Below are 100,420 nucleotides of genomic sequence, written 5' to 3'. Positions count from 1 at the left end.
CAAGCGACCGATACAAAAGATCTTCTACCAGGCTGAGTGACAGACTCAGTGTAGGCTTCTTTGATTTGTGACAGTTTATGTCTGGTGGCCATAGCGAGGTGGTCCCACGCCTTCCCATTTCGAACAGGACCGTGAAACGCCTTAGCGCCGATGATAGTGCAGATACCTGTGTGAAAGTAGGACACCGCCAGACGCCCCCTTACGAAGCCCAGCTCAATCGAGCTGGGCTTTGTGCTTTGTGGTGCTACCTTATCCGCTCCTCAAGTGCATTGCGGCCAACCTTGACCAGTCTTCCTGCCGGCTCAGCAGTGCAATGGGCTCCGTATACGAACGCCAGATGCTGGCTTGTGTCCTATAGTACGAGTCGATGACGGTAGTCGTAGCAACAAGACCGGCTCTGCATTAAGATAGGCGTCTTTTTTCGGGTCGTGTCAGAGTGGGTCGTTCACTACTTGTCGCTTCTCCGTGTTGCCCCATGAGATTAACCATGAAGAATCCTCAGATGAAGTCCAACAATGAAACCGCGCTCGGTGCGGCGCTCAAGTCAGCTGTCCAGAGTCTTAGCAAGAAAAGCCAGACAGAAATGATTGCGGCACATGTTTACGCCAAGTACGACGTGTTCAAACTATTCCGTCCTTTGGCGCTGGGGATTCATGAGGCCTTGATTGCGGAACTGCCGCAGTTTGATCCGCAACTGGTTTCGCGCATGCTGGCCAACCATTGTCGCAAACAGCGCTACGTGAAGTCGCTTGCGCGTGGTGGTAAGCGCTTCGATCTCGCGCTCAAACCGGTGGGTGTGGTTTCGGCTGAGGAAAAAGCGGCCGCCGAGAAAATGACGCTGCCAAAAGCGGAGAAGCCCGCGACCGTTGCCGCCGAGGTGCCGCAGCCTTCTGCCGACCCTGTCGCTTCCGATATCTCTGAAGCGTAATGCTCCGATGTTGCCAGCCCCTCTCGCGAGGGGTTTTTCTTGTGCGGTACTTGTTTGAGGTGCGGCAATGCTGACCGTTCGTAACGGCGTGCGGGTCGAGGTCTGGCGTGGCGACATCACGCAGCTGGATGTCTCGGCAATCGTGAATGCGGCCAACGTTTCATTGCGTGGCGGTGGCGGGGTGGACGCGGCGGTGCATCGTGCCGCTGGTGGCGAGCTGCTTGCGGCCTGTTTGCGGCAGGGGGGCTGTGCAGCGGGGGATGTTTGTGTCACGCCAGGTTTTGCCTTGCCGGCGCGCTGGGTTTTTCACGCGGTCGGGCCATTGTGGAAAGGCGGTGAGGATAACGAGGCACAATTGCTGGCGTCGTGCTATCACAAGAGCCTGCAACTGGCGGCAGAGAAGCAGGTAGGCTCCATCGCCTTCGCCGCCATCAGTTGTGGTGCCAACCATTTTCCGCCGCTGGCTGCGGCCAATATCGCTTGGCATGTGGTGGAAACCTATCTGGCGGCACCGCCGCCGGCGCTGCGCAAGATTGTTTTTGTCGCCTTTGATGACGAAGTCCATCGTGCCTGGCAGAAGGTGCTGGTCGGCATCAGCTGATACCAGTTCGCAGGGCATGACAGCATGCCGCACATGTCAGCCGGGAATCCATGCGATCAGATCAATGCTTAGCAAGAATTGGTATTAGCCAGCGACGAAGGTGCTGGTTAGAATAAATGGCAATATCTGTCGCCATGAAAGATGGACTGGAGGAATAAAATGCACATCGCAAATTCTGTTACTGAGCTGATCGGCAATACCCCGCTGGTGCGCCTCAATCGGGTCACCGAGGGCGTAGGGGCGACGGTGGTCGCCAAGCTGGAGTTCTTCAATCCCGGGCATAGCGTCAAGGACCGTATCGCGGTATCGATGATTGATGCGGCGGAGCGGGCTGGCAAGATCGGACCGGAGACGATTATTGTCGAGCCGACATCGGGCAATACCGGTATCGGCCTGGCCATGGTCTGTGCAGCGCGTGGCTACAAGCTGGTAATCACCATGCCGGAAACGATGAGCCGCGAGCGTCGCCAATTGCTGCGCGCCTATGGTGCGGAACTGATCCTGACCCCCGGTCCGGAAGGCATGGGTGGCGCCATCGCCAAGGCCAAGGAGTTGGTTGCGGCCAACCCTGAAACCTACTTCCTGCCGCAGCAGTTCGAGAACCCTGCCAATCCGGAGATCCACCGTCAGACCACCGCGGAAGAGGTCTGGCGCGATACCGACGGGCAAGTCGATATTTTTGTTGCTGGCGTTGGTACTGGCGGCACTATTACCGGTGTGGGTGAGGTGCTCAAGGCACGCAAACCCGGGGTGCAGATCGTGGCGGTCGAGCCGGACGCGTCGCCGGTGTTGTCCGGCGGGGCCAAGGGGCCGCATCCGATCCAGGGCATTGGTGCCGGTTTTGTGCCGGCCATCCTGAATACCGAGATCTACGACGAGGTGATCCGGGTCAAGAATGAGGATGCCTTCGAGACTGCCCGTGCCGTGGCAACCAAGGAAGGTGTGCTGGTGGGGATTTCCTCCGGTGCCGCCGTGTGGGCCGCCTTGCAGTTGGCCAAGCGTCCGGAAAATGCCGGCAAGCTGATTGTGGTGGTGATCCCGTCTTTTGGTGAGCGTTACCTGTCGACGCCATTATTTGAGCACCTTGCTTGAAGTGAGTGAGCGCAGCGTTACAATGACGACCATGAAACAGATATTCATGGTCGTTTTTATTTCGGGCGTGCTGTCGGGATGTGCCGTGCTGCCGCCTTCGTCTGGTGTCGGCGGGAGTGTCACGCCGCGGCCTGTTGCGGTCGCACCATCCCAACGCCTGTACGAGGAGGCGCAAGCGCTTTCCGCACGACTGGCCAAGGGTGAGCTGAACCGGGTTCAGGTTGCCGATCGACTGGGAGCGCTACGCGTACAACTGGTTGGCCGCAATGCAGTCGATGATGATGTGTTCGCCCTGTATCGCCAGATTGCGGTACGTCGCGATGCCGGACAGCTGGATGGCGCCAAGGCGCAACAACTGATGCAACAGCGCTTGCAGCTGTGGCTGGAACGTTGGCCGCGTCTGGCAGGCAAGCCGGCACAGCCGGCATTCACCAGCTTCATGCTCAAGCTGTACAGCATGCCAGCGCTGGGGCAGTGACGTGAGCAAACGTAAAACAATGAGCCGTGTCGTGGCGTGCCCATGTGGCAGTGGTCAGGTTTATGACGCCTGTTGCGGCCAGTATCATGGCGGCCTGCCGGCGCCGAGCGCCGAGGCGCTGATGCGCTCGCGTTATAGTGCCTTTGTGTTGGGAGATGAGGCTTATCTGCGCCGGACCTGGGCGGCAGAAAACTTGCCGGCTGAGCCGTTGCTGGATGCAGCGGTAAAGTGGCTGGGGCTGGCAATCCTGTCGACGGAAGCCGGCAGCGAGCTGGATCAGAGCGGGGTGGTGACTTTTGTTGCTCGCTACAAGGTCAATGGCCGTGCCGGGCGGATGCAGGAGCGTAGCCGTTTTGTGCGCGAGCAGGGCCTGTGGCGTTATCTTGATGGCGAAGTCAGCGATTAGCGCGCTGGTCACGTGCCGGATTCCCGATGTTCACCCGGTTTTTACCTGCAGTAATTCTTCTATCCGGTCTTGCAGTGCTTGCGGTGGGGTTAGTGGCCCATAGCGGCCAACAATTTTGCCTTCGCGATCAATCAGGAATTTGGTGAAGTTCCACTTGATGGCCTTGCTGCCCAGAATCCCTCGCTTGTGCTTCGTAAGGTACTGCCAGAGAGGGTGGGCATGCTGGCCGTTGACCTCGATTTTTTCGCTCAGCAGAAAGCTGACGCCGTACCGGATCTGGCAAAATTGCTTGATGTCTGTTGCTTGTCCCGGTTCTTGTTGCCCAAACTGGTTGCAGGGAAAACCGATTACGCTCAATCCCTCGTGCTGGTAGCGTCGATGCAGCTTTTCCAGTGCCTCGTATTGCTTGGTGAAGCCGCACTCGCTGGCCGTGTTGCACAGTAACAGGACGCGACCGGAAAAGCGGGCGAGGGGTGTGCTGTGTCCATCGATGGTGTTGAAGCTGAAATCGGAAATGGCCATGCTTGTCTTGCTTTGCAAATGGACAAAAAAAGAGCGTTGCGGCAAGGGGGAACCACAACGCTCAGGAAGAAACACGTCAGCAACAGTATTGCCCGCCGTGTTCTTCATCCTAGACCAGATGGCCTGAATTGCGAGTAGGAATTGCGGCCAGTGCCTAGGCCGTAGGGTCAGGTGCGCGGCAGGGTGACGCCGACTTGTCCCATGTATTTGCCGGCACGATCCTTGTAGGAAACGTCGCAGATTTCGTCGGACTCGAAGAATAGCACCTGAGCAACCCCCTCGTTGGCGTAGATCTTTGCCGGCAGCGGCGTGGTGTTGGAGAACTCCAGCGTCACATAGCCTTCCCACTCCGGTTCAAACGGGGTGACATTGACAATGATGCCGCAACGGGCATAGGTCGATTTTCCCAGGCACACGGTCAGTACCGAGCGCGGAATCTTGAAGTATTCGACGGTGCGGGCGAGTGCAAAGGAGTTGGGCGGGATGATGCAGTAACCTTTGCCGGAGACCTCGACAAACGATTGCGGATCGAAGTTCTTCGGGTCGACGATGGTGCTGTTGATATTGGTGAACACCTTGAATTCATCGGCGCAGCGAATATCGTAGCCGTAGCTCGACGTGCCGTACGAAATGACCTTCTCTCCGTTGACCTGTTTGACCTGCTCGTATGCGAATGGCTCGATCATGGCGTGCTCTTCGGCCATGCGGCGGATCCATTTGTCGGATTTGATGCTCATCTTGTTGTTTTCCAAGGCGCTTGAATTAGCCGCGGATTTTACCGCCCAAGCCGGACGTGAGGCTAGCCAAACGCATCAGGAAATATTGAATAGCTTGGTAAAACAGGCAATCTCCAGTACCTGGCGCACGGTCTCGCGGCAGTTGACCAGTGCCAAGCCCTTGCCTGCGCTGCTGGCGCGTTCTTTCAGCAGCAGCAGCATGCCCAGTGCCGAGCTGTCCAGATAGGGTACCTGGTCGAAATCGACCTCGATTTCGGTGATGTCATGGTTGTCGAGCAGTTCCTGGCTCGCCTGGCGAAAAGCCTTGTGGGCGTTGAAGTCGAACTGGCCGACAAGAAAGATGCTGCCAACATGGCCGCGCAGTTTAACGATAGGTTTCATCATTGGGTCATTGCCATTCATGGTTCGCCTGTCTGTGGAAGGACAACCGAGAACACGGTGTTGTCATCGTCGCGATGATAACTTAGCTCGCCACCCAGTGCGTCAATTACCCGCTTGGTAATGGCTAGGCCAAGACCGGTGCCGTTTGCCCTGGTCGTGAAAAAGGGTTCAAAGATGCGGGGCACCAGTTCCTGAGCAATGCCGGGGCCGTTGTCCCATATTTTGAATGTAAGACAGTTTTCGCGGTTCAGCACCTCCAGCATGATTTTTCCGTCAGCCGGCACGTGTTGTAGCGCATTTTCGAGCAGGCCGATCATGGCCGCTGTCAGCTCTTTGGGCCGGCAGTTTAATGATGCTTGCGCCAGCGCGTCACTGCGGATCTGGAAACGCACGCCATGGCCCTCGCATTGTGGTGCGAACGACTGCTCCAGTTCATGTACCAGCTCGGATAACGGGTAGCGTGTGATCTGTTCGCTGGAGGTGTTCTGGCGCACAAATCCCAGCATTTCCTGGGTTAGCCCCTCCAGCGCTTGTAACCGGTCGACGATCTTGCGTGAAAACTTCAGTCGCTCCTCGGCGGAAAGGGTTGGCCGCTCGAGGTTCTTGGCGTAGAGCAGGGCGGTGGCGAGCGGAGTGCGCAGCTGGTGAGCCAGCGAGGCGGCCATTTGCCCCATGGAGGCCAGCTTGTTTTGTTGCGCCAGTTGTTCATGCAGATGGCGCAGGGTTCCCACGTCATGAAGCAGGAAAATCGTTGACTGGTCGTCCAGCGGGCAGGTTTGCAGGGTTAGATAGCGCGTCCTGCCGCTGTGAGGGTCGGCGAGGTGAATGACGCCGTCTGCATCCATCTGGTTCAGTAGCGCCGTTTCGTCCCAGTGTGCATGGTTTTGCAGCCTGGGCAGCATCGTTTTGGCGGCATTATTCAGGGAAATGATCTGCTTTTGTGCATCCGTTTCTATGACGCCTGCGGGTAACTCATTAACGAGCGTGGCCAGCCTCTGCGCCAGCTGGGCATTGGCTTGAGACTTTTGCAGTAGTTCATCATTGGCCTGGGTCAACTGACTGTTCAACTCTTCAACTTTGATTTCAAGCTGTTGGTATGCTCTGATCAGTTCATCGGTTACCGCGTTGAAGTGAGCAAATGTTGCGGCCAACGTCTCTGGTGTGGCGTCTGTTGATGGATTGTTCGTCATTAATGAGGGTGCCATTTGTAAAGGCTAGTTAAACCGTATGATAATCCTACCCCTGTGCGTCGGGTGTGATGATGCTGGACTCCTTGTGGGGCACAGGCGATACTACTCCCAGTGTTGCCATTCTGGAATGTAGGGCTTGATACCGGCTGGCATGAGTATCTTTAATAGCCGTCAGCAATGAATTTTTACTCGGAGGTTTCCGTGTCTGAGCTTCTTAAAAAAATCGATGCCCGCACCAAGCTGGCAGGAACGAACAAACTGGAAATTCTCTTGTTCTCTCTTGGGGTTGACCAAAGAACAGGGCGCAAGGAGACCTTCGGCATCAACGTTTTCAAAGTGCGCGAGGTAATGCGGACACCGGAAATCACGTCGGCGCCGGAAATGCCTTCTTCCGTCGAGGGCATGGTCAGCCTGCGTGGCAGCCTGGTGCCGGTGATCGATCTGGCGCGCTACGCCGGTATCGTCAGCGAGAAGCGTCCGGAAATCATGATTGTGACCGAGTACAACGGCCATACCCAGGGCTTTCTGGTCGAAGCGGTGGATACCATCCTGCGACTGGACTGGGCCGCGATGCGGGTGCCGCCGGAGATGATTACCAACCGGATGGGCGGTCTGGTTACAGCAGTGACCGAGCTGGATGGCGGCACGCTGGTCATGATGATGGACGTTGAAAAGGTGCTGGCAGAAACGGCCATGTACGGTGACGAGCACCAGTTCATCGGCATCGATCCGATCAAAGAGCCGCGCATGGTGTACTTTGCCGACGACTCGGCGGTTGCGCGCAAACAGATCCAGCAGACATTCGAAGTCATGAACATCAAGTACGCTTCGGCCATCAATGGCATGCGAGCCTGGGATGACCTGCAGCGCATGGCGTCGCAGGCCGAGCTGGCCGGGCGCAAGCTGAGCGATGTCGTGAACCTGGTGCTGACCGACGTCGAGATGCCGGAGATGGACGGTTATATGCTCACCAAGCTGATCAAGTCCGATCCGCGCTTCCATGGCATTCCTGTGCTGATGCACTCCTCGCTGTCGGGTCAGTCCAACCAGAAGCTGGGTGAGTCGGTTGGTGTCGATGCCTATGTCTCCAAGTTCGAGCCACAAAAGCTCTCGATGAAAATCCGCGAGATGCTGAAGATTTGAGCTGATTTGCGCTTTATTTAAGGAGTGGCCATGTCCGCCTCTGATGCCTCTTTGCTAGCCAATATCGATGCCCGTACCAAGCTGGCGGGGTCGAACAAGATGGAAATCCTGCTGTTTTCGCTGGGGACCCGCGAAACCTTCGGGATCAACGTATTCAAGGTGCGCGAAGTGTCGCAGACGCCTTTCGTTACCAAAACCCCCAATATGCCGTTCGGTGTCGAGGGGGTGTTGTCCCTGCGCGGCAATATCATCCCCGTGATTTCGCTGGCCAAGTTCATCGGCTGTGAGTTGGCGGAAGGTGGCTACAACACCATGATCGTTACCGAATTCAACAAGAGTACCCAGGCGTTCCTGGTGGATTCGGTAGACCGCATCATCCGTGTCGACTGGGACAAGGTGCGTGCGCCTGAAAATGTGATGAATACTACCCAGCAGACCCTGATCACGGCGGTAACCGAGCTGGAAGACGGCAAGCTGGTCTCCATCCTGGATGTCGAGCAGATCCTGTCCAGTGTTGTCGGCGAGACGCGTTTGCCGGATATTCCGCAGGCTGCGCTGGAGGATGACCAGTACGTGTTCTTTGTCGACGACTCGGTCGTGGCGCGGAAAGAAATTTCCAACGTGATGGACAAGATGTCCATCAAGTATCATCAGGCAAATAACGGCAAAGAAGCGTGGGACAAGTTGCAGGTTCTGGCGAACAGAACCTGGTCCGACACCGAAAGCCTGCACGACAACCTGAAACTTATTCTGGTTGATGCGGAAATGCCGGAAATGGACGGTTATGTCTTGACCAAACTGATCAAGTCGGATGCCCGCTTCTCCGGCATCCCGATCGTGATGCACTCATCCCTGTCGTCGAATGCCAACCGGGCCATGGGTGCCAGTGTCGGCGTCGACGCCTATGTCGCCAAGTTCGACCCAGCGGTACTAGCGGATACAATTATTCCTTTCCTTCAGCGCTAGGAACAAAATAAGCTGGGAATGGATATCAGGTCAGGAAAAAGGCAATGATTGATAAAAATATGAGATTTCTGGTTGTTGATGATTTCTCAACAATGAGAAGGATTGTGCGCAACCTCCTGAAGGAGTTGGGCATTACCAATGTGGACGAGGCCGAGGATGGCCAAGTCGCATTGCACAAGCTGAAGACACAGCATTTCGACTTCATCGTCTCCGACTGGAACATGCCGAACATGACCGGTATCGAACTGCTGCGTGCGGTGCGGGCCGATCCGCAGCTGAAGACACTGCCGTTCCTGATGATTACCGCAGAAGCGAAACGCGAGAACATCATCGAGGCCGCAACGGCGGGGGCCAGTGGCTATATCGTGAAGCCATTTACTGCCGCGACACTGGAAGAAAAGATGGGCAAGATCTTCCAGAGCCTAAACAAATAAAAGCAGCCTGTACTGTTTGCCAGGAGAAATTGTCGTGCCGGATCATCTTCTTGAAAGTGGCGACTCGCCAGAGCTGGAAGCTCTATTTGAAAGCATTGCCAAACAGCAGGCCTCTCAACAAGAGGCATCCTCGATAGAGGTTGATGGCGCGAATCCCCAGGCTGCGTTGGCAATTTATGCCCAGATCGGGCAAATGACCCGCAAGCTGCACGATGCACTGCGCGAGCTGGGGTACGACAAGTCCCTGGAAAAAGTGGCGGATGCCATTCCCGATGCCAAGGACCGTTTGGGTTACATCGCCACGCTGACAGCCAATGCTGCAGAGCGTGTGCTGAATGCCACCGATATTGCCCGTCCGATCCAGGATGAGCTGCAGTCCCAGTCCGCAAGCCTGTCGGGGCGTTGGGACCAGTTGTTTGCCAACCAGTTGTCCGTTGACGATTTCAAGCTGCTGGCTGCTGATACCCGCCGATTCCTGGCGCAGGCACCGCAACAGACGGCGGCAACCAATGCCCAGTTGCTGGAAATCGTGATGGCTCAGGATTTCCAGGATCTGACCGGGCAAGTGATCAAGAAGGTCATGGACATGGTCAAAACGCTGGAAAGCGAGCTGCTGACCGTGCTGATCGAATACCTGCCGGCCGAGAAGAAAGTGGAGCTCGGCACTGATCTGTTGCAGGGGCCAGTCGTGAACCCTGATGGCCGTTCCGACGTGGTGACCAATCAGCAGCAAGTGGATGATTTGCTGGAAAGCTTGGGTTTCTAAGACGCGAGATCGTCTAGGCCGTCTACTGCGGGCCGATAATGAAAAGGAAGTCAAAATGAGCGACTTTGCAGGTATGGAAGATCTGATGCAGGATTTCCTGCTCGAGTCCACCGAGCTGTTGTCCGATGTCGACAACAAGCTGTGCGAGCTCGAGAAACGGCCTAATGACAAGGCGTTGCTGAATGATATCTTCCGGGGCTTCCATACCATCAAGGGCGGAGCCGGCTTTCTGAATGTGTCGGCAATGGTGACCATTTGTCACCGTACCGAGAACCTTTTCGACAAGCTGCGCAATGGCGAGTTGCCGCTGTCGTCTGAGCTGATGGATGTGATCCTGGATGCAACCGGCGTGGTGCGTGGCATGTTCACCACCCTGTCGCAAGGATTGTCGCCGGCCGTGCCGGATGCCGGTCTGCTCGCGGCGCTGGATAGTGCATTGGCTGGTAATCTGGCGGTCCCTGCGGCACCGGTTGCTGCGCCTGCAGCGACACCGGCTGCCGCTGCCAATACACCGGACTGGAATGTGCTGCACGCCGCGGTAACCAAGGCCACGGCTGCGGCTGCATCGACGCCGGCGCCGTCCGCAGCTGTTGCTGCGCCGGTGGTTGAGGCTGTGGTCGAGACGCCGGCGATGCCGGTCGTGGCAGCCAAGCCGGTACCGGCAAAAGTGGCGCCACAGCAAGGCATGGCCAGTGCGCCGCCGGAAAACACCATTCGTATCGATACCGTCCGTCTGGATCAGGTGCTGAACCTGTCCGGTGAAATCGGTCTGACCAAGAACCGCCTGACCACGCTGCGTACCGAAATCCTGCAGGGCAATATGGAGACGCATACCCTGCGCTCCCTCGACGAGGCGATCAGCCAGTTGGATCTGCTGGTCAGCGATTTGCAGAATGCGGTGATGAAGACCCGCATGCAGCCGATCGGCCGTCTGTTCCAGAAGTATCCGCGTCTGGCGCGTGATCTGGCGCGACAATTGGGCAAGGAAGTCGAGCTGGTCATTACTGGCGAGGAGACTGAACTCGACAAGACCATGATTGAGGACCTGAACGATCCGCTGGTGCATCTGGTGCGCAATGCGGTCGACCACGGTGTCGAATCCTCCGAGGAGCGCATCAGCGTCGGCAAGAAGCCGCAGTCGCTGGTGCAGCTGTCGGCCGAGCAGGTCGGCGATCATATCGTCATCGAGATCACCGATGACGGCAAGGGGATGAATCCCGAGGCACTGCGCCGTAAGGCCATCGAAAAAGGCCTGATCGACGCGGAAACAGCAAACGGTCTCGACGAGAAGCAGTGCCTGCAGCTGATTTTCCTGCCGGGCTTCTCCACCAAGGACCAGATTTCGAACGTGTCCGGCCGTGGTGTCGGCATGGATGTGGTACGGACCAATATCCAGAAGCTGAATGGCCGTATCGACATCAACTCTGAGCAAGGTGTCGGTACCCGGATCAGCATCTCTCTGCCGCTGACACTGGCTATCCTCCCAGTGCTGGTGGTTCGTGCCTGCAACCAGCCATTTGCCGTACCGCTGGCCATGGTGCGCGAAATCATTCCTATCGATGTCTCTGCCATCCAGGAGGTTTCCGGGCGGCCAACCATCGTGGTACGCGACGAGATCCTGCCGTTGAAGACGCTGGCCAACCTGCTGAACTGGGCGCCGACCCAGAAGCCGCAATTCGGTGTGCTGATGCAATCCGCCGAGAAGTCCTTCATCCTCGCCGTCGACTCCTTTGTCGGTCGTGACGATGTGGTGATCAAGCCGCTGCAGAACATCCGTCCGAAGGGGGTTGCCGGTGCGACCCTGTCCGGTGACGGTTCGGTAGTACTGGTGCTGGACATGGAAGACTTGCTGTCAGGGCAGGCGGATGCATCGGGTAGCGGCACGATGATGCTGCGCAATGCTGATAATTATTCTTACTGAGCCTGCCTGTAATGTCCGTATCGGCTTTTTTGGGAAGACAGCCTGTCCTGAACCGTAATCAGCAGCTCATCGGCTATGAGCTGCTGTTCCGTGAAAGTGCAACCTCGACCGAGATCGGGCGGCATGCCGAGCTGGATGCCGATACCGAGGTGCTGGTCAATACCCTGAATAACATGGGTACCAGCTGGCTGATCGGCAACAAGCTGGCCTTCATCAACGTTGGCGAGTCGATGATAGGCAGCGACTTCCTGGAGCTGCTGCCGCCACGGCGGGTCGTGCTGGAGCTCTCCGGCAAGCTGACGCCTTCCAATGAGTTGCTGTCCCGTGTCCGTCACCTGCGCTCCCTTGGCTTCGGGGTGGCGTTGGACGGTTTCTCGTTCGAGTCGCCGGCGGTGGCATTCCTCGACCTGGCCAACTACGTCAAGCTGGATGTGCAGTCGATGGACGCGCAGGCCTTCCAGACGCTGGCGGTGCGTTTGCGAAGCTATCCGGTGATCCGTATCGCCGAGCGTGTCGAAACCTACGAGCACTACCATCTGGCCCGCGATCTGGGGCTGGACGGCTATCAGGGTTACTACTTTGCCAAGCCGGAAACCCTGTCCGCCAAGGTGATTCACCCAAGCTTTGCCAATACCCTCAAGCTGCTGAACCTGTTGCGTCAGGATGCGGCGCTGAAAGAGGTGGAGGCGGTACTGAAAACCGACGTTGCGCTGTCCTTCAAGCTGCTGCGCTACGTCAACTCGGCCGCAGCCGGGCTGAATACCACCATCAGCTCCTTCTCGCACGCCTTGACGGTGCTGGGCTACAAGCGCCTGTACCGCTGGCTGACGCTGTTGCTGGTGACCAGTTCGGAAAACGGCCTGATGCCGGCCGCGCTGCAGAAAACTGCGGTGTCGCGCGCGCGCATGATGGAGCTGATCGCGCTGGAGTCCGGCCTGTCGTCCGATGTTGCCGACAGTTTCTTCATCACCGGCATGTTCTCCTTGCTGGACGTGATTTTCGACATGCCGATCGCGTTGGCGCTGGAGCATCTCAACCTGCCGGAAGAGATTTGCGAGGCGCTGATGCTGCATGCCGGCCGCTATGGCCTGTGCCTGGAACTGGTGCTGGCGATGGAAGCCGGTACCGACAATCTGCCGCAACTGGCGCAGCGTCTGAACATCGAGGCCGAGGCCTTGAACCTGTTGCACACCAGTGCACTCTCTTGGGTGGAAGAGCTTAGTCTATAATCACCCCTCTGTTTCTCTCGGTTAACTCAAATCATGAAGTATCTGGCTATCGATACGTCGAACACGCATGTTTCGATTGCTGTCGCCGTGGGCGAGTGTTTTTTCTCGGCAACGCTGCCGGTGGTGAACGGCCACTCCGAAGAGACCCTGCCGCTGATCCAGCGTCTGCTGGCCGATAGCGGCATCGGCCTCGCCGAACTGGACGGCATCATCTACGGCCAGGGGCCGGGAGCCTTCACCGGTTTGCGCATCGGCTGCGGCATCGCGCAGGGGCTGGCGCTGGCCCATGACTTGCCGCTGATCCCGGTGCCGACGCTGGACGTGATTGCCTTCCAGTCCGGCGCGCCGGCGGTGCAGGTGGTGATGGATGCGCGCATGAACGAGGTCTACACTGCGAGCTATCGCGACGGCGTGGCGCAAACCCCGATCACCTTGCAGCCGCGCGCCGCATTGTCCGTTCCCGCCGATATCCCGCTGCTGGCGGGGGATTGCGCACAGGAGCTGAATCACCCAGGCAAGAGCGCGTGCGAGCTGCGTCCGGATGCGGCCAGCTATATCCGGCTGGTGCGCCGTGGCGGCTATGCCGCCGTTGCGCCGGAGGCGGCGGGGCTGCTGTATATCCGCGACAAGGTGGCGCTGACCGCCGCCGAACAGCAAGCCCGCAAGCATGGCTGAGCTGCGTCGGCTGTCCGATCCGGCGCTGGCCGAAGCGTTGCACCAGCTGGAGTCGGCGGTGTGCGCGCATCCGTGGGCCGTGGCGGTCTACGCGCAAACACTGGCTTCCGCAAGCGAGCGGGTGCAGGTGTTGCCGCAGGCCGAACAATGGCTGGCGGTGCTGGTGTCCGAGCAGATCCTGGACGAATTGCACATCCACAATATTTTCGTGCCGTTGGCCGCACAGCGCCGTGGCCATGCCCGCACCGTGTTGCAGGCGGCCATGAACGAGGCCAAGGCGGCCGGTGTCACGCGTTGCCTGCTGGAGGTGCGCGCCGGCAATGTCGCCGCCATCGGCCTGTACCGCGCGCTCGGCTTTGTCGACTGCGGCGTGCGCAAGGGTTACTACCGGCACGAACACGGCCGCGAGGATGCCTTGCTGATGGAGTGCCCGCTATGAGCCGCCAGCATCTGCTGCTTCGCGAACTGGGGCTGGCGCCGCGCTGGCGCTTGCGCCGCGGAACAGAGCCGGAGCCGGTACTGACACCCGCCCTGGCGCCGGTTGCGGCCAACCTTGTGCCTGCTGCAGCCGCTGTGCCAGTGCCCGCCGCACCCGTGCCGCAGGCGGAGGGCATGCCGGTGCCGCTTGTTGCCGAACCAGCCGCGTTGCCGGACTGGGCGGACCTGCAGCAGCAGGTGGCAAACTGTACCGCCTGCGGCCTGTGCCAGACTCGCACCCAGACAGTGTTCGGCAAGGGCAATCAGCGGGCGCGCCTGATGCTGGTCGGCGAGGCGCCGGGGGCGGAAGAGGACAAGCAGGGCCTGCCCTTCGTTGGTAAGGCCGGACAGCTGCTGGACAATATGCTGGCTGCCATCGGCCTGGGTCAGGACGATGTTTTCATCGCCAATGTGCTGAAGTGCCGTCCGCCGGGCAACCGCAATCCGGCGGCCGACGAAATGGCCGCCTGTGCCGACTACCTGCGCTGGCAGATTGCCCACGTCAAACCGGACGTGCTGGTGACGCTGGGCCGCTTCGCCGCCCACGCACTGTTGCAGAGCGATGCCGCCATCGGCGCACTGCGGCGCGAGACGCACCAGTACCAGGGCATCCCCTTGTTCGTTACATTCCATCCGGCGTATCTGTTGCGCAGCCCTGGCGAAAAAGCCAAGGCGTGGCAGGATCTGCTGGCTATCCGTCGCGCGCTGACCAAAATGGCCTGATCGGGCGTCGCGACCGTTCCCTTCTTCTGGATAATTCAAGTCAATATCATGTGGTTCCGACAACTCAGTTTTTACCATCTGCCTGCCCCGGAGCAGATCGTGGCCAGCAAGCTGGCCGATGCGCTGACCGTGCGCCAGTTCCAGCGCTGTTCCGGTCTGGACTGGTTCAGCGAGGGCTGGGGCGCCCCCGCGCCGCATCTCGACGAGCCGCTGTATGTGCAGCGCGAGCGCCTGTTGCTGTCGCTGCGCCGTGAGGACAAGGTGTTGCCGGCCGGCGTGATCCGCGACTTCCTGGACGCCAAGCTGCGCGAGATCGAGCAGCAGGAGCTGCGCAAGGTTGGCCGCAAGGAAAAGCTGGCGATGAAGGAGCAGATCACCGACGACCTGCTGCCGCGCGCCTTCACCCGTACCAGCCGCACGGCCGCCTATTTCGATCTGGCGCGTGGCTGGCTGGTGGTGGATAGCGGTTCCGCCAGCAAGGCCGAGGCGTTGCTAAGCAATCTGCGCGAGGCGATGCCGCCACTGCCGGCCACGCTGCCACGCACGGCGCTGTCGCCGCACACGCTGATGACAGACTGGCTGGCGGCGGGCGAGGCCAGCGGCGACTTCGTGCTGGATTCCGACTGCGAGCTGAAGGACAGCTCGGAAAACGGCGCGGTCGTGCGCTGCACCCGCATGGACCTGACCGCGGACGAGATCCGTCAGCACATCGCCACCGGCAAGCAGGTGACCCGTCTCGGTCTGATCTGGCGCGAGCGCATCCGCTTCACGCTGACCGATACCCTGCAACTGAAAAAGCTGCAGTTTCTCGATGTGCTGCAGGAAGAGGCCAGCCAGGCGGGAGACGATGCCGCCAGCCTGTTCGAGGCGACCTTCCTGCTGATGAGCGAGGAGCTGGGCGAGCTGATCGACGATCTGGTACAGGCGCTGGGCGGCTTGCAGGATGCGGCCAGCCCTGCATCGCCGGTCGCTGCTCCGGCCACAGCGGCTGCGCCAGCTGCTGCCGCGCCTGGCGCGGTTGACGTGCCCTGGGACTGATCTTGTGGGTGCCTGCCGCCGTTGGTGGCAGGACAGCCTTGCTGGCGTGGTCACCATGAAAAACGCCTTGCACCGGCCGGTGCAAGGCGTTTCTCATGCCTGGTCGGGTGCGGCTTACAGCCCGCCGTCCTCGACGCGCAGTACCTGACCCGGCTGGATCTGGTTGGCAACCAGCTGGTTGTTCCAGCGCTGGATGTCGGTGTGATGGATGCCGAACTTGCGGGCGATGCTGAACACTGTATCACCCGCCTGCACCACGTACTCGGCCGACTTGCGCACCGGCTGCTGGTAGGCGACGGCCCGCAGTGGCGAGGTCACGGTCGCGGTAACGGTGCCGAGCGGGGCGCCCAGCACGCGCAGGTTCTGCCCCAGCTTGACCGCGTCGCTGTTCAGCATATTCAGGCTCTTGAGTTCAGTCACGCTCATGTTATAGCGGCGCGAGATGTTGTACAGCGTGTCACCGCTGGCAACGACATGGCTTTCCACGCGGGTGGCCGGACGCAGCGGCAGTTCGGGGGCGGTACTGGCCACGGTGGTCACTGCCGGTTTGGTGCGGGCGATCACGGTCACCTGCGGTTTGCTGGCCGGCTGGCTTGGGGCGACGGCAGGAGCACTAGCATTGGCTAAGGTCATTGCCGGAGTGGTGCTGGCGGAGCTGTTGACTGTCTCGGCTGCTGGCACTACTGGAGAGGTGGTGCCGGCGACAGTCGCAACGGCTGGTGTCGCCAGCGCTACGGCTACAGCCGCCGGCGTGTTATTGGTAGTCTGGGTGATGCTTGGCGTAGCTACGGCGGTCATCACGCGGCTTGCCGCTGCACTGCTGGTGACGCTGGCTGCGGCCGGGGTGACGGCAGGCGTCACGCTGGCGATCGGGGTGGTCGCGGCAACGCTGACGCTCGCGACGCGTACCATCGGCTGTTCATTGCTGGCGAGCAGCACCGGGGCGGTGGCCGGGGCGACGTCACTGGCCTCCAGTGTCGCCGGGGCATCCGTATTGCGGGCCGCCACCAGCACCGGGCGACCGGCACTGACGGTGCGGTTGCCCTGCAGGCTGTTGGCGACCAGCAGCTCGTTCGGATTCATGTCGAATTGCTGGGCCAGCTCGGTAACGCTGAGGTCGCTCTCCGGTACGTGCACCTGCCAGGTCAGCAACGGCTTGTCCCACTTGGCCAGGTTGGTCTCGAAGCGGTGCAGCTTGGTTGCCGGCAGCAGCATCTGGCGGCCGCTCTTGTGGGCATAGACCGGCAGGTTGAACGCGGGGTTGAGCTCCTTGAACTCGGAGACCGGCATTTCTGCCAGCTTGGCCGCGATGTCGATGTTCATGTGCTTGCCGGTGCTGACGGCGACAAAGGCCGGCTTGTTGGGCAGCACGTCGATGCGCAGGCCGAAGTTCTCCGGCTGCGCCATGATGTTGCGGATGGCGAGCAGTTTCGGCGCGTAGTTGCGCGTCTCGACCGGCATCGCGATGTTTTCGTAGGTTTCGGTTTCACCGCGGGCGCGCACGCGGCTGATCGCCTTGCTCAGGTTGCCCTGGCCCCAGTTGTAGGCGGCCAGCGCCAGGTTCCAGTCGCCGAAGCGGTTGTACAGCACCTGCAGGTAGTCCAGCGCGGCACGGGTGGATTCCACTACGTCACGGCGGCCGTCGTACCACCAGGTTTGTTCCAGCTCGTACTCGCGGCCGGTGGCCGGCATGAACTGCCACAGGCCGGCGGCGCCGACCGGCGAGCTGGCCGTCGGCACGAAGGAGCTTTCCACCACCGGCAGGAAGGCCAGTTCGGTTGGCATGCCGCGTTTTTCCACTTCGTTCATGATGTAGAACAGGTATTTGCGGCTGCGGTCCAGGGTGCGGCGCAGGTATTCCGGGCGCGCGGTGTAGTACTTCTCGTGGCGGCGCACCAGCTCGGGGTTGACCTCCGGCAGCTGGAAGCCTTCACGTGCGCGTTGCCACACGTTGTCGCCGTTGCGCAGCAGGCTGGTGTTGATCAGCATCATGTCCAGACCGGCGGCCAGGCCGTCGTCGACACCGGGCATGCTCCAGCCCGGTATCGTCACGCCAGGGCTTGCGTGGGCGGCGGGCAGGGCAAGGAGAACGGCGAGGGCGAGCGGGGTAAATTTTTTCATGGCAACGGCCTGTTGGAGCATATCGGGCGATGCTACCACGCCCGCCTGCAACGTCAATTGTGAAGCCCTATGTTGTTCATTTAATTTCTAAATTTTTGTGTCTTTCACGACAAAACTATCTGTCGGGCAAGCCACGGCCATTCAGCTGACGCGGAAGTCATTTTTCCACTGCCGCAGGGTGGCAAACACGCCCAGCACGTCGTTGCCGCCGTCCGGCTGATGGTGATGCGCGGCGCGGCGGATGCCGGCTTCGCCGCAACGCAGGAACGGGTTGTGCTGCAGCTCGTCCGCCAGCAGGCAGGGCAGCGTCGGCAAGTCCTGTTCGCGCCGCGCGCTGTCGCGTTGCCAGCGCTGCTGCAGCGCCGGATTGTCCGGCTCCAGTGCCAATGCAAATTGTAGATTAGCCAGCGTGTACTCGTGGGCCGGATAGCACAGCGTCTGCGGCGGCAATGCGGCCAACCTTTGCAGCGAGGCGTGCAGGCTTTCTATGCTGCCGTCAAATACGCGGCCACAGCCGGCGGCAAACAGGGTGTCGCCGCAAAACAGGTGCTGGCCGCAATGAAATGCCAGATGGTTGGCGGTGTGGCCGGGGACTTCGTAGACCTGGCAGGCGAGACCCAGTGCCGGCAGCTGGCTGCCTTCCATCACCGGCACGCTGACGCCGCTGACCCCGGCCGGGCCGTACACCGGACAGTCCGGCCACTGCGCGTGCAGTGCCGGCAGGCCGCCGATATGGTCGTGGTGGTGGTGGGTGATCCAGATCGCTTGCAGCGCCAGTTGCGCCTGCGCCAGAAACTGCTGCACCGGGGCGGCGTCACCCGGGTCGACCACGATCGCGGCGCGGTCGTCGTGCAAAACCCAGATATAATTATCAGAGAACGCCTTGAGTGGGGTAATGCGTACAATGTCGGCCATGAATGATCCTGCAATGATGGAAGAGTTCGCTGACTGGCTGGCCAGCGCCGAACTGGGACAATACCTGCTGGCGCAGGAACAGGCTTTCTTCGACAGCGCGGTGGCCGACGTGTTCGGTTTTCGCGCGCTGCAGATCGGCCTGTGCCAGCACGATTTCCTCGCCATGAACCGTATCCCGTGGAAGGGGCTGGCGGCGGCCTGCGGCGAGCCGGGCGTGGTCTGCGATCCGGCCTTTTTGCCCTTCGACAGCAAGAGCCTGGATCTGGTCATTCTGCCGCACGGTCTGGATTTTACCAGCCTGCCGCACCAGGTGCTGCGCGAGGCGGAGCGGGTGCTGGTGCCGGAAGGGCGGCTGATCGTCACCGGCTTCAACCCGGCGTCGCTGTGGGGCGTGCGCCGCCTGCTGCAGGGGCGGGAAGACAACCCGTGGCGCGGCAACTTCGTGTCGCTGCCGCGCATCCGCGACTGGCTGAAATTGCTGGAGCTGGAGCACGAGGCCACCTCATTCATGGCATACTCGCCGCCTTTGGCGCGCAAGGACTGGCTGGCGCGCTGGCAGTTCATGGAAAGCACCGGCGCGCGCTGCTGGCCGCTGGCCGCCGGCGTCTATGGCGTCGTCGCCGTCAAGCGCCAGCGCGGGCTGCGCCTGATCACGCCGCGCTGGGCACCGGCCAAGCCGGCCCGGGCGATGCTGGTCGCCGGCGGCAACGACCGCAACCCGCTTACCCGTAGCTCTGATAACGAGACATTGCATGACTGACGAGATCGTCGAGATTTACCCTGATGGCGCCTGCAAGGGCAACCCCGGCCCCGGTGGCTGGGGCGTGCTGCTGCGCTACAAGGGGCAGGAAAAGGAAATGTTCGGCGGCGAAGCCGGCACCACCAACAACCGCATGGAACTGCTGGCGGTGATCCGCGGACTGGAAACGCTGAAGCGCAGCTGCCGTATCGTGGTGTACACCGACTCGCAGTACGTGCAAAAAGGCATCTCCGAGTGGATCCACGGCTGGAAGGCGCGCGGCTGGAAGACCGCCAGCAAGGAGCCGGTGAAGAACGCCGACCTGTGGCAGCAGCTGGATGCGCTGCGCAACAACCACCAGGTTGAGTGGCGCTGGGTCAAGGGCCATGCCGGCCATGAATTCAACGAGCGCGCCGACCAGCTGGCCAATGCCGGCGTCGACAGCCTGCGCCGCTAGCCGTCTGTCCGCTTGCGGCCAACCTTGAACCCCATCCGATACCATCATGCGCCAAATCATTCTTGATACCGAGACCACCGGCCTGGAGCCGAGCCAGGGCCACCGCATCATCGAGTTTGCCGGCCTGGAAATGGTGGACCGCAAGCTGACCGGTCGCCACCTGCACCTGTACATGCACCCCGAGCGCGAGATCGACCCCGACGCCGAGCGCGTGCACGGCATCTCGCTGGATTTTCTCGCCGACAAGCCGAAGTTCCACGCCGTCGCCGACGAGCTGGTGGACTTCATCAGCGGCGCCGAGCTGATCATCCACAACGCGCCGTTTGACGTCGGCTTCCTCAATGCCGAATTTGCCCGCCTGGGCATCGCGCCGGTGGACAAGCTGTGCGCGGCGGTTACCGACACCCTGCGCATGGCGCGCGACACCTTTCCCGGCAAGCGCAACAGCCTGGACGCCTTGTGCGACCGCTTCGAGATCGACCGCAGCAACCGGACCCTGCACGGCGCGCTGATCGACTGCGAGCTGCTGGCCGAGGTCTACCTGTGGATGACCCGTGGTCAGGAAAGCCTGATGATGGACGCCGGGCCGGGCGAGGGGGAGGGCGGCACCGGGCTGAACCTCGCGTTCGAGCGCAAGCCGCTGACGGTGCTGGCGCCGACGGCGGAGGAGCTGGCCGCGCACCAGGAGTACCTCGACCTGCTCGACAAGACGGTGAAGGGCAGCTGCCTGTGGCGCAGCATCGAGAGCCCGGCGCCGGTGCAATCATGAGCGCCTGCATCGCGCTGGTGCCGGCTGCCGGTCACGGCAGCCGCTTTGGTGCCGCCACCCCGAAACAGTACCTGCCGCTGGCCGGCCGGCCGCTCTTGGCGCACACGCTGGACGTGCTGTGCCGCAATGCGGCGATCAGCCGCGTGGCGGTGGTGATCTCGTCCGGCGACGAGTGGTTCGACAGCTTTGACTGGCTGCAGCCCAAGCTGGAAGTGCTGCGCGTTGGCGGCCCCAGCCGCGCCGAGAGCGTGGCCGGCGGCCTGGCGGCGCTGGCGGCCGACGCCGACGACTGGGTGCTGGTACACGACGCGGCGCGCTGCTGCTTGAGCGACAGCGCGCTGCAGCGCCTGATCGACAGCCTGCAGGACGACGCGGTCGGCGGCCTGCTGGCGCAGCCGGTGGCCGATACCGTCAAGCGGGCCAGCCCGCAGGGCCGCGTCGCCGCCACCGTGCCGCGCGACGGCCTGTGGCTGGCGCAGACGCCGCAGATGTTCCGCGCCGGCCTCTTGGTCGAGGCGCTGCAGGATGCGGCCAACCCTGCGATTACCGACGAAGCCTCCGCCATCGAGCTGCTGGGCCATGCGCCGCGGCTGGTGGAGGGCGAGGCCCAGAACTTCAAAGTGACGTGGCCGCAGGATCTGGCGCTGGCCGGCGCCATCCTCGCGGCACGCAAAGGATAAGCAGATGACGCCATTCCGTATCGGCCAGGGCTACGACGTGCACCGTCTGGTCGAAGGCCGCCCGCTGATGCTGGGCGGGGTACACATCCCGCACGACAAGGGCCTGCTCGGCCACTCCGATGCCGACGCCTTGCTGCACGCCATCACCGACGCGGTGCTGGGCGCGGCGGCGCTGGGCGACATCGGTCGGCACTTCCCGGATACCGATGCCGCGTTCAAGGGCGCCGACAGCGGCGTGCTGCTGCAGGAGGCGATGCGCCGCGTGCGTGCCGCCGGCTGGCAGCTGGTGAACGTGGACAGCACCATCATTGCGCAGGCGCCGAAGCTGGCGCCGCACATCGACACCATCCGCGCCCGCATCGCCGCGCTGCTGGACATTGACGTGGCCTGTGTCAACGTCAAGGGCAAGACCAATGAAAAGCTCGGCTACCTCGGCCGTGCGGAGGCGATCGAAACGCAGGCGGTGTGCCTGCTGGTGCCGCAATAATTCCTCATTCCGGAGAACACTCATGGACCAGAATCAACTGAAACAGCTGGTGGCACAACAGGCCATCAAATTCGTGCCGGATGACTGCATCGTCGGCGTCGGCACCGGTAGCACCGTCAATTTCTTCATCGACGAACTGGCCAAGATCAAAGGCCGCATCAAGGGCGCGGTGTCCAGTTCGGTGGCCAGTACCGAGCGCCTGAAGGCGATCGGCATTCCGGTGCTGGACCTCAACAGCGTCGGCCCGGACGAGCTGCCGGTGTATATCGACGGCGCCGACGAGGTCAATCATCACCTGCACATGATCAAGGGCGGCGGCGCGGCGCTGACGCGCGAGAAGATCATCGCCGCGGTGGCGCAGCAGTTCATCTGCATCGCCGACGAGAGCAAGTATGTGTCAGTGCTGGGTGCCTTCCCGCTGCCGGTGGAGGTGATCCCGATGGCGCGCAGCCACGTGGCGCGCGAGATCGTCAAGCTCGGCGGCCATCCGGAGTGGCGCATGGGCGTGACCACCGATAACGGCAACATCATCCTCGACGTGCACGGCCTGCAGATCGCCGAGCCGGTGAAGCTGGAGCAGCAGATCAACCAGATCGTCGGCGTGGTCACCAACGGCCTGTTCGCCGCGCGCCGGGCCGACGTGCTGCTGCTGGGGACGGCCGACGGCGTGAAGGAATTCAGCTAAGTCCGGCCACGCTTGCGGCCAACGTTGGCCGCAAGCACTGCGTTACCGTCCATCTTGCTGCAACAGAACTGTCATGTTGCGCGTCTATCATGGCGCGCTTGAAGCCGAAAACCAACGAGGTCGCTCATGCCTGATCACATTTCCAAGCAGTTTGATATGGAGCTCGAAAATATCCGCACCCGCGTGCTGCAGATGGGGGGACTGGTCGAGCAGCAAATCCGCGCCGCGATGGAGGCGTTGCAGGACGGGGATGTGGATCGTCTCGACCGCGTGATCGCCGACGACGCCAAGGTCAACGCCTTCGAAGTGGCGATCGACGAGGACTGCCAGCACATCATCGCCCGCCGCCAGCCGGCCGCCAGCGACCTGCGCATGGTGATCACGGTGATCAAGACCATTACCGACCTGGAGCGTATCGGCGACGAGGCACAGAAGGTCGCCCGTGTCGGCCGCTCGCTGTACCAGTCGTCGCGCTATCCGACGCCGCGCTTCCGCGAGGCCGACAAGATGGCCAAGTCGGCGCTGGCGATGCTGCACCGCGCGCTGGACGCGTTTGCCCGCCTCGATACCACCGCCGCGGTGGAACTGGCCGAAGAAGACATGATGCTGGACGAGGACTACGCGTCCGAGCTGCGTTCGCAGATCACCTACATGATGGAAGATCCGCGCACCATCACGCTGTCGATCGATACCCTGTTCATCTGCAAGGCGATCGAGCGCATCGGCGACCACGCCAAGAACATTTCCGAGTACGTGGTGTATCTGGTGAAGGGCAAGGACATCCGTCATACCTCGCTGGAAGACAAGAAGCGCGAGACCCAGACGCAAGATCCGGCCTGATTTTGCGTGCAGTACTCCGGAGGCGGCGGTAACATCGGTTACCGCCGTTTTTTCATTTTCCAACCCGTTTCCAAGAAGGGGTGATTCTTGAACAGTACCACGCCCCCCTACGATGTATTGGCCACCGTCGACCTCGGCTCCAACAGCTTCCGGCTGCAAGTGTCGCGCGTGGTGGATGACCAGCTGTACCCGCTGGATGTACTGAAGGAAACCGTCCGTCTGGGCGGGGGCCTCACCGAAGACAAACTGCTGGAGCAGGACACCATCGATCGCGCGCTGGCCTGCATGGCGCGCTTTGGCGAGCGGCTGCGCGGCTTCGAGCCGCGCCAGGTGCGCATCGTCGGCACCAACACCCTGCGCGTGGCCAAAAACGCGCCGGCCTTCATCAGCGAAGCCGAACGGTTGCTGGGCTTCCCGATCGAGATCATTGCCGGGCGCGAGGAAGCGCGCCTGATCTACCTGGGCGCCGCACACAGCCTGCCGGCCACCCGGGAGCGCCGGCTGGTGGTCGACATCGGTGGCGGCTCCACCGAGTTCATCATCGGCAGCCAGTACAAGGCTCACGTGACCGAGAGCCTGCCACTGGGCTGCGTCACCTACAGCCTGCGCTATTTCCCCGGCGGCAAGATCAGCAAGGCCGCGTTCCGCGACGCCGAGCTGGCTGCCGCTAGCGAGATCCAGCGCATTACCCACGCCTACCCGCAGAGTGAATGGCAGCTGGCGGTCGGCACCTCCGGCACCGCGCGCTCGCTGCGCGACATCCTGGAAATCAACGACTGGACCAGCGGCGAGATCACCCTCGGCGGCATGCTGCGCCTGCGCGAGGAGCTGCTGCGCTTCGGCTCGTTCAAGGCCATCGACCTGAACGGCCTGAAGCCGGACCGGGCGCCGGTGATCTGCGGCGGTCTCGCGGTGATGATCGCGGTATTCCAGACCCTGCACATCGAGCGCATGATCGTCACCGACGGCGCGTTGCGCGACGGCGTGCTCTACGACCTGTTGGGTCGACAGCGGGAGAAGGACATGCGCGACTCCACCATTGCCCAGTTCAAGCGCCGTTATCACGTCGATACCGCACAGGCGGAGCGGGTGCTGCGCCTGGCTGAGCAGTTTTACGGCATGGTGGCGCCGGACGGCCCACTGCTGAAATGCCTGAACTGGGCGGCCAAGGTGCACGAGATCGGGCTGTCGATCGCGCACACCGCCTACCACAAGCATTCCGCCTACATCCTGCAGAACGCCGACATGCCGGGCTTCTCGCGGCGCGAGCAGAGCGAGCTGGCCACCATCGTGCTCGGCCACCGTGGCGACATGGGCAAGATGACGCGCGAGATCGCCGATCCGGAACTGTGGCACGCGGTACTGGCGTTGAGGTTGGCCGCACTGTTCTGTCGCAGCCGCAACGATGTTGATGGCCGGGCGGTGCAGAACGTGCAGCAGACCATGAACGGCTACGCCATCACCATCGATGGCGACTGGCTGGAAACCAACCCGCTGACCACCAGCGCCTTCGGTCAGGAAGTCGGCCAGTGGCGCCGCGTCGGCATGTTGCTGGAGCTGCGCCCGGCCTGACGGCTGGAAATTGTTGAAAATGCCATGGCTTTGCGATAAGTTTTTATTTTGATCTATGCGGATTGGAATGCCATGGCCAGCAAAACCACCACCAGTCGCCGCCTGATTACCCCGAAAAGCTGGGGCATCCGTCAGCCGGAGCTGATCGATACCCCCGGCCGCGACCGGGTCTGTTCGCACTGTTCCGCGCGCGGCCTGGTCGAGGTGCGCACCATTGCCGGCATGATGATGCGCTGTCCGCGCTGCAAGCAGCTGCAGTTCTGAGTGTTGCCGGCAAAAGAAAAGACCACCGCGTGCGGTGGTCTTTTGCTTGCTGCGGGCCGGGGAATCAGGCGCGCTTCTTGAATTCGTTGGTGCGGGTATCGATTTCGATCTTTTCGCCGGTGTTGACGAAAGCCGGAACCTGCACTTCGAAGGTGGTGCCTACCAGGCGTGCCGGCTTCAGTACCTTGCCGGAAGTGTCGCCACGGACGGCCGGCTCGGTGTATTCCACTTCGCGAACCACGGTGGTCGGCAGTTCCACGGAGATGGCCTTGCCGTCGTAGAAGGTCACCTGGCAAACGTCTTCCATGCCGTCAACGATGTAGTTGATGGTCTCGCCCAGGTTGTCGGCTTCGACTTCGTACTGGTTGAACTCGGCGTCCATGAACACGTACATCGGATCAGCGAAGTAGGAGTACTGGCAATCCTTGCGATCCAGTACCACCACGTCGAACTTGTCGTCGGCACGATACACGGCTTCGGAACCGGCGCCGGACAGCAGGTTCTTCATCTTCATTTTCACGACCGATGCATTGCGGCCGGATTTGCTGAATTCAGCTTTTTGTACAACCATCGGCTCGCCGCCGACCATGAATACGTTACCTGCGCGGAGTTCCTGAGCGGTTTTCATGCGTTTAAGTCCTAAAGTCTTGAATCGGAATCGGAAACCGATCCCCTTGGAAACCGGTTATTGTAGCTGCTTTTCAGTGAACTGCACCAGTCGCGTGGCAAGGTCGCCGTGCGCCAGTTGCATTTGTGGCCAAGCGCGGGCGTGCGCCTGCCACGCCGGCAGCAGGGCCAGCGCTTGCCGCCAGCTGGCGCTGACGCCCTGCTCGCGGTTCCAGCCGCGCCACAGCTCGCCCACCGCCTGTTGCAGCGCCACCGGCAGCGGCGCCAGGTAGCGTTGCAAAAAAGCCTCCAGCTTGACGAGGTGCGCGTCCTCGTCCTGGCGATAGATGTGCCACAGGAAGGGGCGCGCCGCCCACTGCGCGCGCACGAAGCTGTCCTCGCCGCGCACGATATTGAGATCGCACGACCACAGCAGCCGGTCGTAGCCGTGCTGGTCGCTCAGCGGCAGCACGTGCAGCGTCAGCGCTCCACGCTGCAGCACGTCGCCGGCCTGCGGCAGCTGCGCAAGCCCCAGCGCGGCGGCGACATCCGGCAGCACCTTGCCCTGCGGCACCAGCAGCCGCAGCGGCTGGCTGCCGGCGGCGCAACTGGCCAGCCACTGCCGTGCGGCGGCGGACTCGTAGCAGAACAGGCTGACGCGCAGCTCGCCGGCGCGGCGCGGCGGCACGCCCAGGCCTTGCCAGTAGGCGTCCAGCCCCGCCGCGTCGGCCTGCCACGCGTCGCGCTCTGCCGGCAGCGACTGTTCGCACAGCAGGCCGCCGGTATCGTCGCCAAAGCCGGGGAAGAAGAAGTGCTTGGTCAGCGGCAGCTGCGGATGCGGCGAGGCCAGACCGTGGCAGCCGGCGACCCAGTCTTCCGCCGACAGGTATTCCAGGTTGATCCATACCGGCTTGCGCGCCCGGCCGACCATGGCGGCCAGATAGCGCTCCGGCAGCGGGCAGCCGAAGGCCTCGATCACCACGTCGGCGGCATCGGTGGCCGGAAAGTCCTGCGCCGGCCAGTGGCGGATGTCGACGCCGTCCAGCGATTGTTGCGCCAGTGCCGGCTGCAGGCCGGGGGCGATGCGGGCAAAGCTGGCCAGATCGTCCACCCACAGGCGCACCGCGAAGCCGTACTCGTGCGCCAGCTGCCGTGCCAGGCGCCAGGTGACGCCGATGTCGCCGTAGTTGTCGATCACGGTGCAGAAAATGTCCCAGCGTTGCGCCATGCTGCTCTCCTTGGAATGGCTGCGCAGCATAGCGCAGCCGGCGCCGGCGACAAAGCGATGCGGCCAACCTTGTGCGCAAGGTTGGCCGCAAGCGGTGACGGTGCTGCCGCTTACACGTGCAGCAGCAGGAAGCGCCGCTCCCACGGGCTGATCACGTCGAAGTACTCGCGGTACTCGGCTTCCTTGATCGCGCTGTAGGTCTGGATGAAGTGCTCGCCGAAGATCTCCGCCAGCGGCTGACACTTGAGCAGGGTGTCGATGGCGTCATCGAGGTGGCGCGGCAGCTGGTGTGGCTGCTCGTAGGCGCTGCCGGTGAGCGGCGCACTCGGCTGGATGCGCTGTGTCATGCCCAGGTAGCCGCAGGCGAGGCTGGCGGCAATCGCCAGGTAGGGATTCACGTCCACGCCGGCCAGGCGGTTTTCCACCCGCCGCGCCTCGGGGCCGGAGTGCGGCACGCGCAGGCCGCAGGTGCGGTTGTCATAGCCCCAGCTGAGGTTGATCGGCGCCGAGGTGAAGCGGCTGAGGCGGCGGTAGCTGTTCACGTAGGGCGCGAAGAAGGGCATCGCCGCCGGCAGATAGGTCTGCAGCCCGCCGATGAAGTGCAGGAAGGCGTCGGACGGGCTGCCGTCGGCGTTGCTGAAGATGTTGCGGCCGTCGGCGTCGACCACGCTCTGGTGGATGTGCATCGCGCTGCCCGGCTGGCCCTGCATCGGCTTGGCCATGAAGGTGGCGTACATATTGTTGCGGATCGCCACCTCGCGCACGGTGCGCTTGAACAGGAACACCTGGTCGGCCAGCGCCAGCGGGTCGCCGTGGTCGAGGTTGATCTCCATCTGCGCGGTGCCCATCTCGTGGATCAGCGTGTCCAGCGCCAGGCCCTGTGCCTCGCACCAGTCGTACATCACGTCGAAGATGTCGTCGTACTCGTTGACCGCGTCGATGCTGAAACTTTGCATCCCGGCCTCGGTACGGCGGGTGCGGCCAACCGGCGGTTTCAGCGGGATGTCTTCGTCGGGCTCCACCTGTACCAGGTAGAACTCCATTTCCGGGGCGACGATGGCGGACAGGCCGTCCTGCTCGTACAGCTTCAGGATGCGCTTGAGCACGTTGCGCGGTGCGAGCTCGGCATCCGTGCCGTCGAAATTGACGCAGTCGTGGATGATCTGCGCGGTGGGCTCCTTCGCCCACGGTACCGGGCGCACGGTGCCGGCGTCCGGGATCAGGCGCATGTCGGGGTCGGCGACGGAGGTGAAGTCCTGTTCTGGGTAATCGCCGGTCACGGTCATGCTGAGCACGGCTTCCGGGAGGCGCAGGCCCTCGGCGGGGTTGTACTTGTGGCGCGGCACGATCTTGCCGCGGGCCAGCCCGGTCATGTCCGGGATCAGGCATTCAACTTCGGTAATCCGGTTTTCGTCCAGCCATTGCTGGATCTTCTGTGCGTCGTTCATCGGGTCGTCCTGTAAGCGATCAGGTGTGGGCGCCGGAGCTGGTGCTGCGGCGTTCGTGGTTGAGCAGCGCGTCGCGGCGGCGCGCCAGCGTCAGGAAGGCCTGCGCGGCGTCGAGGCGCTGGTCGCAGGGTTGCCGCAGCAGCGGCTGGCGTGCATGGCACGGCCAGGCGAGATCAATCAAAATGCGTTCCTCTTCAGGGTATAGAATGCTTAATGAAAGCCGCAGTCTGGACTGCGGTGTTTAAAATTATGGTCACGCTTCGCCATGCTATGAGCGGCGCGGCGCGACTGCAACCTTCGTCCGCCTTGCCGGCGAGCGGTTGTGGAATAAAGCCCACAGCCGCGTCCGTGCTGCCTGCGGGCGAAGGTGCCCCATTTTTGCCGGACTGTTTAATGATGAGTGAAACCGCTGCCAAACCTGTCGCCACGCCGTCGCGCTGGCCCCGTCGTCTGTTATGGAGCACCGCCGCCGTGGCCGTGCTGCTGGGCGGGCTGTGGGCCGGCGTGCCCAAGGCGGTGGACTACGCCGCCGGCAACTGGGCGCAGAAGCTTGGCCGCAGCCTGACGCTGGGCAAGGTGGAGTTCGCGCCGTGGGCGTGGCGGCTGACCGTGCACGATGTGCGCCTGAACGATCGCGACGGCACGCCGCTGTTCAGCGCCGCAAGGCTGAATGTCGACGCCGAGGCGCTGCCGCTGCTGATCGGTCGCATCGAGCTGGCGGAGCTGACGCTGGACACGCCGCGACTGTGGGCGACGCGCAATGCGCAGGGCGAGTGGAACTGGACACGGCTGCTGCATGACGCCGCCGGCCCGGACACCGCGCCGGACGAGGGCGAGCGTGATCCGCCCAAGCTGCTGCTGACGCAGCTGGCGCTGAACAAGGGCCAGTTGCTGCTGCACGACCGGCTGGCCGGCGACGTGCAGCGCCAGGTGCTGCCTCTGGATTTCCAGCTGAAAAACCTGTCCACGCTGCCCAATAACCAGGGCCATTACCGACTCGCCGCCGAGCTGGACGACGGCACCCGGCTGGACTGGCAGGGCAGCCTGCTGCTGCAACCGCTGCAGTCGGACGGGGTACTGAACGTGACCGGCCTGACCCTGGCTAGCGTGTGGCCGTACGTGCAGCCGCATCTCAGGCTGGCGCCGCCGCAGGGCAAGCTCAGCGTTAGCCTGCCCTACCACTTCGATCTGGCCGGCAAGACGGTGCGGCTGTCGGCCAAGGGCGTTGCGGCCAACCTTGCGGGGCTGGTGGTGAGCGCGCCGGGCAGTGCTAGCCGCTTCAGGCTCGGCCAGCTTGCATTGGGTGGTGGCGAGTTCGACCTCGCCGGCCGTCGGCTGAGCGTGGGCAAACTCAGCCTCGCCGGCGGCGAGCTGGACACCGTGCTCGATCCGCAGGGGCAGCCGGACTGGCTGGCGGCCTTGCCGCCACCGGCAGCGATGAGCGGCGTGAAAACCATCGCGACGACCAAGTCAGCTCCGGGCAAACCCGCTCCAGCCAAGCCGGAGCAGGGCTGGACGGTGAGCCTGCCGGCTATCCGCGTCGACAACTGGCAGCTGCGCGCCACGCACCAGGGCTTTGTTGCGCCGCTGTCCGCCAGCCTGAAGCTGGACAGCCTGCAGGCCGCCGTTGCCGTCGACGCCGGGGGCGGGGTGAAGGTGCAGGGGGCCACGCTGGCGCTGTCGCAGCTCATCGCCGCCAGTGGCGAGCGGCCCCCGTTCGCCACCCTGGCCGGTGTGCAGCTGGCCAGCAGCGAGCTGGATCTGGGCAAGCATCGCATCACGCCGGGCAACGTGACGCTGACGGGACTGCAGCTGGCGCTGAACCGCGGCAAGGACGGCAAGCTGGATATCGCCGAGGCGCTGCGCCAGCGGCCAGCCGTCACCCCTGCCGCACCGGTCGCCGCAAGCGGCGGCCAAGCCTGGCAGATCCGCTACCCGCAGCTGACACTGGCGGGCGGCAGTGTCAGCTGGCGCGATGCCGGCATCAGCCAGCCGGTGAGCGTGACGCTGCAGGATGTCGGCGTCAGCGTCAGCGGCGATCCGCAGCAGGGCTTCGCCGTGCAGCTGGCGGCGGCGATGGGGCAGGGCAAGCTGCAGCTGGATGCCAAGGCTGCGGCCAACTTGCAGGACATCAGCGGCCGCGTGCAGGCCAGCCGCCTGCCGCTGCGCGAGCTGGCGCCGTACGCGCTGGCGCAGACCGTGCTGCGCTTCGGCGGTGGCGAGCTGTCGGCCGATCTGGGGTTTGCGCTGAATGGCAGCCGTTGGCAGGCCGACGGCAAGGCGCAGCTGGACAGGCTGGCATTGTATGAACCGGGCCGGCGCGAGCCGCTGCTGGGCTGGCAGCAGCTGGCGGTGTCCGGCATCAAGGCGCAGCCGGAGCGGGTGAGCATTGCCGACGTGCGGCTGGTGTCGCCGCAGCTGCGGCTGATCCTGGACGAAAAACGGGTGCCCAATTTTGCGCACCTGATGAAGCCGCAGCCGGCGAGCATGCAGCCTGCCAGGCCGGCGGCGGCAGGCAAGGCCGGTGGTGTGCCGGTGGTAGACGTGCGCGCCGTGCGCGTGCGTAACGCGCGTATGGACTTTGCCGATCTGGGCTTGCAGCCCAGCTTCGCTACCCGCATTCATTCGCTGTCCGGTACCGTACTCGGCCTGTCCAGTCGTCCGGGGCGGCGCGGCACGGTGACGCTGGACGGCCGCGTCGACCAGTTCGGTGACGTGCGCATCCGCGGCGCGCTGTCGCCGTTGGCGGTGACCAATGACCTCGACATGGCGCTGAACTTCCGCAACATCCCGCTGGGCAGCCTCAACCCGTACTCGATGACCTTTGCCGGCTGGCAGATCACCGACGGCCGCCTGACGACCGAGCTGCGTTACCTGCTGAAGGATCGCCAGCTCAACGGCGACAACCGCGTGGTGATCGACCATATCCGGCTGGGCGAGGAAGTCGCCGACTACGACGGCACCCGCCTGCCGCTGCGCCTCGCGGTGGCGCTGCTGGAAGACAGCGACGGCCGCATCGACCTCGCGCTGCCGGTAGCGGGTAGCCTGGATGCGCCGGACTTCTCCTACGGCCACCTGGTGTGGCAGGCATTGCGCAACATCCTGGTGAAGGTGGTGACGGCGCCGTTCCGTGCGCTGTTCGGCGGCGAGGGCTTCGACGAGATCTACGCCGATGCCGGTGACGATCGCATCCCGCCGCCGGAACGCGAGAAGCTGGGCAAGCTGGCCGACTTGATGGCCAAGCGGCCGAAGCTCGCGCTGGCGATCGGCGGCGGCTATGACGCCGAGCAGGACAGCCGCGAGCTCGCCCGCTACCGCGTCGACAGCGACATCCTGAAACGCGCCGCCTACCGGCTGCAGGCGGACGAGCCGCTGCCGCTGCCGGACATGGGCGATCCGGCGATCCGCAAGGCGGTGGGCGATGGCTACGCGCAGCAGTTCGGCCGTTTCGCCTGGCTCAAGCGCGTCGCCACCGAGAAGGACACCGCCGAGCGCGCGCAGGCGATGCGTGCCGAACTGCTGGCGGCGCAGAAGATCGACGATGCGGACTTGCGGGCGCTGGCCACCGCGCGCGGCAACGCGGCGCGACAGCTGCTGCTGGCGGCGAAACCGGAGCTGGAATCGCGCATCAGCGTGCTGGAGGCCGACAAGGTCAAGGCCGACAAGGACGGCGTGCCGCTGCTGCTGAAGCTGAAATAAGACCGGGCTTTTCCGTTTGCGGCCAACCTTGTCACAAGGTTGGCCGCAAGCGTTTGGGGCGCTGTGTTGTAGCTGTTGCACGACGGCCGTACTGGCGGCAGACTGAGCCGTTGCGGTGAGACTTTGATGGCCATCAAGGTCAAGAACCGCTATATATAGTTAGATTCCATATTTTTTACACCACATATAGCGGGGACGGCATGAACCGGGACAAGAGCGTAGCGTTTGCGGAACAGGATATTTCGCGCGAGGTATTGCTGGAAAAATACGCGAAAAACGGCGAACAGTCGGTCAGCGAAGTGCGCCAGCGCGTGGCGCAGGCGCTGGCCGAGCAGGAGCAGGAGCCGCAACGCTTTGCCCCGCTGTTCTTCGAGGCGCTGGACGGCGGTTTTATTCCCGGTGGCCGCATCAACTCCGCTGCCGGCACCGACCTCAAGGCCACGCTGATCAACTGCTTCGTGCAGCCGGTGGGCGATGCGGTGTCCGAGGCCGAGAACGGCAAGGTCGGCATCTACGAGGCGCTGCTGCAATCGGCCGAGACCATGCGCCGCGGCGGTGGCGTCGGCTACAACTTCAGCCGCATCCGCCCCAAGGGCGCACGGGTGAAGGGCACCAACAGCCGCGCTTCGGGGCCGGTATCGTATATGCGCGTGTTCGACCGCAGCTGCGAGACGGTGGAGTCCGCCGGCGCGCGTCGCGGCGCGCAGATGGGCGTGCTGGACGTGAGCCACCCGGACATCGAGGCCTTCATCCACGCCAAGGACCAGGGCGACCTGGCCAACTTCAATATCTCGGTCGGCGTGTCCGACGCCTTCATGCAGGCGGTGGATAGCGATGGCGACTGGGAGCTGACCCACGCGGTGGCGCCGGCGTCCGACGCCTTCCCCGGTAGCTACCAGCGCGGCGACGGGCTGTGGGTGTATCGCACCGTGCGCGCCCGCGAGCTGTGGCAGCAGATCATGCACTCTACTTATGACCACGCCGAGCCTGGCGTGCTGTTCATGAGCAAGATCAACGCCGACAACAACCTGTCGTACTGCGAGGTGATCGAGTCCACCAACCCCTGCGGCGAACAGCCGCTGCCGGACTACGGCTGCTGCGACCTGGGCTCCATCAATCTGTGCAAGTTCGTGCGCCAGCCGTTCGGCGAGGCGCCGAGCTTCGATTTCAAGGCCTTCGAGAAGGTGGTGCGCACCTCGATCCGCATGCTGGACAACGTGCTGGACCTCACCGTGTGGCCGCTGAAGGAACAGCAGCGCGAGGCGCAGAACAAGCGCCGCGTTGGCCTGGGCTTCACCGGCCTCGGCGATGCGCTGATCATGCTCAAGGTGCGCTACGACAGCGAAGAGGGCCGCAGGTTGGCCGCCAGCATCTCCGAGCACATGCGCGATGCCGCCTACGATGCGTCGGTGGATCTGGCCATCGAGAAGGGCGCCTTCCCGCTGTTCGATGCCGACAAGTACCTGGCGGCACCACACTGCGCCAGCCGCCTGCCGGACAAGATCAAGGCGCGCATCAAGAAGCACGGCATCCGCAACTCGCACCTGCTGTCCATCGCGCCGACTGGCACCATTTCGCTGGCCTTCGCCGACAACGCTTCCAACGGCATCGAGCCGCCGTTCAGCTGGTACTACACCCGCAAGAAGCGCATGGCCGACGGCACGCAGCAGGAATACCTGGTGGAAGACCATGCCTACCGCGTGTACCGCATGCAGGGCGGCGATACCAATGCGCTGCCGGATTACTTCGTCAGCGCGCTGCAGATGAGCGCGCTGGACCACATGCGCATGGTGGCGGCGGTGGCACCGTACGTGGATACCGCGATCTCCAAGACCGTGAACGTGCCGGCCGATTATCCGTTTGCCGATTTCGAGACGCTGTACCTGGAAGCCTGGCGCGCCGGGTTGAAGGGCATCACCACCTACCGCCCCAACAGCGTGCTGGGCTCGGTATTGTCGATTGAGCCAACGCCTGCGGCCAACCCTGCCGCTGGCAGCACGGGCAGCCAGCAGCTGCCACAGGACTTGGGCAACCAGAACGACCCGGACCGCCGCATCACCCTGAACACCGCACCCAGCCCGGCGCTGGCCAGCCTGAAGTGGCCGCATCGTCCCAAGCTCAAGCAAGGCAACCCGTCGTGGACCTTCATGGTGGAAGGCGAGGAGGGCGATTTCGCGGTAATGGTCGGCCATATCGACGGCCAGCAGCCGGGCGAGGCACCGCTGCCGTTCGAGTGCTGGGTCAACGGCGACGTGCCGCGCGGCCTGGGGGCGATTGCCAAGACGCTGTCCATGGACATGCGCTGCCGCGACCGCGCCTGGCTGGCCGCCAAGCTGGACGCGCTGGCCGCCACCCGCGGCGACCGTCACTATCGTGTCGAACTGGGCGCCGAGCAGAACACGAGTCCGGTGGGCAGCAGCGCCGCCGCCGCTGCGCTCGGCCGGGTGGTGAAGTACCGCGTCGAGCAGCTGGGCGCGCTGACCTTGGCCGCAGGCGACGCCACCCCGGTGATGGACGCGCTGTTTGCCCGCAAGGAGCCGAAATCCGGCACCGACGGCACCATCAGCTGGTCGGTGGACGTGAACAACCCGCAGACCGGCGACGATTTCGTGCTGTTCGTGAAGGAGCTGGTGCTGCCCAACGGCCAGCGCCGCCCGTACTCGCTGTGGCTGGCGGGCCACTACCCGCGCGAGCTGGACGGCCTGTGCAAGATGCTCAGCCTCGACATGCGGGTGATCGATCCGGCGTGGATCGGCATGAAGCTGCGCAAGCTGCTGAGCTATGCCGAGCCGCAGGCGGACTTCTTTGCCCGCACGCCGGGCAGCGACAAGTCGCAGAGCTGGCCGTCCACCGAAGCGTATCTCGCGCGACTGGTGATCCACCGCTACGCGATGCTGGGCATCCTCAGCGAGGAAGGTGTGCCGGTGGAGGAAATGGGCGTGATGGTGCCGGAGCAGGGCGACCTGTTCGAAAGCGCAGTGGTGAGCGTTGCACCGGCACAGATGGCCGGCAAGGCCTGCCCGGAATGCGGCAACCGCGCGCTGATCAAGAAGGACGGTTGCGAATTCTGCACCGCCTGCGGCCACGTCGGCGCCTGCGGCTGAGCATCCCGGCGCCGGCCAATGGCCGTCCGTTTTTGGGGATGGACGGCCGCCTCAGCCTTCCGCCGCAGCCGCCTGCGCCAGCAGCCATTCGCGGAACACGCGTACCTTGTAGACGTCGGTGCGGGTGGCCGGGTGCACCAGGTAGTAGGCGTGCTGGCTGCGCACCGGTAGGTCCAGTGCCAGCTGCAGCCGGCCGCTGGCCAGTTCCTCCGCCACCAGAAACTGCGGCAGCACCGCGATGCCGAGGCCGGAGATCGCCGCCTGGATCACCATGAAGAAATGCTCGAAGCGGGGCCCGCTCAGCAGGCTGGGCTGGTGCGTGTCCATGTCCTGCAGCCCGGCGGCGGACAGCCAGTCGTTCCACGCCTGCGGCCGGGTGGTGTGCTGCAGCAGGGTGTAGTCCAGCAGCTCGCGCGCATCAAGCAGCGGTTTTTTCAGCAGGCCGGGCGCGCACACTGGCACGATGTCCTCGCCCATCAGCCGGTGGCAGATCGCCCCCGGCCACAGCGCCGGGCCGAAGTGGATCGCCACGTCGGCCTCCACCTTGTCGAAATCGAACGGCCGCACCTGGGTCACCAGATTGAGCTGGATGTCCGGGTAGCGCGCGCTGAAATCCACCAGCCGTGGCACCAGCCAGCGCGAGCCGAAGGTAGGCAGCATCGCCACCGTCAGCACGCCGCCTTCGCCGCGATAAGCCATCAGCTGCAACGTGGCAGCCTCGGCGCGATCAAGCACGTCCTGCACCGCGGCGGCGTAGGCCTCGCCGGCCACGGTCAGCACCAACCGCTGCTTGACGCGCTCGAACAAGGGGCGGCCGATGAAGTCTTCCAGACCGCGAATCTGGCGGCTGACCGCGCTTTGCGTCAGGTTCAGTTCCTCGGCGGCGCGGGTAAAGCTCAGGTGGCGCACGGCGGCTTCGAAGCACTGCAGGGCCATCAGCGAGGGGAGGGTGCGGCGCATGGTGAGTTCATGAGTTTACGGAATGAAGTCAGCAGAATACATCGCTTGAGCGTGGCAGGGAAAGCCGTGACACTTTGCTTCATCAAGGCCGCTGCAAAGATCAGCGATAGATCGCCGGCCATATCGCACACTCAGGGAAGGGTATTCACAAATGACACAAGCTCAAGCGTCCGCCGCCAACAGCCAACTGCACAAACTGCTGGTACAGGTAGCCGGTGAACAAACCGCCGCCGACCTGTTCACCATGATCAAGGTTGAAGACGTACTGCTGGTCGAGCAGGCCGGCGCCACCGTATCGCGCCTCACGCTGGCGCAGGCGATGAACATGCTGCTGTTCGCGAAGAACCTGGAAGCGGTACCGGAAGGCAAGCGCTACGTCGCCGACAAGCTGGCCGCCGGCGGGCAGGTGGTGTTTGACCACGGCGCGCTGCGCACCGTGGCTGCGGCCAACACCGGCGCGCTGCCGCAGGGCGAGCTGGCATTCAAGCGCTTTCTGGAGCCGCTGGGCTTTGCCGTCGCCGACGTGTACCCGCTGCCGCGCCTGAAGATGACCGGCCGCGCCTACTGCCATCAGGATGCACCGGAACAGGTGGCACAGTTCTTCGTGTCCGAACTGCATGTAGACCAGTTCTCGCCTGCCTTCCAGGCAGCGGTGAACAATGTGGTATCCACCTCGCGCGACCCGCTGTCCGCCGCCGACAAGGCGCTGCTGGCCACGCTGTCCGACAACCGCGAACTGCCGTTTGCCGACGCTGCCAGCCTGCTGCCCAAGCTGGTGGGCTGCTTCGACGTGCAGCACGCCACCCCGGCACTGGCCGACTACCACACCCTGCTGCAGGAATCCGCCGAAATGGCGTGGATCTCCACCGAGGGCAACGCTTTCAACCACGCCACCGACCACGTGGCTGACGTATTCGCCACTGCCGACGAACTGCGCGCCAAGGGCCAGCCGATCAAGGACAAGGTGGAAGTTTCCGCCAGCGGCCGCGTACGCCAGACTGCGTTCAAGGCGGCACAGGTGGAGCGCGAATTCATCGACGCCGACGGCCAGTGCGTAAGCCGCATCGTGCCGGGCTCGTTCTACGAATTCATCACCCGCGACCGTTACACCGACGAAGCGGGCAACGACAAGCTGGATCTGCGCTTCGACAGCTCCAATGCGCAGGGCATCTTCAAGATGACCGCCGCCGCCTGCTAAGCGCCGTCCGATCTCTCTGGGTAACGGCTCCTAGTTGCCTGCTTGACCTGCCCGGGCTGCCTGGGCAGGTCTTTTTCCGGCCTGCGGCCAACCTTTAGCCTGAACACACACATGATTCCCCGTCTGCATACCACCCCCACCAGCGACACGCTGTACCTCGACTTTGCGGCCGAACTGGCCGTGCGCGGCTTTGCCGGCGAGATCAGCCACGCTTATGCCGACCGGACCGTGCTGTCCACCGACAACTCCATCTACCAGGTGCTGCCGCAGCTGGTGGTGTTCCCGCGCGATAACGACGACGTAATCCGCATCGCCCGCCTGGCCGGCGAGCCGCGCTTTCAGGGGCTGAGCCTGAACGCCCGCGGCGGCGGCACCGGCACCAACGGCCAGTCGCTGGGCCACGGCGTGATCGTGGACATCTCGCGTCACATGAACCGCATCCTGGAAATCAACGCCGCAGAGCGCTGGGTGCGGGTACAGGGCGGCGTGGTGAAAGACCAGCTCAATGCCGCGCTGAAGGCGCACGGGCTGTTCTTTGCGCCGGAGCTGTCCACCTCCAACCGGGCGACCATCGGCGGCATGATCAACACCGATGCCAGCGGCCAGGGCTCCTGCCTGTACGGCAAGACCCGCGACCACGTGCTGGAACTGGACACCGTGCTGCTGGATGGCACGCTGTGGCACTCCGCGCCGCTGGACGAGGCCGAGTTTGCCGCCATCAGCCGCCGCGACGACCGCGTTGGCGCGGTACACCGCCTGCTGGACGACATCCAGCGCGACGACGCGGCGCTGATCGCCGACAAGTTTCCCAAGCTCAACCGCTGCCTCACCGGCTATGACCTGGCGCACATCCGCGACGACGCCGGCCGCTTCAACCTCAACAACATCCTGTGCGGTTCGGAAGGCACGCTGGGCTTCATCGTCGAGGCCAGGCTGAACGTGCTGCCGATCCCGAAAGCCAGCGCGCTGGTGAACGTGCGCTATGCCAGCTTCGATGCCGCGCTGCGCGACGCGCCGGCGCTGATGCAGCTGGGTGCCGCTTCCATCGAAACGGTGGATTCCACGGTGCTGAACCTGGCACGGCAGGACATCGTGTGGCACGGCGTGCGCGAATTCTTTCCGGACGACGCCACCCCGGCACAGGGCATCAACCTGGTGGAGTTCCTCGCTGACAGCGATGCCGCATTGGAAGCCACGCTGGCGGATATCGGCGCGCAGCTGAGCGCCGAGGGCGACAGCCATGGTCGCCAGGGCCACACCGTGGCACGCGGCGCCGCGGTTGGCCGCATCTGGGGCATGCGCAAGAAATCGGTGGGCCTGCTCGGCAACGTCAACGACAGCCGCCGGCCGATCCCGTTTGTGGAAGACACCGCGGTGCCACCGGAAAACCTGGCCGACTACATCGCCGAATTCCGCGCGCTGCTGGACAGCCACGGCGTGCGCTACGGCATGTTCGGCCACGTGGATGCCGGCGTGCTGCACGTGCGCCCGGCCATCGACATGAAAGACCAGGCGCAGGAAGGCCTGGTGCGCAGCATCACCGATGGCGTGGTGGCGCTCACCCGGAAATACCACGGCCTGCTGTGGGGCGAGCACGGCAAGGGCGTGCGCTCCGAGTACGCGCCGGCCTTCTTCGGCCCGCTGTACCCGCGGCTGCAGCAGATCAAGGCTGCGTTCGACCCGTACAACCAGCTCAACCCGGGCAAGATCGCCGCGCCGACGCCGGACGGGCTGTGGAAGGTGGATGGCGTGACCACCCGTGGCCAGCTGGACCGCACCATCCCCATCGCCGTGCGCCAGCACTACGACGAGGCACTGCACTGCAACGGCAACGGTGCCTGCTACAACTTCGACCCCGACGACGCCATGTGCCCGTCGTGGAAAGGCACCCGCGAGCGGCGCCATTCACCGAAAGGCCGCGCCTCGCTGCTGCGCGAATGGTTGCGCCAGCTGGCCGATCAGGGCAGTGACCCGGTGAGCGCCAGCCGTGCCCTGCGTGCGCGCGGCTTTGTTGCCGGCCTGCCGGCACGCATCGCCAACACCCTGGGCAAGCGCCGTGGCGAGACCGACTTCTCGCACGAGGTGAAAGAGGCAATGGACGGCTGCCTGGCGTGCAAATCCTGCGTTGGCCAGTGCCCGGTGAAAGTGGACGTGCCAAGCTTCCGCGCCAAGTTTCTGGAGCTGTATTACGGCCGTTACTTGCGCCCGCTCAAGGACTACCTGATCGGCGGGCTGGAACATACGCTGCCGCTGGCCGCACGCCTGCCGTGGCTGTACAACGGCGTGATCGGCAGCAAGGTTGGCCGCATGCTGCTGCGCAAGCTGAATCTGGTGGAAAGCCCGCTACTGTCCGGCATCAACCTGCAGGCCGAGCTGGCGCGCCGCGGTGTGGCGGTGGCCAGTGCAAAGGCGCTGGCGGCCTTGCCGGCGGCGGAGCTCGCCCGCGCGGTGATCGTGGTGCAGGATGCGTTTACCAGCTACTTCGAAACGCCGCTGGTGCTGGACGTGTGCGCGCTGCTGCAACGACTGGGCTTTGTGCCGCTGCTGGCGCCGTTCCGCGCCAACGGCAAGCCGCTGCACGTGCATGGCTTCCTCGCCCGCTTCGAAAAAGTGGCTGCGGCCAACGTGGCCAGCCTGCAACAGCTGGCGGCCAGCGGCCTGCCACTGGTGGGCATCGACCCGTCGATGACGCTGACCTACCGCAGCGAATACGCCAAGCTGGCACTGGCAGGTGAGTTGCCCAAGGTACAGCTGCTGCAGGAATGGCTGGCCAGCCGACTGACCGAACTGCCAGCCGACGTGCGCGCTGCCGCCGGCGCAAGCTTCACCCTGCTGCCGCACTGCACCGAAAAGACCAACGCCCCGGCGGCGGTGGGCGACTGGCAAAAGGTGTTTGCCGCCTGCGGCCTGAACCTGGCCACCCTCGCCAGCGGCTGCTGCGGCATGGCCGGCACCTTCGGCCACGAGGCCGACAAGCGTGCATTGTCGGAAACCATCTATCGTCAGAGCTGGCAAGGCATCGTGGCCGGCCAGGGCGACGACAGCCCGCTGCTGGCTACCGGCTACTCCTGCCGCTGCCAGGTGGCGCTGATGGACGACGTGGCGCTGCCGCATCCGGCCAGTGCGTTGTTGAGGGCTTTGACGCCGGCGGCCTGATATCAGGCCCTGCCAGCGCCGTTGTACTGCATTTTGTCGGGAGCCATGCTCCCGGCCGTGACTGTTTTGCGGTGGGCCGAAGCGGCCTGCCAGACGGGCACCTCGAAAATTTTCGAATCGCCCGGCGTGTGGCCGCCAACGTTGGCCGCACGATGACCAATCACCACCGACAAGGGGTAATGCATGAACAGCAAGTTGGCAGGGCATCTACTGGTGGAGTGCCTGGTGGCACAGGGTGTGGACATCGCCTTTGGCGTACCGGGCGAAAGCTACCTGGCGGTACTGGACGGCTTCTATCGCAGCCGCGAGCAGATCCGCTTTATCGCCTGCCGTAACGAAGGCGGCGCCGCCTTCATGGCCGAGGCGCACGGCAAGCTCACGCGCCGCCCCGGCGTGTGCCTGGTCACGCGTGGCCCCGGCGCCACCAACGCCAGCATCGGCGTGCATACCGCGTTCCAGGATTCCACCCCCATGGTGCTGCTGGTGGGCGACGTGGGCAGCGATTGCCGCGACCGCGAAGCCTTCCAGGAAATGGACTACAGCGTGTACTTCGGCCCGTCCACCAAGGGCATGGCCAAGCGCGTGGAGCGCATCGACGACGCCAACCGCATCCCGGAATACATCAGCCGCGCCTTCGCCACCGCCATGAACGGCCGTCCCGGCCCGGTGGTGCTGGTGTTGCCGGAAGACATGCTGGTGCAGCCGGTGGCCGACAGCCTGGCGCCGCTGCCGCGGGTGGAGGCGGTAACGCCGTTCCCGGATCCGGCCGGCATTTCCGCCTTGCAGCAACTGCTAGAGAAGGCAGAGCGCCCGCTGCTGATCGCCGGTGGCAGCGGCTGGGACGCCGCAGGCGCCGCCGCGCTGCAAGCCTTTGCCGAGCGCTGGCAGCTGCCGGTGGGCAACGCCTTCCGCTTTCAGGACACCTTCGACAACCATCACCCGCTGTATGCCGGCGACGTCGGCATCGGCATCAACCCGGCGCTGGCGGCCAACATCCGCAACAGCGACCTGATCATCGCCATCGGTGCCCGGCTGGGCGAGATGACTACTGGCGGCTACACCCTGCTGCAGGCGCCGCGCAGCCAGCAGCAACTGGTGCACATCCTGCCGCAGGGCGACGAGCTGGACCGCGTGTACCAGGCCGATGTGGCGATCCAGTCCGGTGTCAACGCTGCCGCACAGGCGCTGGCCGCCTTGCCGGCACCTGCCGCCGCTCCGCGCTGGCAGGCCTGGAGCCGGCAGCTGAACGCCGACTACCGCGCCAACCTGGTGCCGCAGCGCCTGGCCGGGCTGAGCGAAGGCATCAGCGGTGACATCGACCTGCCGCGCGTGATTGCCAGCCTGCAGCGCCAGCTGCCGGCCGACGCGGTCATCACCAACGGCGCCGGCAACTTCGCCAGCTGGATTCACCGCTACTTCCAGTACCACGGCGTGGTGAAAGGTCACAAAACCCAGCTGGCGCCCACCAACGGCGCCATGGGCTACGGCGTGCCGGCCGGCATTGCGGCCAACCTCGCCACCGGCCGCACCGCCTTCACCATCGCCGGCGACGGCGACTTCCTGATGAACGGCCAGGAGCTGGCCACCGCGCTGCAGCACGGCGGCAAATCCATCATCCTGCTGCTCAACAACGGCGTGTACGGCACCATCCGCATGCACCAGGAGCGCGAGTACCCCAACCGCATCAGCGGCACCCAGCTGGGTAATCCGGACTTCTGCCAGCTGGCCGCTGCCTACGGCTACGCCGCCGAGCGCATCGCCAGCAACGACGAGTTCGACGCCGCGCTGGAACGCGCACTGGCGCGCGAGAGCGGCACGCTGCTGGAAATCCGCCTGCCGCCTGACATCATCAGCACCCGCGCCACGCTGACCACCATCACCCAGGCGGCGCTGGCACGCGGTTGAGGTAGTTCTTGACGTGAAAAACCGGCCTGCGGGCCGGTTTTTTGTTGGTGGAAGGGGGCACAAGAACGGGACTGCTTGCGGGTCTATCGGCTATGGTGAAGTTGTTCCGGCGGCCAACCCTGGCCGCCATACCGACCGAGGGAGTCATCATGCCGCTTTCCATGTATCAGGCCGCGATACCGCCGCTGTTGCGCGGGCTGGCCAATCTGTCCGCCATCCTCGACAAGGCACTGCTGAATGCCGAGTCCCGCCATGTCGACGCCGCCGTCTTGCTGCAGGCGCGGCTGGCGCCGGACATGTTTCCGCTGATTCGCCAGGTGCAGATTGCGGCGGATACCGCCAAGGGCTGCGGCGCGCGGCTGGCGGGGGTGGAGGTTCCCAGCTACCCGGATAACGAAACCAGCGTTGCCGAGCTGCAGCAGCGCATCGCCAAGACTGTGCTGTTCCTGCAGGGCTTGCCGGCGGCGCAGTTCGACGGCAGCGAAGGGCGCGACATCGTGCTGAAGTTTCCCACCCAGACGCTGAACTTCACCGGCCAGGACTACCTGCAGTTCTTTGTGCTGCCCAACTTCTACTTCCACCTCACCACTGCCTACGCCATCCTGCGCCACAACGGCGTGCCGCTGGGCAAGGTGGACTACCTGGGCGGCGGCGGCTAGCATCGGCAACGGCGGCCAGATGGTCGCCGTGCGCCGGATTAAGCGTCTTCGCCGAACCCCTGCCGCCGTGATCTCCCCGGATCGCGGCGGCATTTTCATGCGCGGCCGGGCTACGGCCGCGGCCCGGCCTGCATCACCGTATCGCACAGCGCGATCATCCGCTGCGCCAGATCGCGCACCCGCTGTGGCACTTCCTGGCGGCTGTGCAGCACCAGCTCCAGCGGCGGCAGCGCCGGGAAGCCCTGTGCCGGTGTCAGGCTGTGCTGGTCGGCGCGGGCGAGGCGGGCCGGCAGCAGGCTGACGCCCAGCCCGCTGGCGACCGCCGAACGGATGCTGGCCAGGCTGGCGCTGCTGTAGGCGATGCGCCAGCGCCGGCCGCTGCTTTCCAGCGCGTGGATCATCTCGTCGCGGTACAGGCCGCCCACCGGAAACACCACCAGCGGCAGGATGTCGCGCTGCCAGGTCGGGTGCTCGCGGCTGTCCAGCCACGCCAGCGGCTCGGGCCAGGCGGCGTCGCCGACGGTATGGCCCTGGCGCTGCTTGACCAGTACCAGGTCGTGGCCGCCGGCGCAGAACTGCTGCCACAGCGTGTTGCTGAGGCCACTGCTGACTTCCAGCCTGATGGCCGGGTTATCGTGGGCGAAGGCGGCCAGCAGCGGGGTCAGCAGGTCGGCGGCGAAGTCTTCCGGCACGCCGAGGCGGATCTCGCCCTGTACCTCGCCCGCGTGCAGCTCCGCCACCGCTTCTTCCATCAGCGTCAGCAGCTTGCGCGCGTGGCCCAGCAGGCGGGTGCCGCTTTCGGTGGTCACCACGTAGCGGCCGCTGCGGTCCAAGAGCTCGCTGCCCAGCTGCTCTTCCAGCCGGCGCAGGTGCTGGCTGACGGTGGACTGGCTCAGGTGCACCCGCTCGCCGGCGCGGGTGAAGCTGCCGCTCTCCACCACCGCGACAAAGCTCTTCAGCAGTACCGGGTCCAGCATCGGATTTGTCATTGCGTTTTCCACTGATGGGTAGTTGAACATTTAATTTCTGAATTGTAGCGCGGCTCAGTAGACTCGTTGCAAGCAATCACCACTCGCCATCGTGCGAGGCATCGAGGAGTCGAATCATGGCGTCACCCCTGTCCACCCCCTTTACCTGCGCGAGTCTGCCGCGCGGGCCGCATCGCGCTGGCGATGCCGGCCGGAAAGCGCGCCGTGGCTGAATCGCGTGTCGTGACCGCTCCCGCCACACTGGCCGGCGAATTGCCGCTGGCGGCGCTGCTGCTGCTGGCGCTGGTGGCGCTCAACCTGCGGCCGTTCATCACCTCGGTCGGGCCGCTGCTGGAGCCGCTGCGCGCCGCCACCGGCCTCAGCTTTCGTGCGGCGGCGGTGATGACGGCGCTGCCCTTCCTGCTGATGGGGCTGCTGGCCTTTGTCGGCGCGCAACTGGCGCAGCGCATCGGCGAGCGGCGCACGGTGGCGCTGGCGCTGCTGCTGCTGGCCACCGGCTGCGCCTCGCGGCTGTGGGCGACGGACGCGGCCTCGCTGATCGCCGGCGCCGGGGTGGCCGGTGCCGGGGTGGCGGCGATCCAGGCGCTGATGCCGGGGGTGGCCAAGCGCCTGTTCCCGCAGCGGGTGGGGCTGGCGATGGGCATCTACTCGGCGGCGCTGGTCGGCGGTGGCGCGCTGGGCGCGACGGCCAGCCCGTGGCTGGAACACTACGGCGGCTGGCGCCTGGGGCTGGCGGTGTGGCTGCTGCCGGCGCTGCTCGGCCTCGTCCTGTGGCTGCAGCAGACCGCCGGCCGGCAGCTGGCGGCGATGCCGGGCGAGGGCGGGCTGTCGATGCGCCCATTCTTCCGCAACCGCCGCGCCTGGCAGCTGGCGCTGTATTTCGGCCTCACCAATAGCGGCTATTCCAGCCTGGTGGCGTGGCTGCCGTCGTTCTACCGCGAGCAGGGGCAGGCGGCGCAGGCTGCGGCCAACCTGCTGGCGTGGATGGCGCTGCTGCAGGCGGCGGCGGCCTTTGCGCTGCCCTTCCTGTCGCGCCATCGCCACGACCGCCGCGCGATGCTGTGGCTGGCGCTGGCCTGCCAGGCGGCCGGGTTTGCCGGCCTCGCCTTGCAGCCGCAACTGGCGCCGTGGCTGTGGGCGGCTCTGGCCGGGGTCGGTCTGGGCGGTTTCTTTTCGCTGAGCCTGATCGTGGTGCTGGAGCACCTGCCCGATGTGCGCCAGGCCGGCCTGCTGGCCGCCTTCGTGCAGGGCTGCGGTTTCCTGATCACCGCGGCTGGGCCGTGGCTGCTGGGCTGGTTCCGCGATCGTGGCGGCAGCTTTGCCACCGGCTGGTGGTGGCACTGCGCCATCGTGCTGGCGATGGCGCTGCTGACGGTGCGCTTTTCGCCGGCCAGCTACCGCCACAGCATGCGCGGCATCTGAACAAACGGTTTTCCCGGTGCGCGGCCGTGCCGCCGCCGGTTGCAGTACGGCCAACCCAAAGCAACAGCAAGAGCAAGGTTGGCCGCAACGGTGTGGTAGCCCACGCCTGTCTACATCAAGAGGAGATCTGTCATGAAAAAGCTTGCACTGGGCGTAATGCTGGTTTGTGCATCCATGGGTGCGGTGGCGAAGGACTGGAAAGTCATCCGCTTCGGCGTCAATCCGAGTTACGCCCCGTTCGAATCCAAGGCCGCCAGCGGTGAGCTGGTCGGCTTCGACATTGATCTGGGCAACGCGCTGTGCGCCAAGCTGAAAGCCAAATGCGTGTGGGTGGAGAACGCCTGGGACGGCATCATCCCGGCGCTGAAGGCGAAGAAGTTCGACGCCATCCTGTCGTCGATGGCGGTAACCGAAAAACGCCTGCAGCAGATCAGCTTCAGCGACAAGATCTACAACGTGCCGCCGCGACTGGTGGCGAAAAAGGGCAACGCGCTGCAGCCGGCGCCGGACACCCTGCGCGGCAAGCGCATCGGCGTGGAGCAGGGCTCCACCGCCGAGGCCTACGCCAAGGCCTACTGGGAGCCGAAGGGCGTGACGGTGACCTCGTACCAGAACCAGGACCAGGTGTACCAGGATCTGACCTCCGGCCGGCTGGATGCGGCGTTCCAGTCCTCGGTGCAGGCTGATCTGGGCTTCCTCAAGACCGCAGCCGGGCGTGACTACGCCTTCGCCGGCAACGGCGTGGCGGACGTGAAAACCCTGGGTGTCGGCGCCGCTATCGGCCTGCGCAAGGAAGACGGCGATCTGGCGCAGCAGCTGAACCGCGCGCTGGCCGAGGTACACAAGGACGGTACCTACAAGCGCCTGGCCGCCAAGTACTTCTCCTTCGATATCTACTAAGCCGCCGCCAGCACGGGGCGCACAGCTCCGTGCCGCAAGGAGATCATCATGTTACAAGGCTATGGGCCGCTGATCGCCAGCGGCACCTGGATGACGCTGCAGCTGGCGCTGCTGGCACTGGCGGCGGCGCTGCTGCTGGGCCTGCTTGGTGCCAGCGCGCGGCTGTCGGCCAGCCGCCTGCTGCAAACGTTGGCCGCAGGCTATACCACGCTGATCCGCAGCGTGCCGGATCTGGTCACCATGCTGCTGCTGTTCTACAGCCTGCAGATCGCGCTGAACCACCTCACCGACTGGGCCGGGCTGGCGCAGATCGACATCGACCCGTTCGTGGCCGGGGTGGTGACGCTGGGCATCATCTACGGCGCCTACTTCACCGAGACCTTCCGCGGCGCGTTCCAGGCGGTGCCGCGCGGCCAGCTTGAGGCCGCCGTGGCCTACGGCATGACGCCATGGCAGGTGTTCCGCCGCGTGCTGTTCCCGCAGATGATGCGCTTCGCGCTGCCCGGCATCGGCAATAACTGGCAGGTGATGATCAAGGCCACCGCGCTGGTGTCCATCATCGGGCTGTCCGACGTGGTGAAAGCCACCCAGGACGCCGGCAAGAGCTCGCTGCAGCTGTTCTTCTTCAGCCTGGTGGCGGCGGCGATCTACCTCGCCATCACCACGGTATCCACCCTGCTGCTGGCGTGGCTGGGTCGTCACTACGCCGCTGGCGTCAGAAAGGCCGAGCTATGAACGAGATCATTGCCATCGTGCAGGAATACGGCCAGGCCTATCTGTGGAGCGACGGCTACCGCCTGTCCGGCCTCGCCATGACGCTGTGGCTGCTGCTGTTGTCGATTGCCATCGGCTTCGTGATGTCGGTGCCGCTGGCGGTGGCGCGGGTGTCGTCCAACCGCTTCATCAGCGGCCCGGTGTGGCTGTATACCTATGTGTTCCGCGGCACGCCGCTGTATATCCAGCTGCTGATCATCTATTCCGGTATCTACAGCCTGGAGTCGGTGCGGACGCAGCCGCTGCTGGACGCCTTCTTCCGCGAAGGCTTCAACTGCACGCTGCTGGCGTTCGCGCTGAATACCTGCGCCTACACCACCGAGGTGTTCGCCGGCATGATCCGCGAAACCCCGCACGGCGAGATCGAGGCGGCGCGCGCCTACGGCATGTCGCGCTTTACCCTGTACCGCCGCATCATCCTGCCGTCCGCCTTGCGCCGGGCGCTGCCCTCGTACAGCAACGAGGTGATCCTGATGCTGCACTCCACCTCCATCGCCTTTACCGCCACCGTGCCGGACCTGCTGAAAGTGGCGCGCGACGTGAACTCGGCCACCTACGCCTCGTTCGAGGCCTTCGGCATCGCCGCCGTGCTGTACGCCAGCGTGGTGTTCGCGCTGGTGTGGCTGTTCCGCCGCTGCGAACGTCGCTGGCTGGCCTTCCTGCAACCGCGCGCGCACTAGCCGCGCGTATCGGAGAACAAACATGTACCAACTGACCGTGGATGAACTACACAAGCAGTACGGCACGCACGAAGTGCTGAAAGGCGTCTCGCTGCAGGCCAAGGCCGGCGATGTGATCAGCATCATCGGCTCCTCCGGCTCCGGCAAGAGTACCTTCCTGCGCTGCATCAACTTTCTGGAGCAGCCGAGCCAGGGCCGCATCTTTGTCGGCAATGAAGAAGTCCGTACCGTGTCGGACAAGAACGGCGCACTGCGCGCCGCCGACCCGCGCCAGCTGCAACGGCTGCGCACCCGGCTGGCGATGGTGTTCCAGCACTTCAACCTGTGGGGCCACATGACGGTGCTGGAAAACGTGATCGAGGCGCCGGTGAACGTGCTGGGGCTGGATCGCGACGAGGCCATCGTCCGCGCGCGCCGTTACCTGGCCAAGGTTGGCCTCGCCAGCGCGGTGGAAGACAAGTACCCGTCGCACCTGTCCGGCGGCCAGCAACAGCGGGTGGCCATCGCCCGCGCGCTGGCGATGGAGCCGGACGTGATGCTGTTCGACGAGCCGACCTCGGCGCTGGACCCGGAGCTGGTGGGCGAGGTGCTGCGCGTGATGCAGGCGCTGGCGGAAGAGGGCCGCACCATGGTGGTGGTCACCCACGAGATGGGCTTTGCCCGCGAGGTGTCCAACCACGTGATCTTCCTGCACCAGGGGCGCATCGAAGAGCAGGGCGACCCGAAGCAGGTGCTGGTAGCGCCCAAGAGCGAACGGCTGGCGCAGTTCCTGTCCGGCAGCCTGAAATGAGCCTCACGGCTCCAACCCAACAAGCGAGACGAGCATGCAACACCCATTTTGGCTGCGTAATGTGCGCCCCTACGGCGGCGTGGCGGAAGACATCGAAATCGTGGCCGGCCGTATCGGTGCGCGCCGGCCTGCGGCCAACCTGCCGCTGGCGGACGGCGATCTCGACGGCGGCGGCCAGCTGCTGACCCCGCCACTGGTGGAGGCGCACACCCACCTCGACAAGACGCTGTGGAGCCTGCCGTGGCAGCCGCACAGCGCCGCCGACAATCTGCGCGCGCGCATCGACAACGAGCGCCGCATCCTGCGCGAGCAGACGGTGCCGATCGCCGAGCGCGCCGGCGCGCTGCTGGAACACTGCATTGGCAAGGGCACGCAGCTGCTGCGCTGCCACGTGGATGCCGATCCGGAGCTGGGCTGGTCGCATATCGAGGCCATGCTGGCGCTGCGCGAACGCTACGCCGAGCTGGTCGACATCGAGCTGGTTACCTTCCCGCAGGCTGGCCTCGTCACCCGTCCCGGTGCCGCTGCGCTGATGCGACAGGCGCTGCAAGCCGGGGTGGAAGTGGTGGGCGGGCTGGACCCGTGCGGCATCGACGGCGATCCGGTCGCGCAGCTGACGCAGGTGTTCGAGCTGGCCGCCGAGTTCGACCGCGGCGTCGACATCCACCTGCACGACGGCGGCGAGCTGGGGCTGTGGCAGATCGCGCGCATCTGTGACTTTACCGAGCAGTACCGGCGCCAGGGGCGGGTGATGCTCAGCCACGCCTTCTGCCTGGGCATGCTGCCGTGGCCGAAAGTGGCGCCGCTGGCGGCAAGGTTGGCCGCCAACGGCATCAGCATCGTCACCACCGCGCCGGCGGACATCGGCGTGCCGCCGTTTGCCGAGCTGACGGCGGCCGGTGTCACCGTCTGCCTCGGTTCGGATGGCATTCGCGATGCCTGGTCGCCGATGGGCAACGGCGACATGCTGGAGCGGGTGATGCTGCAGGCCTACCGTTTCTATGAGCGCACCGACGCCGGGCTGCGGGCGGCGTTCGACGCCGGCACCGTCAACGGCGCGCGCGCCATGGGTTGGGCCGATTACGGGCTGGAGCAGGGCAAGCCGGCGCACTTCCTGCTGCTGCCGGCGGAAACGGTGGGCGAGGCCATCGCGCTGCGTCCGCCGCAGCGCACGGTGATCCGCCACGGCCGGGTGATCGCCCGCGACGGCAAGCTGCTGGAGAGTCTGCTGGCGTTGCCGTAAGCGGGCTGGCGCCGCTACAGCGCGACGCGTTGCTGGTGTTCCGGCACCGTCGCGTGCCAGTGCAGCTCCAGGCTGATGCGGCGGCGTAGCGCGTCGGCGGCGGCCGGCTCGCCGTGGACCACGAACACCTGTTGCGGCGCAGTGTCGAAGCCCCGCAGCCACTGCAGGATCTCGTTGCCGTCGGCGTGGGCGGACAGGTGGTCCAGCGCCACCACTTCGGCATTGATCGGCACGTCCTGGCCGTGAATGCGCACCGAGTCGGCGCCGGCCACGATCAGCGCGCCGCGGGTGCCGCCGGCCTGGAAGCCGGAAAACAGCAGCGTATTGCGCGGATTGGGCGCGAACGCCTTCAGGTGGTGCAGCACGCGGCCGCCGGTGGCCATACCGCTGGCGGCGATGATGATGCACGGTTCCTTGCTCTGGTTCAGGCGCTTGGATTCGTCGACCGAGCGCACGATGTGGGCGACGCGGCACATGCCTTCGCACTCGCTTTCCGACAGCTTGTGCAGTTGGCGGAACTGCTGGTACAGCGCGGTGACGTCGGTTGCCATCGGGCTGTTGATGTAGACCGGCAGCTGCTGCGGGATGCGACCGTGCTGTTTCAGCTGGTAGATGTAGTACATCAGCAGCTGGGCGCGGGCGACGGCAAAGGACGGGATCACGGTGATGCCGTGGCGGCCGACGGTGCGGTTGATGACCTCGGCCAGCACGTCGGCCACCGCGGTGGCGGGGTGGCTGCGGTCGCCGTAGGTGGATTCCACCAGCAGGTAGTCGGCGTGCTGGATCGGCTGCGGCGGCAGCATGATCGGGTCGTGCTGGCGGCCGAGGTCGCCGGAGCAGACCAGGGTCTTGCCTTCGGCCTCGATGGTGACGGTGGCGGCGCCGAGGATGTGGCCGGCCGGGCGCAGCAGCAGGTGGATGTCGGGGAAGATTTCGCGGCGCTGGTTGAACGGCAGCGGCCGCAGGTAGGCCAGCGCGCGTTCGGCGTCGGCCTCGGTGTACAGCGGCAGTGCCGGCTGGTGCTTGGAGTAGCCGCGGCGGTTCGCGTATTCGGCTTCTTCTTCCAGCAGGTAGCCGCTGTCGGGCAGCAGGATCGCCGCCAGCTCGCAGCTGGCTTCGGTGGCGTATACCGGGCCGCGAAAGCCGTCGCGCACCAGCGCCGGCAGGTAGCCGCTGTGGTCGAGGTGGGCGTGGCTGAGCACCACCGCGTCGAGATCGGCCGGGGCGAACGGCAGCCCGGCCCAGTTGCGCAGCCGCAGCTGCTTGTAGCCCTGGAACAGGCCGCAATCGAGCAGGATCTTGCGGCCGCCGCATTCCAGCAGGTACTTGCTGCCGGTGACGGTGCCGGCGGCGCCGAGAAAGGTGAGATGCATGAGCGTTTCCTGTGCCGCTGGGGCGCTGGTGGCAGGGCGTCGCGCAGTGGGGGCGGCGCGGCGGTTCACTCTTATATATAGTGAGTTGCCGCGGGCGGTGGCGCCGATTTGCGAGGGCAGGCACCGGCCGGCGCTTCCGGGGCCGATGAACCGGCGCGGCGCCGGTGCCGACCGAGGCGAGGTGAACAAACAAAAAAGGTTGGCCGCAGCGCGGACGCTGCGGCCAACCTTGTCATGGCGTAAACACCGCTCAGAGGCGGAAGCGCGCCACCATGTCGTGCAGGTGGTTGGACAGCTGGTGCAATTCGTTCACGGTGCGGGTGGCGCTTTGCACCGCCTGGTCGGTTTCGATCGCCATGTGGTTGGCGGTCTCCGCCGCGCGGGCCATGTCGGTGGTGGCGATCGACTGCTCGCGGGTGGCGTCGGCGATGTCGCGGATGGTCAGTACCACGCGCGACACCTCGTCCTCGATGCCGGCCATCTGCCCGGCGACCTGGCGCGAAGCGCTGACCCCGTGCTGTACCGATTCACGGGTGTGTTCCATGTCGCCCAGCGCCGATTCCACGTCGTGGTGGGTGGCGTCGATCAGCGCGCCGATCTCCACCGTGGCCTTGCCGGTGCGCTCGGCCAGCTTGCGCACCTCGTCGGCCACCACCGCGAAGCCGCGTCCGGTCTCGCCGGCGCGCGCCGCCTCGATCGCCGCGTTCAGCGCCAGCAGGTTGGTCTGGTCGGCGATGTCCTTGATCACGTTGATGATCTGGTCCATCTGCGCCGAGCGCTGCCCCAGCGCGCCGAGGGTGGTGGCCAGCTGGCCGACCTGGCCGGCGATGCGTTCGATGCCGCCGGCCAGCTCGCCCACCGCCTGCGCCGACTGGCGCGAGGTCTGCCCGGTCTGTACCACCACCTCTTCCGCCGAGGTAGCGTTACCGGCGATGTGGTTGATGCTGACGGTGATCTGTTCGATGGTGGCGGCGGTGGCGCTGGAGGCGTCCGCTTGCTGCTGAGAATCGCTGGCCAGCTGGCGGGTGATGCCGTTCAGCGCGTCGATGCCGCCGTTGAGCGACACCGAGTGCTCGCGCACTTCCAGGAACATCTGTCGCAGGCTGCCGATGAAGCGGTTGAATGCCTCGGCGGTCTGGCCGATCTCGTCCTGCTTGTCCACGCTCAGCTGGTGGGTCAGGTCGCCGTCGCCGCTGGCGACATCCAGCAGCGCATCGCGCAGCCGTATCAGGCTGGCCAGCAGGCGGGTGAGGGCGAAGTTGGCCAGCACGATGCCGGTCACCGCGACCGCGAGGCCCGCCAGCACCAGCGTCAGCAGCAGGTGGTTCAGCGGCGCCAGCATCACGTCCTTCTCCACCACCGTGCCCAGTACCCAGTCGCTGCCGGCGATGTTGGCCACTTCGGCGTAGTAGCTGCGGCCATCGATTTCCACCTCATGCAGGGTCGGGCTGTTGCTGGCGGCGCTCACCAGCGCGGCGTCGAAGCCCGGCATCACCTCGGCCACCGGCTTGAGGGTGGAGCCGGTCGCCGGATGGCTGACGATCTTGCCGTCGCGCGTGGCGAGGAAGGCATAACCGTCGCCGCGCAGCCTGATCGCCTTCACCACCGAGGTCAGGCCTTCCAGCGAGATGTCGCCGCCGACCACGCCGATCTGCGTGCCGCCGTGCAGGATGGGGCTGGCCACCGTGATGCCCAGCGTCTGTTTTTCTACAAAGGCATAGGGCGCGGTGATGGCGACGCCTTTCTGCGCGGTCGCCAGCTGGTACCACGGCCGCGCGGTCGGGTCGTAGCCGTCGCCCGGCAGCTTGTCAGGCGTGTGGTAGCGCATCGCCTTGTCGGTGTAGCCGGCAAAGGTCTGGTCGAAACCACCGGCTTCCTTGCCCTGTTGCAGGAACGGGTAGGGCGCGCTGGCGTCGACGTCGGCGAGGCGGTTGGCCGTCGACTGGATGGCGTCGCGGCGCTGGGCCATCCAGCGGCCGAGCGCCTCGCTGTTGCCGGCGATGGCGGCGTCCAGCTCCTGCTGCACGCCAAGGATGATCTCGCTGCGCATGCGCTGGTAGGAGAGCGCGGATAGCAGCGCGATGGCAATCGCCAGCAGGATGGCGACAAAAAACAGGAGTCGCTGTTTTAACGACATGGCATTCCTCGTAGTAACGGGGCAACGCGGCGGCTCTGGCGGCCGCCTGGCGTTGCCGGGGTCGGGTGGGGTGTGTCGGGGTGCAGTACTTGCACCTTATTTTATGAATCTTTGTGATAAATCAGCGCGCGCGATGATAACAATCTATAACAGCTGCCGCCACCCTGAAGTGCGACATCGCGGCACGGGCAGTATTGCAACAGAGCTTGTCCGTTTGATGGTGGGCGTGCTGCGCGTGTCAGGGTTGGACGCACCCCAATAGCGGCGTGGCTTTCAGTGGTTTACCAGCAATGGATGGCTATTTCGATAAATTCGTGGCGAATATTTGTGTCACCGCGATGCGTAGTCAAACGGCTACAATTTTTTGTAAATAAGATATTTGTACAATACAATCGATATACAAATTGCGATAACCCGTTCGCCACCACGAGAAACCACCATGTTCAATACCAGGCTCAAACAGCAGATCGGCGAGCTGCAACAGCAGCTGCGCAAACAGCAGGCGCTTGTCGGCGCACTGGAGGCTTCCTTTGCCAGCGTCCGTTTCGATGCGGAGCACAGGGTGGTGGCGGCCAACCAGAACTTTCTGGATGCACTGGGTTACCGCCAGCTTGGCGACATCCTCGGCCAGCCGCACAGCCTGTTCTGCGCCAGGGACCATGCCGCCAGCCGTGATTACGCACAGTTCTGGGCGCACTTGCAGCGCGGCGAGCCGTTCCAGGGCGAGGTGCGGCGCGTGACCGCCGCGGGTGAGGTGGTGTGGCTGGAGGCGACGTACAGCCCGATCGTCGACGATGCCGGCCGGATCGACGGCTACGCGATGTTTGCGACCGACATCACCGCCCGCGTGCGCGAGGCGGCGCACAACCGCTCGGTACTGCAGGCGCTGGACCGCGCGATGGCGACCATCGAGTTCCGCCCCGACGGAACCATCGTCGGTGCCAACGACAACTTCCTGCGCACCATGGGCTACCGGCCGGAGCAGCTGCGCGGCCGGCATCACCGCCTGCTGTGCGAGCACGAGTTCGCCGGCAGCGCGGAGTACGAACAGCTGTGGCAGCGCCTGCGCCGCGGCGAGTTCTTCGCCGGCCAGATCCGGCGCCGTCACCATGACGGCCGTACTGTGTGGCTGGAGGCCAGCTACAACCCGGTGCTGGACGAAAACAAGCAGGTGGTCAGCGTGATCAAGTTCGCCACCGACATCAGCGCCCGCGTCGAGCAGGTAGAGCAGGAGCGCGACAGCGCCCAGTTTGCCTACGGCTCGTCACGGCAGACGCTGGAGTGGTCGGACAGCGGCGTGGCCGGTATCCGCCAGAGCGTGGACGAGATCCGGCAGATGGCCGGCAGCATCGAGGCGGCCAGCGGCACTGTGCAGCAGCTGGGCGCGCGCTCGCTGCAGATCACCTCCATCGTACAGACCATCAAGGACATCGCCGACCAGACCAACCTGCTGGCGCTGAACGCGGCGATCGAGGCGGCGCGCGCCGGCGAGACCGGCCGTGGCTTCGCGGTGGTGGCCGACGAGGTGCGCAAGCTGGCGGAGCGCACCACCGCGTCGACCACCGAGATTGCCGCCATGGTCAGCGACATCCAGCAGCAGACCGGCAGCGCGGTGCAGAGCATGGCGCAGATCCTGCAGCAGGCGCAGCACAGCGTGACGCTAACCCAGCGCGCCGGCAGCACCATCGAGCAGATCCGCGACGGCGCGCATGCGGTGGTGGAGGCCATCGGCCGTTTTACCCACCTCAAGTCGTGAGCCGGCGCCGCGCGGCGGCCACTCAGTCGAGTTGCGGCGTGCGCTGCAGCTTGCCGGTGTCAAAGCCCTGCTGCCGCAGCCGGGCCAGCAGCGCGGCGTAGGCGGCCGGCGCCACGCTGCGGCTGCGCGCCAGCACCCACAGGTAGTCGCGCTTCGGTTCGCTGACGGCGACCAGCTGGTAGTCCTCGTCCAGATCGATCACCCAGTAATCCCCCCACACCCATGGCAACCATGACAGCCAGGCCGGCGCGAAGCGTACCTGCAGCCTTGGCGAGCCGGCGCCGCCGATCTGCCGCGCGCTGCCGCTGGCGCTGCTGACGTCGCCATTGGCCAGCCGGCAGCGGTTGTCCACCGTCACCGTGCCGTCCGTCTGCAGCCGGTAACGGGCGCTGGCATTGGCGACGCACTTTTGCTGAAACCAGTTGGGATAGCGGGCGATCTCGTACCAGGTGCCCATGTAGCGCGGCACGTCCAGCGCGGCGATAGTTTGCAGCGGCTTGTCGCCGGCAAGGCCTGCCGCTTGCGGGCTGGCACAGGAGGTCAGGGTGGCAAGGCCGAGCAGGGCGGCAGCAAGTGTTTTTTTCATCGGGGATTCTCACTCTGGACACGCCCGTCGTACGCAGCCGGGGCGCGCGTAATGGGGCGATAAAGAAAATAAAACTATACGAAATAAACATTCAATTGGAAATGACTATTTCTATCCGGCATGATGGCATCCGTCAACAACGACTCACCGATCCAAGGAGCCAAGCATGTCCATCATCAACAGCCAGATCAAACCGTTTGCCAGCAAAGCCTTCCACAACGGCCAGTTCATCGACGTGACTGACCAGACCCTGCTGGGCAAGTGGTCCGTTGTCTTCTTCTACCCGGCGGACTTCACCTTCGTATGCCCGACCGAGCTGGGCGACCTGGCTGACCTGTACCCGGAATTCCAGAAGCTGGGCGTGGAAATCTACTCGGTCTCCACCGACACCCACTTCACCCACAAGGCGTGGCACGACACCTCCGACACCATCAAGAAGATCCAGTACCCGATGCTGGCCGACCCGACCCACCTGATCTCGCGCAACTTCGGCGTGCTGATCGAGGAAGCTGGCCTGGCCGACCGCGGTACCTTCGTGATCGACCCGGAAGGCAAGATCCAGATCGTGGAAATCAGTGCCGGCGGCGTGGGCCGCGATGCCGCCGAACTACTGCGCAAGATCAAGGCCGCCCAGTACGTGGCCGCCCACCCGGGTGAAGTGTGCCCGGCCAAGTGGAAAGAAGGCGATGCCACGCTGGCACCGTCGCTGGATCTGGTCGGCAAGATCTGAGTTTCCGCCGCGCTTCGACCCGATAGCTTTGTCGGCGGCGCGGCGCGGGGGCTTGCCGTACTCCATGTACTGTCTGCGCCCCCGCTTGCTTGCCTTCGCGCTCTCGGACCGAATCATCGGCGGAAACCAGGTGGCAACCCCACACAAAAAAGTACCCGACATTCATTGCCGGGTGCCCCGGAAAACGGCCTTGCGGCCAACCTTGAAGCCGCTTTCCCGGGTACCCGTATACCAAGGAGCACATCATGCTGGACAACGCTATCAAGACCCAACTGCAAGCCTACCTCACTAACCTGCAGCACCCGATCGAGCTGGTGGCCAGTCTGGGCGGCGGCGCCAAGGACGAGGAAGTGCGCGGCCTGCTAGCCGACATCGCCAGTCTGTCCGACAAGGTAAGCGCTCGCTTCGATGGCAACGATGCCCGCCAGCCGTCGTTCAGCGTTGGCCGCAGTGGCGACACCGCGCCGCGCGTGCAGTTTGCCGGTGTGCCAATGGGGCACGAATTCACCTCGCTGGTACTGGCGCTGCTGCAGGTGGGCGGCCATCCGTCCAAGGCCGGGCAGGAGCTGATTGCGCAGGTGAAAGAGCTGCAAGGCGAATTCCGCTTTGAAACCTATATCTCGCTGTCGTGCCAGAACTGCCCGGACGTAGTGCAGGCGCTGAACCTGATGGCGGTGCTGAACCCGAACATCCGCCACACCATGATCGATGGTGCGCTGTTCCAGGATGAGGTATCCGCCCGCCAGATCATGTCGGTACCTACCGTGTACCTGAACGGCGAAGTGTTTGGTCAGGGGCGCATGGGGCTGGAAGAGATTGTTGCCCGGCTAGATACCGGAGCGGCAGCGCGCGAGGCCGACAAGATTGCCGCCAAGGAGGCGTTTGACGTGCTGGTGGTGGGTGGCGGCCCGGCTGGCGCGGCGGCAGCCATCTACACCGCCCGCAAGGGCATTCGCACCGGCGTGGTGGCCGAGCGTTTCGGCGGCCAGGTGCTGGACACCATGGGCATCGAGAACTTCATCTCGGTGAAGGAAACCGAAGGCCCGAAGCTGGCGATGGCGCTGGAGCAGCACGTCAAGGAATACGACGTGGACGTGATGAACCTGCAGCGTGCCAGCAAGCTGCTGCCGGCCAGCGAAACCGCCAGCGGCCTGACCGAAATCCAGCTGCAAAGCGGTGCAGTCCTGAAAGCCAAAACGGTGATCATCGCCACCGGTGCGCGCTGGCGCGAAATGAACGTGCCGGGCGAAAAAGAGTATCGAAATAAGGGCGTGGCTTACTGCCCGCACTGCGACGGCCCGCTGTTCAAGGGCAAGCGCGTGGCGGTGATTGGCGGCGGCAACTCCGGCGTTGAAGCAGCCATCGACCTGGCCGGCATCGTGTCGCACGTTACCCTGCTGGAGTTCGGCGATGCCATGCGTGCCGATGCGGTGCTGCAGAACAAGCTGCGCAGCCTGCCCAATGTCACGGTGATCCTGCAGGCGCAGACCACCGCAGTGACGGGCGATGGTAGCAAGGTGAGCGGCCTTGACTATATTGACCGTGCCAGCGGCGAAGCGCGCCACATTGCGCTGGAGGGGATTTTCGTGCAGATCGGCCTGTTGCCGAACACCGACTGGCTGCGCGGCAGCGTGGAGCTGTCCAGCCGTGGCGAGATTCTGGTTGGCCGCCATCAGGACACCACCGTGCCGGGGGTGTTCGCCGCTGGCGACGTGACCGACGTGCCGTACAAGCAGATCATCATCGCCATGGGCGAGGGCGCCAAGGCTGCGCTGGGCGCTTTCGACCACCTGATCCGCAGCGGCGTCACCGCCGACTGAGCCAAAGGTTGGCCGCAGCTTGCGGCCAACCTTTGCTTCCCACTCCTGCAAGGCCAGCCCCGCATCGTCCGATGCGGGGCTGCTGCATGACGCGCCGCCGGCCCGCGATCGCGCCTGGGTCTATACTGCATTGCCGCCGCATCGCTACCTGTCTGTTTCGTGACTTCCCGTGGCGCTTTCTGCCATAAAAATGCCGATCAATACCGCTTTCCCCGCCGGTTTTCCTGATGTTATATTTTCAACTATCGCTTGAATCTGTTTTTACCATAACCTACGATAAAGCGTAACAAAACCGGCCGGCATCAGGGAGGAGGGCTTTCAGTGCGGTCTGGGTTTGTCAGGACGAGGTGCAGTATCCGATAGAGCTTTAGCGGTGGTATCGGCACTTGCTGGTGTCGTCGCCACCATGGAAGAAGCCATGCGGTGTGAACGTTCTCGGCACGTGCCATGAGGTGGGAATCACGCGTGCGATTCCTTGGCAGGAACCGCCTCTACATTGCGATCTAATGGAGGCACAACATGTTCTCATTAAGCAAGCTAAGAAAGGCGCTGTCCGCCTTCGCCCTCTGCTGTCTGGGCGTAATGGGCATTGCGCCGCTGGCCTTAGCAGATGACCCAGCAACACATTTTGAACTTGACGGCAACATGACCGGGGGTAACTCCACGAAACCTGACTGGACTAATATTTTCACAGGAAAGCTTCCTGGCGCAGGTGTTACTTATAACGCGCTGCCTGCTGGTTTCAGCGCACAGTTGTTCAGGGCAGACTTCAATCCTACCGGTAACAACGATGACAGCCTCTTTGCCACGGGGAGTAAGGACACCCTGAATATTACTCCGGGCTGGCAGTGTAAGAGGACCAACAATGTCAATGACAAGACCGATATCAACAATGCCTTCGCAGTTGCAGCCGTCAAGACCGGGGCTGATAACAAGCCACATCTGTTTGTCTATTTTGCATTGGACGTGGCCTCCAACGAGGGTACCAAGGATGTCGGTTTCTGGTTCCTCAAAGATCCAAGCGTAAGTTGCCCTAGTGGTGGCGGATCGACTCCCTTTGTGGGGAGTCACACTGATGGTGACGTGCTGATCGTATCCGAGTTCACCAGTGGTGGTCGGGTCAGTGAGATAAAGGCGTACAAGTGGGTTGGCGGTGCGAATGGTTATCTCGACTCTAATCCGGTAGCCGTGGGGGCGGAATGTGGTAGTGGTAGCGGTAACGTCTGCGCGAGAGTAAACGATGTGGTTCTTAATGGCTCCGGGACCGGCAATGGAGACCAAGTGCCTTGGCTGGTCAAGACCAAGACTTCCAATCCGAATCCAGGTTATGACAGTCCTACCGACTTGGATCTTGGCATGTTCTTCGAAGGTGGTATCGACCTGACTGCGGCTGGCATCTCCGGTTGCTTTAACCGTTACTTGGCTGATACCCGTTCGTCCACCTCGCTGGGTGCAACCATCTTTGACTTTGTGATCGGTGACTTCGCTAGCTGTAGTATCAAGGCGAGCAAGTCTTGCGAAACTACTGTCGTGAATACGGCGGACAACAACTACACAAGTACGTTCAAGGTGACCATTACCAACGACAGTGCAACCGGTACTGTCCATGACGTATCGTTCAACGAGGCAGCCAACGCTATTCCATCCGGCGAGACCTGCAAAATCCTTGCAAACAGTAATACCGGCGATCAAAACGTTGACAACGTTCCACTTACGAATGGTGGTACTCCGGTAAAACTCACCAGCAGCTTGGCAGCAGGTGCAGATGTGAGCGTTGAAATCACGTGTACCGGTTCCGCAAATGGCTTCCAGAATGCCGTTAATGTTTTGGCAGGGTCCTCATCTGGGTTGTCGGATATTTCGAAGAGTGGTGTTCAGAGCGACACTTGCTCGGCTACTGTAAATTCCGGCCTGCAGATCACCAAGCAATGTACGGGTCTGAATATTGTGCCCTCTAGCGTGGCTAGCGATCCGATCCAGCTGCTGGCAAGTGTTGCAGTCACTGTCACAAACCCGGCTTCGATTTTGGTTAATAACGTGCCAGTGCCCGTCAACGAGAGTGTGGTGATCGACTCGGTAACCGACAGCAAAGTCGGAGCTCTGGGTAGCCAAGTGATTGGCCACTTAACTCAAGTGCTTTGCGACAGCAGCACCCCACCGAAGCCAGCCTCTCCTGTAACGGCAGCCAATGACCTTAATCTGTCTCCGGGTGAAACTGCTTGCTTCATCGGCAGCTACACGCCGACTAATGGCGACTTGAATGGTCAGACTGACCCGTCTACGACGTTCTTTACGGATCAGGCAACTGCCAAAGCTCATGGCGCACTCAGCACAAAAGCATTCGAAGAGAAGTCATCTGTGGTTTCGTGCTTCCTGTGTGATGATGATGTCGACTCTTTTGCCGACGTTAATGACAAGTATCCAACAGATCCAAATCAGCATTAAGCTTGATGTTCTGGTTGGATAAAACAAAAGGGCGATGGGGCGAAAGACCCATTGCCCTTTGTTTTATGGTAACCAGCCAGGTTCGACAAGAGCGCTAAATCTGTCTTACTTGCGGCCTTTACCTTTGCTCGTTGTTGTTGAGGAAGTAGCAATGACATAATTGCTGGAAGTGCTGCCGCTGTAGCTTGTTGCTATGCTATTGGTCGCCTTGCCGGTGATGCTATAGGTTCCTGCGGTTGATGTCGTCGAAGAGGTTATCGTCACGGAGGTAGATGCCGTACTACCAGCTCCAATATTCATTTGGGATGCTGACCAGGCTTCGGTCCAGCCTGTGGGCAAAGTTCCTTGCAGGTTGAAGTTGGAAGAGGCACATTCACTGCTGTCGTTGTTGGTCACCACCACGGTGTAGATCACGGTCGAACCAGCTTTTACCGAAGACGCTTGCGTTGACATTACAACCGAAGGATTGGCACGGTTGCACGACGACTTGCTGAAAGTGACGTCTACACCAATACCGGTACTGTTGGCCCAAGTTGGAGTGATAGTTACGCCAGCAGAAGTATCTGTGTAGCTTTTACCCACAACGAGGGCTGCATCGCTCAAGTCTTGGCTGGAATAAGCGTTTAGGCTACCCGGAGTCATGTCTACCTCGTGGTTGCTATTTCCAGCACCATCGGTTGCTGTATGAACCAGCACACCGGCCAGAATGTTTTCCGGATAGTAAATACTTTTGCTGGTGATATATGCATCGATTCCAATCGGCTGTCTGTACTCGAGGTAGTACCAGCTTAGGGTACCGGTAGTGGGGTCGGTTCCCTTTAGAATCTTCAGACCCTTGGCGCTGCCGCTGCTCCCAGTTTCAATTGGCTCGATAACATAGTTACCGTTGCTCTGTACGGTCGTAATTGGCGGGGAAACATTGTAATTAAGCCACCCCAGCCGTTCCTTTTGCGCCGCGTTGAAGTGCCCAAGGCCAGCACCCATGGTATCAACCTTGTCCCCATATTCCGCATAAGAACAAATGTTTCCGATTGCGCTGACGTCACAGTCAATCCCATGTGAATGGAACAAACCCAAAGCATGACCCAATTCGTGTGTGACGATGTTCAGAGACATTCCGCCATTGATAAACGATTGGGATGGGACGCTTACTGTGGATGACAGACCGCTCCAACTACAACTGTTTGCCGGAAAAGCGAACACTAGTCGGGTATAGGAAGAGAGATCTACGCCAGCGGCTTCCGCCGCCGACTTGGCTGCTGTGGCGATATTGTTTTGGTTACAGGTATCCGTGCTATTTATTGGCAATGTATACCAGCCGAAAGTATTCCCGGTTAGCCAAGTCTGCTGGTACGAATTTTCAAGGAAGAAGTGATTCACCGAGTCACTGGTCGTGCCGAACATAAAGCTGTTCCACTGACCGGTTGTCCACGGCTTGTTCGTCGGCTGATCCTGGAAGTTGACCAGCAGTACCGCCGTCTTTTGCTCCCCTAGTGAACTCAAGCCAGGTGCTGGCGCGGCCAGGATTTGGTAGCTGTTGCTATCACTGCTCTCCAATTCCAGAGTGAGTGTGTCGCCGCTCTGCGTGCCTTTCACCCGGATCTTGCTGCCAGGCTCGTGCTGTGGTGGGGATTTCTTGAACTTGAGTTCGTAACGCGGCCCTGATTCGGTCTTCAAGAAGTGCCGAGTACGGCTTTTCTTTCCCTTGAAGTCATCTTCGATCCAGACCTCCAGTTCACCTTCAAGCTGTGCTTGTGCACCTGTTGCGTTGGTTTGTGGCGTTTTCCCTGCATTGTTCACTGATTGGGCAAAGCCGGGTGTAGCAAAGCACAACAGCAGCAGGTAGCCCAGTAACATTGTCGGCAAGCCGAAACGTTGGCCGCAGGCACGCATCGCGCGTTGAAGCATGACATTCCTCTCATCATCAAAAGAAAAGTCCATCCTCCGCAACTGGCCACACGGCTGATCACTGTACTCCTCCACTCCCCATTTCCTGAAAGCAGGAAAATGTTTTCTGCTGGCGTGTTTCTTTTAAATAAACGCTATATTTAAAGTGTGATGTAGTACTTTAGAATTAAATTCCGTGCCTTTGCTTGCCAAATCGGTAGCTGATGGATATTTCTGTTATTAAATTAAAATTCAACCGTGAACTATACACAGTGTACAGGCAGTGGCAATATTGCTCCCGGATAATTTTATCGATATTGTGTCGCTATAAAATTTTGTGTTGCTTTTTGATTTTGTCATTTTTTATGATGAATTTACTTTAAACAGGATGGTTTTAATAATTTGTTTGTTTTAATTTTTTTGGGTTATTTTAATATTTTCATAAACATTATGATGTTTTGGATTCAAAGAAAAAATCCCGGATGAATCAAACGTAAGTGAAGCCGGCAGAAGACGTGTGTCAGGGCTGCGTGATAAAGGCTGAGCGAGGTGTGGTGAGCGGAAGCCGTGCTGAAGGCTGCCCAAGGCAGGCATCCCGAGCCGTGGGCAATCGGGAAGAGGGTGATGCCGGCGGCCACCGGATGCGGCTGCAAGTGAGTACGGGGAGTCGCGGTACCGGCTGGGCGGCACCGCTCAAGGCGTGGTTGCCGGACTAGCCGCGATGGCGGCTAGCCGGTGACTGACTCGGTTGCGAGGGTTCAGGGAGTATGCGTCAGGGCGTCTTGCTACCCAGCAGCTGCTCTATCCGTGCCGCCGGTATCGCCCCGGCAACGCGCTCGTTATTGGCGAAGATCAGTGTCGGTGTGCCGGTAATGCGGTGGGTGCGCGCCAGTTTCGCCAGGTTGGCGATCGGGGTGTCGCATTCGCCGTTCCCCTCCGGCAGGGTATTGTCATTGACTGCGGCCAGCCACGCCTTGGCGCGGTCCGGTGCACACCAGATCTTGCGCGACTTCAGCGTGGCGCCGGGGTGCAGTTGCTCAAGTGGGTACAGGAAAACATGGATGGTGACATCGTTGACCTTCTGCAGCTCGCGTTCCAGCTGTTTGCAGAACGGGCAATCCGGGTCCTCGAACACGGCCACCTGGCGCTTGCCGTTGCCCTTGACGATCTTGATCGCCTGCTCGAAGGGCAATTTGTTGAAGCTGATCTCGGACAGCACTTTCATGCGTTCGGCACTCAGGCTCTGCCGGGTCTGCGCATTGATCAGGTTACCCTGGATCGCGTAGCTGACCTTTTCATCGACATAGAATAACTGGCCGACGGCATAGACCTCGTACAGGCCGGTCAGCGTCTCTTTTTTCACCGAAGCCACCTCTGCACCGGGGAAGCGTTCCTCGAATGAGCGTTTCACTGATTGCTCGTCCGCCATCGCCAGTGCCGACAGCATGGCGGTAAGCAGCAGTGAACTGCGCAGCAGTATTCTCATGATGAATCTCCCGATGGCTGATGGATGCAGAATAAGGACAATCCGATATAGTTCAGATTGCGTTTTGCTGCTGCTTATTCATCACCCACCGCCGCATTGCGGCAGCAAGCGGTTGCTCCTGGTGCCGGATAAGCGCGGCATGAGCGGCTGCCGGCCGGCGCAGGTTTGCGGCCAACCTTTGGAGCCGCCATGTCCTTTCTTGCCACCGCCCGGTGCTGGGCGCACCAGCTCAAGCGCGATGTCGTCACCGTCTACTTTGCTGCGCGCCATCCGGCCACGCCGTACTGGCTGCGGCTGCTGGCCCTGCTGGTGGCCGCCTACGCGCTGAGCCCGATCGACCTGATCCCCGATTTTGTGCCGCTGCTCGGCTATGTCGACGACTTGCTGCTGCTGCCGCTGGGCCTGCTGCTGGTGTTGCGCTGCCTGCCGCCGGCGGTGCTGGCCGAGTGTCGCGCACATGCGGCAGCGCTACTGACGCGGCCGCGCAGTCGCCGCGCGGCGGCGGTGATCGTCGGCCTGTGGCTGGGCGGCGCGCTGGCGCTGGCGTGGTACGCCTGGCCGCGCTGAGTTTTCCCTCCGCTCAACTTTTCCTTACAGCAGCGTTTTCAGCGCCAGTCCGAGCACGGCGCAGCCGGCGATGACGTGGATCACGTTGCGTCTGAAGCGCAGCAGCGCCACCGCGGCCAGCAGCGCAATTAGCAGCGATGGCCAGTCGAGGTCGCCGTCGAAGCCGCGCGGCCACAGCACGTGGTAGCCGAAGAACAGCGCCAGATTGAGGATCACGCCGACCACGGCCGCGGTGATGGCGGTCAGTGGCGCGGTGAATTTGATATCGCCGTGGGTGGCCTCCACCAGCGGCCCGCCGGCGAGGATGAACAGGAAGGAGGGCAGGAAGGTGAACCAGGTCACCACGCCGGCGGCGACGGCGCCGGCGGCAAACAGCGCCTCCGGCCCGAACAGCGCCTGGCCGTAGCCACCGACAAAACCGACGAAGGCCACCACCATGATCAGCGGCCCGGGCGTGGTTTCGCCCAGCGCCAAGCCGTCGATCATCTGCGTCGCCGTCAGCCAGCCGAAGTGCTCCACCGCGCCCTGGTAGACGTAGGGCAACACCGCGTAGGCGCCGCCGAAGGTCAGCAGCGCCGCCTTGCTGAAGAACCAGCCCATCTGTGGCAGCGCATGCGGCCAACCGTAGGCCAGCGTCAGCAGCGCCATTGGCAGCAGCCACAGCAGCGCTCCCGCCGCCAGTACTATCCCCAGCCGGTGCCAGCAAAAGCGCGCGTGCGGCGGCGGTGGCGTGTTGTCGTCGATCAGCGCGGCACCGAACGACTGGCCGGCGGCGGCGTGGCCGCCCGCGACGTGGAAGGCGGCCGGAGCCAGGCGGCCGCCGACATGGCCGGCCAGCGCGGCCGCCGCCACGATCAGCGGGAACGGCAGCCGCAGCACGAAGATGGCGATAAAGGACGCCGCCGCGATCATCCACAGCAGCCGGTGGCGCAACGCGCGCTGGCCGATGCGGTGCGCGGCCTGCAGCACGATGGCGGTGACCGCCGGCTTGATGCCGTAGAACAGGCCGGCCACCAGCGGCACCTCGCCAAAGGCGACGTACAGCCATGACAGCAGGATCAGCAGCAACAGCGAGGGCAGCACGAACAGGGCGCCGGCGATGATGCCGCCCGCGGTGCGGTGCATCAGCCAGCCGATGTAGGTGGCCAGCTGCTGCGCCTCCGGGCCGGGCAGCAGCATGCAGTAGTTCAGCGCGTGCAGGAAACGGCGCTCGGACAGCCAGCGCCGCTTCTCCACCAGCTCCTGGTGCATGATGGCGATCTGCCCGGCCGGGCCGCCGAAGCTGATCAGCCCCAGCTTGAGCCAGAAGCGGAACGCCTGCCACAGGCTGACGGGGGAAGGGAGATCGGCGGGCGCGAGCCTGGCGGCGGTGTCGGGTGGCGTCATGGTGGTGGGTATGATCGGGGTGGCGGAAGCGCCCTGCGGCCAACGTTGGCCGCACGGCGGTGCCAGCTTAACGCGTTTGCCGGCACCCGGAAACGCCGCCGGCCGGCAACGAGCGTGCGCCTGGCGATGGGCGAAGGCGGCCGCATTATCTATGCTGTATAAACGGCACGCCCGGACGCGGCCGACTGCATGGCCGGGCAGCGCTTCAGGTAACATGCGTGTCGAGGCCGGTGCGATGCCGGCCGGCGTGTTTGCGGCGCTGGCGTGTGGCACGGCCGCCGCTGTCGTTTCACCTGTCCCCCTGCCGGTGCGGTCTGGCCGGAGCGCAATCTCAAGGATCAATGTGGCATGACAGGTCATCCCCGTAATCGCTTTATCCTGATCGCTATCGCCAGCTACGTCGTGTTCGGGCTGCTGTGGATCCTGTTGTCCGACCACCTGCTGTTGCTGTTTGCCGATGTCGACGCGCTGACCCGGCTGTCGACCGCCAAGGGCGTGTTCTTCGTCATCGCCACCGCGGCGCTGTTCTTCTTCCTGCTGCGCGCGGTGCCGCAGCGCGATGCGATGCCGCGCGAATCGTTGCTGGGTGCGCTGACGTTCAGCATCGACCGCGAGCGGCGGCCGCACTGGTTCCTGTACCTGTTCGCGGTGGTGATCACCGCCGCGGTGCTGCTGCTGCGCCTCACTATTCCGGTCGATCTCGGCACACGGCCGATGCTGATCCTGTTCATGCTGCCCATCGTGCTGTGCGCGCTGCTTGGCGGGCTCGGGCCGGGGCTGTTTGCCACGCTGCTCACCGCGGCGGCTACCGACCTGATGGCGGTGCCGCACTTCCACAGCGCGACCGCGTCGGCCTATGCGCAGCTGCAGTGGGCGTCGCTCGTGCTCAACGGCCTGGGCGTCAGCCTGCTCAGCGCCATGCTGCATCGCTCGCTGGCCAAGCAGGAGGTCAACCGCCGCATGCTGGATGTGGTGGTGTCCGGCAACACCGACGCCGTGTTCGTCAAGGACGCACAGGGCAGCTACCTGCTGGCCAACGCCGCCGCCGCCGCCTTTGTCGGCAAGCCGGTGCAGGACATCATCGGCCAGGACGACCGCACGCTGTTCGACGCCGCCTCGGCACAGGCGCTGATCCGCAAGGATCGCGACATCATGGCTGCCGGCATGGTGCAGACCAGCGAGGAGCAATTGACGCTGCCGGACGGCAAGGCGATGGTGTTCCTGGTGACCAAGGGACCGATGAGCGATGGCAAGGGCCGCGTCAACGGCCTGTTCGGCATCGCGCGCGACATTACCGAGCGCAAGCGGGTCGAGCTGGCGCTGAAAGAGGCGGCAGTGGTGTTCGACAGCAGCTACGAGGGCATCATGGTGGTCAGCCCGGCCGGGCGGATCACCAAGGTCAACGCCGCCTTCACGCGCATTACCGGCTATAGCGCGGAAGCGGCAGTCGGCCAGACCCCCGCGCTGCTGTCGTCCGGCCAGCACGACGCCGCTTTTTACCGCGAGATGTGGGCATCGGTGCGAGAGCATGGCTTCTGGCACGGCGAGATCTGGAACCGGCGCCAGAACGGCGAGCTCTATCCCGAGCAGCTGTCCATCTCCGTGGTGCACGACGAGCAGGGCCAGGTGTGCCACTACGTCGGCATCTTCTCAGACATCAGCCAGCTGAAGGCGCACGAGGCTGAGCTGGAACGTATCGCCAACTTCGACCCGTTGACCGGCCTGCCGAACCGGCGCCTGCTGTCGGACCGGCTGGAGCAGGCGATCCGGCACAGCACGCGCAGCGGCAAGTCCTGCGCCGTCTGCTTCCTCGATCTTGACGGCTTCAAGGCGATCAACGACCAGTACGGCCACGCCGCCGGCGACCAGCTGCTGATCGGTGTCAGCGCCAACCTGAAAACGGTGCTGCGTGCCGACGACACCCTGGCACGGCTGGGCGGCGACGAGTTCGTGGTGCTGCTGGTCGATGTGGGCGGTAGCGAGGAATGCGTGCAGGTGCTGGAGCGGCTGCTGGCGGCGATCCGGCAGGAGGTCGACCTGGGTGACACGGTGGTACGTGCCTCGGCCAGTATCGGCGTCAGCCTCTATCCGCAAGACAATGTCGACGCCGATACCCTGCTGCGCCACGCCGACCAGGCAATGTACCTGGCCAAGGATGCCGGCAAGAACCGCTACCGGATGTTCGACCCGGAAAGCGACCGCAAGTCCCAGGAGCAGCGCAAGGAGCTGGAACAGCTGCGCCACGCACTGGCCAACGACGAATTCGTACTCTACTACCAGCCCAAGGTGAGCCTGGACAGCGGCGACATCATCGGTGCCGAGGCGCTGATCCGCTGGTGCCACCCCGAGCGGGGCCTGGTGCCGCCTGGCGCCTTCCTGCCGTTGCTGCACGGCACCGAGCTGGAAAACGCGGTCGACGAGTGGGTGATCAATACCGCGCTGGCGCAGGCGTCGGCGTGGCACGACGCCGGGCTGTCGATGCGCGTCAGCGTCAACGTCAGCGCCGGCTATCTGCTGGCGCCGACCTTCTATTCCGATCTGGCGCGAGCCTTGCAATGCCACACCAACGTGCCGCCGGAGCACCTGGAGCTGGAGGTGCTGGAGACGGCGGCCATCGCCGACATGGGGCAGGCGGTCGCCATCATGCAGCGCTGCCGTAAGCTGGGCGTGCGTTTTGCGCTCGATGACTTCGGCACCGGCTACTCGTCGCTGACCTATCTGCGCAAGCTGCCGGTCGACACCCTCAAGATCGACCAGAGCTTCGTGCGCGACATGCTGAACGACGCCGACGATCTGGGCATCGTCGAAGGCGTGATCCAGCTGGCCACGGTGTTCGAGCGGCAGGTGATCGCCGAAGGGGTGGAAACGCTGCAGCACGGTGCGGTGTTGCGCCGGCTCGGCTGCCATCTGGTGCAGGGCTATGGCATTGCCCGCCCGCTGGCCGCCGAGGCCTTCCCGTCCTGGTGCCGGCAGTGGCAGACCGATGCCGCCTGGCATACCCTCGGCGAGGCCTCCTGAGCACCGCCGTTCTCTTTTTCCGAATCATCCGGGTTGACGTCATGCCGAGATTTGCCTTTGCCCCGCCGCATCCCCGCCACGCGCTGCGCGTGGCGCTCAGCCACCACGTCGCCAACGGCCTGTCGGCGGCGCTGGGGCTGTTGCTGATCTCAGGCGCGGTGCACCTGTGGCTGGGCGCCCTGGCCGCGGCGGCGGCCTCGGTCGGCGTGGTGGTGTGCATTCCGCCGGATCAGCCGGCACCGCGGCGCGGCAAGCTGCGGCAACTGCTGCCGGCGGCGCTGCTCGGCCTGCCGCTGTTCCTCGGCACACGCTTGCTGCACGGAGATGCGCTGCAGCTGGGCCTTTTGCTGCTGCCGGCTACCTTTATCGCTTTTCTTGCCGCCGCGTGGGGCAAACGCGGCATTCCGCTGTCGGTGTCCATCATGTTCGCGATGCTGTTCGCGATGGCGATGCCGGCGCACGACGGCATCGCGCCGGTGCTGGCCAGCAGCCTGCACTTCGCGCTTGGTGCCGGCCTGTACCTGCTGTGGGCGACGCTGGCCAATGCCTTGCTGGGCGGTCGCTACCGGGTGCAGCTGCTGGCCGACACCCTGCTGGCGCTGTCGGAGCTGATGCGGCTGCAGGCGCAGCAATTCCTGCCGCCGGAGAGCGACGAGCGGCACCGGGCGCCGCTGATCGGGCGCCTGCTGCGCGAGCAGGCGGCGCTGACCGACCAGCTGCAGGGCGCGCGCAACATCCTGCTGGAGTCGCCGCGCACGCCGCGGCGGCAGCAGCTGGCGGCGATGCTGCTGCAGGTACTGGAAATGCGCGACCACCTGCTGGCCTGCGAGCTGGACCTGGACACGCTGAAATCCCGCCCCGGCCACGCGCCGGTGCTGGGCGTGCTGCACGAGGTGCTGCAAACGTTGGCCGCAGACATCGCGCAGCTGGCCGACAAGCTGCTGTACGGACGCACGCCGCCGCCGTTCACCAGCCTGCGGCCGCTGCTGGCCGCGCTGCACTGGGTGGAGACGGAGCCCGCCGGGCAGGCGCCGTCGGCAGCGATGCTGGCCCGCGGGCTGGCCAACCGCGTCGGCAACATCAACGACGAGGTGGTGCGGCTGGTGGCGCTGGCGCGCGGCGAGCTGGCGCCGGACCTGGCGGGGGTGCGTGCCAGCTGGCAGCTGTTCGTCAGCCCCACCGCGTGGTCGTGGCGGCCGTTTGCCGGGTTGTGGCGCTGGGATGCGCCGCCGCTGCGCCACGCCATCCGCGCCACACTGGCGGTCGGCAGTGCCTATGCGCTGGCGCAGGTGCTGCCGTGGGTGGCGCACGACTACTGGATCCTGCTGACCATCGTGGTGGTGCTGCGCGGCAGCCTGGCGCAGACGCTGGAACGGCGTAACAGCCGTGTCGCCGGCACCCTGCTCGGTTGCGTGATCGCCGGCGCGCTGCTGGCCTTGCAGCCGTCGTCGTGGCTGTTGCTGCTGGCGGTGACGCTGGCGCAGGCGCTGGCCCACGCCTTTGCCGTGCGCCGCTACCTGGTGACGGCGGTGGCCGCCACCGTGCTTGGCCTGTTGCAGGCGCACATGCTGCACGCCGGTGCCAGCCCGGTGTTCGGCGTGCCCGAGCGCATCGCCGACACCCTGATCGGCGTCGCCATCGCCTGGGCGTGCAGCTACGTGCTGCCGTCGTGGGAGCGGCACCAGATCCCGGCGCTGGTGGCGCGCACGCTCGGCGCGCAGGCGCGCCACGCCCGCGTGGCGCTGGGGCTGGGCCAGCTGCAGGCGATCGACAACGAGCCGGAGTTGGCCTGGCGCCTGGCGCGGCGCGAGGCCTACGACAGCCTGTCGGCGCTGGTGCAGGCGACGCAGCGCTCGCTGGCCGAGCCGCGCGCGGTGCGGCCGCCGCTGGCGCCGCTGGGCCTGCTGCTGGCGCACAGTTACCAGCTGCTGGCGCAGCTGACGGCGGTGAAGAGCATGCTGCTGCTGCGCCGCGACCGCCTGCAGCCGGAGCAGATCCGCCAGCCGCTGCAGCAGGCGGCGCTGTCCATCGAACAGGCACTGCAGCACGCCGGCGGCGCGGTGGAGGAGGCGGCGGAAGCGGCGCCGGGGCCGGTGCTGCTGCCCGATCCGTTCGAGAGCGATCTCAGTCCGTGGCTGCTGCGCCGGCTGGAGCTGGCGCGGCGCCTCGCCGGCCAGCTGCGGCAGGATGCCGACCGGGTGCTGGCGCCGCAGGAGCCGGCCAGCCCGGAGTAGGGCGCCTCAGCCCCGCCACGCGGCGATGCGCTTGCTGCCTTCCAGCAGCAGCAGGGTGGCGCAGCCCAGCGCGAACGCCGCCAGCCACAGCCCCGGCGCCAGCGGCACGAAGCCGAAGGCGCCGGCCAGCGCCGGGATGCTGGTGATCAGCAGCAGGCTCAGCAGGGTGCCGCCCAGCACCCAGGCCGCCACCGCCGACAGGCCCCCGAACAGCGCGCGCCAGCCGCTCTGCGCCGAGCGGTTGGGCAGGATCAGCAGCGCGTTGGCGCTGACCAGCACGATGAAGGCCAGCGCCCGCGCCGTCGCGTCGTCGAGCGCGGCGGCGAGGCTGGCGGCGTAGGCGACGCCGCAGCTGAACAGCACCAGCGCGCCCTGCGCCAGCGCCAATACCAGCTGCGGCAGCGACAGCAGCGCCTCGCCGGTGCGGCGTGGCGGCTGCTGCATCTGCTGCGGCCGTTCCGGCTCGGCCTCGAACACGATGGAGCAGGCCGGGTCGATCACCAGCTCCAGAAAGGCGATGTGGATCGGCGCCAGGATCAGCGGCATGCCGAACAGCAGCGGCAGCATCGACAACCCGATGATGGGCACGTGCACCGCCAGCGTGTAGCTCATCGCCTGGCGCAGGTTGGCGAAGATGCGCCGCCCGAGGCGGATCGCCGCCACGATGGCGGTGAAGTCGTCGTCCAGCAGTACCAGCGCGGCCGCCTCGCGCGCGACGTCCGTGCCGCGCTTGCCCATCGCGATGCCGATGTGTGCCGCCTTCAGCGCCGGCGCGTCGTTCACGCCGTCGCCGGTCATCGCCACTACCTCGCCGGCGGCCTTCAGCGCGTTGACGATGGCCAGCTTCTGCTGCGGCGTGACGCGCGCGACCACGTTGACGCCGGCCAGCTGGCGGCCAAGGTTGGCCGCATCGTCGCCCAGTGCCGCAAGGTCGGCGCCGGTCAGCGTGCCGCGGCTCTCGATGCCGGCCTGGCTCGCGATGGCGCGCGCGGTGTGCGGGTGGTCGCCGGTGATCATCAGCACGCGGATGCCGGCCTGCCGGCACTCGCGGATGGCGGCGGGCACCTCCGGGCGCAGCGGGTCGGCAAAGCCGGCGAGGCCGAGCAGCTCGAAGTCGAAATCATGCTGCAGCGATGGCCACGCCTGCTGCGTACTGTGCCGCGCCTTGGCGATGCCCAGCACGCGCAGGCCGCGGTCGGCAAGCGTTGTCGCGTCTGCGATCAGGCGCGCGCGCGCCGCGTCCGGCAGGTGGCACAGCTCGGCGATCGCCTCCGGCGCGCCCTTGGCGGCGACCACGTCGTCGTCGCCATCATCCTGCCGCCACAGGTGCGACATCGCCATCAGCGCCGGTGACAGCTCGTACTCGCGTGCCAGCGACCACGCCGGGTGCAGGTGTTCGGTGTCGGCCAGATGGGTGCGCGCGTAGTGGTGGAAGGCCTGCTCCATCGGGTCGTGCGGCTCGATCTCGCTGGCCAGCACCGCGTACTCCAGCAGCTCGTGGTAGGCCTCCGGCAGCTCGCCGCCGGGCAGCCGGCCGGTGTCCAGCAGCTGGCCGTCTACCGCCAGCGCCGCCAGCGCCATGCGGTTCTGCGTCAGGGTGCCGGTCTTGTCGACGCACAGCACCGTGGTCTGGCCCAGCGTCTCGATCGCGTTCAGCCGCCGCGTCAGCACCTGGTGGCTGGCGATGCGGCGCGCGCCCAGCGCCAGGAACACGATCATGATCACCGGGAATTCCTGCGGCAGGATGCCCATCGCCAGCGTGATGCCGGCCAGGAGCGCATCCAGCCAGCTGTCGCGCAGCAGCCAGTACAGCAGCGCCAGCAGCAGGCACAGGCCGATGCCCAGCACGGCCAGTCGCCGGGTCAGCCGCGTGATCTCGTCGCGCAGCGGTGAGGCCTCGACGGCGATGCTGGACAGCGACTTGCCGATGCGGCCCAGCTCGGTGCGCTGGCCGGTGGCGCACACCTGCAGCAGGCCCTGGCCGCGTACCACCAGCGTTCCGGCGTAGGCCATCTCGCGCTGGCCGAACTTGGCCACCGGCTCCGATTCGCCGCTGAGCATGGATTCGTCGGTGGCCAGCTCGTGCGCCTGCAGCACCACGCCGTCGGCGGCGATGCGGTCGCCCTCGCTGAGGATCAGGATGTCGTCGCGCACCACCTCGCGCCCGGCGATGCGCTGCGCCTCGCCGTCGCGGATCACCAGCGCGCGCGGGCTGGACAGGTCGCGTAGCGCCTCCAGCGCGTTCTCGGTGCGCCGCTCCTGCACGATGGTGACGGCCATGATGATGGCGACGAAGCCGAGCAGGATCAGCGCCTCGTGCGCGTCGCCCATCGCCAGGTAGATGGCACCGGCACCCAGCAGCAGCAGGAACATCGGCTCGCGCACCACCTCGCCGGCGATGGCGGCCAGGCTGCGGCGCTGCTCGGTGCCCAGTTCGTTGGCGCCTTCGGCCACCAGCCGGGCACGGGCGACGCTGTGGCTGAGTCCGCGGGGAAAGGCTTCACTCATGACGGCTCCGGCAAGGAAACAGCGCAGGAATGCGTATAGCGGTTATAGCAGCCGGCACCGTGGCCGGCGGTAGGGAGAGGCGTTCGCTTTTGGCGGCTCAGTCGCCGGGCAGGGTCTCGCGCGGCAGTTGCAGCCGCTGGCGCAGGCGCTCGAACACACCCTCGCGCTGCAGCTGGCGGAACAGGCTGGCATAACGGTGGCTTAGCTGCGGCGCGGTGCCGGGGCTGAATGCGAGGTAGAGCGGGGTGGACAGCGCCGGCAGCGGCAGCACCGGCTGCAGCAGGCGCGGGTCCAGGCCCAGCCCGCGCGCGTGCCAGAACAGTACCTGGGTATTGGAGAAGGGCAGCAGGTCGATGCGGCCGGCGTACAGCTTGCGGATATTGGACGGGTCGTCGCTGCTTTGCTGCAGGTTGCGCTCGTAGGCAAAGCCCTGCTGTATCAGGTAGTCCGCCTTCATGTCCCGTGCGGTCACGCCCAGCTGCCAGCGCTTTGCCTGTTGCAGTGTGGCGGGGTTGACCTCGGGGCGGTCGGCCAGGCGCCACAGCCGGGCGTCACCGCGGGCGATGCGCCCGATCCAGCCGTAGCGCCCCTCGCGTTGCGGCGTGCGGCCCAGGCAGAAGATCAGCAGCCCGGGCGTGGTTTCCGCCATCTGGTAGGCGCGCGGCCACGGCAGGAACTGCACGTTCAGCGTGTCGCCGTTGCGCGCCGCCAGCGCCTGTGCCGCTTCCAGTGCCAGTCCCCACGGCGCCGGCTGTGCGCTCTGGAAGGGCGGAAACTCTGTGGTGACGGCGTGGATGACGGCCGCTGTGGCCGAGGTGGACAGCAACAGCAGGCACAGCAACAGCGAGAGCAGCGGGCGCGGCATCATGATGCCCTGATGATTTTTTGAAAAACGGCAGCATGAACGCAAGCCGGGCAATCTTCAAGCATTCCAGCATGGCGCAGCGCAGCGTAAATCCCTAAAATGGGGCGGTTATCCCCACAGCCGCTACGCTGGAGAACACATCAATGGCTATCATCCGTCAGGAAGACTTTATCCAGAGCATCGCCGATGCTTTTCAGTACATCAGTTGCTATCACCCCAAGGATTACATTGACGCGCTGTACAAGGCGTATCAGCACGAGGAAAGCCCCGCCGCCAAGGACGCGATGGCGCAGATCCTGATCAACAGCCGCATGTGTGCCGAAGGCCGCCGTCCGATCTGCCAGGATACCGGTATCGCCGTGGTGTTCCTGAAGGTGGGCATGAAAGTGCAGTGGGACAGCACCCTCTCCGTGCAGGAAATGGTCAACGAAGGCGTGCGCCGCGCCTACAACAACCCGGACAACAAGCTGCGCGCCTCGGTGCTGCTGGATCCGGCCGGCCTGCGCAAGAACTCCAAGGACAACACCCCGGCCGTGGTGCACTTCGAGATCGTCGAAGGCGACGGCGTGGAAGTGATCTGTGCCGCCAAGGGCGGCGGCTCGGAGAACAAATCCAAGTTCTACGCGCTGAACCCGTCCGACTCCATCGTCGACTGGGTGATCAAGACCGTGCCGACCATGGGCGCCGGCTGGTGTCCGCCGGGCATCCTCGGTATCGGCATCGGCGGCACGCCGGAAAAGGCGATGCTGCTGGCCAAGGAATCGCTGATGGACCACGTGGACATCCACGAGCTGAAGGCCAAGGCCGCCAGCGGCGCGGAACTGACCCGCGTCGAAGCGCTGCGTCTGGAAATCTTCGAGAAGGTGAACGCGCTGGGTATCGGCGCGCAGGGCCTGGGCGGCCTGACCACCGTGTTGGACGTGAAGATCCTCGACTACCCGACCCACGCAGCATCGCTGCCGGTAGCGATGATCCCGAACTGCGCCGCTACCCGCCACATCCACTTCCATCTGGATGGCAGCGGCCCGGCACACCTGGAAACGCCGAAGCTCGAAGACTGGCCGGAAATCACCTACGACACCAGCAACGGCAAGCGTGTCGACCTGAACAACATCACCCGCGAAGAAGTGGCCAGCTGGCAGCCGGGCGACGTGCTCTTGCTCAACGGCAAGATCCTGACCGGCCGCGACGCCGCGCACAAGCGCATGGTCGACATGCTGAACAAGGGCGAGAAGCTGCCGGTGGACTTCACCAACCGCTTCATCTACTACGTCGGCCCGGTTGATCCGGTACGCGACGAAGTGGTCGGCCCGGCCGGCCCGACCACCGCCACCCGCATGGACAAGTTCACCCGCCAGATGCTGGAGCAGACCGGCCTCTTGGGCATGATCGGCAAGGCCGAGCGCGGCCCGGCGGCGATCGACGCGATCCGCGACAACAAGGCGGTGTACCTGATGGCGGTCGGCGGCTCGGCCTACCTCGTGTCTAAGGCGATCAAGGCGTCCAAGGTGGTCGGCTTCGAGGACCTGGGCATGGAAGCGATCTACGAGTTCGACGTGCAGGACATGCCGGTGACCGTGGCGGTGGACTCCTGTGGTACTTCGGTACACAACACGGGGCCTGCCGAGTGGCGCGTGAAGATCGGCAAGATCCCGGTCAGCGCTGCCTGATCCGGCTTGCGGCCAACCTTGGCCGCAGACAGGAAAACCGCCTGCTCCCGTTCACGGGGGCAGGTGGTTTTTTTGTGCCGTTGGTGCGCTGCCGCTTAGCGCGTGGCGTACACCCACTGCTTGCCACGGGCGTCAAACGCCATCACCTGGTAGGGCTGCTTGACGCCGGTTTCCATGCCGGGGCTGCCCTGAGGCATGCCGGCCACCGCCAGGCCGAGGATGGCCGGTTTCTCGCGCAGCACCTTCTGCACCAGGTCGGCCGGCACGTGGCCCTCGAACACGTAGCCGCCGATGCTGGCGGTGTGGCAGGAGCGCAGCTTGTCCGGCACCTGCAGCCTGTCCTTGACCGCGGCCATGTCGTTGCGGTTTTCGCTCTTGAGCGGCAACTGGTGGCTGGCCATGTGCTCGGCCCACTTGCCGCAGCAGCCACAGTTGGGGTCCTTGAACAGGGTGGCGACCGGTGCGGCCAGCACCGGCAGGGAAAGCGCCAGCAGGGTGCCGGCGCGGAACAGGGATCGGATCAGCATGGGAAGCCTCGTCGGGAATGGGGGCGGGTGGCCAGTGACAGACCGCGGCCGGCGTCACCGGTTCCCGCCGCGCGTGGCCGCCGCCGTGTCGGGGCGTTGTCGGCTTTGTATCGGCGCTGACACAGTCGTGCCGGCAATGGCGCAATCGGTCCGCAGACGGTCGGCTTTGCGCCTCGCGGCCAAGGTTGGCCGCAGCCAAAATGGAGTCATTCCCTGACACTCCCCGAGGAAAGCCCCATGTCCCGTTCCGCCCTGCTCGTGATCGATGTCCAGGATTCCTTCCTGCAACGCCCGTACTGGGATGCCGCCGCCTTGCCTACGTTTCGCGAGTCGCTGCTGGCGCTGATAGACGGCGCCCGTGCGCGCGGCGTGCTGGTGGTGCATGTGCTGCACGAGGACGGCGACGGGCCGTTTTCGGCCGCGTCCGGCCTGGTGCGGCCGATGGCGTGGCTGCCGGACGGTGCCGACGTGACCTTTACCAAGCACGTACACAACGCGTTTACCGATACCGGCCTGCAGGCGTGGTTGGCGGCGCGCGGCATCGACCGCCTGATCGTCAGCGGCATCCGCAGCGAGCAGTGCTGCGAGACCACCACCCGCGTCGGCAGCGACCTCGGCTTTGCCGTCGACTACGTGTCGGAGGCGACGCTGACCTTTGCGATGACCCATCCCGTCAGCGGCCGCGTCTACAGCCCGGAAGACATCATCGCCCGCACCGAGCTGGTGCTGGCCGGCCGCTTCGCCGAGATCCACAGCGTGGACAGCGTGCTGGCGCGGCTGGACGCGGAGGAGACCTGCCATGCTTGAACTGCGCCCCGGTTGCGAGCTGTGCGATGCCGACCTGCCGGCCGATGTGCCCGGCGCCTTCATCTGCAGCTTCGAGTGCACCTTCTGCCACGACTGCGCGGCAAGACTGCACCAGGTGTGTCCCAATTGCGGCGGCGAGCTGCTGCCGCGGCCGCGGCGCAGCGGCGCGAGACTGGCGGCCAACCCGGCCAGCACGCAGCGCGTATACAAGCCGCGCGCGCTGTAGCCGGACAATGGTGAACACACTGTTGCTGTTGCCAACGGCATCGGTGGCGTAAGGTAGCAGACCGGGTTCACCCGCCCGGCCGTCACGGCCGGGCACAACCATGCAGGAGCAAAGGCATGAACTGGCAAGACCGACTGATCGCCCTCGCCATCGTCGCGGTGTGGGGCTTCAATTTCGTGGTGATCAAGTGGGGCGTGGCCGGCGTGCCACCGTTCCTGCTCGGCGGGCTGCGCTTTGCTGCGGCGGCGGGCATCGGCCTCTTGTTCGTGCGCCGTCCCAATATCCCGTGGCGCTGGCTGGCGCTGTACGGGCTGTCGGTCGGCCTCGGCCAGTTCGCCTGCCTGTTCACCGCCATCAAGCTGGGCATGCCGGCGGGCCTTGCCTCCATCGTGCTGCAGTCGCAGGCCTTCTTCACGCTCTTGATCGCGATGCTGTGGCTGAAGGAATCGTTCACCGCCTGGCAGCTGGCCGGCCTCGTGATCGGCAGCGCCGGGCTGTACCTGATCGGTGGCCTCGGTGCTGAGGGGCTGCCGCTGCTGGGCTTCGTGCTGACGCTTTGCGGTGCCGCCAGCTGGGCGCTGTCCAATGTGGTGGTGCGCCGCATCGTCGCCGCCGGCTTCAAGCCGGACATGCTGGGGCTGGTGGTGTGGAGCAGCCTGATCCCCATCGTGCCCTTCTTCGCGCTGTCGGCGCTGTTCGAGGCCGACCGCATCGTGTGGGCTCAGGTGTTCAGCGGCAAGAGCCTGTTCGCCATCGCCTATCTGGCGCTGATCGCCACCCTGTTCGGCTACGGCCAGTGGAGCAAGCTGCTAAGCCGCCATGCGGCCAACGTGGTGGCGCCGTTCTCGCTGCTGGTGCCGTTCTTCGGCGTGCTGTCGGCGGCGCTGGTGCTGGGCGAGCGGCTGAGCTTCTGGCAGTTGGCCGGTGGCGGCGTGCTGCTGGCCGGGCTCGCGGTCAACGTGTTCGGCGCGCGGCTGCTGGCCTTGCTGCGCAAGCCGCAGCCGGCGTAAGGTTGGCCGCATGGAAACCGACCTCATCCTGCGTCCGCCCGGTGCGGACGATTTTGACGCCTGGCTGCCGCTATGGGACGCCTACAACGCCTTTTACGGCCGCCACGGCGACAGCGCGCTGCCGCCGGCCATCAGCCGGCTCACCTGGCAGCGTTTTCTCGACCCGGCCGAGCCGGTCCACGCGCTGCTGGCGTGGCAGGGCACGCAGCTGCTGGGCCTGGCGCACTATGTCTTTCACCGCAACACGCTGATGCCGCACCACGCCTGCTATCTGCAGGACCTGTTTACCGTGCCCGAGGCACGGGGCAGGGGCGTGGCACGCAGGCTGATCGCGGCGGTCGCCGGAGAGGCCCGCGCAGCCGGCAGCCCCAGCCTGTACTGGCATACCCGGCACGACAACAGCACGGCGCGCCAGCTGTACGACCGCGTGGCGCGCGACACCGGCTTTGTGGTGTACCGCCAGACTTTCTGACTTCCGATAGGACGCGATATGAAACTGTACCGACTGCTGACCGGCCCCGACGACGCGGCCTTCTGCCACCGCGTCAGCGAGGCGCTGAACCGCGGCTGGCACCTGCACGGCAACCCGGCGCTGACCTTCGACGGCCAGCGCGTGATCGCGGCGCAGGCGATCGTGAAAGAGGTCGACGGCGAGTACGCGCCGGAGATCAGGCTGGGGGAGCTGTAAGCATCGAAAATTGGCAACAACTTCAAGGAGAAGGGATGGCGGCGAATATTGCTCTGGACTATTTTCGGGAAACAGTAAGGCCAACTGTTGATGAGTTTCTGCGTGACCCGTTCAGTGTAAGAAGAGCCAGATTGGCTGCAATCGTTCTTTACCATTTGGCGGACTACTTGAAGGCTCAGGCAAATCAAGGTTGTGGGGTAACAAAGATCGCTGAAGCCATTGCAAGGAAGTGTCCAGATTTCTTGTTAGTCAGGGATGTTTGTGATGCAAGTAAACACTGCGTTCTTACTAATGAGTCTCGTGGGAATAAATCGCCGAGGAGACTGGGACATTCTGATCAGCTAGATGCAACCAGTCATGACGGACTATTCAGTGCTCCATTTGAGTCCGGTTTTTTTGCCGAAGCGAGTTATGTCTGGATCAAACTTGACGATGGCAGTTGGAGAAACTTTGTTGATGTTGTAAGTAACGTCATCTCGTTTTTTGATATTTTTGATTTTGATGAGGTTCAGGCTCTTTCGTGACCGACATCTTCTTCCTGCTCACCCCGCGCTATCTGGCGCTGGATTTCGTCGGCCCGGCCGAGGCGCTGCGCATGGCCATCGACGAGGGCGCGCCGTTCCGCCTGCACGTCGCCGGGCCGGAGCCCGAGTGCGTCAGCTCGCTGGGGCTCACGTCGCGCATCGACCCGCTGCCAGACGCGCTGGCCGACGGCAGCCTGGTGATCCTGTGCGGCACGGTGGACGAGGACGCCGACTACGCCACGCCGGCGGCGGCGCGGCTGATCGTCTGGCTGCGGCAGCACATCACGCCCGAGGTGAGCCTGGCGACGGTGTGTTCCGGCGCGCTTTTGGCCGGCATGGCCGGGCTGCTCGACGGCCGCGCCTGCACCACCCACCACAGCATCACCGCCAAGCTGGCGGCGCTGGCACCGAGGGCGCGGGTGCTGGACAACCGCGTGTTCGTCGAGGACGGTCACATCGCCACCTCGGCCGGCATCACCACCGGCATGGACCTGGCGCTGGCGCTGATCGAGCGCCACGCCGGGCCGGACATGGCGGCGCGCGTGGCGCGGCGCATGGTGCTGTACAGCCGCCGCGCCGGCGACGATCCGCAGCTGTCGCCGTGGCTGGCGTTCCGCAACCACCTGCACCCGGCGGTGCACCGCGCGCAGGATCTGATCGCGCGCGATCCGGCGCAGCGCTGGGCGGTAGAGGCGCTGGCCGAGCGCGTCCACCTCAGCCCGCGCCACCTGACGCGGCTGTTCCGCGAGCAGGCCGGCGTCGGCATCGTCGAATACCAGCAGCGGCTGCGGGTGGCGGTGGTGCGCCAGCTGTTGCAGCAGGGCGTGGCGGTGGAGCGTGCGGCCGAAGGCGCCGGCTTTGCCTCGGCGCGCGACATGCGGCGGGTGTGGCACAAGTTCGAAAGCGTCAATCCCGGCCAGCTGGCCTGAGCGCCGGCGGCGGTACAAGGTTGGCCGCAACGGCCTACCACCAGTAGCGCGGGTAGCTGCCGGGCTGTCGCCAGCGATTGACCAGCCAGCCCGTGGCCACGATCAGCGCCGTGCCGCTGAGTACCGGGGTCAGCAGGAAATGCCAGTCGGCTTGTGCCGACAGCACCACCAGCGGTGTGGCGCCGGCCGGTGGATGCACCATGCGTGCGGCCTGCATCAGGGCGATGGCCAGTGCGACGGCGATCGCCGCGCTCCACCAGTGCGGACCTGCCACCGCCAGCAACAGAAGCCCGGCTGCCGCGGCCAGCAAGTGGCCGCCTATCACGTGGCGCGGCTGTGCCAACGGGCTGTCCGGCAGGCCGAACACCAGGACGCAACTGGCCCCGAACGGGGCCATCAGCCACGACTGGCCACTGTAGCGGCTGAGCAGGCCGGCGCTGGCAATGGCCAGCAGGGCGCCGGCAAAACTCAGCAGGATGAAGCGGAACGAGGGCGCAAGCGGTGCGGCCGAGGGGGGCAGGGAGAAGCGTTTCATGATGTCGTGGCTCTGGTGGTGGCAATGGCTGCAATGTATACAGATCGGTTTACCAAAGTCAACAGATCGGTTTACTTTTTGCCTGCGTGTCGGCATACTCGGTGCATGAAAAAATACCCGCAACTGGTCAGTACGGCGCTGGACCTGTTTTACCGGCAAGGCTTTCATGCGACCGGGGTGGATCAGCTGGCCGCCGCCGCCGGATTGACCAAAAAAACCCTGTACCGCTATTTCCCGACCAAGGAAGCACTGATAGAGGCCGTCCTGCAGCAGCGCGACGAGCAGTTCATGGCCCGCTTGCAGGCATTTGTCGAGCCACTGCCCGCGCCGCAGCGCCCGGCAGGCTATCTGCGCTTTATCGGTGCCTGGTCGCAGGAGCACGATTTTCAGGGCTGCCTGTTCATCAATGCCGCTGCCGAGTATCCGGAACTGGCGCACGCGATCCATCTCCAGGCCGCCCGGCACAAGGCACGCTTGCGGCAATGGTTGCTGGCGCTGTGCGAGCAGGCCGCGCTGCCGGATGCTCCTGCCGCCGCGGCCCGGCTGTTCCTGCTCGGGGAAGGGCTGACGGTCGGGGCACAGGTGCAGGGATTTGACGCGCAACTGCTGGAGGCCGCCTGCGCCCAGTTGGCCGCGTAGGCCGTCGCTGCGGCCAACGTTGGCCGCAGTCCAGCGGCCGGCGCGATAACCCCGTACAATCCGGCCATTGTTTTTGCGGTATACCCGATGAAATCCACACCCAAACCGACCGGCAAGGCCGGTCTGCACCCGCGCAACGCGCATCGCCAGCGCTATGACTTCCCGGCGCTGATCGCCAGCCTGCCGGAGCTGGCCGCCTTCGTGCGCCCCAACGACTATGGCGACGACAGTGTCGACTTTGCCGATCCGGCGGCGGTCAAGGCGCTGAACCGCGCGCTGCTGGCGCACTACTACGGCATCGGCTTCTGGGATCTGCCGCCGGGCTATCTGTGCCCGCCGATCCCGGGGCGTGCCGACTACATCCATCACCTCGCCGACCTGCTCGCCGGCTGCAACGACGGCACGGTGCCGCCGCGCGTCAACGTGCTGGATGTCGGCGTCGGCGCCAACTGCGTGTACCCGATCATCGGTCGCAGCGTGTACGGCTGGCGCTTTGTCGGCAGCGACATCGATCCGGTGTCGCTGAAAGCGGCGAAGGCGATTGCCGATTTCAACCCGGCGCTGTCCGGCGCGCTGACGCTGCGGCTGCAGGCGGACGCGGGCAAGGTGTTTGCCGGCATCATCCAGCGCAAGGACCGCTTCGACGTCACGCTGTGCAACCCGCCGTTCCACGCCTCGGCGGAAGAGGCGGAGGCGGTGTCGCGGCGCAAGGTGAGCAACCTCACCGGCGAGGTGCCGGACAAGCCGGTGCTGAATTTCGGCGGCCAGCACGCCGAACTGTGGTGCGACGGCGGCGAAGTTGCCTTCCTGCGCACCATGGCGCAGGAGAGCCGCGAGTTTGCCGAGCAGTGCTGCTGGTTCACCTCGCTGGTGTCGCGCGAGGCGCACCTGCACGAGCTGTACCGCCAGCTGCGCAAGCTGGGCGCGAAACAGGTCAAGACCGTCAACATGGCGCAGGGGCAGAAGATCAGCCGTTTCGTCGCGTGGACCTTCCTCGACAACGCGGCGATGGCCGAGTGGCGCGAGGAGCGCTGGCAGGGCTGAGGCCTGGCCGCGCTTGGCTCCATATGAAAAACCCCGCCGGACGAACCGGGCGGGGTTTTTTCTTGCCTGCGTTCAGCGCGGCTCAGTCCGGTTTGGCGGCCTGAGCGGCGGCTGCGGCGGCGCGCAGCTTGTCCTTCTTGCTCGGGCGCTTGCCCTTGATGCCGCCGTTGTCGTCGGCTGCGGCCAACCTTGGCGAGGGCTGGTCGGTGGGGATGAAGCCGGCCAGCTGCTCGCGTGGCAGTGTCAGCTGCAGACGCTTCTCGATCAGGCGGAAGTGGGCGCGGCTGTCGGCGTCGATCAGGCTGATGGCGAGGCCGCTTTCGCCGGCGCGGCCGGTGCGGCCGATGCGGTGGGTGTAGTCCTGCGGCGAGCGCGGCAGGTCGTAGTTGATCACCACCGGTAGCGCCGGAATGTCGATGCCGCGCGCGGCGAGGTCGGTGGCGACGATCACCTGCAGCGTGCCGTCCTTCAGGTTGGCCAGCACCCGTTCGCGGCGGCCTTGCGCCAGCTCGCCGAACAGCGCGGCGGCACGGATGCCCTCGCGCTGCAGTGTCTGCGCCAGTTCGCTGGCGCCCTGTTTGCTGGCGACGAAGACCAGCATGCGCGCGCCGTCCTGCTCGGCGATCAGCCGGCACAGCAGCGCGGTGCGCTGACGGCTATCGACCTCGATCGCGCGCTGGCGGATGTCCGGCGCCTGTTCCGCGATGTGGATGCGCTGCGCGTCGGTGAGCAGCTTGGTTGCCAGCTGCTGCACGTTGGCCGCAAAGGTAGCGGAGAACAGCAGCGTCTGGCGCTGTGCCGGCAGCGTGGCCAGCACCTGCTCCAGCTCGTCGGCAAAGCCCTGTTCCAGCAGGCGGTCGGCCTCGTCCAGCACCAGGGTGCGCACGCTGCCCAAGTTCAGCGCGTTGTTGGCCAGCAGCTCCAGCAGCCGGCCGGGGGTGGCGACGATGATGTCGGCACCGCCGCGCAGCGCCATCAGCTGCGGATTGAGCGATACCCCGCCGTAGACGGTGACGATCTTCGGCGGCGGCAGGTGGCGGGCCAGCTGCTGCAGCACCGTGCCGACCTGTTGCGCCAGCTCGCGCGTCGGCAGCAGCACCAGCAGCGTCGGCTGCTTGCCGTCATGGCGGCCGTGCTGCCAGCGCTGCAGCAGCGGCAGGCAGTAGGCGGCGGTCTTGCCGGAGCCGGTGCGGGCGGTGGCCAGCAGGTCGCGGCCGTGCAGGATCGCCGGAATCGCCTCGCGCTGGATGGCGGTGGCGGTGTGGAAGCCCTGTTCGTCCAGCGCGTGCAGCAGCGCCGGGTCAAGGCCGAGGGTGGAAAAGGGCATGGGCGGGCGCGGGGCGTGAATTCGTGAAGGCGGCAGTCTACGGCTTTTGCGCGCGCGGGACTACGTTGATACGAACGGGCTGATGCGCGCGCTGTCGCGGCCACGGTGCGCATCCCGCCCAGGGGTGGCCACAGGCTGATGCCGGGGATGCCGGGCGGAAAACCGCGGCGACCTTGACCTGGCGCATTCGCCGCCGGCGGCCGGCTGTGGTAGAAAGCGGGCTGTGTTCATCCCTGCGACCGTTTCCGGCCATGTCCCGACTGCAATTCGACCTCGACCACGTCATCGACACCCTCGCCCGCGAGGGCTGGGTGGTGATCCCCGACGCGCTGCCCGCCGCCATTACCACCAACCTGCGCACCGCCTGCCTCGACGTGTGGCAGCAGGGCCTGTTCCACGAGGCCGCCACCGGCCGTGCCGACGGCCAGGCACGCCGTGCCGAGATCCGCTCCGACTCGGTGCTGTGGCTGGACCAGGTGGCGGCGCTGCCAGCGGTACAGGCCTACAACGCGGCGATGGACGAGATCATGCAGGCGGTCAATCGCGGCCTCTACCTCGGCCTTGTCGAGCTGGAGTCGCACTTCGCGGTGTACCCGGAGGGCGCGTTCTACAAGAAGCATCTCGACCGTTTCCAGGACGACGACGCGCGCACGCTGAGCACGGTGTTCTATCTGAACGAGGGTTGGCCGCAGGACGCCGGCGGCCAGATCCGCCTGTACCTGGACGCCGACTGCCGCGAGTTCGTCGACGTCGAGCCGGAGGCCGGTACGCTGGTGCTGTTCCTGTCCGACCGCTTCTGGCACGAGGTGCTGCCGGCACGGCAGCAGCGGCTGTCGGTCACCGGCTGGTACCGCCGCCGCGGCGGCAACATGCCGTGGTGAGCGGCCGTCTCGCCACTTCGCCACCAGCACAGCGCCCTGCGGGGCGCTTTTTTGCGGCCAACGTTGGCCGCACACCCGCCTACTCCGGCAGTGCCGTGGTGGTCGTGATGTCCTTGCCGACCCGCTTCAGGTGCTGCTCGACATAGAAGGCCGCCGCATCCTCATCCCCGGTCGCAATCGCCTCGTAAATCAGCCGATGCTCCGCGACATAAAGGCTGATGCGCGCCTCGTCGTAGATGCCGTCGTCGCGCAGCCGTTGCCAGAGCGGCTGCTCCATGGTCTTGGCAATTTCGTCGGCAATCCGGATCAGCAGGCTGTCCCCGGTCATCACCGCCAGTTGCCGGTGAAACAGCCGGTCGGTTTCGCTCCACAGCTGTTGCTGGGCGATGACGTCGATGTCTTTTACGTTCTGCATCTGCAGCAGCAAGCGCTCCGCTTCTTCGCTGCGCTGTCCCCGGCGCGCCGCAAGGCGGGCAATCGCCGGCTCAAGCATCAATCGGACCTCCAGCGTGGACACCGGGCTGTCATCGGAAGAGGGCGCTTTCTCGTCCGGCAGCGGTGCCAGGGTAGCGGGCAGCGGCGAGCAGACATAAGTGCCCGAGCCGCGACGGGTGATGACCAGTTGCTGGTTCTGTAACGCGCCAATGGCTTCGCGAACGGCCGGTCTGCTGACGCCAAAGCGGATCGCCAGCTCGCGCTCGGAAGGCAGTCTGGATTCAGGCGGGAACTCGCCGGAGGCAATGCTGCGGCGGATCTGCTCGGCGACCTGCTCGTAGATATGCCGGGCACGGAATGCAGTTGCCGGTTCGGTGTTATTGCTCATGTAGGTGGTCTCCGTATGACCAGTTGTTGCACAACTGGTCATTTTTTTTGGCCTGCCGGTGGCCGGCTCACCGTTTTCTCTTGTGGTGTCACGCCATTATTGGTAATTTTTCAACCAGATTGAAATTTTTGGTATGAGACATTTACCAATTTTAGCCCGATTTATCGACAGACAGGTTGCCAATCCGTTGTTTTGGACAACTATCTGGCCAATTAAAGGATCTGGAAAGCATGAATGCCCTGACGATGCTGTCGCCGCAGCAAACGGCCGAACTCTTACCGTATGACGCACTGTGCGATGCCATTGCCGCCGCATCGATTGACTATATGGCGGGCCGGATTGTCAGCCCGGAGCGGCAGGTGCTGCCGTTGCAACAGGGCGGCGTCCTGCTGTCGATGCCGGCGACCGGTGCCGATATCGGCATGCACAAGCTGGTCAATGTTTGTCCCGGCAACGGCAGCAAGAACCTGCCGACCATCCATGGCGTCGTCAGTGTCTACGACGGCGAAAGTGGCCGGCCCCTGCTGTTGCTGGATGGTCCGACCGTCACGGCGCACCGCACCGCCGCGGTATCGCTGCTGGCGATGCGGACGCTTGCCGGCCAGCCGGTTGCACGCATCGCCATCATCGGCTGCGGCCGGCAGGCGGCCGCTCACCTTGAGGCCATCGCCGCGCTGTACCCCGGTTGCCGGGTCGACATCCATGGCCGCAACGCGGAAGAGGCGGCGCTGTTTGCGCAAGCGCACCGGCATCTGCCGCTGGTGTGCGTGCCTGCCAGCGGCGAGGTTGCCGAGGACGTGACCGTGGTCATCACCCTGACCACCAGCCTGCAGCCGGTTTACCACCAGGCGGCTCGTCCGGAGCGGCTGCTGATCGGTGTCGGTGCCTTCCGCCCGGACATGGCCGAATACGCGCCGCTGCCCATTCATGGCAGCCAGATCTTTATCGATGATCCGATCGGTGCCCGCCACGAAGCCGGCGACCTGATCCAGGCCGGGATCGACTGGGAAAACGTCGCCTCGCTGGCCGATGCCGTCAACGGCGTGATCGACCCGGCGCGCCCCAGGCTGTTCAAGAGTGTCGGTACCGCGGCGTGGGATCTGGCCGCGGCGCGCTGTGCCCTGAACAGTCTGCGTTGATGGCGCATTCAGCCAGGAGAGGAGCAGAAATGTCAGTTCCGGACGTCATTGTGGTCGGTGCCGGTGTGGTCGGTATCACCACCGCATTGAAATTGCGTGCTGCCGGCCTGGCTGTGTTGCTGGTGGATAAGGCCGAGCCGGCCGCCGGCACCTCGTCGGGAAATGCCGGTGCGTTTGCCGTCAGCGAGGTGGTGCCACTGGCCGAGCCGGGGATCTGGCGGAAGTTGCCGTCCTGGCTGGCCGACCCGCTGGGGCCGCTGGCCGTTCGCTGGCGTTATCTGCCTTCACTCGCGCCCTGGCTGCTGCGGTTTGCCTGGGCCAGCCGGCAGGGGCAGGTTCAGCAGTTGACCCGGCAACTGTCGGCGCTGCTGGGCAGTGTGAATGAGGATTTTGCGCCACTCATCGCCCGCAGCGGGCTGGACGGGATGTGGCGCCGTCACGGTGCCCTGGCTGTCTATGCCTCGGAGGCCGCGTTAACGGCGGACCTGCCTCGCTGGCAGCATCGGGGGGAGCATGGCGTCAAGTGGCAGGCACTGGACGGCGAGGCCACACGGCAGGCCGAGCCCGCCTTGCTGGCGCCGTGGCGCAATGCGGTGTCGATTCCGGAGTGGTCGCACGTCGATGACCCCTACCTGTTCACGCTGGGGCTGTTCGAACAGTTTATCCGCGAGGGCGGGCAGTATTTGCAGCAGGAAGTGACCGGGCTGCTCAAGGAACAGCAGGCCGTCCGCGGCGTGACACTGGCCAACGGCGAGCAACGGCGGGCCGGGAAAGTGCTGATTACCGCAGGGGTCTGGAGTGATCGCTTCGCGCGGCAGGCGGATTTCAGCCTGCCGCTGGAGAGTGAGCGCGGCTATCACCTGACGCTGCCGGAAGCCGGTATGCCGCTGCAACGCTACCTGCTCAACGTGCCGGGCAGCTTTGTCGTGCTGCCGATGGCAAACGGCGGCATCCGTCTGGCCGGCACGGTCGAACTGGCGCATCGGGATGCCACGCCGGACTACCGGCGGGCACACCTGCTGCTGGACAAGGCGCAGGACATGCTCGGTCCGCTCGATACGACAAACATGACGGCGTGGATGGGCAATCGTCCCTCTGTCCCGGAGACGGTGCCGGTCATCGGGCCATCCACTCGTGTCGACGGCCTGTACTTCGCCTGCGGCCACGGCCACCTCGGGCTGACCCTGGCGGCGACCACCGCGCGCTTGCTGCATGACCACTTTCTGGGTCTGGCCGACATTCCCCGCCACTTGTGGCCGGACCGCTACGACTCACCGGATACACAAGACGGCCAGCGCGTCCCACAGCTGGAAATAAGAAGTTAAGTCGTTGCTATGCCCCGTTCAATTCCCTTTGTCAGGACACTCATCATGAAACGTACTTTGCTGTGGACTTTACTCGCCCTTGCCGCTGGCGGTGCCAATGCGGCCGATGTCGTCAAGATCGGCTTTATCGGCCCGTTGACCGGCCCCGACGCCCACTGGGGCAAGGACAATCAAAACTGTGCCCAGCTGGCGATCGAGACCCTGAACAGCAAGGGGATCAAGATCAATGGCAAAGCGGTGCAGTTCACGCTGGTTTCGCAGGACGACCAGGAAGATCCGAAACAATCCACCCTGGCTGCGCAGCGCCTCATCGATGATGGCGTCAATGCAGTGGTGGGCCCGTTCGTCTCCGGCACCACCATTCCGGCGTCCCGCATCATCAATCAGGCCGGCGTGCCGCAATTCTCGGTGGCGGTGAATGCCACGTACACCAGCCTGGGCTATGACAACGCTTTCCGCCTGAGTGCGATCGATACCCGGATGGGGCCGGCTATCGCGCAATACGCACTCAATGAGCTGAAAACCAGGCGTATCGCCATCGTGGACGACCGCACCGCTTACAGCCAGGGCCTGGCGGACAAGTTTGACGCCGAAATCAAGCGCTTGGGCGGGCAGGTGGTGCGTCGTGAATACACCACGCCCGGCCAGAACAACCTCAGTCCGATTGTGACCGCCATCAAGGCTGCGAAGCCGGATCTGGTCTTTGTCGCCGTTTCCGACAGCCAGGCGGCCCCGTTTGCCTTGCAAATGAAGCAACTCGGACTGTCTACCAAGGTACTCAGTGGCGACATGATCCAGACGGATACCTTCATCAAGTTGTCGGGCAGGAATGGCGAAGGCTTCATGGCCGCGGTGGCCGGTAACGTGCTGGAAAGCCGTCCGCAAGGTGTCGAGTTCATGAAGCGCTACCAGCAGAAGTACGGCAAGCTGCCGCTGTCGTATGGTCCGCAGCACTATGATGCGGTGATGCTGGCGGCAACCGCCATGCAGCAAGCGAATACGATCGATCCGGTGAAAGTCAAAGCCGCACTCAAGAAAATGACCTACGAAGGCGTGAATGCGACCTACCGCTTCGATGCCAAGGGCGACCTGGTGAAAGCGCCGATCACGGTGTATCAGGTCAAGCAGGCAAAGTGGGCTCCCATCAAAGTGACTTATTGAACGACCCCCTTCCTCCTGATGGTCAGTTTTAGCCCCGTTCAAGGACGGGGCTTTTTTTGCGGCCAACGTTGGCCGCCATGCTACCGGCCGGCGCACGCGTGTCGCAGGCACGCCGATGACACTGTTTTAGCCGGTGGCGCATCCCCGCCGGCCGTGCCGTTTGGTGAATTGTGACGCTGCGCAAGCGCCGGCAGCGTTGCCGGTCCGTGCTAGAATCGGCGGCGATCACCAAAAAATAGGCAAGGGATAAAGCGATGTCTGGCAATAGCATGGGCCTGCTGTTTACTGTTACTTCATTCGGCGAAAGCCACGGGCCGGGAATCGGCTGCATTGTTGACGGTTGCCCTCCGGGCATGACCCTGTCCGAAGCCGACATCCAGGCCGAGCTGGACCGCCGCAAGCCCGGCACCAGCCGCCACGTCACCCAGCGCCGCGAGCCGGATACCGTCGAGATCCTCTCCGGCGTGTACGAGGGCAAGACCACCGGTACGCCGATTGCGCTGTTGATCCGCAACACCGACCAGCGCAGCAAGGACTACGGCAATATCGCCGACACCTTCCGCCCCGGCCACGCCGACTACACCTACTGGCACAAGTACGGCATCCGCGACCCGCGCGGTGGCGGCCGTTCCTCGGCGCGCGAGACCGCGGTGCGCGTTGCCGCCGGCGCCATCGCCAAGAAGTGGCTGCACGAACAATACGGCATCGTGATCCGCGGTCACATGACGCAGATCGGCGACATCGCCATCCCGTTCCGCAGCTGGGACGAGGTCGGCAACAACCCGTTCTTCGCCGCCGACGCCAGCAAGGTGGACGAGCTGGAAGCGTACATGGACAGCATCCGCAAGAGCCTGGATTCGGTCGGCGCGCGCCTGCGCGTGGTGGCCGACAACGTGCCGGTGGGCTGGGGCGAGCCGGTGTACGACCGTCTGGATGCCGACATCGCCTACGCGATGATGAATATCAACGCGGTGAAGGGCGTCGAGATTGGCGCCGGCTTCGGCTGCGTCACCCAGCGCGGTAGCGAGCACGGTGACGAGCTGACGCCGGAAGGCTTTGCCAGCAATCACGCCGGCGGCATCCTCGGCGGCATCTCCACCGGCCAGCAGATCGACGTGTCGATTGCCATCAAGCCGACGTCGTCGATCGCGCAGCCACGCCGCTCCATCAACAAGGCCGGCGAGCCGATCATGGTCGAGACCCACGGCCGCCACGACCCTTGCGTCGGCATCCGCGCCACACCGATCGCCGAGGCGATGCTGGCACTGGTGCTGATCGACCATGCGCTGCGCCACCGTGCGCAGTGCGGCGATGTGCGGGTCGATACTCCGCGCATTCCCGGCCGCATCGGCTAAACATCATTCCATGCGGGGCAGCGTCAGGCTGCCCTTCGTTTGTACTCAATAGGGTTTGCCATGTTCAAAAGTCTGTTTGGCAGCTTGACCGGCAAGGGGCAAGCGCAAGAGGTCAAGGAAAGCCGCGAGGTAAAGACCGCCGCCACCAGCACGCCGGCCGCCGCGAGTGGCGACAATATCGTGTTGCCGCATACGCTGGGTTTTGTTACCCACCAGCCGCTGCATGACCTGCAGCAGCGGGTGGTGGCCTACGAATTCATGGTGCGCGACACTGTCAAGCGCCGCGAGTCATCGGCCGGGCAGTGGCTGCAGTTCGACCGCCTGATGATCAGCACCCTGGTCAATATGGACGTGTTCCGCCTGCTGAATTCGCGCCGTGCGCTGGTGCACGTGTCGACCTTGTCGCTGCAGGACGAGTCGCTGGCAAGCTTCCCCAACGACAGTGTCTATTTCGTGCTCAATCCGGCGATCGACGAACCGGTCAGCAATACCACCATTGCGCTGATCGACCAGCACCGCGCGCAGGGTCGCCGTTTCGCGCTGGAGCCGTCGCTGTTCGACCGCCGCGTGCTGCCGGAGGCGCTGCAGGACGAGCTGTTCTCGCGCATCGATCTGCTGATCCTCGACTTCAGCGGCGCCGCCGACGAGGTGCTGGCGCCGTTCATGGACCAGATGCTGGCGCGTTATCCTGCCGCGCGCTGGTATGCGCGCAATATCGGCTCCAGCGAGGATTTCGATGTCTGCGTCAAGACACCGGGCGCCGCCAAGCGCTTCGTGCTGTTCCAGGGCGCGTTCCTGACCGCGGTGCGCTCGCAGTCTGCCGGCAAGGCCGATGCCAGCCAGATGCGGGTACTGGAAATCATGCGCCTGTTGCGCGCCGGTGCGGAAACGCCGGAGATCGACGCCCAGTTCAAGCTGGATTCGGTGCTGCTGTTCAAGCTGTTGCGTTTCATCAACTCGCCGGCCAACGGCCTGTCGCGCAAGGTGATGTCGATCGAGGAGTCGCTGCTGCTGCTGGGGCGCGAATCGCTGTTCAAGTGGCTGACGCTGCTGCTGTTCACCTCGCGCAAGGACGACGGCCGTTCGGTGGCGCTGTTGGAGCGCTCGCTGTTCCGTGCCCGTTTCATGGAAAGCCTGGGCAAGCTTGGCGGCAACAACCGCCTGGAGTGCGAGCACCTGTTCCTGACCGGCATGTTCTCGCTGCTGGACGCGCTGATGCACGTCGAGATGGCCAGTGCGCTGGCACCGCTGGATCTGCCGCCGCCGGTAGCCGATGCGCTGCTCAACCAGCGCGGCATGTTCGCGCCGTATCTGGCGCTGGCCATTTCCGCGGAGCAGGATAACGCCGACCGCATCGTGTCGCTGGCCGGCGTACTGAAACTGGCATCGGACGACGTCAACAAGGCCCACATCGACGCCATGGTGTGGGCGCAGGAAATCCTGCAGCAGTCGGAGTAAGGTAGCTGCCGGCGCCAGCGGCTGCCGGCAGACGACAAAAAAAACCCCTGTTTCGCAACAGGGGGTTTTTTGCGGCCAACGTTGGAGGCTTAGCCGCCGACGTGGTAGTTCGGTGCTTCCTTGGTGATCTGCACGTCGTGCACGTGGGATTCGCGCATACCGGCGGAGGTGATCTCCACGAAGCCGGCTTTTTCGTGCATTTCGTCGATGGTCTTGCAACCCAGGTAGCCCATCGAGGAGCGCAGACCGCCTACCAGCTGGTGGATGACCTGGGCGATCGGGCCCTTGTAGGCGACACGGCCTTCGATGCCTTCCGGCACGAACTTGTCGGCGTTGGCGTTGCCGTCCTGGAAGTAGCGGTCGGCGGAACCCTGGCTCATCGCGCCCAGGCTGCCCATGCCACGGTAGGACTTGTAGGAACGGCCCTGGTACAGCTCGACTTCGCCCGGGGCTTCTTCGGTGCCGGCGAACATGCCGCCCAGCATCACGCAGTTGCCGCCGGCGGCCAGCGCCTTGGAGATGTCACCGGAGAAGCGGATGCCGCCGTCGGCGATCATCGGTACGCCGGTGCCTTTCAGTGCTTCGGACACGTTGTGGATGGCGGTCAGTTGCGGTACGCCGACACCGGCCACGATACGGGTGGTGCAGATCGAGCCTGGGCCGATGCCCACTTTCACGCCGTCGGCGCCGGCAGCCACCAGTGCGCGGGCGGCGTCGGCAGTGGCGATGTTGCCACCGATCACGTCCACCTGCGGGAAGGTGTCTTTCACCCACTTCACGCGGTCCAGTACGCCCTGGCTGTGGCCGTGGGCGGTATCGACCACGATCACGTCCACGCCGGCGGCTACCAGTGCAGCCACGCGGTCGGCGGTGTCGCCACCGGTACCGACTGCCGCGCCGACACGCAGGCGACCCTGGTTGTCCTTGTTGGCGTTCGGGTGTTCGCTGGTCTTGATGATGTCCTTGACGGTGATCAGACCCTTCAGCTCGAAGGCGTCGTTGATCACCAGTACGCGTTCCAGGCGATGCTTGTGCATCAGCTCGCGCGCTTCATCGATGCTGCCGCCTTCCTTCACCGTCACCAGACGCTCGCGCGGGGTCATGATGGAGGCCACCGGCTGGTCGAGACGGGTCTCGAAACGCAGGTCACGGTTGGTGACGATACCCACTACCTTGCCATCCTGAACCACGGGCAGACCGGAAATCTTGTGCTGACGGGTCAGCAACACCAGGTCGCGTACCAGCATGTCCGGGGCGATGGTGATCGGGTCCTTGACCACGCCGCTTTCGTAACGCTTCACCTTGGACACTTCCAGCGCTTGCTGCTCGGCGGTCATGTTCTTGTGAATGATGCCGATGCCGCCTTCCTGGGCCATCGCAATCGCCAGACGCGATTCGGTGACGGTATCCATTGCAGCGGAGACCAGGGGCAGATTCAGGCTGATGTTACGGGTGAGGCGGGTGGACAGGGCAACGTCACGTGGCAGAACGGCGGAGTGGGCCGGCACGAGGAGAACGTCGTCGAAAGTGTAGGCCTTCTCGATGATGCGCATCTTGCTTTCCTTTAGCGGCAAAAACGCATTATACCGATCCCGCGCACGCAGTGCAAAAGACAGTGGCGAATGGCGTGCCTGCCGGTGGGCGGGTGTGCTCGCAACAAGGCTGTCTGCCCGTGCCGGCGCACGCTAGAATGGCGGTTCACGGTAAGGCGGAAGGCGAGAGACGATGAAGGCTGTTTACGGGGTGTTTCTGGGGGTGCTGCTGGCGACGGCGGCGCAGGCGCAGGTCTACCGCTGGGTGGACGGCAACGGCCGCACCGTGTTTTCCGACCAGCCGCCACCGCAAGGGCGGAAGTCGGAAACCGTGAAGCTGCGCCCGCAGCAGGCCGCAGTGGCTGCGCCGGCTTCGGCGCCGGCGGTCAATGGCGATATCCCGCAGCAGGTGAAGCAGCTCAACGAGCGCATCGACGAGCACAACCGCAAGATCAAGCAGGAAAACTGCAGCACCGCGCGTAGCCACCTGGCCAAGCTGGAAAGCCTGCGCCAGCCGAATGCCACCACCAAGGCCGCGCCGCAGTCGGAGGCGACGCTGAGCGCCGCCATCTCCGCGGCGCGCGATCATGTCAGGACCTGGTGTGGCAACTGATCGCGCCGCCTTCGATGCCAAGGCCTTTCTGGCCAACCTGCCGAGCCTGCCGGGGGTGTACCGCATGCTCGATGCCGACGGCAATGTGTTGTATGTCGGCAAGGCCATCGACCTGAAGAAACGCGTCAGCTCCTATTTCCAGAAAACCGACCACAGTCCGCGCATCCAGCTGATGGTGCGCCAGATCGCCGCCATCGACACCACCGTGGTGCGCAGTGAGGCGGAAGCGCTGATTCTGGAAAACAATCTGATCAAGGCGCTGGCCCCCAAGTACAACATCCTGTTCCGCGACGACAAGTCCTATCCCTATCTGATGGTGTCCGGGCACGCTTTCCCGCAGCTGGCCTATTTCCGGGGTGAGCCGAAAAAGCCGCACCAGTACTTCGGTCCCTATCCCAACGGCTACGCGGTGCGCGAGAGCATCCAGGTGCTGCAGAAGGTGTTCCGCCTGCGCACCTGCGAGGACAGCGTGTTCGCCAACCGCTCGCGCCCCTGTCTGCTGTTCCAGATCAAGCGCTGCTCGGCGCCGTGTACCGGCGAGATCGACAGCGAGGCCTACCGCGCCGACGTGCAGAGTGCGGTCACCTTTTTGCAGGGCAAGCACAATGAGCTGATCGACCTGCTCACCGCGCGCATGTTGGCCGCATCGGAAGCGCTGCAATTCGAGCAGGCGGCCGAGTTGCGCGACCAGATCCAGGCGCTGGCGCGGGTGCAGGAGAAACAGTTCATCTCCAGCAATACCAGCCAGCTCGATGCCGACGTGATCGCCATCGCCAGCGAAGGCGGCGTGGTGTGCGTCAACCTGGTGATGATCCGCGGCGGGCGCCATCTTGGCGACAAGAGCCTGTTCCCCCTCAACGCCGCCGACAGCCTTGCGGCCAACCTTGAGGCCTTCCTCGCCCAGCACTACCTCGGCGCGCCGCTGCCGGCGGCCATCATCCACAACGAGACGGTGGCGCCGGAGCTGCAGCAGCTGCTGATCGAACAGGCGCAGAAGCGGCTGCAGTTCATTGGCAACCCGATCGGCGAGCGCCGCGTGTGGCTGGAAATGGCGCAGAAGAACGCGCAGCTGGCGATCAGCCAGCGTCTGGCCAGCGCCGCCAGCCAGAACGCCCGCCTCGCGGCACTGGCGCAGCTGATGGAAGTGGAGGAGGTGGCGCGGTTGGAGTGCTTCGACATCAGCCACACCATGGGCGAGGCCACCGTGGCATCGTGCGTGGTGTACGACCGTGGCGGCATGCAGCCGTCGGAATACCGCCGCTTCAATATCGAGACCGCCGCCGCCGGGGACGACTACGGCGCCATGCGCGAGGCGCTGACCCGCCGCTACAGCAAGCTGGCGGCCGGCGAGGGCAAGCTGCCCGACGTGCTGCTGATCGACGGCGGCAAGGGCCAGGTCGGTGTCGCGCTGGAGGTGCTGGCCGAGGTCGGCGTCGACGTGCCCATCGTCGGCGTCGCCAAGGGTGAAAGCCGCAAGCCGGGGCTGGAAACGTTGATCGTTCCCCATTTGCAAAAGACGCTACAATTGCCGCGCGATCACGCCGCGCTGCACCTGATCCAGACCGTGCGCGACGAGGCGCACCGCTTCGCCATCACCGGCCACCGCGCGCGCCGCGCCAAGGCGCGCACCAGTTCGACGCTGGAAGACATCGCCGGTGTCGGGCCGACGCGGCGCCAGCGGCTGCTGACCCGCTTCGGCGGCCTGCGCGGCGTGGTGGCGGCAAGCATCGACGATCTGGCGCAAGTAGACGGCATCAGCCGCGCGCTGGCAGAAAAAATTTACCAAGCCCTGCACTGAATAAAGACAACCGGATAATGCCCTTCAACCTGCCGATTTTCCTGACCTGGCTGCGCGTCGCCCTGATCCCCGTCTGCGTGGCCGTGTTCTTTCTCCCCGACAGCGTGCTGTTGTCCCACCATCGCAATAGCCTCGGCGCCTTCATCTTTGCGCTGGCCGCGGCGACCGACTGGCTGGACGGCTACCTGGCACGCCGCCTGGGGCAGACTTCGGCGTTCGGTGCCTTTCTGGATCCGGTGGCTGACAAGCTGATCGTGGCGGCGGCGCTGATCCTGCTGGTGGAGCTGGGACGCACCGAGGGCTGGATGGCGATGATCATCATCGGTCGCGAGATCACCATTTCGGCATTGCGCGAGTGGATGGCGGCGCAGGGCAGCCGTGGCAGCGTGGCGGTGGCCTATATCGGCAAGCTGAAAACGGCGGCGCAGATGATCGCCATCCTGCTGCTGCTGTACGCCGGCCCGATTTTGCCGGCCATCGATACCCTGATTCTCGGAAATATTTTCATGGTCATCGCCATTATTTTGACTTTATGGTCAATGGTTTATTACCTGAAGATGGCGGCGAAGCAGTTTTCCGGTAAAAAAATCGAGGTGTGAGTGCTTGACAATTTTTTTTGAATCTCTATAATTCGCAGCTCTCGACAACGCAGTAACACAGCGACGACGAGAAGTGATGCGGGAATAGCTCAGTTGGTAGAGCGCAACCTTGCCAAGGTTGAGGTCGCGAGTTCGAGCCTCGTTTCCCGCTCCACACCGGTTTTACAGATGTACAGCAGTATCATGCGACGCGGGAATAGCTCAGTTGGTAGAGCGCAACCTTGCCAAGGTTGAGGTCGCGAGTTCGAGCCTCGTTTCCCGCTCCATACGGTTTTACCAGTAGTACAGCAGCACCATGCGACGCGGGAATAGCTCAGTTGGTAGAGCGCAACCTTGCCAAGGTTGAGGTCGCGAGTTCGAGCCTCGTTTCCCGCTCCATACAATTTACGGCATTAGCAGTACCCCTGCGGGAATAGCTCAGTTGGTAGAGCGCAACCTTGCCAAGGTTGAGGTCGCGAGTTCGAGCCTCGTTTCCCGCTCCAGATTCGGTTGATACGTGCATCACGTGTCACAGGCTTACGGCGCGATAGCAAAGCGGTTATGCCCCGGATTGCAAATCCGGTCAGTCCAGTTCGACTCTGGATCGCGCCTCCAGACAGACCCCCAGCAAACACGGTTTGCTGGGGGTTTTGTTTTGTCCGCCTTGCCGGTTGCGATACGGCGGCCTGCCGGCGCCGATTGCCGTGTGCGGCGATGTTGCCTAAGCTTGTCGCATCTCCCTGTTGCGGCCAACCTTTGCCATGAACATTCCCGTTTCCGATTGCCTGTCCCTGCTGCACCGCTGCAGCTCCCTGGCGCTGGCGACGCAGTCGCAGGCGCTGCCGGGCTACCCCTTTGTCACCGTCTTGCCGTTCGCGCTGGATGCGGCGCACCGGCCGTGGCTGCTGATGAGCGAGCTGGCCGAGCATTGCCGCAATGTGCGCGCCGACGGCCGCGTCAGCGTGCTGTTGCAGCAGGGTGGTGCCGACGTGCTGCAAGGCGAGCGCATGACGCTGGTGGGCGATCTGCAGGCGATGTCGCCGGATGCCGACACCCTGGCGCGGCTGCTGCGCTATTGCCCGGCGTTCGCCGACTACCTGGCGCTGGGCGATTTCCATTTCTTCTGCCTGCAGCCCAGGCGCCTGCGCTTTATCGGCGGTTTCGGCCACATGGGCTGGATCGACGCCAGCGACTGGGCGGCGTTGCCGCAACTGGCGGCAGCGCAGGAGCAGGCGCTGCTGGCAGCACTGCAGCCGGCCGATGCGGCGTGGCAGCTGCTGGGGCTGGATGTCTGCGGCCTGGACGTGCTGCGCGATGGCGTGCGCCAGCGCCTGGACTTCGCCGCGCCGGTGGATGAGGCCGGCTTGCTGGCGGCCGCGCAGGCGAGGTTGGCCGCAGTCGATTAGGACACCGTCTATCCACTGACTTGCAGGCGCCTTCTCCGGGGTGCCTGCGGTGATTACCGATACCGGTTGGCACGGCCCCGCTCGCCGCGGCGGCGTGTCGCTGCAGGGCGGCAGGCAAGCGCTAGCGCTATTGCGGCCGGCGCCTCTTCACTTCCTTTCTTTCTCTCTGGCCCTGTCGTGACCGGCGCCGAAGGCACCGCCTATCCCTTGCTGTTGCGGCCAACCTTGCCGTGTTCTGGTGTGGCGGATGGCGTGCCGCTCCCCGCTGTCGTGCTCGCGGAGTGACACGTCGCGGCATGGACGCCGGGCAATCCCCGCGGCGGTGCGCTATTCCGGGGCTGCGGCTGTGGCGATTACGCCAATCGTGACATTTTTAATGATCGATTGTATGCAATATTCTGCGATATGGGTGGCGCATGCTCATGGTGTTTCCTGTCGGGTTTGTGGCGGCCATCGGCTGCCTTGCGCAACATTGTTTGCCGAAACGAGCCATCACCGGTGTTTTTTGCAGCGGGGGCCTGTGGCGTGGTGCCAAATGGGTAAAGGCCGCGGCCAAGTGGACTATTTGCCGGCTGTAGTGCTTGCGGTACCATCCCGCCCCTTGTTTGTCACGGTACGGCGTCCGCTGCGACAGCAGGCGACAGCACCGCTGGCAAACCCTGGACAAATCAGACGATCTGCCGCCTGCCGGTTTGCCGCCTTGAACAACAACAGGCAGCCGCTGCGGCCAACATTAGGGACAAGAAATACATGGGCTTGATGCGCAAGAAAAGCGTGCAGGGCATGCTGGCGTTCGCGCAGACCTCACAAGGGCTGCGCAAGGAACTGTCGGCATTCGACCTGACCATGCTGGGGATTGGTGCCATTATCGGCACCGGGATTTTCGTGCTGACCGGCACCGGTGCCACCGTGGCCGGGCCGGGGCTGGTACTGTCGTTCGTGATCGGCGCGCTGGCCTGCGGTTTTGCCGCGCTGTGCTACGCGGAGTTCGCCGCGATGCTGCCGATTTCCGGCTCCACCTATACCTACGCCTACGCCACGCTGGGCGAGCTGGTGGCGTGGATCATCGGCTGGGACCTGATGCTGGAATACCTGCTGGCGTCGTCGGCGGTGTCGGTGGGCTGGTCCGGCTACTTCCAGAGCCTCTTGGCCGGCTTCGGCATCACGCTGCCACAGGCGCTGACCGCGGCCGCCGGCGCGGTGCCGGGCAAGGACACCCTGTTCAACCTGCCGGCGTTCTGCATCGCGATGATCATCACCGGCCTGCTGGCGTTCGGTATCAAGGAGTCCAAGCGCGTCAACAATATCGTGGTGCTGATCAAGGTGGCGGTGGTGGTGCTGTTCATCGCCATCGGCGTGTGGCACGTGAAGCCGGTGAACTGGTCGCCGGCGCTGCCGTACGGTTTTGACGGCGTGTTCCACGGCGCCGCCATCGTGTTCTTCAGCTTCCTCGGCTTCGATGCGGTGACCTGCGCGGCGGAAGAGGTGAAGGACCCGGCGCGCGACATTCCGCGCGGGGTGATCTGGTCGCTGGCGATCTGCTCGCTGCTGTACGTGATCGTGTCCGCGATCATGACCGGCATCGTGCCGTACGCGCAGTTTGCCGGCATCGACCATCCGGTGTCGCTGG

General features: G+C 64.5%; 89 protein-coding genes, 5 tRNA genes and 1 rRNA gene (1 of these 95 running past the window's edge). 70 read left to right on the top strand and 25 right to left on the bottom strand.

The window, feature by feature from the left end:
- Positions 1–80 precede the first annotated feature (80 nt).
- The 6 genes from rrf (at position 81) to PQU96_RS12730 (ending at position 3,505) form a co-directional block, all read left to right on the top strand.
- Positions 81–193, top strand: a 5S ribosomal RNA gene (gene rrf / locus PQU96_RS12755).
- A gap of 309 nt (positions 194–502) precedes the next feature.
- A complete protein-coding gene (locus tag PQU96_RS12750) occupies positions 503–928 on the top strand; it encodes a ProQ/FINO family protein (RefSeq protein ID WP_308446626.1) in 426 nt (141 codons plus the stop codon).
- Between the two features lie 67 nt (positions 929–995).
- The gene (locus tag PQU96_RS12745) at positions 996–1,529 is read left to right on the top strand and encodes a macro domain-containing protein (RefSeq protein ID WP_272772770.1); all 534 of its coding nucleotides are present in this window, start codon (positions 996–998) and stop codon (positions 1,527–1,529) included.
- A gap of 159 nt (positions 1,530–1,688) precedes the next feature.
- Complete coding sequence (gene cysK, locus PQU96_RS12740; protein ID WP_272772769.1) at positions 1,689–2,621, top strand: cysteine synthase A; 933 nt, start codon at positions 1,689–1,691, stop codon at positions 2,619–2,621.
- Positions 2,605–3,099: a hypothetical protein gene (locus PQU96_RS12735; protein WP_272772768.1), complete on the top strand. Its 495-nt coding sequence runs from the start codon at positions 2,605–2,607 to the stop codon at positions 3,097–3,099. Before cysK ends, PQU96_RS12735 begins: the two co-directional genes overlap by 17 nt.
- Position 3,100: 1 nt before the next feature.
- Positions 3,101–3,505, top strand: coding sequence for a YchJ family protein (locus tag PQU96_RS12730; protein ID WP_272772767.1), 405 nt, complete (start codon positions 3,101–3,103; stop codon positions 3,503–3,505).
- A gap of 30 nt (positions 3,506–3,535) precedes the next feature.
- Here the strand turns inward: PQU96_RS12730 and PQU96_RS12725 are convergent, their stop codons facing one another.
- The 4 genes from PQU96_RS12725 to PQU96_RS12710 all read right to left on the bottom strand — a co-directional run bounded on the left by PQU96_RS12725 (position 3,536) and on the right by PQU96_RS12710 (position 6,335).
- Positions 3,536–4,027, bottom strand: a complete 492-nt coding sequence (locus PQU96_RS12725) for a glutathione peroxidase (RefSeq protein ID WP_272772765.1) — start codon at positions 4,025–4,027, stop codon at positions 3,536–3,538.
- A 167-nt stretch (positions 4,028–4,194) separates the two neighbouring features.
- Entirely contained in the window at positions 4,195–4,764 is a 570-nt protein-coding gene (gene dcd / locus PQU96_RS12720; protein ID WP_272772763.1) for a dCTP deaminase, read from the bottom strand.
- Between the two features lie 75 nt (positions 4,765–4,839).
- Positions 4,840–5,148, bottom strand: coding sequence for an STAS domain-containing protein (locus PQU96_RS12715; protein ID WP_272772762.1), 309 nt, complete (start codon positions 5,146–5,148; stop codon positions 4,840–4,842).
- Between the two features lie 14 nt (positions 5,149–5,162).
- Complete coding sequence (locus PQU96_RS12710) at positions 5,163–6,335, bottom strand: sensor histidine kinase (RefSeq protein ID WP_272772761.1); 1,173 nt, start codon at positions 6,333–6,335, stop codon at positions 5,163–5,165.
- Positions 6,336–6,536: 201 nt separating this feature from the next.
- Here PQU96_RS12710 and PQU96_RS12705 point away from each other — a divergent pair, with 201 nt between their 5' ends.
- The 10 genes from PQU96_RS12705 to PQU96_RS12660 are packed head-to-tail and all read left to right on the top strand — an operon-like array spanning position 6,537 to position 15,707.
- Positions 6,537–7,478: a chemotaxis protein gene (locus tag PQU96_RS12705; protein ID WP_047968180.1), complete on the top strand. Its 942-nt coding sequence runs from the start codon at positions 6,537–6,539 to the stop codon at positions 7,476–7,478.
- A 30-nt stretch (positions 7,479–7,508) separates the two neighbouring features.
- On the top strand, positions 7,509–8,444 hold the full coding sequence (locus PQU96_RS12700) for a chemotaxis protein (protein WP_272772760.1): 936 nt from the start codon (positions 7,509–7,511) through the stop codon (positions 8,442–8,444).
- Between the two features lie 44 nt (positions 8,445–8,488).
- Positions 8,489–8,878, top strand: a complete 390-nt coding sequence (gene cheY / locus PQU96_RS12695; protein ID WP_082133817.1) for a chemotaxis response regulator CheY — start codon at positions 8,489–8,491, stop codon at positions 8,876–8,878.
- Positions 8,879–8,912: 34 nt separating this feature from the next.
- Positions 8,913–9,644: a protein phosphatase CheZ gene (gene cheZ / locus PQU96_RS12690; RefSeq protein WP_272772758.1), complete on the top strand. Its 732-nt coding sequence runs from the start codon at positions 8,913–8,915 to the stop codon at positions 9,642–9,644.
- A gap of 55 nt (positions 9,645–9,699) precedes the next feature.
- Positions 9,700–11,565: a chemotaxis protein CheA gene (locus PQU96_RS12685; RefSeq protein ID WP_272772773.1), complete on the top strand. Its 1,866-nt coding sequence runs from the start codon at positions 9,700–9,702 to the stop codon at positions 11,563–11,565.
- A gap of 11 nt (positions 11,566–11,576) precedes the next feature.
- Positions 11,577–12,794 (top strand): EAL and HDOD domain-containing protein, encoded by a 1,218-nt coding sequence (locus tag PQU96_RS12680; RefSeq protein WP_272772756.1) that lies wholly within the window; start codon positions 11,577–11,579, stop codon positions 12,792–12,794.
- A gap of 33 nt (positions 12,795–12,827) precedes the next feature.
- Entirely contained in the window at positions 12,828–13,469 is a 642-nt protein-coding gene (tsaB, locus tag PQU96_RS12675; protein WP_272772755.1) for a tRNA (adenosine(37)-N6)-threonylcarbamoyltransferase complex dimerization subunit type 1 TsaB, read from the top strand.
- Entirely contained in the window at positions 13,462–13,908 is a 447-nt protein-coding gene (gene rimI, locus PQU96_RS12670; RefSeq protein WP_272772754.1) for a ribosomal protein S18-alanine N-acetyltransferase, read from the top strand. The genes tsaB and rimI overlap by 8 nt, the downstream gene beginning before the upstream one ends.
- Positions 13,905–14,669 carry a uracil-DNA glycosylase gene (locus tag PQU96_RS12665; protein ID WP_272772752.1) on the top strand — a complete coding sequence of 255 codons (765 nt, stop codon included), beginning with the start codon at positions 13,905–13,907 and terminating at the stop codon, positions 14,667–14,669. The genes rimI and PQU96_RS12665 overlap by 4 nt, the downstream gene beginning before the upstream one ends.
- A gap of 48 nt (positions 14,670–14,717) precedes the next feature.
- On the top strand, positions 14,718–15,707 hold the full coding sequence (locus PQU96_RS12660) for a recombination-associated protein RdgC (protein WP_272772751.1): 990 nt from the start codon (positions 14,718–14,720) through the stop codon (positions 15,705–15,707).
- A gap of 114 nt (positions 15,708–15,821) precedes the next feature.
- On the opposite strand, the gene PQU96_RS12655 is transcribed toward PQU96_RS12660, so the two are convergent.
- Both PQU96_RS12655 and gloB read right to left on the bottom strand, forming a co-directional pair.
- Entirely contained in the window at positions 15,822–17,828 is a 2,007-nt protein-coding gene (locus PQU96_RS12655) for a lytic transglycosylase (RefSeq protein ID WP_272772750.1), read from the bottom strand.
- Positions 17,829–17,969: 141 nt separating this feature from the next.
- Positions 17,970–18,743 (bottom strand): hydroxyacylglutathione hydrolase, encoded by a 774-nt coding sequence (gene gloB, locus PQU96_RS12650; RefSeq protein WP_272772749.1) that lies wholly within the window; start codon positions 18,741–18,743, stop codon positions 17,970–17,972.
- On the opposite strand from gloB, the gene PQU96_RS12645 reads away from it, so the two are divergent.
- From PQU96_RS12645 to PQU96_RS12605, 9 genes are all read left to right on the top strand, one after another.
- Positions 18,742–19,503, top strand: coding sequence for a class I SAM-dependent methyltransferase (locus tag PQU96_RS12645; RefSeq protein WP_272772748.1), 762 nt, complete (start codon positions 18,742–18,744; stop codon positions 19,501–19,503). The genes gloB and PQU96_RS12645 overlap by 2 nt on opposite strands.
- A complete protein-coding gene (gene rnhA / locus PQU96_RS12640; RefSeq protein ID WP_272772747.1) occupies positions 19,496–19,939 on the top strand; it encodes a ribonuclease HI in 444 nt (147 codons plus the stop codon). The genes PQU96_RS12645 and rnhA overlap by 8 nt, the downstream gene beginning before the upstream one ends.
- Positions 19,940–19,985: 46 nt before the next feature.
- Positions 19,986–20,708, top strand: coding sequence for a DNA polymerase III subunit epsilon (gene dnaQ, locus PQU96_RS12635; RefSeq protein WP_272772746.1), 723 nt, complete (start codon positions 19,986–19,988; stop codon positions 20,706–20,708).
- The gene (ispD, locus tag PQU96_RS12630; protein ID WP_272772744.1) at positions 20,705–21,388 is read left to right on the top strand and encodes a 2-C-methyl-D-erythritol 4-phosphate cytidylyltransferase; all 684 of its coding nucleotides are present in this window, start codon (positions 20,705–20,707) and stop codon (positions 21,386–21,388) included. The genes dnaQ and ispD overlap by 4 nt, the downstream gene beginning before the upstream one ends.
- Before the next feature lie 4 nt (positions 21,389–21,392).
- Positions 21,393–21,875 (top strand): 2-C-methyl-D-erythritol 2,4-cyclodiphosphate synthase, encoded by a 483-nt coding sequence (gene ispF / locus PQU96_RS12625; protein ID WP_189373714.1) that lies wholly within the window; start codon positions 21,393–21,395, stop codon positions 21,873–21,875.
- A gap of 22 nt (positions 21,876–21,897) precedes the next feature.
- Positions 21,898–22,560 carry a ribose-5-phosphate isomerase RpiA gene (rpiA, locus tag PQU96_RS12620; RefSeq protein WP_272772743.1) on the top strand — a complete coding sequence of 221 codons (663 nt, stop codon included), beginning with the start codon at positions 21,898–21,900 and terminating at the stop codon, positions 22,558–22,560.
- Positions 22,561–22,686: 126 nt separating this feature from the next.
- Complete coding sequence (phoU, locus tag PQU96_RS12615; RefSeq protein WP_272772741.1) at positions 22,687–23,400, top strand: phosphate signaling complex protein PhoU; 714 nt, start codon at positions 22,687–22,689, stop codon at positions 23,398–23,400.
- 87 nt (positions 23,401–23,487) lie between these two features.
- Complete coding sequence (ppx, locus tag PQU96_RS12610) at positions 23,488–24,972, top strand: exopolyphosphatase (RefSeq protein ID WP_272772739.1); 1,485 nt, start codon at positions 23,488–23,490, stop codon at positions 24,970–24,972.
- A gap of 72 nt (positions 24,973–25,044) precedes the next feature.
- Positions 25,045–25,236: a hypothetical protein gene (locus tag PQU96_RS12605; RefSeq protein ID WP_272772738.1), complete on the top strand. Its 192-nt coding sequence runs from the start codon at positions 25,045–25,047 to the stop codon at positions 25,234–25,236.
- A 64-nt stretch (positions 25,237–25,300) separates the two neighbouring features.
- Here the strand turns inward: PQU96_RS12605 and efp are convergent, their stop codons facing one another.
- The 4 genes from efp to PQU96_RS12585 all read right to left on the bottom strand — a co-directional run bounded on the left by efp (position 25,301) and on the right by PQU96_RS12585 (position 28,699).
- Entirely contained in the window at positions 25,301–25,864 is a 564-nt protein-coding gene (efp, locus tag PQU96_RS12600) for an elongation factor P (RefSeq protein WP_189373719.1), read from the bottom strand.
- Between the two features lie 57 nt (positions 25,865–25,921).
- Positions 25,922–27,070: an elongation factor P maturation arginine rhamnosyltransferase EarP gene (gene earP / locus PQU96_RS12595; RefSeq protein WP_272772737.1), complete on the bottom strand. Its 1,149-nt coding sequence runs from the start codon at positions 27,068–27,070 to the stop codon at positions 25,922–25,924.
- 110 nt (positions 27,071–27,180) lie between these two features.
- Entirely contained in the window at positions 27,181–28,518 is a 1,338-nt protein-coding gene (locus PQU96_RS12590) for a glutamine synthetase family protein (RefSeq protein ID WP_272772736.1), read from the bottom strand.
- A gap of 19 nt (positions 28,519–28,537) precedes the next feature.
- Positions 28,538–28,699, bottom strand: a complete 162-nt coding sequence (locus PQU96_RS12585) for a hypothetical protein (protein WP_272772735.1) — start codon at positions 28,697–28,699, stop codon at positions 28,538–28,540.
- A 212-nt stretch (positions 28,700–28,911) separates the two neighbouring features.
- Here PQU96_RS12585 and PQU96_RS12580 point away from each other — a divergent pair, with 212 nt between their 5' ends.
- Together PQU96_RS12580 and PQU96_RS12575 are read left to right on the top strand one after the other, a co-directional pair.
- Positions 28,912–32,217: a DUF748 domain-containing protein gene (locus PQU96_RS12580; RefSeq protein ID WP_272772734.1), complete on the top strand. Its 3,306-nt coding sequence runs from the start codon at positions 28,912–28,914 to the stop codon at positions 32,215–32,217.
- Positions 32,218–32,417: 200 nt separating this feature from the next.
- On the top strand, positions 32,418–35,321 hold the full coding sequence (locus PQU96_RS12575; RefSeq protein ID WP_272772733.1) for an adenosylcobalamin-dependent ribonucleoside-diphosphate reductase: 2,904 nt from the start codon (positions 32,418–32,420) through the stop codon (positions 35,319–35,321).
- A gap of 51 nt (positions 35,322–35,372) precedes the next feature.
- Here the strand turns inward: PQU96_RS12575 and gcvA are convergent, their stop codons facing one another.
- Positions 35,373–36,281 carry a transcriptional regulator GcvA gene (gene gcvA / locus PQU96_RS12570; protein ID WP_272772732.1) on the bottom strand — a complete coding sequence of 303 codons (909 nt, stop codon included), beginning with the start codon at positions 36,279–36,281 and terminating at the stop codon, positions 35,373–35,375.
- Positions 36,282–36,432: 151 nt separating this feature from the next.
- Between gcvA and PQU96_RS12565 the strand changes: the two genes are divergently transcribed.
- The 4 genes from PQU96_RS12565 (at position 36,433) to PQU96_RS12550 (ending at position 43,199) form a co-directional block, all read left to right on the top strand.
- Complete coding sequence (locus tag PQU96_RS12565) at positions 36,433–37,479, top strand: DUF1338 domain-containing protein (protein WP_272772730.1); 1,047 nt, start codon at positions 36,433–36,435, stop codon at positions 37,477–37,479.
- 111 nt (positions 37,480–37,590) lie between these two features.
- Positions 37,591–40,635 carry a D-2-hydroxyglutarate dehydrogenase YdiJ gene (gene ydiJ / locus PQU96_RS12560; RefSeq protein WP_272772729.1) on the top strand — a complete coding sequence of 1,015 codons (3,045 nt, stop codon included), beginning with the start codon at positions 37,591–37,593 and terminating at the stop codon, positions 40,633–40,635.
- A 183-nt stretch (positions 40,636–40,818) separates the two neighbouring features.
- Positions 40,819–42,540, top strand: a complete 1,722-nt coding sequence (locus tag PQU96_RS12555; RefSeq protein ID WP_272772728.1) for a thiamine pyrophosphate-binding protein — start codon at positions 40,819–40,821, stop codon at positions 42,538–42,540.
- 149 nt (positions 42,541–42,689) lie between these two features.
- Positions 42,690–43,199: a DUF1993 domain-containing protein gene (locus PQU96_RS12550; protein WP_272772727.1), complete on the top strand. Its 510-nt coding sequence runs from the start codon at positions 42,690–42,692 to the stop codon at positions 43,197–43,199.
- Between the two features lie 110 nt (positions 43,200–43,309).
- Here PQU96_RS12550 and PQU96_RS12545 read toward each other — a convergent pair whose 3' ends face one another.
- Positions 43,310–44,188 (bottom strand): LysR family transcriptional regulator, encoded by an 879-nt coding sequence (locus tag PQU96_RS12545; RefSeq protein WP_272772726.1) that lies wholly within the window; start codon positions 44,186–44,188, stop codon positions 43,310–43,312.
- Positions 44,189–44,392: 204 nt separating this feature from the next.
- On the opposite strand from PQU96_RS12545, the gene PQU96_RS12540 reads away from it, so the two are divergent.
- The 6 genes from PQU96_RS12540 (at position 44,393) to PQU96_RS12515 (ending at position 49,997) form a co-directional block, all read left to right on the top strand.
- Positions 44,393–45,610 (top strand): cyanate transporter, encoded by a 1,218-nt coding sequence (locus PQU96_RS12540; RefSeq protein WP_272772725.1) that lies wholly within the window; start codon positions 44,393–44,395, stop codon positions 45,608–45,610.
- 132 nt (positions 45,611–45,742) lie between these two features.
- On the top strand, positions 45,743–46,510 hold the full coding sequence (locus tag PQU96_RS12535) for an ABC transporter substrate-binding protein (RefSeq protein WP_272772724.1): 768 nt from the start codon (positions 45,743–45,745) through the stop codon (positions 46,508–46,510).
- A 45-nt stretch (positions 46,511–46,555) separates the two neighbouring features.
- Entirely contained in the window at positions 46,556–47,245 is a 690-nt protein-coding gene (locus PQU96_RS12530; RefSeq protein ID WP_272772771.1) for an ABC transporter permease, read from the top strand.
- Positions 47,242–47,964, top strand: coding sequence for an ABC transporter permease (locus PQU96_RS12525; protein WP_272772723.1), 723 nt, complete (start codon positions 47,242–47,244; stop codon positions 47,962–47,964). The genes PQU96_RS12530 and PQU96_RS12525 overlap by 4 nt, the downstream gene beginning before the upstream one ends.
- Positions 47,965–47,986: 22 nt before the next feature.
- A complete protein-coding gene (locus tag PQU96_RS12520; RefSeq protein WP_272772722.1) occupies positions 47,987–48,754 on the top strand; it encodes an ABC transporter ATP-binding protein in 768 nt (255 codons plus the stop codon).
- A 34-nt stretch (positions 48,755–48,788) separates the two neighbouring features.
- Entirely contained in the window at positions 48,789–49,997 is a 1,209-nt protein-coding gene (locus tag PQU96_RS12515) for an amidohydrolase family protein (RefSeq protein WP_272772721.1), read from the top strand.
- Between the two features lie 14 nt (positions 49,998–50,011).
- On the opposite strand, the gene PQU96_RS12510 is transcribed toward PQU96_RS12515, so the two are convergent.
- Together PQU96_RS12510 and PQU96_RS12505 are read right to left on the bottom strand one after the other, a co-directional pair.
- On the bottom strand, positions 50,012–51,370 hold the full coding sequence (locus PQU96_RS12510; RefSeq protein WP_272772720.1) for an MBL fold metallo-hydrolase RNA specificity domain-containing protein: 1,359 nt from the start codon (positions 51,368–51,370) through the stop codon (positions 50,012–50,014).
- Positions 51,371–51,620: 250 nt separating this feature from the next.
- Positions 51,621–53,507, bottom strand: a complete 1,887-nt coding sequence (locus PQU96_RS12505; protein ID WP_272772719.1) for a methyl-accepting chemotaxis protein — start codon at positions 53,505–53,507, stop codon at positions 51,621–51,623.
- 439 nt (positions 53,508–53,946) lie between these two features.
- Between PQU96_RS12505 and PQU96_RS12500 the strand changes: the two genes are divergently transcribed.
- The gene (locus PQU96_RS12500; RefSeq protein WP_272772718.1) at positions 53,947–55,263 is read left to right on the top strand and encodes a methyl-accepting chemotaxis protein; all 1,317 of its coding nucleotides are present in this window, start codon (positions 53,947–53,949) and stop codon (positions 55,261–55,263) included.
- Between the two features lie 22 nt (positions 55,264–55,285).
- Here PQU96_RS12500 and PQU96_RS12495 read toward each other — a convergent pair whose 3' ends face one another.
- A complete protein-coding gene (locus PQU96_RS12495) occupies positions 55,286–55,849 on the bottom strand; it encodes a lipocalin family protein (RefSeq protein WP_272772717.1) in 564 nt (187 codons plus the stop codon).
- A gap of 166 nt (positions 55,850–56,015) precedes the next feature.
- Here PQU96_RS12495 and ahpC point away from each other — a divergent pair, with 166 nt between their 5' ends.
- From ahpC to PQU96_RS12480, 3 genes are all read left to right on the top strand, one after another.
- Positions 56,016–56,579, top strand: coding sequence for an alkyl hydroperoxide reductase subunit C (gene ahpC, locus PQU96_RS12490; RefSeq protein ID WP_272772715.1), 564 nt, complete (start codon positions 56,016–56,018; stop codon positions 56,577–56,579).
- 245 nt (positions 56,580–56,824) lie between these two features.
- A complete protein-coding gene (gene ahpF / locus PQU96_RS12485; RefSeq protein ID WP_272772714.1) occupies positions 56,825–58,399 on the top strand; it encodes an alkyl hydroperoxide reductase subunit F in 1,575 nt (524 codons plus the stop codon).
- Positions 58,400–58,918: 519 nt separating this feature from the next.
- A complete protein-coding gene (locus tag PQU96_RS12480) occupies positions 58,919–60,844 on the top strand; it encodes a hypothetical protein (RefSeq protein WP_272772713.1) in 1,926 nt (641 codons plus the stop codon).
- A gap of 105 nt (positions 60,845–60,949) precedes the next feature.
- Here PQU96_RS12480 and PQU96_RS12475 read toward each other — a convergent pair whose 3' ends face one another.
- On the bottom strand, positions 60,950–62,785 hold the full coding sequence (locus PQU96_RS12475) for an NEW3 domain-containing protein (protein ID WP_272772711.1): 1,836 nt from the start codon (positions 62,783–62,785) through the stop codon (positions 60,950–60,952).
- Positions 62,786–63,503: 718 nt separating this feature from the next.
- Positions 63,504–64,217 (bottom strand): DsbC family protein, encoded by a 714-nt coding sequence (locus PQU96_RS12470; protein WP_272772710.1) that lies wholly within the window; start codon positions 64,215–64,217, stop codon positions 63,504–63,506.
- Positions 64,218–64,406: 189 nt separating this feature from the next.
- Between PQU96_RS12470 and PQU96_RS12465 the strand changes: the two genes are divergently transcribed.
- Positions 64,407–64,784 carry a YkvA family protein gene (locus PQU96_RS12465; RefSeq protein ID WP_272772709.1) on the top strand — a complete coding sequence of 126 codons (378 nt, stop codon included), beginning with the start codon at positions 64,407–64,409 and terminating at the stop codon, positions 64,782–64,784.
- A gap of 24 nt (positions 64,785–64,808) precedes the next feature.
- On the opposite strand, the gene chrA is transcribed toward PQU96_RS12465, so the two are convergent.
- Positions 64,809–66,170 (bottom strand): chromate efflux transporter, encoded by a 1,362-nt coding sequence (gene chrA, locus PQU96_RS12460; RefSeq protein ID WP_272772708.1) that lies wholly within the window; start codon positions 66,168–66,170, stop codon positions 64,809–64,811.
- A 348-nt stretch (positions 66,171–66,518) separates the two neighbouring features.
- On the opposite strand from chrA, the gene PQU96_RS12455 reads away from it, so the two are divergent.
- Both PQU96_RS12455 and PQU96_RS12450 read left to right on the top strand, forming a co-directional pair.
- Positions 66,519–69,188: an EAL domain-containing protein gene (locus PQU96_RS12455; RefSeq protein ID WP_272772707.1), complete on the top strand. Its 2,670-nt coding sequence runs from the start codon at positions 66,519–66,521 to the stop codon at positions 69,186–69,188.
- A 41-nt stretch (positions 69,189–69,229) separates the two neighbouring features.
- Positions 69,230–71,422: an FUSC family protein gene (locus tag PQU96_RS12450; protein WP_272772706.1), complete on the top strand. Its 2,193-nt coding sequence runs from the start codon at positions 69,230–69,232 to the stop codon at positions 71,420–71,422.
- A 6-nt stretch (positions 71,423–71,428) separates the two neighbouring features.
- Here the strand turns inward: PQU96_RS12450 and PQU96_RS12445 are convergent, their stop codons facing one another.
- Together PQU96_RS12445 and PQU96_RS12440 are read right to left on the bottom strand one after the other, a co-directional pair.
- The gene (locus PQU96_RS12445; RefSeq protein ID WP_272772705.1) at positions 71,429–73,930 is read right to left on the bottom strand and encodes a cation-translocating P-type ATPase; all 2,502 of its coding nucleotides are present in this window, start codon (positions 73,928–73,930) and stop codon (positions 71,429–71,431) included.
- A gap of 97 nt (positions 73,931–74,027) precedes the next feature.
- Positions 74,028–74,798 (bottom strand): transporter substrate-binding domain-containing protein, encoded by a 771-nt coding sequence (locus PQU96_RS12440; protein ID WP_272772704.1) that lies wholly within the window; start codon positions 74,796–74,798, stop codon positions 74,028–74,030.
- 140 nt (positions 74,799–74,938) lie between these two features.
- On the opposite strand from PQU96_RS12440, the gene PQU96_RS12435 reads away from it, so the two are divergent.
- On the top strand, positions 74,939–76,465 hold the full coding sequence (locus PQU96_RS12435) for a fumarate hydratase (protein WP_272772703.1): 1,527 nt from the start codon (positions 74,939–74,941) through the stop codon (positions 76,463–76,465).
- Between the two features lie 95 nt (positions 76,466–76,560).
- Here the strand turns inward: PQU96_RS12435 and PQU96_RS12430 are convergent, their stop codons facing one another.
- Positions 76,561–76,992 (bottom strand): DUF411 domain-containing protein, encoded by a 432-nt coding sequence (locus PQU96_RS12430; protein WP_272772701.1) that lies wholly within the window; start codon positions 76,990–76,992, stop codon positions 76,561–76,563.
- A gap of 237 nt (positions 76,993–77,229) precedes the next feature.
- Between PQU96_RS12430 and PQU96_RS12425 the strand changes: the two genes are divergently transcribed.
- From PQU96_RS12425 to PQU96_RS12395, 7 genes are all read left to right on the top strand, one after another.
- The gene (locus PQU96_RS12425; protein WP_272772700.1) at positions 77,230–77,799 is read left to right on the top strand and encodes an isochorismatase family protein; all 570 of its coding nucleotides are present in this window, start codon (positions 77,230–77,232) and stop codon (positions 77,797–77,799) included.
- A complete protein-coding gene (locus PQU96_RS12420) occupies positions 77,792–78,025 on the top strand; it encodes a DUF1272 domain-containing protein (protein ID WP_272772699.1) in 234 nt (77 codons plus the stop codon). Before PQU96_RS12425 ends, PQU96_RS12420 begins: the two co-directional genes overlap by 8 nt.
- A 116-nt stretch (positions 78,026–78,141) precedes the next feature.
- The gene (locus tag PQU96_RS12415; RefSeq protein WP_272772698.1) at positions 78,142–79,035 is read left to right on the top strand and encodes an EamA family transporter; all 894 of its coding nucleotides are present in this window, start codon (positions 78,142–78,144) and stop codon (positions 79,033–79,035) included.
- Positions 79,036–79,045: 10 nt separating this feature from the next.
- The gene (locus tag PQU96_RS12410) at positions 79,046–79,507 is read left to right on the top strand and encodes a GNAT family N-acetyltransferase (protein ID WP_272772696.1); all 462 of its coding nucleotides are present in this window, start codon (positions 79,046–79,048) and stop codon (positions 79,505–79,507) included.
- Positions 79,508–79,525: 18 nt separating this feature from the next.
- A complete protein-coding gene (locus PQU96_RS12405; RefSeq protein WP_272772695.1) occupies positions 79,526–79,723 on the top strand; it encodes a DUF1737 domain-containing protein in 198 nt (65 codons plus the stop codon).
- Positions 79,724–79,758: 35 nt separating this feature from the next.
- A complete protein-coding gene (locus PQU96_RS12400) occupies positions 79,759–80,247 on the top strand; it encodes a hypothetical protein (protein WP_272772694.1) in 489 nt (162 codons plus the stop codon).
- Entirely contained in the window at positions 80,244–81,176 is a 933-nt protein-coding gene (locus PQU96_RS12395; RefSeq protein WP_272772693.1) for a GlxA family transcriptional regulator, read from the top strand. Before PQU96_RS12400 ends, PQU96_RS12395 begins: the two co-directional genes overlap by 4 nt.
- Before the next feature lie 34 nt (positions 81,177–81,210).
- Here the strand turns inward: PQU96_RS12395 and PQU96_RS12390 are convergent, their stop codons facing one another.
- A complete protein-coding gene (locus PQU96_RS12390; protein ID WP_272772691.1) occupies positions 81,211–81,711 on the bottom strand; it encodes an HPP family protein in 501 nt (166 codons plus the stop codon).
- A 24-nt stretch (positions 81,712–81,735) separates the two neighbouring features.
- On the opposite strand from PQU96_RS12390, the gene PQU96_RS12385 reads away from it, so the two are divergent.
- Together PQU96_RS12385 and rlmF are read left to right on the top strand one after the other, a co-directional pair.
- Complete coding sequence (locus tag PQU96_RS12385; RefSeq protein WP_272772690.1) at positions 81,736–82,350, top strand: TetR/AcrR family transcriptional regulator; 615 nt, start codon at positions 81,736–81,738, stop codon at positions 82,348–82,350.
- A gap of 87 nt (positions 82,351–82,437) precedes the next feature.
- The gene (gene rlmF, locus PQU96_RS12380) at positions 82,438–83,394 is read left to right on the top strand and encodes a 23S rRNA (adenine(1618)-N(6))-methyltransferase RlmF (protein WP_272772689.1); all 957 of its coding nucleotides are present in this window, start codon (positions 82,438–82,440) and stop codon (positions 83,392–83,394) included.
- An 82-nt stretch (positions 83,395–83,476) separates the two neighbouring features.
- Here rlmF and PQU96_RS12375 read toward each other — a convergent pair whose 3' ends face one another.
- A complete protein-coding gene (locus tag PQU96_RS12375) occupies positions 83,477–84,721 on the bottom strand; it encodes a DEAD/DEAH box helicase (RefSeq protein WP_272772688.1) in 1,245 nt (414 codons plus the stop codon).
- Positions 84,722–84,972: 251 nt separating this feature from the next.
- Here PQU96_RS12375 and PQU96_RS12370 point away from each other — a divergent pair, with 251 nt between their 5' ends.
- A complete protein-coding gene (locus tag PQU96_RS12370) occupies positions 84,973–85,602 on the top strand; it encodes a 2OG-Fe(II) oxygenase (protein WP_272772687.1) in 630 nt (209 codons plus the stop codon).
- Positions 85,603–85,681: 79 nt separating this feature from the next.
- Here PQU96_RS12370 and PQU96_RS12365 read toward each other — a convergent pair whose 3' ends face one another.
- Positions 85,682–86,425, bottom strand: coding sequence for a FadR/GntR family transcriptional regulator (locus tag PQU96_RS12365; protein WP_272772686.1), 744 nt, complete (start codon positions 86,423–86,425; stop codon positions 85,682–85,684).
- A gap of 230 nt (positions 86,426–86,655) precedes the next feature.
- Here PQU96_RS12365 and lhpI point away from each other — a divergent pair, with 230 nt between their 5' ends.
- The 5 genes from lhpI (at position 86,656) to PQU96_RS12340 (ending at position 92,863) form a co-directional block, all read left to right on the top strand.
- The gene (gene lhpI, locus PQU96_RS12360) at positions 86,656–87,564 is read left to right on the top strand and encodes a bifunctional Delta(1)-pyrroline-2-carboxylate/Delta(1)-piperideine-2-carboxylate reductase (RefSeq protein WP_272772685.1); all 909 of its coding nucleotides are present in this window, start codon (positions 86,656–86,658) and stop codon (positions 87,562–87,564) included.
- 29 nt (positions 87,565–87,593) lie between these two features.
- Complete coding sequence (locus PQU96_RS12355; protein WP_272772684.1) at positions 87,594–88,889, top strand: NAD(P)/FAD-dependent oxidoreductase; 1,296 nt, start codon at positions 87,594–87,596, stop codon at positions 88,887–88,889.
- Between the two features lie 45 nt (positions 88,890–88,934).
- A complete protein-coding gene (locus tag PQU96_RS12350; RefSeq protein WP_272772683.1) occupies positions 88,935–90,050 on the top strand; it encodes a branched-chain amino acid ABC transporter substrate-binding protein in 1,116 nt (371 codons plus the stop codon).
- Positions 90,051–90,304: 254 nt separating this feature from the next.
- Entirely contained in the window at positions 90,305–91,405 is a 1,101-nt protein-coding gene (gene aroC / locus PQU96_RS12345) for a chorismate synthase (RefSeq protein WP_272772682.1), read from the top strand.
- A gap of 60 nt (positions 91,406–91,465) precedes the next feature.
- Positions 91,466–92,863 (top strand): EAL and HDOD domain-containing protein, encoded by a 1,398-nt coding sequence (locus tag PQU96_RS12340; RefSeq protein ID WP_272772681.1) that lies wholly within the window; start codon positions 91,466–91,468, stop codon positions 92,861–92,863.
- Between the two features lie 89 nt (positions 92,864–92,952).
- On the opposite strand, the gene guaB is transcribed toward PQU96_RS12340, so the two are convergent.
- Positions 92,953–94,416, bottom strand: coding sequence for an IMP dehydrogenase (guaB, locus tag PQU96_RS12335; protein WP_272772680.1), 1,464 nt, complete (start codon positions 94,414–94,416; stop codon positions 92,953–92,955).
- Positions 94,417–94,588: 172 nt separating this feature from the next.
- Here guaB and PQU96_RS12330 point away from each other — a divergent pair, with 172 nt between their 5' ends.
- The 10 genes from PQU96_RS12330 to bcaP all read left to right on the top strand — a co-directional run.
- Positions 94,589–95,008, top strand: coding sequence for a DUF4124 domain-containing protein (locus tag PQU96_RS12330; RefSeq protein WP_272772679.1), 420 nt, complete (start codon positions 94,589–94,591; stop codon positions 95,006–95,008).
- On the top strand, positions 94,998–96,806 hold the full coding sequence (gene uvrC / locus PQU96_RS12325; RefSeq protein ID WP_272772678.1) for an excinuclease ABC subunit UvrC: 1,809 nt from the start codon (positions 94,998–95,000) through the stop codon (positions 96,804–96,806). The genes PQU96_RS12330 and uvrC overlap by 11 nt, the downstream gene beginning before the upstream one ends.
- Before the next feature lie 17 nt (positions 96,807–96,823).
- Entirely contained in the window at positions 96,824–97,405 is a 582-nt protein-coding gene (gene pgsA / locus PQU96_RS12320) for a CDP-diacylglycerol--glycerol-3-phosphate 3-phosphatidyltransferase (RefSeq protein ID WP_272772677.1), read from the top strand.
- A 78-nt stretch (positions 97,406–97,483) separates the two neighbouring features.
- A tRNA-Gly gene (locus tag PQU96_RS12315) sits at positions 97,484–97,559 on the top strand.
- 36 nt (positions 97,560–97,595) lie between these two features.
- A tRNA-Gly gene (locus PQU96_RS12310) sits at positions 97,596–97,671 on the top strand.
- A 36-nt stretch (positions 97,672–97,707) separates the two neighbouring features.
- Positions 97,708–97,783: transfer RNA gene (locus PQU96_RS12305), tRNA-Gly, on the top strand.
- A 28-nt stretch (positions 97,784–97,811) separates the two neighbouring features.
- Positions 97,812–97,887, top strand: a tRNA-Gly gene (locus PQU96_RS12300).
- Positions 97,888–97,925: 38 nt separating this feature from the next.
- A tRNA-Cys gene (locus PQU96_RS12295) sits at positions 97,926–97,999 on the top strand.
- Positions 98,000–98,145: 146 nt separating this feature from the next.
- Positions 98,146–98,790, top strand: coding sequence for a HugZ family pyridoxamine 5'-phosphate oxidase (locus PQU96_RS12290; RefSeq protein WP_272772676.1), 645 nt, complete (start codon positions 98,146–98,148; stop codon positions 98,788–98,790).
- Between the two features lie 750 nt (positions 98,791–99,540).
- Positions 99,541–100,420: the 5' portion of a branched-chain amino acid transporter BcaP gene (bcaP, locus tag PQU96_RS12285; RefSeq protein WP_272772675.1), read on the top strand. Its footprint extends 518 nt past the window's final position; only the first 880 of its 1,398 coding nucleotides appear in the window; the start codon lies at positions 99,541–99,543; its stop codon lies off the right edge, out of view.

This window comes from Vogesella margarita (assembly GCF_028548475.1).
GTDB lineage: Bacteria > Pseudomonadota > Gammaproteobacteria > Burkholderiales > Chromobacteriaceae > Vogesella > Vogesella margarita.
The sequence above is the reverse complement of the archived record's forward strand: the minus strand, read 5'-3'. Positions and strand labels throughout refer to the sequence as shown.

Bases quoted from the DNA above. Each gene is read 5' to 3' on its own strand.
- PQU96_RS12750 (WP_308446626.1), top strand. From the start codon at position 503: ATGAAGTCCAACAATGAAACCGCGCTCGGTGCGGCGCTCAAGTCAGCT.
- PQU96_RS12745 (WP_272772770.1), top strand. From the start codon at position 996: ATGCTGACCGTTCGTAACGGCGTGCGGGTCGAGGTCTGGCGTGGCGAC.
- cysK (WP_272772769.1), top strand. From the start codon at position 1,689: ATGCACATCGCAAATTCTGTTACTGAGCTGATCGGCAATACCCCGCTG.
- PQU96_RS12725 (WP_272772765.1), bottom strand. From the start codon at position 4,027: ATGGCCATTTCCGATTTCAGCTTCAACACCATCGATGGACACAGCACA.
- dcd (WP_272772763.1), bottom strand. From the start codon at position 4,764: ATGAGCATCAAATCCGACAAATGGATCCGCCGCATGGCCGAAGAGCAC.
- PQU96_RS12715 (WP_272772762.1), bottom strand. From the start codon at position 5,148: ATGATGAAACCTATCGTTAAACTGCGCGGCCATGTTGGCAGCATCTTT.
- PQU96_RS12710 (WP_272772761.1), bottom strand. From the start codon at position 6,335: ATGACGAACAATCCATCAACAGACGCCACACCAGAGACGTTGGCCGCA.
- PQU96_RS12700 (WP_272772760.1), top strand. From the start codon at position 7,509: ATGTCCGCCTCTGATGCCTCTTTGCTAGCCAATATCGATGCCCGTACC.
- cheY (WP_082133817.1), top strand. From the start codon at position 8,489: ATGATTGATAAAAATATGAGATTTCTGGTTGTTGATGATTTCTCAACA.
- PQU96_RS12685 (WP_272772773.1), top strand. From the start codon at position 9,700: ATGAGCGACTTTGCAGGTATGGAAGATCTGATGCAGGATTTCCTGCTC.
- PQU96_RS12680 (WP_272772756.1), top strand. From the start codon at position 11,577: ATGTCCGTATCGGCTTTTTTGGGAAGACAGCCTGTCCTGAACCGTAAT.
- tsaB (WP_272772755.1), top strand. From the start codon at position 12,828: ATGAAGTATCTGGCTATCGATACGTCGAACACGCATGTTTCGATTGCT.
- rimI (WP_272772754.1), top strand. From the start codon at position 13,462: ATGGCTGAGCTGCGTCGGCTGTCCGATCCGGCGCTGGCCGAAGCGTTG.
- PQU96_RS12665 (WP_272772752.1), top strand. From the start codon at position 13,905: ATGAGCCGCCAGCATCTGCTGCTTCGCGAACTGGGGCTGGCGCCGCGC.
- PQU96_RS12660 (WP_272772751.1), top strand. From the start codon at position 14,718: ATGTGGTTCCGACAACTCAGTTTTTACCATCTGCCTGCCCCGGAGCAG.
- PQU96_RS12655 (WP_272772750.1), bottom strand. From the start codon at position 17,828: ATGAAAAAATTTACCCCGCTCGCCCTCGCCGTTCTCCTTGCCCTGCCC.
- PQU96_RS12645 (WP_272772748.1), top strand. From the start codon at position 18,742: ATGAATGATCCTGCAATGATGGAAGAGTTCGCTGACTGGCTGGCCAGC.
- gloB (WP_272772749.1), bottom strand. From the start codon at position 18,743: ATGGCCGACATTGTACGCATTACCCCACTCAAGGCGTTCTCTGATAAT.
- rnhA (WP_272772747.1), top strand. From the start codon at position 19,496: ATGACTGACGAGATCGTCGAGATTTACCCTGATGGCGCCTGCAAGGGC.
- dnaQ (WP_272772746.1), top strand. From the start codon at position 19,986: ATGCGCCAAATCATTCTTGATACCGAGACCACCGGCCTGGAGCCGAGC.
- ispD (WP_272772744.1), top strand. From the start codon at position 20,705: ATGAGCGCCTGCATCGCGCTGGTGCCGGCTGCCGGTCACGGCAGCCGC.
- ispF (WP_189373714.1), top strand. From the start codon at position 21,393: ATGACGCCATTCCGTATCGGCCAGGGCTACGACGTGCACCGTCTGGTC.
- rpiA (WP_272772743.1), top strand. From the start codon at position 21,898: ATGGACCAGAATCAACTGAAACAGCTGGTGGCACAACAGGCCATCAAA.
- phoU (WP_272772741.1), top strand. From the start codon at position 22,687: ATGCCTGATCACATTTCCAAGCAGTTTGATATGGAGCTCGAAAATATC.
- PQU96_RS12605 (WP_272772738.1), top strand. From the start codon at position 25,045: ATGGCCAGCAAAACCACCACCAGTCGCCGCCTGATTACCCCGAAAAGC.
- efp (WP_189373719.1), bottom strand. From the start codon at position 25,864: ATGAAAACCGCTCAGGAACTCCGCGCAGGTAACGTATTCATGGTCGGC.
- earP (WP_272772737.1), bottom strand. From the start codon at position 27,070: ATGGCGCAACGCTGGGACATTTTCTGCACCGTGATCGACAACTACGGC.
- PQU96_RS12590 (WP_272772736.1), bottom strand. From the start codon at position 28,518: ATGAACGACGCACAGAAGATCCAGCAATGGCTGGACGAAAACCGGATT.
- PQU96_RS12580 (WP_272772734.1), top strand. From the start codon at position 28,912: ATGATGAGTGAAACCGCTGCCAAACCTGTCGCCACGCCGTCGCGCTGG.
- PQU96_RS12575 (WP_272772733.1), top strand. From the start codon at position 32,418: ATGAACCGGGACAAGAGCGTAGCGTTTGCGGAACAGGATATTTCGCGC.
- gcvA (WP_272772732.1), bottom strand. From the start codon at position 36,281: ATGCGCCGCACCCTCCCCTCGCTGATGGCCCTGCAGTGCTTCGAAGCC.
- PQU96_RS12565 (WP_272772730.1), top strand. From the start codon at position 36,433: ATGACACAAGCTCAAGCGTCCGCCGCCAACAGCCAACTGCACAAACTG.
- ydiJ (WP_272772729.1), top strand. From the start codon at position 37,591: ATGATTCCCCGTCTGCATACCACCCCCACCAGCGACACGCTGTACCTC.
- PQU96_RS12555 (WP_272772728.1), top strand. From the start codon at position 40,819: ATGAACAGCAAGTTGGCAGGGCATCTACTGGTGGAGTGCCTGGTGGCA.
- PQU96_RS12550 (WP_272772727.1), top strand. From the start codon at position 42,690: ATGCCGCTTTCCATGTATCAGGCCGCGATACCGCCGCTGTTGCGCGGG.
- PQU96_RS12545 (WP_272772726.1), bottom strand. From the start codon at position 44,188: ATGACAAATCCGATGCTGGACCCGGTACTGCTGAAGAGCTTTGTCGCG.
- PQU96_RS12535 (WP_272772724.1), top strand. From the start codon at position 45,743: ATGAAAAAGCTTGCACTGGGCGTAATGCTGGTTTGTGCATCCATGGGT.
- PQU96_RS12525 (WP_272772723.1), top strand. From the start codon at position 47,242: ATGAACGAGATCATTGCCATCGTGCAGGAATACGGCCAGGCCTATCTG.
- PQU96_RS12520 (WP_272772722.1), top strand. From the start codon at position 47,987: ATGTACCAACTGACCGTGGATGAACTACACAAGCAGTACGGCACGCAC.
- PQU96_RS12515 (WP_272772721.1), top strand. From the start codon at position 48,789: ATGCAACACCCATTTTGGCTGCGTAATGTGCGCCCCTACGGCGGCGTG.
- PQU96_RS12510 (WP_272772720.1), bottom strand. From the start codon at position 51,370: ATGCATCTCACCTTTCTCGGCGCCGCCGGCACCGTCACCGGCAGCAAG.
- PQU96_RS12505 (WP_272772719.1), bottom strand. From the start codon at position 53,507: ATGTCGTTAAAACAGCGACTCCTGTTTTTTGTCGCCATCCTGCTGGCG.
- PQU96_RS12500 (WP_272772718.1), top strand. From the start codon at position 53,947: ATGTTCAATACCAGGCTCAAACAGCAGATCGGCGAGCTGCAACAGCAG.
- PQU96_RS12495 (WP_272772717.1), bottom strand. From the start codon at position 55,849: ATGAAAAAAACACTTGCTGCCGCCCTGCTCGGCCTTGCCACCCTGACC.
- ahpC (WP_272772715.1), top strand. From the start codon at position 56,016: ATGTCCATCATCAACAGCCAGATCAAACCGTTTGCCAGCAAAGCCTTC.
- ahpF (WP_272772714.1), top strand. From the start codon at position 56,825: ATGCTGGACAACGCTATCAAGACCCAACTGCAAGCCTACCTCACTAAC.
- PQU96_RS12480 (WP_272772713.1), top strand. From the start codon at position 58,919: ATGTTCTCATTAAGCAAGCTAAGAAAGGCGCTGTCCGCCTTCGCCCTC.
- PQU96_RS12475 (WP_272772711.1), bottom strand. From the start codon at position 62,785: ATGGACTTTTCTTTTGATGATGAGAGGAATGTCATGCTTCAACGCGCG.
- PQU96_RS12470 (WP_272772710.1), bottom strand. From the start codon at position 64,217: ATGAGAATACTGCTGCGCAGTTCACTGCTGCTTACCGCCATGCTGTCG.
- PQU96_RS12465 (WP_272772709.1), top strand. From the start codon at position 64,407: ATGTCCTTTCTTGCCACCGCCCGGTGCTGGGCGCACCAGCTCAAGCGC.
- chrA (WP_272772708.1), bottom strand. From the start codon at position 66,170: ATGACGCCACCCGACACCGCCGCCAGGCTCGCGCCCGCCGATCTCCCT.
- PQU96_RS12455 (WP_272772707.1), top strand. From the start codon at position 66,519: ATGACAGGTCATCCCCGTAATCGCTTTATCCTGATCGCTATCGCCAGC.
- PQU96_RS12450 (WP_272772706.1), top strand. From the start codon at position 69,230: ATGCCGAGATTTGCCTTTGCCCCGCCGCATCCCCGCCACGCGCTGCGC.
- PQU96_RS12445 (WP_272772705.1), bottom strand. From the start codon at position 73,930: ATGAGTGAAGCCTTTCCCCGCGGACTCAGCCACAGCGTCGCCCGTGCC.
- PQU96_RS12440 (WP_272772704.1), bottom strand. From the start codon at position 74,798: ATGATGCCGCGCCCGCTGCTCTCGCTGTTGCTGTGCCTGCTGTTGCTG.
- PQU96_RS12435 (WP_272772703.1), top strand. From the start codon at position 74,939: ATGGCTATCATCCGTCAGGAAGACTTTATCCAGAGCATCGCCGATGCT.
- PQU96_RS12430 (WP_272772701.1), bottom strand. From the start codon at position 76,992: ATGCTGATCCGATCCCTGTTCCGCGCCGGCACCCTGCTGGCGCTTTCC.
- PQU96_RS12425 (WP_272772700.1), top strand. From the start codon at position 77,230: ATGTCCCGTTCCGCCCTGCTCGTGATCGATGTCCAGGATTCCTTCCTG.
- PQU96_RS12420 (WP_272772699.1), top strand. From the start codon at position 77,792: ATGCTTGAACTGCGCCCCGGTTGCGAGCTGTGCGATGCCGACCTGCCG.
- PQU96_RS12415 (WP_272772698.1), top strand. From the start codon at position 78,142: ATGAACTGGCAAGACCGACTGATCGCCCTCGCCATCGTCGCGGTGTGG.
- PQU96_RS12410 (WP_272772696.1), top strand. From the start codon at position 79,046: ATGGAAACCGACCTCATCCTGCGTCCGCCCGGTGCGGACGATTTTGAC.
- PQU96_RS12405 (WP_272772695.1), top strand. From the start codon at position 79,526: ATGAAACTGTACCGACTGCTGACCGGCCCCGACGACGCGGCCTTCTGC.
- PQU96_RS12400 (WP_272772694.1), top strand. From the start codon at position 79,759: ATGGCGGCGAATATTGCTCTGGACTATTTTCGGGAAACAGTAAGGCCA.
- PQU96_RS12390 (WP_272772691.1), bottom strand. From the start codon at position 81,711: ATGAAACGCTTCTCCCTGCCCCCCTCGGCCGCACCGCTTGCGCCCTCG.
- PQU96_RS12385 (WP_272772690.1), top strand. From the start codon at position 81,736: ATGGCTGCAATGTATACAGATCGGTTTACCAAAGTCAACAGATCGGTT.
- rlmF (WP_272772689.1), top strand. From the start codon at position 82,438: ATGAAATCCACACCCAAACCGACCGGCAAGGCCGGTCTGCACCCGCGC.
- PQU96_RS12375 (WP_272772688.1), bottom strand. From the start codon at position 84,721: ATGCCCTTTTCCACCCTCGGCCTTGACCCGGCGCTGCTGCACGCGCTG.
- PQU96_RS12370 (WP_272772687.1), top strand. From the start codon at position 84,973: ATGTCCCGACTGCAATTCGACCTCGACCACGTCATCGACACCCTCGCC.
- PQU96_RS12365 (WP_272772686.1), bottom strand. From the start codon at position 86,425: ATGAGCAATAACACCGAACCGGCAACTGCATTCCGTGCCCGGCATATC.
- lhpI (WP_272772685.1), top strand. From the start codon at position 86,656: ATGAATGCCCTGACGATGCTGTCGCCGCAGCAAACGGCCGAACTCTTA.
- PQU96_RS12355 (WP_272772684.1), top strand. From the start codon at position 87,594: ATGTCAGTTCCGGACGTCATTGTGGTCGGTGCCGGTGTGGTCGGTATC.
- PQU96_RS12350 (WP_272772683.1), top strand. From the start codon at position 88,935: ATGAAACGTACTTTGCTGTGGACTTTACTCGCCCTTGCCGCTGGCGGT.
- aroC (WP_272772682.1), top strand. From the start codon at position 90,305: ATGTCTGGCAATAGCATGGGCCTGCTGTTTACTGTTACTTCATTCGGC.
- PQU96_RS12340 (WP_272772681.1), top strand. From the start codon at position 91,466: ATGTTCAAAAGTCTGTTTGGCAGCTTGACCGGCAAGGGGCAAGCGCAA.
- guaB (WP_272772680.1), bottom strand. From the start codon at position 94,416: ATGCGCATCATCGAGAAGGCCTACACTTTCGACGACGTTCTCCTCGTG.
- PQU96_RS12330 (WP_272772679.1), top strand. From the start codon at position 94,589: ATGAAGGCTGTTTACGGGGTGTTTCTGGGGGTGCTGCTGGCGACGGCG.
- pgsA (WP_272772677.1), top strand. From the start codon at position 96,824: ATGCCCTTCAACCTGCCGATTTTCCTGACCTGGCTGCGCGTCGCCCTG.
- PQU96_RS12290 (WP_272772676.1), top strand. From the start codon at position 98,146: ATGAACATTCCCGTTTCCGATTGCCTGTCCCTGCTGCACCGCTGCAGC.